We start from the raw sequence: 115,343 nt of genomic DNA, 5'->3' as shown, positions 1-115,343 counted from the left end.
AGTTTTCAAAACCGGCTCTCCGATCGTGATACCGGATATAAGGGACGAGCCGTCATTGTGGAAAGGGATGCGATTCGATGACGATACTATTGCCAGGTTCTCTTTACTGTGCGTTCCGATTAAAGGTCATGAAAACATAACGGGAACACTGAGCGTAATATACAAAAGGGAAAAAGACTCTATATCGATAAACGACGCAATTTCCTTCCTGATAATGGCCGGATCATTAATAGGACAGACCATCGAAATCAGCAATAAAATAACCGAAGAGAAACAAAAGCTGCGCGAAGAAAGGGCGCACCTTCAGCAGGCTCTTACAAGCAAGCACAAGATGTTTAATATCGTGGGTCAGAGCGAGATAATGATCCAGACATACCAAACAATCAAGCGCGTTGCCGCCAGCAGCGCCACGGTGCTCATAAGGGGCGAGAGCGGGACGGGGAAGGAGCTTGTCGCAAAGGCGATTCATTATAACAGCAGCAGATCGAACGGACCTTTTATCATGCTGAACTGCACGGCGATCCCTGAATCGCTTCTGGAATCTGAGCTCTTCGGTCACGTGAAAGGGTCGTTCACCGGTGCGTACGGAGAGAAGAAAGGCAAGTTCGAGCTCGCCCATAGAGGAACCATATTCCTCGACGAGATCGGTGACTTGCCGGTATCCACACAACTTAAGCTTCTGAGGGTGCTGCAGGAAAAGAGCCTGGACAAAGTGGGCGGCTCGAAACCGCTACCCGTCGATGTACGAATAATCACCGCTACGAACCGCGATCTGGAGACGGAGATAAGCAAAGGAAATTTCAGGGAAGATTTATATTACCGGATCAATGTCGTCCCTATAGTCCTCCCTCCGCTTCGTAAGCGAAAAGAAGATATACCGCTCCTGATAGATCATTTTTTACTCAAATACAATAAGGAAAATTCGACGAAGGTTAAATTATCAGAGGGAGTCATGGAATATATTCTTAAGTACGACTGGCCCGGCAATGTCAGAGAGCTCGAGAACTGCGTCGAAAGAATGGTTATCATGAGCGACAACAATCTGGCGACCAGGGACGACCTTCCGTATGAAATAATCAGGGCTTATAAATCTTTAAACAAACCGGCGCCGGCGCACAAAACCCCAAACGAGCCGCCTCCTAAAAATCCCGAGGATAAATCGCTGACTAAAAGTATCGAAGTCATGGAAGTCGAGCAGATACTGAATGCCCTTAAGAAATGCGGCTGGGTAAAATCAAGGGCTGCCAGGCTTATCGGTATAACCACGAGGCAACTGGACTACAGAATCAACAAATACGGTATTTCTGTTGAGAAACCGTGGCAGGATACCTAAGCTACATTTCAGGCAAATTATGAATTCTTACCAAAGAATGCTCCGACTTGTCGGTATCCTCCTCAGATAATACAACCAGGCAATTCGAAAGCGCAAAAGATTTAAGCATGTGAGACCCCTGCCCGCCCGTCGTGCTTACGAATCTTTTCCCGTTCTCCGTTCCGGCATACCCTCTTAAGAAGAACTTCTTTCCGGCCTTTTTGCTGACCGGGTTCAACAAGCGAGCGCTTTCCTCTCCGAGGAATATATCCTTTTTCCCCATCATCGAACGAAGGGCAGGCCTTACGTACTCGTAATAACAAACGAGCGATGATGCAGGATTGCCGGGCAGGCCGAAAATGAGCGTCTCACCCTTTTTACCGAAGAACATCGGCCCGCCCGGCCTTTGAGCTATACCCCAGAATATTCGCCTGACACCGAGCGAAGAGAACACCTCTTTTACATAGTCATAATCCCCTACGGACACGCCGCCGGTTGTAATCAATATATCAGACGATTCGATAGCCGAACTTACGGCGCTTAGAATCCCGGTTTTATTATCCGAAACGGTAACCGCGGATATAATATCGGCAGCGTCCCTAGAAAGAGCCGCCTTCAGCATAGCCGAGTTGGAGTCCCTTATTTTACCCCGCTCCACGTCTTCATCCCGGTGTGCAAGCTCCTCGCCTGTAACAACCAGGGAGACCCGGGGAGGCCCGTATGCTTCTACATATTCGATACCGAGCTCCCTTAAAAAACCGACGACCGCAGGGGATATCAACACCCCGGCCGGGAGAGCGGTTTCTCCTTTCTTTATTTCCTCCCCTTCGAATCTTACGTTCGCGCTTTTCTCTATTTCAGAGCTTATGCTCAAGCGCCCGTCAGTCTCCGCAGCGTCTTCTATCCTCACGACCGAATCGGCCCCTTCGGGAACGGCCGCGCCCGTCATAATCTTCGCCGCCTGCCCGCTCTCGATACGCAGCGCAGCGCGTTCCCCGGCCTTGATTGTGGCAACCACATCCAGTAAGACGGGGACGGTGCCGGAAGCCCCTGCCGTATCGGCGGACCTGAGCGCATATCCGTCCATGGCAGAGTTCGTGAAAAGAGGCAGGTTCACCGGGCTATTTATTTCGCGGCACAGTACAAGCCCCACCGATTCTTCCAATGGAACGGCGACGGAACGAGCCGTGCTCGTTTCCTTCAGTATCAGCTCTACGGCTTCGTCCGTGGATACCAATCTAGCCCCCTGTATCGTTTTGCGGGTGACCGCCGCTTCGGAGTATACGGAAAGAATGGAGGACCCACGGGAAGAGGGCATCCATGGATTCCGCCGCGCCGCGTGAGCTGCCGGGCAGGTTTATTATAATCGTTTCGCCCCTGACTCCGGCTATGCCACGGGACAGCATGGCATAGGGAGTCCTCCTGAATCCGTGGCTTCTTACAGCCTCCGAGATGCCCGGCACTTCCCTTTCGATTATTTCTTTAGTCGCCTCGACGGTAACGTCCCGCGGGCTGAGACCCGTCCCTCCGGTGGTGAGTATCAGGTCGATCGATCCGCTGCCGGCGAGCTCCAAGAGCCTGTTCTTAATAATATCGAGCTCGTCGGGCAGAATTTCATATGTAACGATCTCGACCGGAAGGTTCTTTAGCCTGTCCACAATTATCTTCCCGGACCTGTCTTCCTTTTTACCCGCCGCGACACTGTCGGACAGAACGAGCACGGCGATTCCGAGCGGCTCTTTATAATTCTCCAGAAAGTCGGTCTTCCCTCCCCTCTTTTCGATCAGCTTCACCCCGCTGATTTCGAGCCCCTTGTCGTGCGGCTTCAGCATGTCGTAAATGGTGAGGCAAGCGACCGACACCGCAGTCAACGCTTCCATCTCGACGCCCGTCTTCCACATGGCCTTTACGGACGCCTCTACCACTATCTCGCCTCCCGATATATGAAAATCGACAGTGACCGTGTCTATCGGCAGCGGATGGCAAAGGGGTATAAGCTCCGGGGTCTTCTTCGCGGCCATGATCCCGGCCGTGCGCGCCATTTCGAAGACATTACCCTTGGCGACGGAGCCGGTCTCGACAAGCCGTATGGCTTCTTCCCCGGCCTTTACCGCTCCCCTCGCCCTGGCAATCCTCAGTGTATCTATCTTATCGCTGATGTCTTTCATATATTATGGTTAACAGCTTCTTATTAAACCGAGGTCCTCCGGCGAGTTGTAGTTCTTGAACAAGAAGTCCGGGTCGCCGAAATCCGATATCTCCGTTTCGGAGATTATTCTCACTTCGAGACCGTATTCCGGGGATACCACAATGTGTGGCGCAGCTTTTTCTCCGCTTTCGAACAGCCCGCGCATGACCGGTATCACATTTTTCGAATAAACGGCGACGAGCGGCTCGAGCCTGCCCGCGCGCTCCGGCATTACGATATCGAAGCCTTCCGAGAGCTCGATCATATGGCTCAGCAGATCCCCCGCAAGATGCGGGACATCCACCGGATTTACAACCGCCCTCTCGCAGTTCATTGTAGTAAGGCCGGTGTAGATGCCCATCATCGGACCGAATCCCGGTTTTATATCGGCAACGAGTTTTACGCCTTCCAGTCCGAGCTCCTCGGGGGCGGCAGTTACGACTATTACTTCGTCCGTCACTTTACCCAGGCGGTTTACGGCGATCTCCAGGAAACTTGTCCCGCGAGATTCAAGAAACCTCTTGTCGCGGCCCATTCTGCGGGAATTACCGCCTGCCAGTATAATGCCCGAAATTCGCTCGCTCATAGAAGTGGTATTATACCTCCCATACCGTTTACCCGAATTATCCGTAGAGGCATTACTTGCCGAGATCGAACGCGACCGTAGCCTGGGCATAAAACCAGTCCAGCTGGTCCTGGCCATTGTATACCGCCTCCACGCCTTTGCCCCCGAAGAAATGCGAATAACCGATCTGTAAATCCAGATAATCGAGCGCTTTCAGGGTAAGGGTGACGTCCACTTCCCCGCCCAAAAAGCTCTCGATGTCATTTCCTTCCTGCGGACTTCTGAACTGGTAACCGAACGCCGAATCGTTGAACGGTCCCGAGCCCCCTATCCAGACCTCGTCATCCGAGGCGAGCCAGAACAGGTGTCCGTTCAGCCCGAGATTCACTCTCTTGTGGGGTTTCAGGAGCAACTGAGTGTAGACGTCCACGAGGTTACTGAAGGCATTCGCGTCTACATATCCGTACCATTTGTGATTAGTGGGCACCATATTAAAGAACGTGCCGTAATCAGAGTCGCCGGGATTGCCGTCCCCCGATGCGTAAGCAAGGCCTGCTCTTATCCACGGGCTCCAGGGGGCCGCGGTGAACTGGTACCCGCCCTCGGCAATGAAAGCGAACGCCCTCTGGTCGAGGGCCCCGAAATCACCGAGCTGAAACGCGAACCAGAGCATAGCGTCAAACTCACCCGGGCCGGCGGGGTACGCCCCAGCCATGTTCACGCCCGTGGTACTGATATTGAGGTCTCCGCCGGCCAGATTCCGTGCGGGAGCTCTGTCGTCGAAGTAATAGTAGTTGAATATCTGAAACTGGGTGTTCGGTAAAAGCGCATCTTTTTTCAATGTAAAAGCGCCGCCCAAAACCAGAACGGTATCGAGGTCTTTCCACAAACCGTCGTCGATATCGAAGCCCCCGAAGGTCACGTTGGCTCCCATGAGGTCGAGGTTGAAATTGTTATTCTCGTAGCCCGCGCTCCCCCCGTCGAATCTTCTTCCGATGAGCGTCCAGTCCCAGTTTCCTATGAGTCTTTCGGATAGCCTCTCCTTGATAATCCAGTTTAGTTTTTGGGCGTCTTCGTATAGCACCTGCCCCCCGTCCTTATAGCCGATTCTGCCCCCTTTGAGGAAAAATCCATCGAGATTCTTCAGATGAATATATGCCTCAACGAATTGAAAATTACCCGGGGCCGTCTTTCGGTCGCTCGCATCGTAATAAAGCATTCCCGGACCGAAAGCGGCATTTTCCGGAAGATTGAAAGCTTTAACGCCCTGACCCATTACGTATATGGATAGGTTCTCCCATTCGAAATTCACATACGCCCTGGCCCTTACGAGAAAAAAATCGTAGGTCCTGTCGGTATCGGTTCCCTCGACCTGAAAAGTGTTCCAGAGCTCATTCCTGAGAAGAACATTAACGCCGCCGCTTACATGATTTTCGAGGTTTTCCGAAAAACTTTCACCGTAGCTCGTGTCAACACACGGGGCAGCTACGAGGATTATCAGACAAATTGAGTTTCTAATGTTTCTCAATTTACACCCTCCATCATCCCGGAACGAAATACAATCGAATATCGAAGACTAAGACCCCAGCAGCGCAGTTTTATCGGACTGCGCCTCTTCAAAGGCCTTGGCCTCGAGGGCCTGCACCTCTGGAGAGAATCTTACCAAAAAGGCGAACGAGGAAGCAATAAGAACAAAAATACCGAGATACATCAGGGCTTCCTGTGTGGTAAGGCCTTCGGACCTGAACAGGAATCCCGCGGCAACGGCACCGGCATTACCCCCTGCTCCGACAATGCCCGCCACCGAGCCAAGCGCTTTTTTGTTAATGAAAGGCACTACTCCGAATGTCGCTCCCTCGGCCATCTGGACGAACAGGCTGAATATAACCATGGAAATCACAGCGAGTATCAGCACGGACATTTGCGAGAATACGATTAAAGCGATGCTTTCAAGAAGGAGCACGCACAGCAGGAGCTTGACTCGTCCTGAAAGTCCGTAGCCCTTCGCGAATTTGTCCGAGAATACGCCGCCCAGCGTCCTTGCGAATATATTCATGAGCCCGAAAAGGCTCGCGATAAGACCCGCCGCTCCGAGGCCGAGCTCAAATCTATCGAAAAAATATAATGCGGCTACATTGTTAATAGTAAGCTCCACCCCGAAACAAGCCGCATAAATAACAAATAGTGCCCATACGCGTACGTCTTTGGCGGCGAGGAAAAAAGAACCTTCTTCCTTGTCGGTCACCGGCGGGAGCTCACCCCTTTTTCTTAGCTCGTTGAAATTACCGTCCGGGGCATCCTGGGTCAGATAGTAGTATGCAATTCCGGTTAGAAACAGGATTACGCCGGGGGCTATCATCGCCAGGCGCCAGCCGAGGAGCTGATTGGCGCCCAGCGATATCATGAAGGCGAATATAAGGGGCATTACAATCTGAGTGACGCCCCCTCCGAGGTTTCCCCATCCGGCCGTGGTTGCATTGGCCGTGCCGACAATATTTGGAGCGAACATAATCGACGTATGGTATTGAGTGATGACGAAAGAAGCTCCAATCGTTCCTATGGCGAGTCGGAATAACAGAAAGGTCTCGTAATTCCGGGAGAACCCGATACCCATCACCGGGAATGAACCCAGAATTAAAAGCCATGTATATGTGAGTCTCGGCCCGAATCTGTCACAAAGCCTGCCCACGATTAAACGAAACAATATCGTTATCGCCACCGATGCGATGATTGTATCTCCGATCTGTGTTTTGGTAAGACCGAGATCTTCCCTGACGACCGCCATAAGGGGCGCAATACCGAACCATCCAAAGAAACATAGAAAGAATGCAAACCAGGTCAGATGAAAGGCCCGCATTTGCGGCGTGCTGAAGCTGAATAATTTTATGCGCGTTGCCTGATTTTTAATCTCCACTTGGCTAACCTCCTTGGGATGCATATACGAGTATGGAGTTATATGCGCAAGGGCCGTGCCAAATTAAATAGAGGGAGCCGGCTATTGTAAGCGGCTGATACTATTAGACAATGCAGACAAGCGGAAGGATATCCGGAATACCGCCCGGGAATGCTCTCAAATATGTAACAGTATTTACAAAGTTGTAAGCGTTAATACCCGGTGCTCACCTATTCGGAGACGGTATATCCCTTTCCATTGGGAACCAGCCTGTAGGTTTTAATGCTGAGAGAAGAATCGGTATGACACTTTCCGGTTTTAATATTGAACCTGTTCCCGTGACCCGGACAGATTATATCGTCCCCGAGCAGCGCCCCCGCCGACAAGGGATTACCCTGGTGAGGGCACTGATTGTCTGTGGCATATAGCTCGCCCTTCAGCTTGAAGACGGCTATCTCCTTTCCCTCTATGATTATGGGTTTGCCTGTCCCCTCGACGATTTCGTCTTTGTATATCAAGTCTCCGGCCTTCTTCTCCGCCGTTTCAATGACGGAAGGCTCGGGGTTGTCGGGATAGATCAACTTGTCCAACTGCTTTCTGAATTTATCGAATGCACCAAATTGAACGAGGCTCTCCAGTATATATGTCAGTTCGCCGCAAGGGACGTTTTCCATAATTTTGATGCTGGGCTTGGCCTTGGCTCCGGATTCGCCCCCTATGAATACATCCACTGCATCCACCAGTTCGCCATCCACTTTTATCTTCTTGCCAAGGAGGCCGATCTCGGCTACCGTATGGTTCCCGCAGCCCGACGGGCATCCCGACCAGTTAATACTCTTCGGATGAAAATTGGGCAGCCTCTCTTCGAGCTCCTTTCCAATTTGCAGCGCCCTGTTCTTGGTTTCTATTAACGCCATGTTGCAGTACTCGATCCCGGAACAGCTCGTTATGCCCCGCATTATCGGAGAAGGATACGGGGTTAGCTCCTGCAGCAATTTTTCCGATAGTATTCGGTTCACGTTACGATCCGGCACATTCGGAATGATGACATTCTGTTGAGTGGTCAATCTTATTTCACCGTCACCGTAAATATCGGCGAGGTGGGCCAGCTCGTACATTTGTTCACCCGTCAATCTCCCGACAGGCACTTTCAGGCCGATATAATTGAGCTGTGCGTTGTTCTGCGGGAAAACGCCGATATGGTCGGTATCCATGTTATAACACTTATTCGTACCGGCATTCATGAGCGGCCTGCCCAGGCTCGTTTCCAGGGCTTCCCTGAATTTTTCCATTCCCCATTCTTCGATAAGGAAAAATAATCTCGCTTTGTTTCTCGCGTCTCTCCTTCCGTTGTCGCGATATATTATTACGATTGTTTTACATACCTCGGGGGCCTCTTCAGGCGTTACGAACACATCCAGGGCCTGGGCGGTTTTTAACCCGCCCGATCCATTCTTGCCCCCTATCAGTATATTGAAACCGTATTTGGGCGAGCCGTTTATTATTTTTTCGGCCGGAACGAGCGCGATATCCTGTGTCCCGGTATTTGTACAATTTTCCATGCACGCCGTGATAGTTACATTCATTTTTCTCGGAAGGTTCGTGTACTCCTTGTTGCCGACAAAAAGCTCGTTAAACCGTCTTACGACCGTAGAAGCTTCGAAAAGCTCGGTCCTCGAGATCCCGGACACTGGGCAGCCTACGACATTCCTTATATTGTCCATCCCGGTCTGTAGAGTAAGCAGATCGGCGTTATTGAGAAGCTTCAGGACCTGGGGGATATCGTCCGTCTTTATCCATCTCAGCTGAATTTGCTGCCTGGTCGTGATGTCGGTCGTACCGCGGCCCATATTATTCACGATCCACGATATTGTTTTGAATTGGTCCGAGTTCAGGATACCGTTCGGTATCCTGACCCTTATCATGAAGAATCCCGGGGTGTGCTTTCTGAAGAATACGCCTATCCATTTCAGCCTCTCCAGATCATCCTGTGTGATCGAGTGAAATCCATCCAGGGCAAGTCTTTCAATTTCGGCGCCGATATCGAGACCGTCCTTTTCCTGCTTTATTATCTCGATCTTGTTTAATTTCGTATGTCGTGACATCTTCGATCTCCCCTTCATTATGAGATATTTTTTCTGCAGCTTCCTGACAACACCTGTTCTCCGGGACCCCGTGCCCCGACCGGCGCGCTTCATCCGGCCTTTTAAGGTCACGATCCGGGGAAGGGGCCTCAATCAATTGCCCTTCTTTCCAGCTCTCGGATCCATCTTCAAACCTTTCAAGCTTCCAGATAGGAGCTCTGGATTTAACTTCGTCGATAATGAAATCTATGCCGCTCAGGCCCTCTTTTCTATGACCGGACTCCACGCTGACAAAGAAGGCTGTCTCACCAACCTTCACATCCCCCAGCCTGTGTTTGATAATGACACCGTTCAGTCCGAACCGTTCGACGGCGGATACAACAATCTGATTTATCTCTTTCTCGGCCAGGCTCTCGTACGCGGAATAGTATATTGACGACACTCTTTTTATTCTGACTTCATTATCCGTGCGGGCGATGAACCGGTCGTTTCTCACGACTCCTTTAAACGTAATCACCGATCCCGTGCCGGCAGGCTGCCGCCTCGAAAGGCTTTCGAGGAAAGCGGTGTCGACCGGCTCCCATGTCAGGTAGGAGTAACCGCCACCCGACACGGGAGGCAAAAGAGCGATTTCATCGGACGCGCTTACGGTGTCGTTATCGTCGGCTATATCGTGGTTCCTGACGACCCTGAATTTTTCGTGCCTGAGAGCGGGGTAACGTGAATATATAATGTCCAGCAGACGCGCGACACTGCAGTCTCCATCGTCAATGACGGCGGATATAACTTTATTCTCCGTAATAGAAGCCAGCCTGCCGAATAAGAGGACATTAATTGTCATTTCTTGCTACAAAAACCTCCCGCTGATGTATGGTTCCGAATAATAAATCAACGTGCCGGCCGGAAGCGCATACGCGTATCCGCCTTTAACAGCGCAGATCGATCCGGAGAGTTCGTTCCTGTCGATTCTTATCCCGGACTCAATAGCGGCTCTTGTATAATCGATCATTCCAGTCACAAGTGTTCTCTACCCGCCTATCTGCGACATGGTCCTTTCGGGGCGCAAAAAGCCGGGCCGGTTAATCATGTGCCCCCTTTCCTTCTTCGATACAGCTTCGATAATAAGCTCCATGATTTCGGCGTCCCGAGCCCCTTCCCTCAACGGCTTCATCAGGTCTGTTTCCGTATGCGAGAAGAGGCAGGTCCTCAGCTTTCCGTCGGAAGTGATTCTCACGCGGTTGCAATGCTCGCAGAAAGGCTCCGATACGGAGCTGATAAATCCGATACGCCCGACGCCGTCTTCGAATCTGAAAACATCGGCGGGCCGGGTTTTCCTACCTTCGGAATCGGGTATGAGCCTCATCCCGAATCCGCTCTCGATAGTCCTTCTGATCTCGTCCGACCTGACGACTTTCTGGACATTCCATTTGTCGTCACTGCCTAACGGCATGAACTCTATGAATCGTATGACGAAGTTGTTCTTTCTTCCGAGCTCGGCGAAATCGAGAATTTCATTATCGTTAAAACCCCTTATAAGAACGACGTTGATTTTCACGGGGTTCATGCCGACTTCGACCGCCCTCGCAATGCCCTTCCTGACATCTTCGTAATAGTCCCTCCTGGTCACTGTGCCGAAGCTTCCCGAATACAGCGAGTCCAGGCTGATATTAATCCTTTTTAAGCCGGCACGGTATAAAGCGGCAGCCTGCTCGTTAAGGAAATAACCGTTCGTCGTGAGCGAGATGTCTTCTATTTTTTCAATGTCTCTCAGCATGCCGACCAGGCTGCTTAGCTCCTTTCTGATAAGCGGCTCTCCGCCCGTGAGACGTAGCCCGGTTATTCCCAGCTCCGAGAAAATATTGGTGATCCTGAATATCTCCTCGAAGCTCAGTATATTTTTTTTATCGAGCCACTTCATACCACGGGCGGGCATGCAGTAAACGCATCTGAAATTGCAGCGGTCCGTAACGGATATCCTGAGGTTATCGATAACTCTTCCGAACGAATCTTTAAGCAATTCCGAACCTCCTTACCGGGCCGCCCTGCATTCCGCAAACAGCTCCTTTACCTCTTCGAGACAGGAGCCGCACGTGACCGCTACCTTGAGCCTGTCTTTCAGGGCCTCCACGCTGGATGCGCCGTTTTTCACGGCCTGTTTTATTTCAAATTCCGTGACGGACATGCACGAGCAAACCACTCTGCCGGTCGGGAGCTTTTCCTTGAATTTCCCCGAGAGCAGTGTGTCCCTGTACTTGCTGATATCCGATTTTTCTCTCGCGAGCCTCAGCACTTCCTCGGCCCCCGTCACATCGCCCATGTACAGCCCGCCCGCTATCCTGTTATCCCGTATCACTATTTTTTTATAAACGGCCTGCGATTTATCCAGGTAGCTGATCACGTTGGTCCTTTCGTCGTCGGCGTTGAATTGCCCGAAGGTAACTATATCGAGCCCGAGAAGGGTGAAGCGGTTCGCATCCATCGTCTGGTCGTAGCGCGCGGTAGGATCGCCGCAGAGACACCTCGACAGCACCTCCGACTGAAGATCGAGCAGCTCACTGTCTTCCGCCATGACTCCCTTCACCTCGGCGGCCCTGCCCATCGTATAGACGTCCGGCAGATTGGTCTCCAGATGCTCCCCCGCGCATATGCCCCTGTTTACGAGAAGACCTGTCCTGAGCGCCACATCGAGGTCGGGCCGTGTTACGGATTCGACGAAAACGAGGTCTGCCTCAATCTCTACGCCGTTTGCCGTGACGAGAAATTTATTGTTATCCGACGCTGTTATTTCGCCGATTTCGGCCCCGAGGATGATGTTAATCCCCTTTTTCCTCAGTTTTTTATAAAGGAGCCGGGAACCGAGGTAGTCGACGTATTTATCGAGCAGTATATTCCTCGGGCTTATAAAACTGACCTCTTCCGCGCCGCGCATTTTCAGGAATTCCGCTGTTTCGAGCGAGAAGGGCTTCGTCCCGACTACAACCGCCTTCCCCAGGACATGCTCCCGTGCAATATGCATCTTCGCGTCATTGAAGGAATCGAACACCCTGATACCCATGCATGAAAGACCCTTGATCGAGGGAAGATACGTCTTGTTCCCGGGCGCGAACACGAGCTTGTCGTAATAGAAAAACGAGCCGTCGGCAAGCCGGATTTTTCTGTCTTTTATATCTATATCCACGGGAGACTGTTTGACGCTGCCGTTTGGGGCATTGCCGGACATGCCGAGAATGGTAACGTTCGCATTGGCGTTTAAGCCGGATATCCTGAGCGCGAGCTCGTTCGAGTATGAATCGTCTCCGATAATTACGATGTCGAGCTCGTCGTCGAAAAATTTCTTGCTCACCCTGACTGCGCACGCCTTGAACTCGGGCTGGTGCGACAGACGATCTGTCTCTTCGACCGTCAACAGGTTGGCCCTGCCGCTCTCCCCCATGAGTCTCCCCCAGTGAAAGGGCATGAAAACGCTTCCCCGTTTTATCTTGTCCGTCAGGCTGCATTTCAGCACCGCTTTTCCCCTTCTCGATTCGAGCAGCGTGAGCTCGCCGTCTTTCAGCCCGTACCGCTCCGCATCTGCGGGGTTTATATCCAGAACAGGCTCGGGCTCGCTCATCATGAGGCTCTCCACCTTGCCCGTCTTGGTCATGGTATGCCACTGATCCCTGATCCGCCCCGTAGTTAAAACGAGCGGATATTCGTCGTCCGTCGCCTCTTTCTGGGAGATATATTCCGCAGATATGAACCGCGCTTTCCCTGAATCAGTATGAAATTTTCCTTCCGTATATAATCTCGGCGTACCGGGATGTCCGGCCTCTGGACAGGGCCATTGAAGCGGGCCCTCATTTTTAAGTCTCTCGTAAGTGACGCCCGAGATATCGACATCCCGCCCTTTATTCAGTTTTTTATATTCCTCGAAAATGTCCTCCGCTTTTTCGTAGTCGAAGTACTCCCTGAGCCCGATTTTCCGTGCGAACAGCGTGAAAATCCGCCAGTCCGGGAGGGCCTCCCCAGGCGGCTCAACCGCTTTAGATATATAAGCGATCCTTCTTTCCTGGTTCGTCATCGTCCCTTCTTTCTCACTGAACCCCGCGGCCGGCAGCACGATGTCGGCATATACGGAGGTATCGGTCGGATGAAAAATATCCTGTACGACTACGAGCCCGGCTTTTTTAAGCGCCCTCTCGACCTTCGAGCCGTTGGGAAGCGACACGACGGGATTCGTGCATATTATCCACACGGCCTTGACGACGCCTTTTTCCATTTCATCGTATATATCGACCGCCGTAAGACCCACGGCCGGAGACAGCTCTTCGACTCCCCACACACCTGCGACTTCCCTCCGGTGTTTTTCGTTCGCCACGTACCTGTGGCCCGGAAGTATATTCGCGAGTCCCCCCGTCTCCCTGCCGCCCATGGCATTGGCCTGCCCCGTGAGAGAAAACGGGCCTGCCCCCGGTTTGCCTATATTCCCGGTCATTATGGACAGGTTCAGAAGGGCGTTGTTTTTATCCGTGCCCGAGCTGCTCTGGTTAAGCCCCATCGCCCAGAAGGTCATGGCCGCCCGGGACCTTCCGAATGTAAGCGCGGTTTCGATAATGAGATCGGCCGGTATTCCGCAGATGCCGGATACTTTTTCCGGGGGGTATGACTTAACGCATTCCTTTAGCGCGTCGAATCCTTCGGTGTACGAGTTTATGTATTCATAATCGACCAGGCCATGCTCGATCAGCACATGCGCCATTGAATTCAGAAGGGCCACGTCCGTCCCGGGCTCGAGCGGGATGAAAATATCCGCTATACCGGCCGTCGATGTTTTGCGCGGATCGGCCACTATTATCTTGAGAGCGTCTCCTTTTTTTTCCTTTTCTTCCGCGAGCTGCATGAAAACGACCGGGTGGCAATAAGCCATGTTCGAGCCAATGATGAAAACGCAGTCCGTATGCCGGAGGTCTTCGTAAGAGCACGGCGGCGCGTCGACGCCGAAGGCCCTTCTGTAACCCATGACGGCGGAGGACATGCAAAGCCTGGAATTGGAATCGATATTGTTAACCTTGAGGAAGCCCTTGGAGAGTTTGTTTACGACGTAGTAATCCTCTGTCAGGAGCTGCCCGGATACATAGAACGCAATCGACTCCGGACCGTATTCTTCGAGCAGGGAGTTGAATTTATCCGCTATCGTTCCGAGCGCGTTGTCCCACGTCGTCGATGTGAAGGCGGATTCCTTGGAATCCCTTATGAGCGGATGCCTGACGCGGTCGCGGAGGTGGATCGTATTGTGCAGGTTAAGGCCTTTCGAGCAAAGCTTCCCGCGGTTGGAGGGATGTGAAGGGTCTCCCCTGACTCCCGTCACTCTGCCATTTCCCGTTTGCAGTATGACGCCGCAGCCGACCCCGCAATAGGGACATACAGTTTTGTGCTCACGCAAATTCATTGAGCTCAATTTTGCCGACTCCAAGTGAATATATTGCTAACCGCCGCCGAGCAAGAGGTTCTGCCTCTTTCCGTTGATTACCGCGTTACTCCTCAACAGGTCATAGATGTCCCGGTATTGGGTCGTATCGCCAAGGAATATCGCACCTTCAATCCTGTTTTCTTTCAGCACGATTTTCTTGTAAATGCCGATTGCGGGATCCGAATATATCAGGTCTTCGCAATCATCCCCGCCCGCATGGTTGCCGATGGAAACGAGGTTGATACCCGCAATTTTCAATACGGCGCTGAGAGGCGATTCCTCGAAGGTTCTCAAGCCGCTTCCGACAAGCGAATCCGCGACGACACGGGCCTGTTCGGTCAGGGGCTCGAAAAGTCCGTAAACCATGCCCCTGTGCTCGACGCATTCCCCTATTGCATAAATATCTTCGCGGCTCGTTTCCAGAAAATCGTTCACGACTATGCCTCGCCTGACCATTATCCCGGCATTCCCGGCGAGCTCGGTATTGGGCCTTATCCCCGTGCAAATGAGGAGCATGGCCGCTTCGACCACTTCCCCGGACTGGAGCTTTATCCCCGTAACCGAATCTTCTCCGAGTACCTCCTGAGTGACGGCGTTCATTCTGAATTCGAGGCCCGTCTTTTCCAGCAGCATCTGGAGTATGATCCCGGAATCGTAGTCGAGCTGCTGCTCCATAAGGTGCTCCGTCAGGTGAACGACCGTAACGTCCATCCCGTTGTCTTTAAGGGCCTTTGCCGCCTCCAGCCCGAGGAGGCCCCCTCCTATAACGACCGCGTTTTTCCGGTAACGCGAAATCTCGGACATCGACCAGACATCCTCGATGGTTCTGTATACATAAACCCCCTTTTTATCCACACCTTTTATAGGCGGTATGAAGGGCACGCTTCCCGTAGCCAGCAGGAGCTTGTCGTAGCCGGAGAAATATCCGTTTTCCGTGAAAACCGTTTTCCTTTCGGTGTCGATTCTCGTCACGGGGGATCCCGTAAACAGCCTGATCCGGTTTGTCTCGTACCATGCCCTGTTTTTTGTATTGAGCTGCGAGAAGCTCCTCTTGCCGGAGAGAACTTCGGACAGCATGATTCTGTTATAGCTGTGCGACGGTTCGGCCCCGAATACTACAATTTCATAGCCGTCGTTTTGAATCCGGAGAATCTCCTCGACGGCGGCCTGCCCGGCCATGCCGTTACCCACTACGACGAGTCTGCGAAGCGTTTCTTTCATATTTCACGATCCGCTAAATCCAATCCACCGGAATGCAGGGATGGAAAAAAGTCGCTATGCATAAGAATTTACCGGGCAGCTTTCGATTTCCCGCCCCTCCAATTCTGAATCGAGCTCGATATATATGAGCCCATTACGGACCTCGGTCCGAATCGTACGTGTATAGCCCTCGTCCGGCCCGACGGCCTCCCCGCTCTCAAGGGAAATGTTCCAGTTATGGAGCGGGCAGCTCACGCAGTTTCCGTGCACGATTCCCTGCGACAGCGGACCGCCTTTATGAGGGCATTTATCGATCAGGGCGAATATGGAGCCGTTCGATGTTTTGAAAACCGCAATGTCGTCGCATCTCGTCTTGACTACCCTTGCCCCCAGAAACGGAATGTCATCGACGTGTCCTACCGAAATCCAGTTCTTTCTCATACACCTATCCTATTTTGGCCAAAGCAGAGTATTCGTGAATGTCCACCCCTCCGGATGCTCGCTCGCTCCAGGGGTCTTTCTGTACAAATTGCTGGGAGAATCTGAACTTTCCGGCCAGCCGTTCCCGTTTATCCTTGTCGTTTACGATTTGGTCGGTTATGTGCCGGAGCCCTACCCTTTCGATCCACGGGGCCGTACGTTCGAGATAATGAGCCTCCTCGCGGTAGAGCTGTATGAAAGCCTGGCAGTACTCCTCTACTTCCTCTTTGGTTTCCGCCTTGCAGAGAAAATCACTAGCCCTTACCTTCATGCCCCCGTTGCCTCCGACATAAATCTCCCACCCGGAATCGACGGCCACGATTCCGAAATCCTTGATCGTGGCCTCGGCGCAGTTGCGCGGACATCCTGAAACGGCCATTTTGAATTTATGAGGCATCCAGGAGCCCCAGGTTAGCTTCTCGAGGTCGATCCCCATGGACATCGAGGCCTGTGTTCCGAACCTGCACCACTCCGACCCCACGCAGGTTTTAACGGTTCGAAGCGCCTTGCCGTAGGCGTGCTCCGAAACCATCCCGGCGTCGTTCAAATCTTTCCAGACGGCCGGGAGGTCCTCCTTTTTCACCCCCAGCATGTCTATCCTCTGCCCCCCAGTTATCTTCACCGTCGGGATTTCGAACTTCTCGACCACATCCGCTATAGCCCTTAACTGTTTCGCCGTGGTAAGCCCGCCCCACATTCTCGGCACGACGGAGTATGTGCCGTCCTTCTGGATGTTTGCGTGCACACGTTCATTTATGAAACGGGATTGATTATCGTCGACATATTCGCCCGGAAAAGCGCACAGCAGGTAGAAATTCAGCGCAGGTCTGCATTTGGAGCAGCCGTTCGGCGTTTTCCACTCCAGCTCCTGCATTACCTGGGGGATCACCTTGAGCTCCTTGAGCAGTATCAAATGGCGAACGTCTTCATGGCTATAATCCGTACAGCCGCACATCGGCGTTGACTCCGGGGCCTCGAACGAATCCCCGAGGGTAAGCTTTAAAATCTGCCGAACGAGTCCCGTACAGGAGCCGCAGGACGCGGACGCCTTGGTATAAGAGCGGACGTCGTCCACGGAAGTAAGGCCATTTTTTTTAATGCTGTTAATTATCTCTCCCTTGCAGACGCCGTTACACCCGCAGATCTCCGCGTCTTCGGAAAGTGCGGAAACGGCGGCAAGAGGGTCCGTCGAATCGGCTCCGACTGCGAGCGATTGTCCGAAAATTATATGCTCCCTGATATCGTCTATCCTGTTCCGGTCCTTGATTAACTGAAAGTACCACGGCCCGTCGTCCACGTCCCCGTACAAAACGGCTCCCGCGAGCCTCCCTTCCGATATAACGAGGCGCTTGTACCGGCCCTTTCTCGCGTCTCTGAAAACGAGGTCTTCCACTTCGGGCCCTTCCTCGATGCTGCCCGCGGAAAAGACGTCTACCCCGCTCACCTTGAGCTTGGTGAACGTAACGGAGCCCTTGTATTTATTTTCGCCGCCGCTCATATTCGCGGCGAGCACCCTTCCCATCTCGTAGAGCGGCGAGACGAGGCCATATGTAACACCCCTGTGCTCCGCGCATTCTCCGATAGCGTATATTGACGGGTCCGACGTCTGGAGCATATCGTTGACCTTTATGCCCCTGCCGCATTCGAGCTCCGCCCTCTGCGCAAGCTCGGTATTCGGATAAATACCGACAGCCATAACCACGAGATCGGCTTCTATTTCCGTACCGTCCACCAGCCTGACCGATTCCACGCGCTCACCGCCGAGGATCGATTTGGTGTCGGCCCCCGTATATATCGTCATGCCGCGTTCTTCCAGCTCTGACTTCAGCAGATAACCCGCCGATTCATCCAGCTGACGCTCCATGAGCCAGTCGGCCTTGTGAAGGATCGTGACGTTCATTCCGTTCAGATTCAGTCCGTGAGCGGCCTCGAGCCCCAGGAGCCCTCCGCCGATCACGACGGCATCCCGATACTTTTTCGACGCGGCGAGCATTTGATCGACATCGCCCATATCCCGGAACGTGAGAACCCCGGGCAGATCGTTTCCGGGAAGCGGAAGGAGAATAGGTTTAGAGCCGGTGGCCAGCCAGAGCACGTCGTATCGAAGCTCTCTTCCTTTTTCGCTCACTACGATTTTCTCGGATCGGCGGATGCCTATGATTTTCTCGGAGGTATATAGCGTAACGTTGTTATCTTCGTACCACTTACGGTCGTTTATAATAATATCTTCGAAGCTCTTTTCCCCCGCCAATACGGGGGACAGCATAATCCTGTTGTAATTTACGTGCGGCTCGTCTCCGAAAACCGTTACATCGTATTTATCCGGCACGCGCATCAGGAGCTCTTCGAGAGCCTTCATGCCGGCCATCCCGTTCCCGATTACTATCAAGCTTTCTTTCACTATTGTTAAACCTTTGAAATCCAGAGATCGAGTCTTAGGGTGTATGTTTTGCAATAGCCGTGCCAGTCATGTACGGCATGACCCTCCGAGCCGAAGCATTTTTAAAATGCATATGCAGGGATGCCGGATTCACACGATAAAAGTCCTATGCGGGGGCTGGATGCCCGATAAAAAAACACGGCTGCCTGTATTTTGTTCAGATTATTTTCCAAAGCAGGGCTTTTCTTCCTTAAAACACAAACCCGGGACAATCTGGTAATTCATGGATTAAATAAAAATCGGATTTTTCGATGGACAGCATGGAAGTAGGACTTGGGGAATGCTGTCAATATTGTCAGCATACAAACAATATTGTAGGCAGTTGGACAATGCGAGTTACAATGGATGCCGATTGAAGCAACCTCTCTCCCCATGCAAGCACGAGTAGAGTGGAAAAATGGACGCATTATGGACCCACTCGCTCGCCCGCCCGCGCTTCGCAGCCGGTTTCAAAAACCCCCGCAACCGGCTGTCATTACGGGAAAAAAGTGGGGTGAGTGACGGGATTTGAACCCGCGACCTCTGGGGCCACAACCCAGTGCTCTAACCGGTCTGAGCTACACCCACCACAGATTTAAGAGAACAGAAATAGTACCATATATATAAAAGGAGACAATACTAACCCCACGCCGCCCCGACGTAAAAAAATCTCCCGAGCCCTACCGTGAAAATAAGGCATCCGTAGAGGGCATGCTCGATAGAAACCAGCGCGAGAGAGCGTCTCTTCCTGTAATTGTCGGCGAATATAAATCCGCCGACAAGCGTCATCACTACCGCAATCCAGTTAAGAAAAATTATATGCATATATCCGAACGCGAGGGCCGAGGCGATCAAATACCCCCTGCCCTCGCCGAAAACAGGCGCATACCTTTTATATATAAGTGCCCTGTAGAGAATCTCCTGCGGCCAGACGGAAAGGAGGGGATAAAGCGCCATCACCAGAATCCAGATGCGCGGGTTCTCGCGCGGGAAGGAGAGAAAATCGTCAGGCGCGGTGGTCCATACCAGGATCGTCACCAGGGGGGCTATAACGGCGAACCTCAGGAGTATGCGCTTCATCATTTCCCCGAAAGAAGCCCGGGGCCCTTCGTCCGGGCGGCGCGTCTTTCTGAGGTAGACGTATGCAAGCATGCTCCCGCCCCAGAGAAGCGCGATCATGAGCCAGCGCTCCCTCAGGAAAACTATGAGAGCGGGGACGGCCGTGAAGAGTACGAAGAATTCGGCAAGGAGAAGGGATTTTCCATACGGCCTCAAGCGCCGTCCTCCTGCCAGCCGCCGCCGAGGGCCCTGTAGACCTCCACCAGCGCAGTAAGCTCGCCGAGGTACGCCTCCGCGAGCTCGAGCTGGGCGGAGAAGTAATTCGTTTCGTTGGTGAGGACTTCGAGGTAATCGGTCTCCCCCTTCCCGAACCTGAGCTCTGAAAGACGGGCGGAGTCCCGCGCGGCTTCGACGAGCTTTTCCTGCTCCACGCGAAACTCCCTGTTCTTCCTGTAAGAGACGAGCGCATCTGAGACGTCGCGGAACGCACCCTGTATCGTCCGCTGGTACGTGAGCATCATTTCCTGATACTCGGCCTCCGACAGCCTCACGTTCGAGCTTATCCTCCCGGCCTCGAATATGGGCTGGACGAAAGCAGCGGCAGCGCTCCATATACCGGCCGGGCCCGTGAAGAGGTTCGAAAGCTCGTCGCTCTGGTAGCCTGCGCTGCCGGTGAGGTTTATCTGCGGAAACCAGGCCGCCTTGGCGACGCCTATGTCGGCGTTGGCGGCGGTGAGCTCTTCCTCGGCGCGCCTTATGTCGGGTCTCCTTTCGAGCAGCGCCGACGGAAGACCGGCGGGTATATCGGGCGGACGGGGCTGCTCCGTGAGGGTGAGCCCTCGCGCGATCGGGCCGGGGTTTTGCCCGAGCAGCGTGCTCAGAAAATTCTCCTGCTGCGCTATATCCCTTTCGAGCGCCGGTATCCGGGTCGAGGCTGTATATACGAGCTGCTCCGCCTGCCGGACGTCCAGCAGCGAGCTGAGCCCGCGCTCTTCGCGTATATTCGTCAGGTCGAGCGACTCCTCGCGCGACGCGAGCGTGTTCTTTGAAATCTCGAGCTCGAGGTCGAGCTTCCGGAGCTGAAAGTACGCGGCCGCGACGTTCGCCACGAGCACGGAGACTACCTCCTTCTCGGCCCACTCGCTCGCGAGGAGGCGTGCCCGTGCGGCCTCTGTAGCCCTCCGGTACTGACCCCAGAAGTCGAGCGTCCACTGCCCCGCGAGCCCTATCTGGTAGTCGGTCACCTCGAACGCGGGCGTCGGGCCGAAGCGGGGGCTCCTCTGGTTGGTAATTCCCCCGGTGGCGTTAATCGTCGGGAACTGGTCGGCCTGCGTTACGCCGAGTATAGCCCGCGCCTGGAGCACCCTCGCCGCCGCTATCTGCACATCGTAGTTCTGCTCGATGGCCGTCTCTATAAGCCTCGTGAGCTCAGGGTCCTGAAAAACCTCCCACCACTCCTCGTCGGCGAGCGAGGCGGCGGATTCCTCGGCGGCCGTCTCGCCCCTGTACTCCTCCGGCACGTCCACGGCGGGCCTCTTGTAATCCGGGCCAACCATGCACCCCGTGAGCACGAGCAGAAGCGCGGGGAAAAGAAGGCGAAGAACGCCTTTACGCATATAACTCGGAGATACCGGGTTTATCATGACGCCTCGGCCCCCGGGCGCGTGTGCTGCGAGCGGAAGAACGGAATCCTGTCGAGCACCTTTTCCTGGAAGTCTTCGAGGTAGAGATATATGACAGGAGTTATGTAAAGCGTTATGAACTGCGAGACTATGAGCCCGCCGACTATGACGAGGCCGAGCGGCCGTCGCGACGCCCCGTCGGCACCGTATCCGAGCGCTATCGGCACCGCGCCCATGACCGCCGCCAGCGTGGTCATAAGTATGGGCCTGAAGCGCTCGAGGCTCGCCTGGTGTATGGCTTCGAGGGCCGGGCTCCCGGATTCGACGTGCTGCCGCGCGAAGTCTACAATCATGATGCCGTTCTTCTTCACGATGCCCATCAGCATGAACATGCCCACGAAAGCATAGAGCGACGCCTGCTCGCCGAAGAAAACGAGGGCCAGGAGCCCGCCCACGAGCGCAGTCGGCAGCGTCGAGAGCACGGTTATAGGATGCACGTAGCTCTCGTAGAGTATGGCGAGTATCACGTACATCACGAATACCGCGATGCCCATCAGTATCGTGAGGTCGCGCACCGTCCTTTGAAACGTCTGCGCCTCGCCCTGAAGGCTCGCCCTGATCGACGGCGGCACTATTTCGGCGGCCGCACTGTTTATGAAATTCGTTGCGTCGCCTATGGCCACACCGGGTTTCAAGTTAAAGAAAATGGTCACGCTCGTGAACTGATTAAGATGGTTGACCGACTGAAGCCCCATCGTCTTTTTCCACGTCACGAGCGCCTTCAAAGGCACGAGGTTCGCCCCGTCGTCAGACCTTATATAAAGGAGCGAAAGGTCCTCGGGATTTTCGCGCGTGGTGTCGCTTGTCTCGAGAATCACCTGGTACTGGTCCGTCGGCTTCTTTATAAGATAGAGGTAGTTCTGCGAATAAGCGTTCCGGAGGAGGTTGAGTATGCGCGTTTCCGAAACCCCGTATATCCTCGCCTGCTCGCGCTTGATCTCGATATCGAGGTTGGGAGTGTTGCTGTAATAATCTGACGACACCGTCGAAAAGCCCGGGTACTCCATGAGCTTCGCCATGAACTTCGACGCGACGCCGTAAACCTCGTCCGGATCTACGCCCGAGAGCGAAAACGCGTACTGCCCCTGAGACTGCTCTGTCGCGCCCGTGCTGATTTCGAGAACGGGCAGAGGCTGGAGGAACGCCATGACCCCGGGTATCGTCCCCAGGCTCCCCATCAGCTGGCCGGCCTCCATTTCTATGGGCATCCTTTCGGACCGCGGCTTTAAAAATATGAACATGAGGCCCTGGTTCGCACCTATGAACGACCCGGCGCCGGTCATTGTGAAGTTCATGAGCACGTTGGGGTCGCCATGTATGGCCGCGTCAACACGGTCCTGGATCGCTCTCATCTGCTCGGGCGAGGAGCCTTCCTTCGCGATGAACACGCCCTGCATGACGCTACTGTCCCCGAGGGGCAGGAACGCCTTCGGAACGAGCATGAAGAGCCCTATAGTGCCCGCGAGACAGACGACCCATATGAGGGCCGAAACCCACCTGTGTCGGAGGAACCACATGAGCGACTTTCCGTAGACCCCGAGCACTCTTTTTTCGAGCCCGCCGACGACGCGCTCGGCCCACGTCTGCTTCGAGCCCGGGCCGCGGTCCCTGAGAAGCCGCGCGCACATAAGCGGCGTAAGGGTGAGCGAAACGAGGCCGGAGGCGAGTATCGCGACGACAATGGTGATGGCGAATTCCCTGAATATCCTCCCGACGATACCCGTCATGAAAACGAGCGGGATGAACACCGCGGCGAGGGATATGGTCATGGAAACTATCGTGAAGCTTATCTCCTTCGCGCTTCCGAGCGAGGCCTGGAGCGCGCCCTCCCCGGCTTCCATGCGCCTCACTGTATTTTCGAGGAACACTATCGCGTCGTCCACGAGGAACCCGATCGCGAGTGTAAGCGCCATGAGCGAGAGGTTGTCTATGCTGTAGTCGAGCATGTTCATCACGATAAATGTGAGGAGCAGCGACAGAGGGAGCGCGACCACGGGAATCAGCGTGTCCGTCGCCCTTCCGAGGAAAAGAAATATGACTATCACGACGAGCACGAACGCGATGAAAAGCGTGTGCTGGACTTCCGTTACGGAATCGACGATCGTCTGCGAGCGGTCGTAAATAGGCGTCACCGTAACGGCCGCCGGAAGCTCGGCGTCCACTATCGGCAGCAGCTCCTTTACGCTGTTCGCGACTTCGACGGCGTTAGCACCGGCCTGCCTGAAGACGGCCACGACGACCGTGGACGAAGGGACCGGATGGCCCCTCATCCAGAACCTCATGTCTATGCGCTCGTCCTCCACTGTATCCGTAACCTCGGCCACGTCGTGGAGGTAGACCGGCGCGCCGTTTACGCTTTTGACTATTATGTTCGCATACGACTCAGCAGTATCAAGCTGACCCTGCGGGCGCAGGATCGACGTGCCCGCCGGGCCGTCGAACTGCCCGGCCCCGGTATAGCTCGTCGCGTTCGACACGGCGGCGTAGAGGTCGTCCACGGATATATTTCGCGCCCACATCGCCGAAGGGTCGGCCTTGATGCGCACGGCGGACTTAGTTCCGTAAACGTCAACGCTGCTCACGCCCGGAATCATCGTCAGCCTCTGTCCGACCTGGGTGCTCGCGTAATCGTAGAGCATGCCCGGCGTCAGCGAATCCGTCGTGAGCGCTATGTAGAGTATGGGCTGGTCGTTGGGGTTAGTCTTCACCAGAGTGGGCGGCGACGGGAGGTCAAGCGGGAGATTCCCAGTTGACTGCGATATGGCGGTCTGGACGTCTGTCGCAGCGGCGTCGAGGCTCTTGTCGAGCGAGAACTGGAGAGTGAGACTTGTGAATCCCTGAGTGCTCTTGGACGTCACGAGATCGAGCCCGTCTATCTGCATGAACTGGCGCTCGAGCGGCGTCGCGATGTTGTTCGCCATCGTCTCGGGGCTCGCGCCCGGGTAGCCGACGAAGACGTTAATGACCGGGTAATCGACCGCCGGGAGGTCGTTAACCGGTAGCTGAAAATAGCTCAGGACGCCGAAGAGAATGGCCGAAAGCGTGAGTACCGCCGTCATTACGGGGCGGCGTATAAAGGGCTCTGAGAAATTCACATACCACCCCCGGGCGCCGCGTCCGCCCCGTCTTCCCGTGCGCCTTCATCCACGACCTCGACCTTGGCGTCCGGGGCAACGGCGAGCTGGCCGGTAAGAATGACCCGCTCTCCAGCTTTCACACCTTCTTCCAGGACGACGAGGCCGCCCTGCCTCTGCCCTACCCTCACGGGCCTTAGCTCGGCGGTGGAATCTTCCTTCACCACGTAAACGAAATTCCCCTGCGCCGAATCCTGAACGGCCGCGGACGGCACGAGGACGGCGTTTTCCTTCGTAGCCAGAACGAGCCTTACCTTGATGAACTGCCCGGGCCAGAGCTTGCGGTCGAGATTGGGCACGGTCGCCCTCAGCTTCACTGTGCCGGTAGGATCGCTGACCGCATTGTCCAGGAATGTCAGCTCGCCCTGAAGCGGCGTGTCCGGCTCCTCGGGCACACGGACCTCGACCCTGAGCGTCCCGTCCTGCATATGCTGCCTAACCCTTCCGAGGTCGCTCTCCGTAACTGTGAACTCGGCGTATATGGGATCGAGGCGTTGTATCGTGAGAAGAGTGGTCGTGTTCGCCGTGACGACGTTCCCGATGTCTACGAGCCTGTGCCCCGCACGGCCGTTTATGGGCGAGTCTATCGTCGTATAGTCGTAATCTATTCGCGCGGAATCGAGCTCGGCCTGGCTCTGCTCGACGAGGGCCGCCGCGACGTCCACGGCATTTTTCCTCGTATCGTATTCCTGACGAGCCACAGCCCTCGAATCCGTGAGGTCCTCGACGCGGGCGAACTGGATTTTTGCAAGCTCGAGGTCCGCCCTGGCCTTGGCGAGGTTCGCCTCGGCGAGGTCGAGCGCGGCCTTGTACGGCCTCTGGTCTATCGTGAAAAGAGGGTCGCCCTTTTTGAGCTCGGCCCCGTCCTTGAAATGGATGCCCGTAATCCGTCCGGAGACCTGCGGCTGAATGGAAACCGATTCGAGCGCGACGCACTTTCCGACCTCGTCGAGATACACGGGGACGTCCTGCGATAAAGCCTCGGTTACAGTCACCCTCGCGGGCGGGAACTCCTGCATGCCGCCGCCGTCGCCTCCGCACCCGAGGAAAAAGAGACTAGGGATAAAAATTAGGGGAGCAATCCACGAAATAATTCCATTTCCTGCACCCGGTTTTGAAGATGCAGTGAACCTGTATCCGAATCGGGACGGCATTTTACAACTCATATCGGATTCCTCCAATATAGATTATCTGACCAAATCCCCGAACCAACCCGATTTTCTCAGTGCGGCGCGAAGAGCCCTGCGCCCGGCAATAAGGACTCAATTGCAGACGTGGCAACATAACCGGATAAACGGAATTATCAATAGGCGTGAACGGGAGCATCCGTCCGCAATATGAGATTTGATTCACCGGATTCAAAACCGATGCGGTTTTATTGTAAGCTGCTCTTCTTGACGCCAAGTCCGCTAAGGCCGGCGGCTATATCGCCGGGGCCGGCATCACCGATTATCGCGGCCTCGACCACCAACACGGTCATTACAGCGAGGAGCGTTTTGGCCGACGGCTAAAACCCGGCGACCTCGGGGATAATCTCGCGCCCGATAAGCTCTATCGGCTTTATATCGTGCGTGTCGGGCATGCTGACGATGAAGTGCTGTATACCTTCGTCGGCCAGCTTCCGGCAGAGCGCAATGAATTCGGGAACCGACATCCCGCCCTCCCCCAGCTTTACGACTCCGAGAGCCGTGCGCTCTATCTCTTCGTACGGGCGTCCGGCTTCTTCGCAGTGGCGCTTGAGCACGTCGAGCTTTCTCGTCATATCCTCCCAGCTTATAAACGGCGGGGTGTAGAGGTTGCATGCGTCCGCGTACTTCGCTACGAGCCTGAGCGTCTTTTTCTCCCCGACGCCGCCCACGAGTATCGGAGGGTGAGGCTTCGAGAGCGGAAGCGGATTATTCATCGGCTCGGCGAGGCGGTAATGCTTCCCGGTATAAGGTTTGACCTCGCCAGACCACATAAGCTTCGCGATCCGGAGCGTTTCTTCGAGGCGCTCCATGCGCTCGGTCATATTCGGGAACGGATATCCCAATCCGAGGGACTCGCGCTCGTACCACGCCGCGCCTATGCCGAAATATGCGCGCCCGCCCGACAGCACGTCGAGCGTCGTAACGGTTTTTATCAGGTGCCCCGGGTTCCTGTATATGACGCCTGTGACCATGGAGCCAAGGCGTACGCGCTTTGTGACCGACACAAGATACCCGAGCGTGGTGTAACTTTCGAGCATCGGGTCCTCGGGCGATACACCCAGATCCGGCATATCCATCTGGAAGAGATGGTCCATCGTCCAGAGGCTGGCGAAGCCCGCTTCGTCCGCCGCCCCGGCTATATCCGAAAGCTTCCGGCCGACATTGCCCGGATTTCCCGGCCAGTCGAATTCCACGATCTGGAGCCCTATTTTCATATCCTGATTCCCCTTAAGATGATTTATTCGTGCCTGATAATATTCTAGATGATGATTTGCGGATCGGGATTCGGAATTTTCTGCGAATTACGGTTGTCATGCTACGGCAATTGGAATAGAATTAAGAAAGGGTGGAGTGAAATAAAAAGAGGGTATGCTCCCATTGAGGATAAAAGGCTTTTTCTACTTTCCGCTCGCCGTTTTTTCCCTTCTGCTCTTCTTTTCCGATGGTCTCGTACGGGCTCAAAACACGGACGACGAAATTAAGCTCATCAAGCAGCAGATCGAGGTCTTGAGCAGGCGGCTCGAGGAGCTCGAAGGCAAAAAGGAAAAGCAAAAACCGGCCATCGGGACAACCGAGGCGGGGGCGCGCGATAATGTTACGTTTTACAACACGGCGATTGACAGGAACATGCGGAAGCTGACCCGGCCGGATACGTCCGGGACTATCTTTAACCTGAGCGGTAACGGCACCGTGAGTCTTATGGGAGAGGAAGACCCCAACAGGGTGAACGCTGTTTTAGCGCCGATGGTGAATCACAGAATCACGGACAACCTGCGATTCATCTTCAAGCCCGAGGTGAAGCTCCAGAACGAAGAGGTGGGATTCGGCATCGGGATGGGCGAGCTTGACTTCTTCCTGAACGATTACATAACCCTGAGAGGCGGAAAGATCCAGAACGCCGCCCTCGTTTCACCCGCGACCCTCCCCTCGTGGCTCGGGGACGATCCTATAGCCTATTCACTCGCGAGGCAGGGCGAAAACCTTCCCTCCCAGGACCTTATTTCCGAGCTCAAGAATATGGGAGTGGGAATAAGCGGGGGCATTCCGCTCGGCCTCTTCGACAAGGCAAATCTCAATTACGGCGTCTCGTATATAAACAGCGCCGACGGCAGCGGCACCATGAATTTCAGCTTTTCGATTTCGAGGCCTTAGAACCCGACAGTCAAAATCTTCAAGGAGCATAAATCAACTGTCCTTTTCAGCGTACCGTGTGAAGGGTTCGGGGGCCTTTTCCGCATAATTCCCCCTTCTCCTTCTCGCGAACTCGTATTCGACGCCGCAGGACTCCACCGCCTTTCTCCAGGAGCCGAAATGATAATCGGCCGCAGAGACGAGCGCCGTCATACCGCTCTTTCTTAAAACGGACGGCCTCAAGCTCCCGCCCTCTTCGCTCAGCTTCTTTATTTCCCTCTCTATACTCTGCCTCGTCCACTTCTTGTTGTTCCTCGAGCTCTCGTAATCCACGCCGGAGGCCTCCAGCGCATTCCTCCATGACCCGAAGACCTTGCATGCCCTCAAGTAAAGAGCGGAATGCGCTTTCGCGATATTCGACGGCTTTTCAGCCCCAGGCCTGAATATCTCTTTAATCTCCGTAATAACTCTTTCTGCTCGTCTGGTCATGATAATTATCTGAATTACAATATGTATGCCAAAACATAAGTAATTGCAATTACACAATAATATGACCGGTACCGGGCTAAAGGCGCGTCCTAATATCGTACAGCTGACAATCCCCGGTGCGGCGTTCTGCCGGACCCGCTCACCCGGCCGGAATCCGCTCGCGAGGTCAGCGGTTCCCCGGGAAGCGCGTATCTTCACGCACTCGTCTCCGGAAAGCCTACAAACAGAACGCACTTGCACAAAAAAGACCCTGTAACACCCGAGATTCAAAGACGAAGACTGTTTATTTCGTATCACTAAAGTTAACTCTTTAAGCATCTCCATTTTCATGATATTAATAACAATGACAAGAGTTTAAAAAGTCGTTCCTAGAGAGAGGGTGCATATGAACGGCAGGGTGAGTTTCGTCTGTAGGGGTTTTTTCCGCTCTTTTTTGTTTCGTGCTTTTGCTTTCTCTTTCCTGATAATATCCATCAGCGGCGGGTGCAGTAGCGGTGGCGGCGGGGGCATTCAGCCCACACCTCCCCCTTCCTCCGGTGAGAACAAGCTCAACATAGAGATACTCGACGCCTCCATAGGCGACGATAACCGCGCCGTCGCAACCATAAAGCTAACGGACGAAAACGGAAGCCCCATAACGAGAGACGGCGTATCCATAAGCTTCATAATAGCGAGGATAGTCGAGAGCGGTGAATACATCGACTACATCACCCGCATCCAGGAAGGCGCGGTGCAGGCGTCCTCCGAGAACGGGGGCGATTACGAGCAGCTCGGCCCCGGGCTCTACAGTTACAGGTTCGTAACCGAGCTGCCCGCGGATTACGACAGGAGCCGGACGCATACCGTCGCGCTCTACGCCGAGAAGGTTATAGGCAGCCAGGCTTTCGTTTCCAATGCGACGTTCGACTTCGTTCCGGACGGCGGCACGGTGAGGACGGTAAGGGACATAGCCGCGACGGAGTCCTGTAACTCCTGCCACGACCCGCTAGCGCTTCACGGCGGCGTGAGAAGGGACGTCGGCGTCTGTATCACGTGCCACACGAGCAAGATAATGGACCCCGAAACCGGCGAGATCGTAGACCAGATAGACCCCCAATCCGGAAACAACATCGGCTTTAACATAATGATCCACAAGATTCACATGGGTGAGATGCTTCCGAGCGTCGAAGCCGGGGACCCTTACTATATTGTAGGTTTCAACGACTCCGTTCACGATTACTCGACCGTGGTGTTCCCACAGGACAACAGGAACTGCACGAAGTGTCACGACGAATCGGTCGCCGTACAGGCCAACGACTACAAGCTGAAGCCCACGCGGGCCTCGTGCGGCTCCTGCCACGACGACGTCGATTTCGCCGCGGCGATCAATCACCCGACTGTACAGCTGAACGACAACAACTGCTCGGGGTGCCACATTCCGCAATCGGGAACCGAGTTCGACATTTCGGTCACGGGCTCCCATACCGTTCCCCTCAGAGCGTCGAGCCTCCCCGGGCTTAACTTCGCCCTCCTGGGCGTAAGGAGCGCCGAGACCGGCGATACGAGGGTCGGCCCCGGAGAGCATGCGGTTGTAACCTTCAGCCTTAAGACAAACGCCGGCGAGGTCATAGACATCGGGGAGATGGGCTCCATAGCCCTCGTCATAGCCGGCCCGACCACGGACTACAACATACAGGACTACAGCGGCACGGGCGTAGAGATTCCGGGCCTAAACAACGTCCTCCGCGAGACACCGTCCGACGCCGAGGGGCCGGACGAGAACGGTAACTACACCTACACGTTCGGCGGAATAATACCGCCGAACGCCACCGGGACCTACGCCGTCGGCATCGAGGGCCGTATAAACCGCATGGTAGGCGGAGAGAACCGCATACTGTTCGAGGAAGTGCAGGAGGCAGGAAGGAACCAGGTCTATTACTTCGCCGTCACCGACCCTGTACCCGTTCCGAGGCGGATCGTCGTCGATAACAGCACCGACGACGAGTATTGCAGCGCCTGCCACGGCGTATTCTCGAAGGACTTCAGCGTGCACGGCAACCTCCGTAACGACACCGAGTACTGCGTCCTCTGCCACAATCCGTCGAACGACGACATACTGGTAAGGCCTGTCGAAGAAGGGCAGACGGCAGTCACAGCCTCCATAGATTTCAGGGAAATGATTCACAAGATACACACGGGCGACAATCTCTCCGTCAAGCCCTACATAATCTACGGGCGCGGCGGCAGCGTTCACGACTTCAGCCAGGTTCTGAACCCCGGCAATACGAGCGACTGCGGTGCGTGCCACCTGCCCAACACGAACATACTCGACCCCGGGAACGGCATACTCGGCCCGGGAATACTGGCCACGGTAAACAGGGAATTCACGAAGGTAGACGGCGAGAACGTAGTCCTTGCGACATTATCGACGCAGCCGGTGATTACGGTCTGCACGTCGTGCCACGACGACGTCGGCGTGACGGCCGACGGCGCGGCGCTTACGGGCGAGAATCATCTCGGAGGGCCGCAGCCCGAGACGGCCTGCGTTAACTGCCACGCCGCCGGAGACCCGCTCGGGGCGGCCGAGGTGCACCTGCCTCCCCTCACGCCGGCGAAGCGCATAAACAGGCCTATGCCTGAATAAACGAAAGGATTAAACGTGATATGAAAAAGCTGGTCCTTCCGATTTTACTGCTGCTCCTCGCCTCGTGCGTAAGCGAGGAGGACAAGGGACAGGACTGGGGGAACATATTCGACGGGGTCGAAGGGCTCCAGTTGACGGAGGAAGACCACCCCAACGGCTGGGGAAGGGAGGACTGCTTCGTATGCCACCCTCTCGAAGCGATACACCAGGAGGACCGTTCCGGCCTCGGCGTGCTGCTTCTGGAGGACATTCGTGAATACACGAAGGAAGAAGGGCTTGCGAGCTGTCCCGTATGTCACGGAGATAACGGCGTAACAAAACTCATGGAGTAGCTTTTCAGATGCCGAAAAAGATTTTCTGTGCCGCAGCCATGTTACTGATATCGGCAACGGGGGGAGCTGCGGTCTATGGACAGACGGAGATAATACGCCCCAGAAGCCTCGGCATGTATGGAAACGCCTCGCTCCTCTTCCAGGCCCCCACCCCTTACCGGACCCTCGACGGCGATAAGAGGTACGTTTATCCCTTCTACCAGTACCTCGACCTCAACGCGGCGTACCCCGAGCACAACGTTTACTTCAACACGTTCTTCCGGGGAAGGGAGATTCTGGGCGGCGACGAGGAATCGCTCGACGTCTACAATGCCTTCGTACAGTTTTCGAATATGCCCGGCACGTATGAAGTGAGACTCGGCAGGCAGGCCGTGACCGAGGGGGTCAACTTCGTCCTCATGGACGGCGCCCTCGTGAGGCTCAAGCCCATTCACGGGCTCGAGATAACCGCTTATGGCGGATACCAGGAAAACGACCTTCAGCCCGAGCCCGAAAGGCCCGGGGACAGCTTCGGGCTGTTCGGCGTCAAGCTCAAGACGGACGCCATACTGGGCTCGGTGATAACCGTGGGATACGAGCTTTACGCGCCGGACGATTTTTCGGCGAGGCAGTTCGTAAACGCCTCGTTCAAAAGGGCCGTCCCCTTTACCGACTTCGCCGACGTTTACGCGCTCGCCGAGGTAGACGTGGGCGAAGGGAATCTCGCGCTCCTGACGACAGGCGTAGGCATCGTGGTGCTGAGGTCCCTCTACCTTAATCTCGAATACGACAACTACGAAATGGACAAGGACAGGAACGAGTACAAGCTCGACCCGATATTCGACATATTCTCCGTGGGGAGGCTCCAGCAGGCGAGGGTCGGCCTCACTTTCGTTCCCGCCTCGTACCTCGAAATCAAGGGGAGCTACTCGTATTCACACTACGACCACGCAGAGGACGAGAGCACGAACGGCAACATAGCGAAGCTCGGATTCACCTTCAATTTTTGGAAAGAGATAGGCCTAAGGGCCTTTCAGGGCTTCTACTATATAGATGCGGGCGGGGACACCGACTACGCCGTCGGCCTCAACACCAGCCTGTATCAGGAGGTGATGACAGGATGGGAGATCCAGTTCGCCTTCGCCTACGCCTATTACGACAAGATAACGAACCAGAGCGGAAACGCCTTCAGCTACATACTGGGAAGCGACTACGTGATTCTCAAGGACCTCGTCCTCAGAACGGCGGTCGAATTCAACACGAACCCCGATTTTCACAGGGACATAAGGGTGGACCTCGGACTCAGCTATTACTTTTCGACGAGCATGTGATGGATAGAAGAACGATATTAATCATTACGGCGGCGATATTCGCGCTCATTGGATGCGGGGCGCAGAATAAAAAGGACGATTCCTCCGGCTCCAAATCGCAGGTGCCGATCGGGGTGAGAATGAACTATTCCCACGAGAAGCACGAGAAGGTGATGAAGAAGGAGGGCTTCGACTGCTATCTCTGCCATCCCATGAACGTCGAGTTCAAGGACGAAAAGAGCGCAGAGGAGCTTATAAAGGCGTCGGACAAGGCCTTTTACCCGGGGAAGGAAACGTGCCACTTCTGCCATTTCAACCCGGAGGCAGGGAATATAGCGCCCGGGGAGTGCAGCCTCTGTCACTTCGACATGGCGGCGATAACGCCGAAGAACCACAACTTCAACTGGATGGAGAAGCACGCGATATTCTCCAAGGCCGACCAGGAATCGTGCGAGAACTGTCACTCGCCGAGGTTCTGCGAGGACTGCCACAAGCGGCGCGACCTCCCGACTATGATGGTGCACGACAGGAATTTCAGGCTCATACACGGCATAGAGGCGCGGGCTAATCCGCGCAAGTGCGGGAGCTGTCACGAGGTAACGTTCTGCAGCACGTGCCATACGAAGGGCGGGTATGACTACTAGATATTTACTCATCGCCGTTTTTATAATGGCTCTCGTCCCCACCCTCCTCCTGTCCCAGGAGGAGGAAGAAGAGGAGGAGAACCCCCATACCGCAATGGTGGACGACGATTTCGCGTGCCTCGACTGCCATACGGAGGTCCCCAAGGAAGGCGAGAAGAGCCCGACGTATTTCCTCGTCGACGCCCCTTCGGAGAACTGCCTCGGGTGTCACGACGATTCCACGCATCCCGGCTCGAAGCAGCACGTCGGAAAGGACGTAAAGACCGGGCTTCCGCTGGACGAGGAGAGCAGGATCGCGTGCTTTACGTGCCACGACCCCCACCCTGCCGGCGTCCTTAAGGGCCGCGAGGTCTATAGTGCCGAGCTCGGCGAGAGGAGCGCCGAATTTCTGAGGCTTGTGACGCTGCCCGCCCTCAGGAAAGAGATCGGCGGAGAGATCGAGCTCGACCCCGCGAAGAACGTCTATTTGAGAAAACCGATGAACAAGATTTGCAGCACCTGCCACGAAACCATTAAATTCAGGGAGGTATACACACCATGGTACAGGTATTCAGAAATGTTTACGTACTAGCTTTATTGCTGGTCGTCCCCGGGGCGGCCTTCGCCCAAAGCGTACAGGAAAAGGGAATAGCCGTCTTCGTCGAAAAGCGCTGTTATACGTGCCACACGGTAAAGGCCGAAGCCGCGCAGGTAGACGCCGCAAAGGCCGCGTTCGCCCAGTCGAAGGGCGTCGAGCTCAAGGAGGAAAGCGGCGACAAGGACGCCAAGGGCGGCGACCTCTCCAACGTGGGCGCCGAAGAGGACGCGGCATGGTTCGCCACGTTCCTCAAAGACCCCAAGGGCTATTTCCTCGACACCCCCGAGTGCAAGAAGCTCGCGAAGCAGAAGGACAGGAAGAAATTCAAGGGCACGGACGCCGAGCTCCAGGACCTTACGGCATGGCTCGCCACCCTGAAATACGGCGATATGCAGGAGCCGGGATTCGAGAACTGTCTGAAAGAAGAATAACAAAAGAGGTCTTGAGCACATGAACCCCTTCGAAGAAAGCGTGCAGGCGGCGAGCTCGGGAGGAATCTCTCTCGTCGCCTGGATAGTAATCGGGCTGTCCGTCGTTTGCATCGCCCTCATACTGATCATCATGACGAGGGACCCGAAGAAGGTGTCGGAGCCATCCGGGAAGTGGATGCTTCTCCTCGTCTTCTTCATACTCTCCCCGACCGCGTATCTCCTCAATTTCAGCGTGGCCATAGAGGATTCGAAGACCGTGGACTTCTGTAATTCATGCCACGTCATGCACGGGTACGTGAACGACCTCAGGAACCCCGACAGCGAATACCTTGCATCGGCGCATTATCAGTCCCGCTGGATCGCCGACAACCAGTGCTTCACGTGCCATTCGGACTACGGCCTTTTCGGGAACATGAAGGCGAAGATGACGGGGATACGCCACGTATGGGCTTACTACACGGGGTACGAGACACCGGTCAAGCTCTACACGACGTATAACAACAAGATATGCCTCAGGTGTCACGCTCCAACCCCGGCGTTTCAGGAGGAGGACATGCACATCGAGAACGCCGACGATATAATGTCCAGCAAGATGTCGTGCCTGGGGCTCGACTGCCACGTAAGACCGCATCCCGAGGAGGCATGGAAAGAACAATGAAAAATCCGGACTGGACAAGAAAGCTGGTGCTGATAGCCGGGATACTCAACATCATCGCGCTCCTCACCATCCTGCTGTCTATATTCAGGTTCACCCCCCTCTCGCTCATAATATCGGTATCGGTGGGCGGCGCTCTCATAGGGCTCTCGGTGCTCCTGTATATAGTCGTCGTGGTTACGGATCTTAAGGAGCGAGGAGTGCTTTAGGTCGTCCCGCGCTCATGACGAGGGCAGCGCACGAGACGGCTCCGGTACGATAAAACCCCCTTCCCGCGGAAGAGCGTATACCCGTATACACGGGGCGGGCGGGTTATAAGCGCTTTTCCCGCCGCGGTGGGATATCCCCCGTTACAGAGAAGTTCCCTTCGCACAAGATTAATAAAGCCTTAATAAATAACGTTTAACATACCCGGCGTCAGTTGGACGTCCGGCGAAATAGATGTATTTTGTTTTTAGGAAATCCAAGCCGGGGGTATCTGAAATGAACGTGAGTCCACTTGCAGGAAAGCCCGTCGCGCCTTCGATGCTGGTCGACGTGCCGAGGCTCGTAACCGCCTACTACAGCGAGATCCCGGATTACACTGTTCCCGGGGAGAGGGTCTCTTTCGGCACGTCGGGTCATCGCGGCTCCCCCTTCGACAAGACGTTCAACGAGCATCACATACTATCGGTCGCCCAGGCCGTTTGCCTTTACCGCGCCCGGCAGGGAATAAACGGGCCGCTCTTTTTAGGCATGGACACCCATGCGGTATCGACGCCCGCTTTCGTCAGCGTGCTCGAAGTGCTGGCGGCAAACGGGGCCCAAGTCATGATACCGGAGCGCGACGAATACACGCCGACGCCCGTCATCTCGCATGCCATCCTGGGGTACAACAGGGGGCGTACCGCCGGCCTCGCGGACGGCATAGTTATAACGCCCTCTCACAACCCGCCCGACGACGGGGGCATAAAGTATAACCCGCCGAGCGGCGGCCCGGCCGAGCCGGACGTCACCGGCTGGATCGAATCGAAGGCCAACGAATTCCTTCAGAATAACCTCGAGGGCGTTGAGAGGATTCCCTACGAGAAGGCCCTTCGCGCGGACACGACGCACCGCCACGATTATCTCGATGCCTACGTGAGCGACCTCGGGAACGTGATAGACATGGACGCCATACGCGGCTCGGGGATAAGCCTCGGCGTGGACCCCCTGGGGGGCGCGGGCGTTCATTACTGGCAGCCCATAGCAGAGCGTTACGGACTCAATCTAAAGGTCGTAAACGAAACAGTAGACCCGACGTTTCGGTTCATGACCGTCGACTGGGACAGAAAGATACGAATGGACCCTTCCTCGCCCTACGCGATGCAGAGCCTGATAAGGCTTAAAGACAGCTTCGAGATAGCCTTTGCCTGCGACACGGACCACGACCGTCACGGTATCGTCACGAAGAGCGCCGGCCTACTCCCTCCGAACCATTACCTTTCCGTCATGATCTTCTATCTGTTCCAGCACCGACCGGAATGGGCGAATGGAACGGCCGTAGGAAAGACGGTCGTAAGCAGCAGCATGATAGACCGCGTCACGGCGAAGATAGGACGAAAGCTCTACGAAGTGCCGGTCGGATTCAAATGGTTCGTGGAGGGACTTCTCGACGGCTCGCTCGGATTCGGGGGCGAGGAGAGCGCGGGCGCTTCGTTCCTCCGCAGGGACGGCGCTGTATGGACGACGGACAAGGACGGCATCGTCCCGGCCCTTCTCTCGGCCGAGATAACCGCGCGCATGGGACGAGACCCCGGCGAGATATACCGGGAGCTAACCCGTGATCTTGGCGATCCCGTCTACGACAGGATAGAGGCCCCGGCAACCCCAGAGCAGAAGAAGGCGCTTTCAAGACTCTCCCCTGAGCAGGTAAGATCGACCGAGCTCGCGGGTGAGAAAATAACAGCCGTCCTCACCAAGGCCCCCGGGAACGGAAGCCCAATCGGGGGGCTCAAGATCTCGGCCGAGAGCGGATGGTTCGCGGCGCGCCCGTCGGGGACGGAAAGCATTTACAAGATATACGCCGAAAGTTTTAAGGGAGAGGAGCATCTCCGCCGCATACAGGAAGAAGCGCAGGCGATCGTAGACGGCGTCCTCGGCGCGGCCGGCAAGAATTAACTATCAGGGAAGATAAATCACCCGGACTCTCCGGGAAAAAGTGAAGGAGGAGCCATGAGCGGACAGTCACTTACCGATAACCTGATCAATTCTTTTCTACCCACGGACATCGAGGGATTCGATTTCCTCGCCGAGCTGGCGCTCGATCTCCGGTGGTCGTGGAACCATTCCGCAGACGAGATGTGGATGGAGATCGACTCCGATCTCTGGGAAACCACTCACAACCCCTGGGTTATACTCCAGACCGTTTCACGCAGCAGGATCAAGGAAGTGCTCTCGGACGCGCATTTCCGCGAGCACCTGAGAGAGCTCGTGCAGATAAAGCGCCGGGAGGCGGGGGAGCCCGCGTGGTTTCAGCACGTCCATCCGGAAGCTCCGCTCACCTGCGCCGCCTATTTCAGCATGGAGTTCATGCTGAGCGAGGCCCTTCCCATATATTCGGGCGGTCTCGGTAACGTAGCGGGCGACCAGCTTAAGGCGGCGAACGACCTCGGCGTGCCCGTGGTCGGAGTCGGGCTCCTCTACCAGCAGGGCTATTTCAGGCAGGTAATCGACATGAACGGGGCACAGGAGGCGCTGTTCCCGTACAACGACCCCGGTCAGCTCCCCATAACCCCGCTCCGCGAGGCGAACGGCGAATGGCTCAGGCTCGAAATCCCACTCCCTGGATATTCCGTCTGGGTGCGCGCTTTCCAGGTGCAGGTCGGGAGGGTGAAGCTCTACCTCCTCGACACAAACGACGCCGCCAACTTCCCGGCGCACAGGGGCATAACCAGCGAGCTCTACGGCGGCGGGTCGGAGCTTCGCTTAAAGCAGGAGCTCGTGCTCGCGATAGGGGGCTGGCGCCTCCTCCGCACGCTCGGAATAAAGCCCGAGGTCTGCCACCTTAACGAAGGGCACGCCGCCTTCGCAGTCCTCGAACGGGCGAGATGCTTCGTGGAGGAGACAGGTCTTTCCTTCGAGGCGGCTCTCGCCGTCACCCGGGCCGGGAATCTCTTCACCACGCATACACCTGTGGCCGCCGGGTTCGACCGTTTCGACCCCCATCTTATAGAGCTCTATCTGGGCGACTATGCGAAGAACGAGCTCGGCATATCGCTCCACGATCTTATGGCGTTCGGCAGGCAAAACCCGAACGACTCGTCCGAGCCCTTCAACATGGCGTACCTGGCCATAAGGGGCAGCGGGGCGATAAACGGCGTAAGCCGTCTCCACGGCGTGGTGAGCAGGCGCATTTTCCAGGTGCTTTTCCCGCGCTGGCCCGAGGTGGAGGTACCCGTCGGATATATTACCAACGGCGTCCACATGCCGACGTGGGATTCCCGGGCGGCGGACGAGCTCTGGACGGGGGCCTGCGGAAAGGACAGGTGGGTGAAGACGACGAAGACACTCGAGCACGACATACGGGCGCTCCCGGATGTCAAGCTGTGGGAGCTCCGCACCGCCGCGCGAAAGGAGCTCGTCGAGTACGCGAGGGAACGGCTGGCGCGCCAGCTCGTAGCCTCGGGCATGGCACCCAAGGCCGAGAAGGTAAAGCACATATTCGATCCGGGCGTGCTCACGCTGGGCTTCGCGCGCCGCTTCGCCACGTACAAGCGGCCGAACCTTCTCCTTCACGATCCCGAGCGGCTCATAAGAATCCTTTCGAATCCGCAGCGCCCGGCACAGCTCATCCTTGCGGGGAAGAGTCATCCCGCGGACGAGCCGGGACAGGCGATGATCCAGGAATGGATACATTTCATCCGGCGACCCGAGGTGCGGGACAGCGTGATGTTCCTCGGCGACTACGACATGTTCCTGGCAGAGCGGCTCGTGCAGGGAGTGGACGTATGGATCAACACCCCCAGGCGGCCCTGGGAGGCCAGCGGAACGAGCGGAATGAAGGTTCTGGTAAACGGGGGGCTCAACCTGTCGATACTGGACGGATGGTGGGCCGAGGCGTATTCCCCCGAAGTCGGATGGGCGTTCGGGGACGACAAGGAGCACGGCGACGACCCGGCGTGGGACGCTTCAGACGCAGAGGCCCTTTACGACCTTCTCGAACATGAGGTGATCCCCGAGTTCTACACACGCGACACGAACGACATACCGACCGCGTGGGTAACGCGCATAAGGGAAAGCATGGTCCGGCTGACTCCGCGCTTTTCGGCGGACAGGACGGTCCGCCAGTATACGGAGGAGCATTACCTCCCGGCCGCTGCCGCCTACCGGGAGCGGGCGGCGGGGGGCAGCGCTCCGGGCGTGGAAATAGTAGGCTGGCAGGATGCGCTGAATCAGAAATGGCCGTCGCTCCGGTTCGGGGCGATGAAGATCGAAGAAGACGGCGGCCACCACGTCTTCGAAGTGGAGCTCTTTTTAGACGGGCTCGACCCGGACGCGGTTCAGGCAGAGCTCTACGCCGAGGGCGTCGGCGGAGGGGCTCCCGTGAGGCAGCTTATGACGCGCGTGAAGCACCAGGAATCGGAGGAGGCCTGCGTCTACAGTGCGCGTGTGCCTTCGACGCGTCCGGCTTCGGACTACACACCGCGGCTGATACCGCACCGTCCGGACGTCTCGGTTCCCCTGGAAGCCGCGCAAATCCTGTGGCAGCGGTGACAGCGGACGATAGAGCGAAAGTTGGCAGGGATTCAAAGCGTATAGAAGGGCTCAGGTAATTTTTCTCTGGCAGCCGGGGCAAAAGTAGGAAGAGCGGCCGGCGATCGTTTCCCGTTTTACCTTGCCACTGCACCCGGGGCATTCTTCGCCCTGGCGGCGCGATTTAAGGAGATAGGAGGACGGGTACTTATCGGAGTCGGCGCCGCGCTTTATCGTCGTCCGGAATATGCGCCTCATTTTATCGTAGAGCTTTCGGACGTCGGCTTTGCCGAGAGCGGACGCAGCGCTTTCGGGATGTATGCCCGCCTGGAATAACATTTCGTCTGAATAAATGTTGCCTATGCCGGAAACGAGCTTCTGGTTCATGAGAAGGGCCTTTATCCCGCCCTTCCCTTTTTGCACTATATCCGAGAACTCGCCGAAGCTTATCGAATCGGCGTCGGGACCGAGCTTCTTCCGTTTTATGTAAGCGTCGATGTCTTCGGTGAGGCCTATCCTCCCGAGCTTGCGCAAGCTGGTGTAAGAGAGCTTCTGTCCTCCGTCGAAGAATATATTGACCTGGCCGTGGGCCACTTCCTCGCTGCCGTCTTCAACGAACTTCAAATCGCCCGTCATGCCGAAATGCATGGTAATCCAGAGGTCCTTATCCGTTTTCACAAAGAGGTGCTTGCCGCGGCGGCTCGTCGATTTGAGAGTAGTCCCCTTGAGCCGGCTCCGGAACTTCTGACCGGAGACGGTCAGCATGCGGCGCGACTTCACCTCCACCCTCGCGATCTTTTTGTCGAGCGAAGTCGCGTCCACGTAATTCCTTATCGCTTCCACGTCGGGCAGCTCGGGCATGACTATAATATTACCCCATCGAAGAAGTATTCCTGAAGAGGAGCTCTCGGGATATGCCCGCAAGGATTGGCGCGCCCGGAGGGATTCGAACCCCCGACCTACGGATTAGAAGTCCGTTGCTCTATCCAACTGAGCTACGGGCGCATTGTGTGTATCTACGGTCTGTTACGTGAACGTTATATGTTAAAATTATTTTCCGTTTCAGTGTTTTTCCAGTGAGCGGAGTATTAAATTTACCCTAACGGATACAACCATGCAAAATGCGGATATCGTTATGGATAAACCGGTCGAGATAATCGAGGTTTATTATTCGTCGTTTCACATTAATGGCAAAAAAGCGGCAGGCGGATCGACGGGTCTTTCCCCAATCCGGTGTAGCTCGGTGTCTGAATTATCGAATACAATCCAGTGGAGCCAGCGGGTATTTTTACTTGTTTATTTAACCTGTTTAACACATTGACAATTAAACAGGAAATCGGAATAATGAAAGCATTCGGACATTAAAAAATGATTACCCGGGCTGCCTCACGCGGATATGACGCCGTGTCGAAGAATAGATGGTAAGTTACGATGAAAATTAATCTTAACAGCATTGGAAACCATTTATTCGGTGCGATCTTCAAAGACACAGATAGTAAATTACTAACGCTAATAATTCTTACCGATTTCGCCTTCATATTATTACACTTCGTACATTTCAGATTCGATTTTCTTACCGATACCAAGTGGTCATTATCCGAAGAGAGGGGATATCCGGAAATTTTTCAGTACGTACAACTGGGATGGATCACCATTACACTCTGTTTATATTTTATAAAAACCTCGACGATTATTTATTTCATTTGGTCGCTCTTATTCTTATATCTGCTCCTCGATGATTCTTTACAGATCCATGAGAATGTCGGCTGGTACGTGGCAAACATCTTCGATTTCAAGGATGCTTTCAATTTACGGTCTTACGATTTCGGAGAAATTATTGTTTACATAACGAGCGGCTTATCCTTTCTTTTCGCTATTATTTTTTCTTATCAAAAGAGCGGCCCCAAGGCAAGAGCAATCTCGAACAATATCCTTTTTCTGCTCGTAACGTTCGTGTTTTTTGGATTCGGGATAGATATGCTCGGCAATATAATTTACAAAATATTTAGAATTACCAACGATGCCAGTTTCGCTTCGATTTTCATCGAAATTGTAGAAGACGGCGGAGAAATGCTCGTGATCGGCATCACGACCTGGTACGTGTTGACCATAAACCCCTGTCTGGACCAAAACGATTTCGTCAGCGAGCGGAAGATCGACCGGCACGCCTAGGTTAATAGCCAGCCGTAAAGAATCCCGACAGGCATAAGCGCTTCGACGCTGTTTATGGCCTGACTATCCGGATCGTTCCCGGACAAGAATAGGGCCACAGAGGCACGCCCTGCCCCGAAGAAGGTGGTTGCCATGTATCGCGGACTACGGGCAAGGGCAAAGCGAACTCAATATGACAGCCGAAGTCCGGCTCTCGGGCTTATCCCCGGCGCGGGGAAGCCGACGTACTGCTCGTATCCGGCGTTAAGGAGATTCTCGACGACGAGAAAGACGCGGAGGTTCGGGCTCGGTGTCCACGTCGCCGTGAAGTCGAGGGTCGTATAGGAATCGAGGACGACGTCTCCGGTCGGAATGGACGAATCGTTAACCTTCCCCGTAAACACGGCGTCGAGCACCATGACGAGGCTCCTGTCGGGGCGGAACCCGACCGAAAAGCCGCCGAACCACTTCGGGCGGTTTCTGAGCTCCTCGTCCGTGCCCTGGATGTTACTGTCAGCGTAAGTCACGCTGCCGCTCACCGTGAGCGGGTCCCACGGATTTATGTCGCCTATGATCTCGAACCCCTTCACGGTCACCTTAGACCTGTTGACGAGGATAGGCGGCGGCCCCTCGTCGAAATCGACGAGATTCTTGAAGCGGTTGTAGTAAAGATTCACCTGCGCGCCGGCCTTTCCGCTCCACACGCGCTGCGAGACGCCGACGTCAAGGCTCTCGCTCTTTTCGGGGACGAGGCCCGGGTTCCCGACGATAGGGCTCGACAGCGAGAAGAAGCTCGGGAGCTTGAACCCTTTTCCCCAGTTCGCCCTTAGCGTCGTGTCAGTCGCAGCTATCTTATACGTGAGCCCCGCCCTCGGGCTGAACGCATGATTGAAACCCTCGGGGAAATCTAGCCTCGCGCCTAGTACGGCGTAGAGGTTCTCGACGGCGCTCAACTGGAACTCGGCGTAGGGCGAGAGGATATACCTCGTAAGCGAGAAGTCGGATGGGACCGGCCCATCGAGCATTATTTCGCCGCTGCTCTTCCCGTCTTCTATCTCGGCCTCGAAGCCCGCGGCGAGAACGACGCCCTCACGGATCGTGAACGTGTTAACGAAGTTGGCGTCGTACCTTTTGAAGTCGCTGTCTGAGCTGTTGGGGGGTATGCCGAACGGGTCTCTTACACCGGGAGCGACGCCTGGAGACGAGAACTTCTCCTTGTTGTTATAGTACGCGAGCTCGACCCTGTACTCCCACCAGGGCAGCACCTCGTGCGCAAGATCCACCCCGAGAAGAAGCTGGTCGATATTTCTCCTGTCGACGGAGCGGAGGACGGCGTACTCCGGCCCGCCGCTGTCTTCGGGGAAGCTCGAGCTTTCGACGTGGGAGTATCTGACGGTCGAATTCATCTCGAAATTCCTGCCGTCGAGAACGCCGAGCCTCGCGCTGAACGACGGGCTCTTGAAGCTGCTCCCTTCTACCTGTTCGCCGTCGTCGAGATAAGATCCCGAGAGGGAGTAATTATAAAACTCCCCGGCCCCCGAGACGCCACCCAGAAAGCCGTATTGACCGTATCTCCCGTAAGACCCCTCGGCGAAGGCCGACGGCTTCCCCTCCCCTTTCTTCGTGACGATGTTTATCACGCCGCTGAGAGCATCCGAGCCGTAGAGGGACGACATGGGGTCGCGCACTATCTCTATCCTCTCTATGTTGTCCGAGCTGAGGGTCGAAAAGTCGAACGAGCCCCCGCGGTTGTTAGTGGGGTCGTTCACCTTCACCCCGTCTATAAGAACGAGGGTGAAGTTGGGGTCGCCGCCCCTTATATACACGGACGTCACCCCTCCACGGGACGCCGGCTGGTCGACGTATAAACCCGGCACCTGCTGTAAGAGCTCGGCGACGCTGCTCGCGTTCCGCTCCTCGATCTCCTCACGGGTTATGACAGTAACGCTCGCGGGCGTTTGGGAAACCGAGGCGGGGTTTACCGTTCCCGTGACGACGACCGGTTCGAGCGTGCGGGCAGGTTCGCCGTCAATAGCCCCGTCCTGCGCCAGCGCCAAATAACCGAACAGCGTAAAGGGACAGATGAGCAATAGAGATGTGATAATGCCCCGAACGATATTATTAACCTGGCTCCTCCCTGTCGGATTGAATTCTACCGCCTCCTCTTTAAACCCGAGATGTAGATAGCCGCCAGGATGCCGCATAGAGTAAAACCTATAATGAACGAGCAGGCGATATATCCGAAGCCCGGCTTACTATCCGTCTTTTGTGCGAGCGGCGGCGGGGCGGAGGTTTCAGGCGCGGCCATATTCGCATCGTCCTTGACGAGGTAATCCGCAAGGAGATCGGCCTCGTGATCGCTAAGCCCCAGATTCGGCATCTGCGAGTATGGATTGTCGAATCTGGGCTCGAGGAGGCGAAACTTCACCCACGTCCTGACCTTGTCGATCCCCTGTTTCTGCAAGACTTCCTGCCGGGCGTGCCTGTATGTTTTATACGGCTCGATGTCGAGCTCGTCGAGCTTTTTTACCGTTTCCCTGTATTCCGGCGAATCGAGCCTTTGGAGTATGCCGTCGGGAAGCGAGTCGGTATTAAGCCTCGGCCCGGCCGTCCCCCAGCCGGACTGGTCTATGACGTGACACCCGTAACAGGCGCGCGTATCCAGGAGCCCCTCCGCCGAGACCGCCCTGTCCAATTTATTCGGATACGTATTCGACTCGTCGTACGTGACCTTATATATGGAGCTGAAGCCGCTCGAATCCGGCAGTATAGGAGCGAAGTAGAGTCCGTCCGGCCCTATCCCGACCCCTACCAGTATCTGGTTCCCGTCGCCTGTGTATCTCATGAATAGCTTGGGGACGGTCTGCATTTTATCTTCCTTGAACCCGTAATCGAGCATTGCGATGCTCTTGTCTTCCCTCTGCCCGGGCCCCGGCATCGAGAGATTCCCGCCCATGACCAGATAGAACCTGCCCCTGTATTCCTCGGGGAATATCCCGAGACTCTCGGGGTAGTAATCCATTTGAACCGGACCGACGGAGGGATTGATCACGAAATCCGCGTTGACGCCGATGCTCCAGTTAGAGCCGTCCCAGAGGTAATCCACACCCTTTCTGACTTCGAGGAACCTGTCCGAGCTGAGGCCGTTGTCCGCAACGAAAACCCTGCCGCCTACCACCTCCAGGCTGAACGGGTTCCTGAAGCCGTAGGCCCAGACATAGTTCCGCGGCTTTTTGATGTCGTCGTCAACATAGAACGGGTTCGAGCTTACGGGTTTACCGTCCGAGGTCATGCGTATCACCTTTCCGAGTATCGAATCGACGTCCCTGCTCTTTAAGAAGCTGTGCCCGTCGCCGAGCGTCACGAAGACGGTGTTGTCGTAGACCTGGCAGGGCCCGATCTGATGAGAGGGCGTCGTCGGCACGTCGACGAATATATCGGTGAAGGGAGTGGCCGATTTCGCCTTCAGGGAGAATGTTCCCGGCTCGGATTCGAACCTCACCATGTTATTCCGGAGGATGTTGTTCTCGTCCTGGTATGCGAAGGTAACGAAGACGTAGCCGTTTGCGGGGTCGAGGCATATGCCGGCGAGCCCTGTCTCGCCGCTGAAGGACGGGAGCTCTTCTTCGGGTTTTAGCCTGAAGAAATCCTCGGCGAACGTGTGGACGGTGCGGTCGTTGGTGACGACCTTCACCTTTCCCCTGAGCTCCGTAACGAAATAGAGCGGGTCGCCCGGACCGTCGCCCGGATTCGGGACGAAGGCTATCGCGCTCGGGAACTGAAACCCCTCCGCGTCGACGCCGACCTTGAAGTTATCCCGGACGGCCCAGTCCTTCGCCCACGGTTCCGCATCGTCCGCGTGTATGTCGCAGGGAAAGAATAAAAGCGAAACAAGAACCAAAACAACGCAGATATTTAAATGATATAATTCGTTCATTCCTTTCATATAGAATCCATAGCAGGAATTTGTATAACCGTTTAACGCGAGCCGGTATCATCCTATAGTGCGAATCTCCGAATTCAACCGCCCCTACACGAGTCGCTTATTTCCTTCTAGTATATTTTGTGTATACACCCGCCAGCAACATGGCGGCCGCCCCTCCGAGCACGAAAGAATAAACGAGGTGCCTGTACTTGAGGTCGGGGATAAACCGGCTCATGACGCTGCGGACTTTCATTCCGATTTCGGCAGCCCGATCCTTATCCCGGTTTAATAAATAGTCCGTAATCCGTGCAGCTTCGTTCTCGGTAAGCCCGGTATTCGGCATTTGCGAGAATGGATTGTCGAACCTGGGCTCCAGCAAGTGATACTTTACCCACGTTTTTACCCGTTCATCCCCGTATTTCTGCATCAGCTCCTTTCTCGCCTCCCTGTAGGCAGCGTAAGGCTCGGTATCCAGTGCATCGAGCCCGGCCAGGGATTCCTCGTAATCGGTCGACGCCAGCCTTTCTCCTATCCTTTGCTTCATTACTGTCCCGCCAAGCGCCGGACCCGTATTTCCGAACCCGTAATCGTGGATAATATGGCAGGAATAGCACTGATGAGAATTCAGAAGTGAAATCACATCCCGGCCGTCCGGTGACGACCATCGGCTTACGGCCCCCTCCTTGTAAAGCACCTTGAGAACGGCGCTCCGTCCCGCAGTATCCGGCATGACCGGGACGAAGTAGAGCCCGTCGGGCCCTATTGCAAGGCCCGCTATGACCTGCTTCCCCTTGCCTGTGTATCTGACGAAATACTGCGGGGCGCTCCGCATCCTGCCGGCCTCGGCGTCGTAGTCCAGAATCACGATTCCCCTGTCCTGAGCCATGCCCTTCCTGTAATTGGGATGCCCCGTGCGCGCAAGGAAGAACCTGTCACTGTAGGGACCGGGAAACGGGCCGCCATCCACTGTATTATAATCGAGCTGCGCCACTCCGTCCGAGGGCGTCAGCACCTGTATGGCGTTGGCCCCAATGCTCCATTCGGTTCCGTCCCAGAGGTAATTCTCGCCCCGGCGGATTTCGAGAAATCTGTCCATGGTGCCGGACCCGTTGTCGGCGGCATATATTCGGCCGTCAACGGCTTTAACCCCGAAAGGGTTCCTGAGCCCCGCCGCCCATACGTAGTTCCGGGGCTTTTTGATATCGCCGTCCACGTAATAAGGGTTATCCTTTACGGGCTCGCCGTCAGTTGTCATGCGGATTATCTTTCCCTGTAGCGCGTCGATATTCTGGCTCCCGCTGTATACGTCCCTATGGAGATCGCTCCGTATATGACCGTCGCCGACGCCGACATACAACAGCCCGCTTTCGACCTGGCAACCGCCGATCTGGTGAGAAGGACTGGTGTATTCATCCGCGAATATCCCGGTGAATGCAGTCCTGGAAACGGGTTTGAGGGAGAAAGTGCCGGGCTCGGAATCGAACCTCATTATATTATTCCGGAGAATCCCCTTTTCGTCCTGATAAGTGAATGTCACGAAGACGTAGCCCCTGGAGGGGTCGAGGCATATGCCGGCGAGCCCCATCTCCCCGGATTGCGAGGGGAGCTCTTCACGCGGCTTCAGCTCGAAAAATCCTTCGGCGAAAGTATGGACCGTTCTGTCGTTGGTCACGACCTTTATACTGCCCCTGAGCTCCGTCACGAAATAAAGCGGGTCTTCGGGTCCGCCGCCGGGATCGGGAACGAATGCGATAGCCGAAGGTAAATGGTAGCCCTCGGTATCCTTTTCGATCTCGAAATTGTCCTGGAGAGCCCAGTCGTCTCTCACGTCGTATGGCGCTTCCACTGCATATGCGAGAGTGCTCACGAGTAGAAGAATAAGAAGTAGAGGCTTCATTGTAGTTAAGGGATTTATCATACAATTCTACCTATAGCGCAAGGGAAAATCATCGATGCGGGGAAGAGAAATATTCCATGCTAACCTTAAGGAAGCCTCCGCCCGGTCCCTTGCTTACAGGGTTCGGAGCCGCGCATCGGGAGCGCCGGGGATGCATATGCAACCATGCAATATTCATCAGCTACAGTCAATATCACACCCGCCCGGACAAATGGGTTTATACTTTATGAGCGGTGTAAACATGGGAGAGAAGAGACAGTCGAGGAGGCTTCCCTATCGTAAACGCATCAGGCTCGGGAAGGACGAGCCGAAATATATGGGTTACGCCTCGAACATATCGGAAAGCGGCCTCGAAATAGAATCGCGGAACCTCTATCCCCCCGGCACCAGAATCGTAATCAGCTTTCAGGAGGACCTGGGGACCGAGGACGCCTCCGCTGAAGCGAGGATCGAAGGAATAGTGAAGTGGTCGACCAGAACAATCGGAAGCCAATCCGGCAACATGGGCATAAAAATAGCCCATGATTCCGACCAGGCCATAAAGCGCATTTACACCGAGCGGATTAAAAGACTCACCAAATAAACGCGGCGGCATGCCGGACCGGCCGTCAGTCTCTCGGTGCGTAGGCCATGTTCTGGAGCCAGAAATCTATCACGTACTGTATACGGGGCAGAAGGAGCGGCCTGTACTTGTCGAGGTCGGGAAGATGCACCCACCTGCATTCGATGATTCCCTCGGAATACTGGGGAGAGACGTCCGAATCCGCGCCGCGGTAATGTACGAGATACCAGTTGGTTTTCTTCAGGTATTTTGTCTTGTCGTATCTGGTCGTGTGCCAGGTCGAGACCAGCTTGCCCTTGATCGTGAGCTTGCCCTTGTCGAGCCCGGTCTCTTCGCCGATTTCCCTGAGCGCCGTCTCCACCGGGTCGGCGTCGAGCTCGAACCGGCCCTTCGGGAGGTCCCATTTACCGCGCTTGAATATAAGCAGAATGTGATAATTGTCGTTATAAACGAGGCCGCCGGAGGATTTTATCCGCGGGAGATTAAGGGTCTTGGTCAATGTGTATTCTTCATTCATTAGTCGGGTTCGTTAAAACCTCCTGCGCCTTTAGTTCATGCTCGTCCGCTATTTCCTTCAGAACCGAATACTGGAGCTTGTTGAGGCCGCTGAACGCGACTCCGTTTATCTCGATGCTGTGTGTCTCGGTCACGTCCTCACCCGTCAGCGGAACGAATTTATTGTTCCCGAAAGTTCGTATTACGTAAAGCATGCACGTAAGCCTGGACGTCTTCCGCGAGTTGGCGTCGATGAGTATCCAGGGCGACTTTACCGAGGAGGTGTAATCGAACATCTGCTCCTTGTATTTGGTGAACGTCTCCCATTTTTTCCGTGCGTGGAAGTCGTTTTCCGAAAACTTCCAGAACTTGAGCGGATCGGTGAGCCTCTCCTGAAAGCGGTAGAGCTGATGCTCGGGGTCCACGGAAAGGTAGAATTTAACGAGCAGAAGCCCCTCGTCTATGAGGCTATGTTCCCAGTCGAGCACCTTGTGTATGAAGTATTCGTACTGCTTCTGCGTACAATAGCCCATAGTAGGCTCGATGAGGGCCCTGTTATACCACGAACGGTCGAAAAAGACTATTTGCCCCGGCTCGGGAAGGTGCTGCTCGTAGCGATGAAACCAGTACTTCGACTCCTTCGGGGTCGGTACGCCGAGATCGACGATCCTGTAGTATTTCGGCATCAGGTTCTGTGTGAAGCGAAGAATCGTCGAGCCCTTTCCGGCGGCGTCGCGGCCGTCAAAGCATACGCACACCCTCTGTCCCTTCTCGGCCACGCTCTGCTGCATGGTCAGGAGCTCGAGCTGGAGGCGCCGTTTCTCGACATAATAATCCTTGAGACTTATGCCGTCGTAGGGTGCTTCTATTTTGGTAATCTCTTTACCGTTAATCTTTTTCATGGAGCATCACCTCAGAATTCTTAACGTGAAGCGTCACGCGCGCTCCCCGAATATAGTCATTGGTGCGGCTTATGCGGATAGACCTCGGGGACATATTTTTATCCCGTCAAAGCCCTGTCGAAATGCACGTTATACATTGTTGAGTTTCACTCGGGCAGGCCAAGGTCAATTCGCGATAAGTATATTAAAAGAGGCTGATTTTTTCAATTTGAAAAAGGACGGAATAAAGCCGTTAACGCTGCAAAAATACCTTTATCGCTGTAGCTGCAAGAATCCCCTGGTAACAATTATCCTTTCATATAAGCTGATTATGCGCTATGATTATCTTGGTAGAGGCGCATATTAAGAACGTGTTAAGTCCACAAATTATGAGGAGCTGCATGACCGGAGCATTCAAAAAATCCCTTCTTTACGCAGTACTTACGCTCGGCGTAATCCCCTTCGGCGCAGGTCATTCAAGCGCTTTCTCCGGCGCTGCCGACGATGCGGCCCGCCCGCTGGTTCAGCTCGACCCCGAGACCGAGCAGCTAGATCAGGTCTCCGAGCCCATAGGCGAATTGGCGGAGCCTGTGGAGGGCGTACCGACAGAAGAACTCGACCAGGTCTCGGAAACGGACGACCGGGCCTCGGAAGAGATAGGCGACGATTCCGAAACTGCGGCGGAGGCCTCGGAGATTCTCCCCCCTGCACCCGAGGATGAAGAATACGGCCTCGAGCAAGAAGCCCCCGAAGAGGAAATGCCCCTCGGCGACAGGGAGGCCGAAGGCAAGGGACTCGGATATTAATTGACCCCTGATCTCCGCCCCGGTAAGGAAAAACCGGAATCCCTCGAATCCCTCCGGCAGGGACGCCGCGCCTTTTTATCCCTGGATGACCGACGCCGGGGTATCCAGCGCTCACACCCCTAAAGCCTCGTCAAATGAACTTTAATGATAAGGGTCGGCCGCTATAGGCCTTATATCAAAACTCTGGTATAAATATATCGAGTAATTGATAATGCATATCATTTTCATGATAAGGAGATACCGATGAGGATATTCGACAGATGGAATTCGTCCGGTTTTTACCTCCCCGCAGCCGTAGCCATGATCCTGTTGCTTAATCTGCTTAGCCTTTCCCTCCTGAGCGGATGCGACGACAAGAAAACCAAGAGGGGTGAATCCGAGCCCAATAACAGCTTTGAAACCTGCAATCTCGTAAGCCCCAATATTACCGTCAACGCCGTTGTGGACCCGTCGGGGGACGACGATTACTTCTGTTTCGACGTCGAGGCAGCCGGCACCGTCGTTACGGCGGAGGTCACAGGCACGACGCTCTTAAGCCCGTTCGTAGAGCTTTACGGGCCGGGCCCGGACCACGAGCTCCTGGCAACGGGCACGGACTTTCTCGACGGCACAGTCGAAGCGCCCCTCGGCAGGCACTTCGTAGTGGTGGGCGACACCGGGGGCGACGGGGGACCAGACTACACCTATACCCTGACCATAACATCGACCGGCCCCGCGCCCACTCCAACCCCCGCGCCCACTCCAACCCCCGCGCCGACTACTCCTCCGCCTACAGCGACGCCAACGTCAACGCCGGCGCCGACCGCCGCTCCGACCGCGCCGCCGACTCCGTCGCCGAGCCCTACCCCTTCGCCGACGCCCGCACCCGTGATGCATACCGTCAGCATGGTCGACAACGTATTCATTCCAAAGGAGATCACCATAAAGGTGGGGGATACAATTAAATGGACCAACGACGGCACGCTGGCTCACGACGTCAGGAGCGACGACGGCACGACCTTCAGCTCGGAGTCCGAGTTCCCCGGCCCGACCTACATAAAGCCTGGTGACGAATTCGAATTCACCTTTACCGCGGAAGGCGTCATTCCTTATTACTGCATCCTTCACGCGATACCCGGGGGTACGACGGGAATGGTCGGAACGGTAACGGTGGTGCCTTAAAGAGACCCACCCTCGACCGAAGGCATATCGCAAAATCCCCCTGCCCCGGCGTTAACCGCGCAGAGGCAGGGGGAGCGTATTTGAAACCGGCCATGAACACGGCATTTTGCGAAGTTGAATTTCGACAACCGAGGCCGGTTTTCCCCCTCCCTTAACCGGCGCACGGCATAAATAACTCCCGGGTTTCAACGCTTCTTTCAGGCCCGGGGAAACGAAACGAAACGATACATACCCGGACCCGCGCCCCCGTCTTCCTTTCGTCGGCAGTTTTTCAATACGGCTCCGGATACTCTGTAGTGATTACACCGATATCGATTCAGCACTTTTAACTACATAATATTCATACCTAAAACTATATGAATGAAAAACCTCATTATTTATAATGGTTCATACCGTGAAAAAGGGGAATTCCAGTTCACGAGAAAAAGGAGGTTTGTAAAGTAATGAGCTTAATAAAAAGAGTAAATTCATCCAGGTTTTATCTGCCGGCGGTAGTAGCGCTGATAGTGCTTTTTAACTTCGTCAGCATGTCGATGCTGAGCGGCTGCGACGATAACAACAACAAGAAAAGGGGAGAGTCAGAACCGAACAACAGTTTTGAAACCTGTAACCTTTTGAGTTCGAATATTTCGATTAACGCGGTCATAGACCCGTCCGGCGACGACGACTACTTCTGTTTCGACGTCGATGCCGAGGGCACGGTAATAACGGCCGAGATCAGCAACGAAACCCTGCTGACCCCGTTCCTCGAGTTTTACGGCCCCGGGCCGGACCACGAGCTTCTGGCGACGGGATCGAATTTTCTCGAGGGTACCGTAACCCCGCCGCTCGGGAGGCATTTCATAGTAGTGGGAGATGCAAACGGCGACGGAGGACCGGACTACACCTACACCCTCAGGATAACCTCGACTGGCCCGACGCCTCCTCCGACGACCACGCCGACGAACCCACCGACGACGCCTCCAACCACACCTCCTACCACTCCGCCGACAACGCCTCCGACCACCCCGCCGACAACCTCGCCGACACCGACCCCGCAGATACACGAGGTCAGCATGATCGACAACGAATTCGTTCCTAAAGATATAACGATCAAAGCAGGTGACACTGTGAAGTGGATAAATAACGGCGTGCTCGACCATGATGCAACGAGCGACGACGGCGTAACTTTCACTTCCGAGGCCGAGTTCCCGAGCCCGAATTTCATGGCTCCGGGGGACGAGTTCGAGTTCACGTTCACTTCGGAAGGCGTTTTCCCCTACCACTGTATTCTTCATGGAGCAGCCGGCGGGGTCCTGATGTCCGGAACGATAACGGTCGAACCCTAACGGTTGTAATTCAATCAAAAACCATCCCCCTCTCCGTAAAGCACGGAGAGGGGGATAATCCTTATAAAAGCGCCGACTTCCCGAATCAGTTTTATCTTACTCCTCCTTCGAATACCGAAAGCTGAATGCAGAGAATGCTATGAATAAAAAACTTCTCGGAATCCTCTTTGTAACCGTATTGGCGGCAGCCGGATTAGCGTTTTTCGTAAAACCCGGCGACAGCAAAGACGCCGACCCCTATTACGGCATATACTACGGCAAGGAAGCCCCGGACTTCACGCTTTCGGATACGGAAGGCAATCCCGTAAGCATCAGCGATTTCGAAGGAGAGGAAGTTCTTCTTACATTCGGATATACAAACTGTCCGGATATATGCCCCACAACCCTTTCGCAATTAAATGAAGTAACCCGGAAGCTGGGGCCGGAGGGGAGAAAGGATCTCGAGGTTCTCTTCGTAACCATCGACCCTGAGCGCGACACCGGGAAGCGCCTTGGGGAATATGTCCCCTACTTCAACGAATCGTTCATCGGGCTTACGGGAAGCCCGGATGATATTAAAAAGGCCGCCGACGCATACTCCGTATTTTATGAAAGGGAAAAGCGCGGAGATTCGGAAGTCGCCTATTTCATGAATCATACGCAAACCCTTTTTCTTATCGACCGGGGCGGGAAGCTCCTCCTTCTATATCCCTTCGAAAACTTCGACGCCGACAAAATCGCTGCCGACATTAGACTCGCCAGGCAGACGAGCGAGACGCCGAAATAATCATTATTTTTCATTTAAGGCAGCATACCGGACGGCGGAGCGCATCGAGCAATCCCGCATACCTAAATGGAGACAGACGGGGAATCCGTATTCATGTATCGGGTGGATTGAGCTGTTCGTGATCAGTTTAAAACGGGGGGGCGCAGAGCTCGGTAGCGAGCGTTGCGTCGGTGGGATTCCAGATATAATTTCCCTTTCTATCTATATAGCCCATCTTGTGTTTTTCGTAGATTCTGGCGTATCCGTTCTCGAAATTAGACGCGCCTTCATACCGGGGCTTTATTACGAGCTTTCCTTTCTCGTCTATGTAGCCGACCTTTCCGTTGAGCGAGACGAAGGCCAGCCCTTCTGAAAATATTGAAGCTCCGTCGTACTGGGGCTTAATGACGACATTGCCTTTCGTATCGACGTACCCTACCTTGTTCCCCACGGCCACGCGTGCGCGGCCGTTCGAGAAGCTCCACGCCTTATCGTATTCGGGCTCGATGACGAAATCCCCTTTTTTGTCGATGTAACCGAACTTTCCGCCCAGCCTGACGAGCGCCAGCCCCTCTGAAAAGCTCTGCGCCTGCTCGAAGAGCGGCTCGATGACCACGTCGCCCTTCTTATTTATATAGCCGTGTTTTCTATCTATCAGAACCCGCGCCAGCCCTTCCGAAAAATCGGAGGCGCCGTCGAATTCGGGCTCTATAACCATATTACCGTTCTTGTCTATGAATCCCCTCTTGCCGCCGGTCACTACGAGGGCGAGGCCCTCGGAGAAATTGGAGGCGATCTCGTACACGGGCTCGATAACCATATCGCCTTTCTTATTTATAAAACCGTACCGTCCGCCTATGCTGACTACGGCGTACCCTTCCGAAAATCCCCAGGTGTTATCGAATTCGATGGTCGTAAACATGTTGCCTGTCTTATCGATATAGCCCCTCTTGCCGTTAAACACCACCAGAGCGACCCCTTCGGAGAAGTCCGAAGCGCCGTCGAATTTGGGTTCTATAACCATATCGCCGTGCTCGTCTATATAGCCGTATTTTGTCCCTATGAGTATGCGCGCGAGTCCCTCGGAAAAGGACGTCGCGATATCATACTTGGGCAGTATTTCCATCTCGCCCGACGGCTTTATATAGCCGACCTTGCCGTTGAGGACTACGGGAAGGAGCTCACCCTGACCGCCTGCAACCTCCACGCGGCTTTCGTTTTCACCGCAGGATACGGCGGCCAGCAAAAAGAGGCATGCCGCTATGAGCGAATTCGTTTTCATCTTCGTTCCTGCCGTATTACAGTACATGCGCCCGGCAGCATATAAATAATACCTGCTGTCCGGGCGCTTCGTATTACCGGGTCGCTGCTACGAGACAGAATAATTGATCATCATGCCCTGGTCCTCGTGTTCGAGGTTATGGCAGTGGAAGAGATATAGCTGCTCGCCCTCGAACGGTATCGAGAATTTCACGGCATATCTCACCGTCTCGCCAGGCCATACGAGCACGACGTCCTTCCAGCCCATGTCCGTAGCCATCCTGCCCGCGCCGTCTATGGCCAGGTCCTTTACCTGCTGGGGGCTGTTCGTCCTTTCGAGTATCTGGAACTGCACGGCGTGTATGTGGATCGGATGCGGCATTGCGGCAGGCCCGTTAAAGATGCTCCAGACTTCCGTCGCATCCCTGCTTACCGTGAGCGGCACCTCGTCGGGATTGAACCTGAAGTTATTGATAAACCAGACGCCTTCTATGGGGTTCGGAAGAGTAATCAGTCTTTCTTCGGCGTCCGTCGTATTTATCGGCTCAATGGTCGAAAGGGTGGACGGAATCTGCCTGTCGTAGCTCGTCGAGGCGGCGACGTTGAATTTCATGATATAAAACTCTTCGCCGTTCATGAGCGTCGAGGGCTGGTTGAAATCCATGTCCACCGTAAGCGGGTCCATGGGATCGAAGGCCATGCTCTTGAGGAAAACCTCGTCCCCGACCTGTGAGCCCCGGAAGTCTATGAGTATGTCAACCCTTTCGGCGATGCCGATGAACACCTCGGTCGCGGGATACGGCACATCGAGAAGGCCGCCGTCGTTGCCTATGATGTTGAACGTCAGCTTTTCCGAGCCCTTGAGGAAGGCGAGCTTATAGGTCCGGGAATTGGAGCCGTTTAAGAATCTGAGCCTGTATATCCTGGTTTCGACATCGAGAAACGGTTTTATCGTCTGGTTAACGAGGATCCGGTCCCCGAGAACGCCTATCGTCTGTATCATCGGGTTCATCTCGAATATAAGCTGGCCGGCTTCGTCTATATTCCTGTCCTGAATCACGAGCGGCAGCTCAGTCGTACCCAGCGAAAGGTCGAGCGCGCTCCTGAGCGCCGTATCGTTCTCGTCCTCTACTATAAAGAAGCTCGCGAGCCCGTTATAGGACTGCTCTCCCACTAGCTTGTCGGGATGAGGGTGATACCAGTACGTGGCGCCCCTGTTTATCACTTCGAAGTTGTAGTTATAAGACGCTCCGCCCGGAACGGCGTTGTTCGGATGCCCGTCGTTCGCGGAATCGACTTCGAGGCCGTGCCAGTGGATGATGGTCTCTTCGTCGAGCTCGTTCATCATCGTGGCTTCCACCCGTTGCCCCTTTGTCAGCCTGAATATAGGGTTGTAATACGTGCGGTCGCCCGCTATCGTTTCATACTGTAAACCTGTCGCCGGCTTTCCGGGCAGGAATTCCGTCTCGACGTTCCTGGGCGATATCAGGAACGGCGCATCCGGATTGAATATCCCCATGAGGCCGTCGTCGCCCGGCACGTGCAGCGGCTGAACGAACCCTTCGGCGGATCTGGGGTCGAAAGAGGAGCCGCCTCCTCCGCCGCCACCGCCCCCGGAGCTATCACACGAATTGAGGATGAGCCCGCCCCCGCCGGCGCCCAGCACGACCCCTCCCATTCCCATGATTCTTAGAAAATCCCTTCTGTTTAACCTGCTTGTCATTCTCGCCCCTCCTTATATTTATTTTATGTCCTGCCTGCTGTCGGTTCACCGGCACACAGGAAAATCCAGATTAAAATGCTCCGTTTGAACAGCGCCGCATACAGAAACCGTGTAATGCGCCCGAAACGGTTAGGGACCTACCCGCCCTTCTTTGCCTCGGCCTACCCGCCCTTGCCCCCGGTCGTTCCGGTGTCTTTCGAAGGCGCCTCCAGGTCTTCCGGAGAAATACCGTGTTTCGGCGGAGCCGCCTTAATACGGAGCGGCTCATCGAGCCCGGTCTTATAGAGCTGAAACTGGTTCAGGATATTCGCCCTGGCAACGCCAGATTCATATTCGTTGTAAATAACGCTTACCCCTTCGGGCACTTCAAAAGCGGTTTCAGGGATGGCGGTATCCTCTTTTATCTCCACCGCCTTAAACTCCATACGGGTGTCCCCGGTTTCGACGAGCATCTTGAGAGGAAGCGAGTTCTCTCTCCATATCCAGGTCTTTCTGAGCTCCGGCAGAGGCTTTCTATCTTTAACTGCCTGCTCTATATTCTCTTCGGTAGGATTTTCTCCCGTCTCGTAGACGTCGCACTCATAACCCAGAATCTTTTCCGTACCGACTTTTTTCCCCAGAGGGGGGAGATCGAGAGTGACGACCCCCTTTTCTTTCAGGTGCTCCCTAAAGGCCAATTTGTCCTCCACGGACAGTTTTTCGTATTCCTCTTTGCCGTATTTGCTTGCGTTATCGACCTTTACGCCTTGCTTATCGACCATATCGATTACGTAGGCGAATTCGGTATCCACGATCTGTAAATTATTCACTTCCTTGCCCGGGGTTACTCCTTTTGTCTCCCTGGCCATATTGCCGCCTTTTATGTACAGCGTTTCCGTCCATTCGTAGGTCGCTTTATTTTCCCCGGATTTATAATCATGCTCCGCCTTCCCCACGTATTTTACGAATACGCTGTCAAAGGAATAGGAATTGACGTAGGGGTTGGAAGTGTCCGCGCCGGCTTCGCCATTCCCGGCAAAAGAAGCATTTACCGATATAACCATCAAGATTGCTGTAAAAACAGCCAAACTTAGATTCTTCATAGGTTCACCCCTATTACCACCATTACTTTATCTACATCTACTTTATCTACATCTTCCGTGCCGCCGGCCGCCAAACGGGGTAGCGATACGGACCCGTAAATTCATTTCCGCTCCTGATCGAATCTGCAAGATCGGCCCGAATATAATGCGACAAGGCGGCACACTTCGTGCTTGCCGTCTTCGTCCGCGAAGTAGACATCAGGCCGGGACTTATCGCAGGACTGAGCCGAATCACGAAAACTCTCCCGTCCTCAATTCGTTGTTTCGGGTGCAGGAGTGGCCCCTATCTTGGCTTTCCTTTTGGCTTCGGCCTCTTCGAGAATCTTTTTGCCTTCCGGCGAATCCGCAGGCACCCAGTTCCCCTCGGAGTCGAGCACTTCCTTGGGACCGGCTTTGAATCTCAGATCCTGGCGGACCCCGTACTTGTAAAGCTCGAACCTCGAAAGTGTTTCATTCTTTGCGGATTCCGAGGCTTTTTCATCGAAAAAGACTTCGGTCCCTTCGGGCAATTCGAACTTGCTGTCTGGAATATCGACATTTTCTTCAATCCCGGTCGCCACGGTTTCCGAATAAGACCCGATATCTTCCGCTATCATCTTGAGCGGTATACCGGCATCTCTCCATATCCATATCTTGGAATAACCAGGCGGCGCCGCGCCTTCGATTAACTTATTCATGTAATCTTCATCGCTTGGCTTCTGGCCGCTTTCGTATACGTCGCACGTTTTTCCGAGGACGGTTTCGGTTCCGACCTTACGCCCGACGCCGAGAAGGTCCATGGATACGACCTTTCTTTTTTCCATTCTCTCATAAAACTCTATCTTCTCTTTTTCAGTCAATTCTTCATACTTCGCCTTACCGTATTTTTTGGGATTCTCGATCTCGATAGCTTCTTTTTCGTCGATGTCTATGACAAATTCCTTCTCCGGGGTAACGAGCTTCATGCCTTTTATCGTCTCTTTCTCACCGTCTTCATCGGGCCTTTCTTTTGTCGTAATCCTCAGGCTCTTGTCCCCCTTTATGAACAGCTCCTCGGACCCGGAATAAGTCTTGGCGTCTTCGTCTCCCTTATGTCCGAATCTGGCTTCGTTTTTGTATTGTATTATTACACTTTTGAATGGGTAGTTATTGACGTAGGGATTGTTGAGTTCAGTATCAGCCTTCGAATCCTGCAAAACCAAAAAAGATAACGAAAAACCCAAAACTAAAAGAAATAAACGCATTTGCCCTCCCTGATCGTATCTGTATTACTGATACCCTTTTTTATACAACTTCAAGCCATGCCTTTTTTAAAAAGAAGTCAGGGACCCATGTAATATGAGTCCCTGACCTTATTATCAGAGCCTAATCCTTGTCATGTCATTAATGAGCAAGGGGATCCGGACGGTACTGAGCGTGGAATATGAATCCTTTCTCAATTTCCGTGTGAAGCATAGGGTCGCTGCCGTAGTCAACCCACCAGCCTCTTCCTTTCCACCCCGCGTTCGGGTCGTCGATCCTGCCGTCCTGTCCCCTGTGGTAGAAACCCATCGGGTAAGGAACGTAGGTTCTGACGAACTCTTCCGTGTCCGGAAGGAACGCTATAGCGGAGTCGGAACCCGTGCCCGTGCAGACAACCGTGTTCGGCCCGAGTCCGCCGGTGTCATACCAGTCGACCCAGGTGTAGTAGTGGTTGTCGGATTTGAGGTTCGTCCCTTCGAATACAGGGCCCGGTATGTCCCAGAGAGTCCAGCCTTCCGGACACTGATCACCGGTGCCCCAGGTCTGCGCGCACTTGTCGCGCTCGAACTTGGCAACGTGAGAGCTTCCGGACAGACATATCCAGACGTCTCCGTTCGTATCGACGTCAAGTCCCCTGCCACCGTTTCCGGGAGCGGGCGGAGTATACGTCTCGAACTTCTCCGTGGCCGGATCGAACCTTACTATACGGCCCGGAAAGCCCGGCTGAGCCGTCCATATGGTGCCGTCGAAGATGTTCGGGATGATGCCGTAGTTGAACCCTATGATCGGCGTATCGGCTTCCCCGTCGCCGTCGGAGTCGACAACAACCTCATACCACTTCTGCGAAGGCCCGAGCGTGCTCGGATCGTCGGGATCGAACGTGCTCGGATCGAACACTCCGAAAACATAGCTGTCTCCGCTCGTCCATACCTTGCCGTCGGCATCGAAGTGAAGGTGGTGCGTACCGTAGCAGGTGTCTATGAGAACCGTCTCTTCGGTGACCGTATCGAAATATCCGAGCTGACGATGGTGCGACCTCGGGGATTCCGCGGTGCCCATGATAGCCGGGTCGTCGAGACAGAAGTCAGGGTAGTCTTCCTGCCACTCTCTTCTTACCTGCGTAGTCAGCCAAACCTTGCCCGTATCGTCGAGCATCGGGTTGTGCGGGTTCGCAGGGTTCGGATAGGCGCCCTCGTGCGCAGATGTTCCGTCGGGAGCCGGGCATCCGAGCGTGCCGAAACCGGACGGTCTCGGCTCTTCGTCGAAAAGGCCCTTGAACGTCTGGTTACACCACGGCGTATCGAAGCCTCCGAGTGTCGGCGTATTATATCTCGTAGAGAAGTGATTGATCGGGTCGACCATGAGCGTGTAGTCCTGTCCTATGTCGACGCCGTATACGGGGCCGTATGGATAAAGGGTGGGATTACGCTTGTCCGTAGAGGTCTCGTCGTGAGCGTAGGTGTAGAAATCGCCCCATTCCCACATCGTGAGAACCATGTTTCTTTCTTTTCCGGACGGCCTCGGGGGAATCTGGCTCGGATATTCTCCGGCGGATATCCTGGCGCCCCAGTCGCCGAACGTCCTTACCATACCGTCTCGTCCAAGTCCGTTCGCGGTATTGTTCATCTGGTTCGCTTTTTTCCAGCCGAAGTCGTAAGCCTCGGGACCGCTGAGCCTCGTGTCGGCTATACCGAGCTGGTGACAGAGCTGGCATCCGAGCTTCGACGAGTTGACGAACTGTGCCGAGCTCTGGAGGCTTGGCGCCCATCCGTTGCCGTCGGGCCCTGTGCCGGGAAGCTCGTCGTCGTCCGGGATGTCGAGCATCGCAAACCAGTAGTTCGCAGGATATACGAGGGCGGCTTCTCTCGCGTCCGCAGCGGAGACAGCCTCGAGGTCCACCAGATTACCGGGGGTAACCTGGATCGCATCCGAATCCCTCAACCCGTAACCCCTTACCCAGACGTCGTAAGTAGCGTCGGGAAGGTCAGGAACCACGAATCTCCCCTGATCGTCGGTAACCACGACTTTCTGATAAATACCCGGCGTGCTGACGCCCTCATGAATCTTCTCATGAACCTGAAGCGTCTCGGCGATGACCCATACACCGGCTTCGGGAACCCCGTTGTTCAGAACGTGGCCGCCGATGTCGTTCTCATCGATCACTATGCCACCCGGATCGGGGGTCGGGGTAGGCTCGGGGCCAGGACCCCCTCCGTTACCACCGCCGCCGCAGCCGCCGTAGGTTAACGGAAGTGTTAAAGCTAATACCATAACTAAGAGTAAACTCTTAACCCAGTTACGCATATTCTCGTTACCTCCTCCTTTTGGTTATATAGATTTTCTCCGTTCGGGTCATTTTCCGGTTTCTCAAAGTGTCTTTTTGCCGAACTTTTCCCGAATCGTCGATAGATTTTGCTGTAACGTAAGTCGATTCTAAAATATCCGGTAATCCATTTCTATCGACATAACAATGATATTCACGTAATAACAATTGCCATCGCCGCGTAATCCGCCGCATTACACCCTTGTAGCGCCACAAGTGGTCAGGCGGGTGGAATAAAGCGCCCGGGCAGTCGCCGAGACAAACTATATGCATATACATCAAACTGACGGCGTGTAAATAAGGTGGTTTTGTATGGCATAGTGAATGAGCTCGGCATCGGTCTTCATATTCATCTTCTCCAGAATCCTTGTCCTGTAGGTTCTTATGGTCTGTACGCTGAGGTAGAGCTCCTCGGCTATCTGCTTGACGGATTTACCCGACGCTATGAGGCAGATCACCTGATACTCGCGGTTGGAAAGCTTGTGGTGGACCGGCTTTTCGTCGCCCGTGTATATGTTAAAGACGAGCTTTTCGGCAAGGTGCGGGCTTACGTACCTCCCCCCGGTATGTATCTTCCTCACCGCCGTCACAAGCTCGTCCGGGAGCGACCCCTTGGATATGAACCCGGACGCCCCCGCCTTGAGCACCCTTACCGCTATCTGGTCTTCGTCTATTATCGTAAAGACGAGCACGGGGAGCTCGGGCTGGACCTTCTTTATCTGCCTCAGTATCTCGAGCCCGTTGACGTCGGGGAGATTCACGTCCAGAATCAGTATGTCCCATCTTTTTCTGGATATGTTCTCGAACACCTCTTTGGCGTTTTCCGCCTCTCCGAACTGGTGGAGCCTGAACCCGTCGGAAAGTATTTGTTTTACACCCTGCCTCACGACAGGGTGGTCGTCGGCAATAAGGACTTTCAGCATTGTGTTTTGACCTCGCAAGGTATTTGGACTCTTATACTCGTCCCTATCCCGGGCACACCTTTTATCCTAAGGTCGCCGTTAAGCTCATGCACCCTTTCCCTCATTCCCAAAAGCCCCATCGCTTCCACGCCGAACATCGAGCTTTCCGCTATTCCCTTGCCGTCGTCTTCGACTCCGAGTACGATGAACTCCCCGTTCTTTTCGAGCATAACGACGACGTTCCTGGCTTCAGCGTGGCGCAGGATGTTGGTGAGCGCCTCCTGAAATATGCGGAATATAGCGGTGGATATTTTCGGATCGGGCATGAAGTCGTCTATAAACGATTTGAATTCGAAATTTATGTCGGTCTGCGCCCGCACGGCGTCTATTTGCCACCTTATCGCGGCTTCTATACCGAGGTCGTCGAGTATCTTCGGCCTTAGCTTGGCGCATATCTTCTTGACCGACTCGAAGGCGTTGTCCACGAGAACGGAAAGCTTCTCGATTTTATCGAGCACGGCCCCCGCCCCCTCCCGATCAGCGATGCCGGGTATTCTCCTCTTCAGCCACGAGATATCTATGGCTATGCCGGTGAGAAGCTGGGCGAATTCGTCGTGTATCTCCCTCGCGATGACCGCCCTTTCCTCTTCCCTGTACTGCTGGAGGTGCGCTGTCAGCCGCCGAAGGTGCTCGCGTGATTCTTCGAGCTTCATTTCGGCCTTCTTTCTCTCGGTGATATCCGTAACAGTCCCTTCGTAATAAAGGAAATTGCCGTTCTTGTCGGATATCGCCCTCACGCTTTCTATGACGTTTATGATCGAGCCGTCCTTTTTATACCACGACGACTCCAATTCCCTCGGCTGGGAGCCCTTTTGCAGAAGACCCTGTGTGCCGTTTTCGCGTCCCATCACGAACTCGCTGCGTTTGAGGTTCTTCGAGGCAAGCTCGTCGAACGAATCGTAGCCCAGCATCTGGAGGAGGGTGGGGTTGGCCATTAGTATCCTTCCGTCCTCGGACTTCCTGTATATGCCGGCCGGCACGTTCTCGTAGAGCTCCCTGTATTTCTTTTCGCTCTCTCTCAGGGCTTCCGCCATACCGGCGTTATCTATGGCGGATTCGATTTGTTTCACGACGACATTGAAGAATCCGAGCTCCCTGCCGTCGAATATGTTTTTCTCGATCGATATGATGTTTATCGAGCCGATTATGCGTTTCTTGTACCGGACCGGGAGGCCGAGATAGGATCCCACGTACGCCCCGGGCTCGAGAAAATCGATCCTCTCGACGCTGTCGGGGGTGATGTCGTTGTAGATTACGGGCTTCCCCTCGTTGAGAATCTTCCACGTCGCCCCGTTCATCTCGGGGACGAAAACGTCGTAGAACTTCGCGTACATGTCGTTATTTCCGGCGTATGCGCTAAGCGCGGCTTCTATGCCGTGGGCCATGTAGATGGCGACGTTGTTGGCGTTATCTATGCTGTGCATTATCGATTCGGAGGCATTCTGAAGGACGTGCTTTAAGTCTATCGACTGGTGAACGCTACGGGTTATGGAGCTCAGTATCTTCTCGCGCTTGTTTTTCTTTCGAAGCTCCTCGTAGAGCTTGGCCTTCGATATGGCAAGGGATATATGATCCGATATCGACGAAAAGAGGCTGACCTCGCTGTCGTCGAACCTCCTGTTCTTGTAGCTCGCGAAATATATGACGCCTATTACGGTTCTCCCGGCCGTAAGGGGAATACCGAGAATCCCGTGGTGTCCGAGCTTCTTCCCTCCGGGGCCGACGTCTTTATTCATCTGGATGTCTTCTACGTTAAGGGGCTTTCCGCTATCTATTATCTTCCACGTTATTCCGATTCCCTTCGGTATCCGGGAGACGTTCGTGGTGTAGCTATCGGGGACGTTCCTGTGTATTTCGAGAATCGCCTCGGTCCGGCTCTCGTTCACCAGATAAGCGAACACCATATCCACGTTATCGAGTGAAATAATGGTATCGAGTGCAATCCTGTAGACTTCCTTCAGGTCGAGAGACTGATGCACGGCCTTAGTGACCGTGTAGAGGATGTTGAGGTCGGTATTCCGACGGTCGAGGTCCCGGGCAAGGGCCGTAATTCTCTTTTCGTTCTCGATTTTTTTACCGTGTGATATCTTCTCAGCCGCCTTTGCCATTTTACGCTGCATCCCTCGGTTCGTTGCTCACAGAGTTACCAGGTCCCGCACTAACAAACGAACAAACGGCTTCGGACATAAAGACGAGCGCCGCAGATGAACAGCCGCGTCCGATTAAAACCCGTGGCCGAACTCGGCCACGCTCTCCACCGGTCATCGGAACACAAATATCAATAATGATTTTTAGTGGTTAAGTCGATTGTAGAATAAGGGATGAGGAATTTCTATCCTCGGAACGATGATATTGTTGTAGTGATATGGCTCCGTGCATGTAATCGCATTTTAATGGCTCTTGTAATTATTTACACTAGATTCGGGTGGTCAGAACGGCGGCTGTCTTGTGCCGCGCACGCTTAAGTGGTTCAAATCATTGTCCGGATATTTACGGTTGTCGCCATCAGGGGGAAAACCGCAGACCGTAATTCGACGCTTTTAGATATTGGGCGGGTGTATGAGGCCGTGCTGAATGGCGTAATGAATGAGCTCGGCGTCCGTATTCATCTCCATCTTTTCGAGAATACGGGTCCTGTACGTTCTGATGGTCTGGATGCTGAGGTAGAGCTCTTCGGCTATCTGCTTTACGGATTTCCCGGCCGCTATGAGGCAGATCACCTGGTATTCCCTGTTCGAGAGCTTGTGGTGAACGGGTTTTTCATCCTCTGCGTATATATTGAAGACGAGTTTTTCGGCGAGGGACGGGCTCACGTACTTGCCGCCGGAATGTATCTTTTTCACCGCAGCGATAAGCTCGTCCGGCATGGTCTCCTTCGTCACGGAGCCCGCCGCACCGGCCTTGAGAACCCTTATGGCGATCTGGTCTTCGTCGAAAACCGTAAGTACCAGGACCGGAAGATCCGGATGCACCTTTTTGAGCTGGCGGAGTATTTCGAGCCCGTTCATGTCGGGGAGATTGATGTCGAGGATCAGGATATCCCATTTTTTTTTGGAAATGTTATCCAGAACTTCCCTGGCGTTCCTGGCTTCACCGAACTGCTTGAGCTGAAGCTCTTCGGTGAGAATCTGTTTCACCCCCTGCCTTACGACAGGATGGTCGTCGGCAATAAGAACCCTCAGCATGTCACTCTTTGCCTGGCAGGTATCCTGACGCGTATGCTCGTTCCCCTGCCGGCGACTCCTTTAATCCTTACTTCGCCCCCGAGCTCGTGCGCGCGCTCCCTTATCCCCAGAAGCCCCATCGAGCCGGGCCTGAGCTTCGAGCTCTCCGGTATGCCTTTTCCGTTGTCCCTGATGCACAATATTATGGCGTCGTCCTTTTTCCTCATCGTAATCGACACCCTTGTAGCGCCCGAGTGCCGTATGATGTTCGTGAGCGATTCCTGGAATATACGGAAAAGCGCCGTCGTTACTTTCGGGTCCGTCGCGGAGAACCCCTCGGAGTATTTGAAATCGAAATCGATGTTCGTATGCGCTTTGACGGCGTCTATCTGCCACTTTATCGCGGCTACTATGCCGAGCTCGTCGAGCACCCTGGGGCGGAGCTGTGCACATATCTTTTTAACCGCATCGAAAGCGCTGCCCAGAAGGGTCGAGAAATTATCGAGCTTCTCGAAAACGGCTGCGTCGGTGCTGTGCTCGAGGTACCTGGGCAGACGCTGCTTCAGCCACGAAAGATCTATGGCCATGCCCGTAAGGAGCTGTGCGAATTCGTCGTGAATCTCCCTTGCGATAAGGGTGCGCTCCTCCTCGCGGAATTGCTGGAGGTATGACGTCAGCTTCCTCAGCCTGGCGCGGGAGCTCTTGAGCTTTCTTTCGAACATTTTCCTTTCGGTTATGTCGGTGACCGTTCCCTCGTAATAAAGCACCCGTCCGCTTGCGTTCGTGATGGACCTTACGCTCTCGATCACTTCGATGACGGACCCGTCTTTTTTAATCCACGAGGATTCGAATTCGGTTATCATGGACTGCTTTTTAGATACTCTCGCGGACATTTCCGCACGGCTTTTTTCCCTGACGAATGCGCTTCGCTTGCGGTTGAGCACCGCCATTTCTTCGAAGTTCCCGTATCCAAGCATCTGGATCAATGTAGGATTAGCCATGATTATCCTGCCGTCGTAGGATTTACAATAGATCCCGGCGGGAACGTTTTCGTAAAGGTCCCTGTACTTCTTTTCGCTCGTCTTGAGCGCCTCCGCCATCCACGCGTTGTCTATGGCGGATTCGATTTGCTTGGTGACTATCCTTAAAAACCCGAGCTCCCTGATGTCGAATGTGTTTTCTTCCGCCGAGGTTATGTGTATAGAGCCTATGATGCGTTTTTTATACCTGAGAGGTATGCCGACGAACGACTTTACCGCCGAGCCGGGCTCGATGAAATCGATCTTGCTCTCCTCGCCGATATTATTGTTCACCATGGGTTTTCCGGTATTGAAGAGCCTCCATGTCGCGCTCTCGACCGCAGGGACGAACACTTCGTAGAACTTGATCTGTGAATTACCGCAGCTGAGGGCCGTGAGCGCGGCTTCGCTGCCGTTGATCGTGTAAACCGCGACGCAGTCGGCCCCTTCGATGTTTCTTTTGATGGAATCCGCCGCGTTCTGTACGACGTTTTTAAGGTCTATGGACCTGTGGACGCTCCTCGTGACGGCGCTTATAATTCTTTCGCGCTTGTTTTTTTTCCGGAGCTCTTCATAGAGCTTGGCTTTGGCGATAGCAACCGATATGTGTTCGGATATCGAACGGAAGAGGCTGACTTCGCTGTCGTTAAATTTATAATTCCTGTAGGTCGTAAAATATAAAGCGCCGATGACCCTGCCGCCTATCGTAAGCGGGACGCCAAGTATACCGTGATGCCCCAGCTCTTTACCCGCAGGCCCTATATGTTCGTCCGTCTGGGCGTCTTCGGCATTATAGAGCTCGCCGCTCTCCAGTATCTTCCAGGTAATGCCTTTACCCTTGGGGATCCTGGCTACCTTGCGGACATAACTTTCCGGAACGTTCCTGTAATCCTCGAGCACGGCCTCGTTTTTCGCGTCGTCGATGAGATATATGAACGCCATATCGACGTTATCGAGCTCTATGATCATGTCGAGCGCGATCTTGTACAGGTCCTTGAGATCGAGCGATTTGTGCACGGCCTTTGTAATTTTATAAATTATGTTGAGGTCCGTGATCCTTCTGTCGAGGTCCGTCGCCAGATCGTTGAGCCCGGGCTCGCTGCCGGCGGCATTCGTTACAGGAACGGCCTTACCTTTCGGGCCCTTCAAAAGAAGCATCAAATGGGGATCGCCCGAGGAATTCCTGAATGGTTTTATAACGCATTCGACAGGTCTCCAGCCACTCTCACCAGCCTTGAATCTGAAAGTGCAGATTTCCTTCGAGAATGTTTTGAGTGAGCAGGATAACTTCGACTTCGTACGTGCCGCGTCGCCGGAATGAACGAAAGAAAGGAACTCCCTGCCCTTGAGATCCGAAGGGATATAGGGAACGAGCTTTCCCAGGTCGGGGCTCACGTATACGAATCTTCCACCCGCCCCTATCTCGCAAACGATGTCTTCCGTCATGTCGAGCAGGGCGTTGAGCTTATTTTCACTTTCTATGAGGCCGTCTTTATAGAAGTTTCGCTTGCTGATTTCCAGCATGGTGGCTGCGAGGGCGTAAGGCTTTCCATCAGCGTCTCTCAGGCATATGCTTTTGATTATGACGGGAGTTATCTTTCCGTCCTTGCATATGAACTCCTTTTCGTAGCTGATGGGATTCTCGGTCGCCAGAAGCTCTTTGACTATATCGGTTTCGAGATCGAAATACTCTTGGGGAGTAATGTCCCTGAACGTTTTTTCGTGGACTATCTCTTCCCTGGAGTATTTCGTTATTTTTAAAAACGCTTCATTGACGTCAATGAATACTCCGTTCAGATCGACTGAGCCCATCGCGATCTCGGAAGTGCTGAAGAGCTTGTTAAATACGGCTCGTGTAAACTCACCCATGATTGACAGACAGGGGACCCCTCCCTGTCTACTCCCTATGAATATCAATTAGCACATGTAACTACACAAATCAAGATATAATTACCACAGAAGGCTGCCCGGATGCGTTACGCAAACGTAATATCGAATCGGATAGTGGTTTTTTCCAGGTACATGCGAAAGACGCACGCCTACATCTTATCGCAACCCCGCCTGGCTATAGAAATCGCTGCAATCGAGACAGGCACCTTGCTTTAATGGTCGGGGTGAGAGGGCTCGAACCTCCGACTTCGGCGTCCCAAGCGCCGCGCGCTACCAGACTGCGCTACACCCCGACCGGGAACGAGAAGTATACCTATGAGAAGAAAAACAACAAGGTCGGGAGCCGGTTCCGGCGGCGTTCTATTTTCCCGATTCGGGAAACGCCTAAAGGCAAAAACCTTCCCCCTCGGGAAAAGCGAAGATTACTTCATTCCTTTCATGTGCTGTATGTATCCTTCCCTACCGGAGCCTGCTTTGTAGGTAGAATATCCTATCGGGTTCTTCTCGTAATATTTCTGATGATAATCCTCGGCGGGATAGAATTCCATCGCAGGCCGTACGGTCGTAACTACAGGGGCCTTGTACCTCCCCGACTCTTCGAGCTTTCTTTTCGACTCTTCGGCGGTCTTCTTCTGCTCCTCGTCGTGGTAAAAGATAGCCGTTTTATAGTGCCGGCCCCTGTCCACGAACTGCCCGCCGTCGTCCGTCGGGTCTATATTAAGCCAGAATACGTCGAGAAGCTCCTCGTACGAGACCTTGTCCGGGTCGTATACGACTTCTATGGATTCGAGGTGATTCGTTCTGCCGTAACAGACGTCGTGGTAGCTCGGGTTTTTCTCCGTCCCGCCCGTGTAGCCGACCGTGGTCGAGACGACGCCCGGAAGGTTGTCGAACGGGGGCTGCATACACCAGAAACAGCCGCCCGAAAAAGTCGCCTTTTTGTATTTTCCGCCATTTTCTTCCATTCTCGCCCCCGTGTAAATGATATATCTAAAGTATATTGGCCGCGGCAAAAGAGACAACTCGCCCCTGAATCTATATATAGATTTACAAGAGAAAAGGATTCAGGGAATAAGCGTTTACGGGTTAAAGACCCGGCGCCGTACGGGGTTTTCCCGAGCCTGCCCTGTCTTCGTAGACGGGACGCCTGGGCTTCTTCGGGGGATTGTTTTCAAGAAGCTCGAGGGCGACGCCTATGGCCTTTTCGAGCTGCGGGTCGGGGGAGTCCTTTATGTTCTCGGGCAGGTCCTCGACGGGGTAGTCGGGCTCGACGCCGTAGCCTTCGATCTCCCATTTTCCGTCCGAGTTCCAGAACGCGTAGCTCGGGGCCGTGACGAACCCGCCGTCTATTAGCCCCGGGTTCCCGCCTATTCCTATGAGGCCGCCGAGAGTGCGGGTCCCTACGAGCGGGCCGAGCCCGGTCTTCCTGAAGTAGTAGGGGAACGCGTCGCCTCCCGACCCGGCCCAGCCGTTTATTATCATCACCTTAGGCCCCGCATTGGAAAGGCCTGGGGTCTTCCAGTCCTTAAAATCCCTCGTCGCCCAGTAGTTCAGCACAGGCCTGTTAAGGAGCTCGATGAAGCGGTCGGGGACCTGCCCGCCGCCGTTGAACCTTTCGTCGATTATCAGGGCTTCCTTTCCGGCCTGGGGCACGAACTGCCTTACGAGCTCGTTCTGTCCCTGCCATCCCGTGTCCGGAACGTATACATAACCCACCCTTCCGTTCGTCTCCCCGTCGACCTTGTCGAGATTCGATTCGATCCATTCGAGATACCGGAGCCTCCTGTCGTCGGCTGTCGAGATGAGCTTTATATTCACGTCGCGCGCGTCCTTGCCGTTCGGGTTCTTTGCGACTGTCAGCGTTACGATGTCGCCCGTGGGCGTGGCGAACGCCTCCCATGGATCTTTCGTTACGTCTGGCCTGCGTCCGTTTACGGCGATGAGGTAATCCCCCTCCTCGACGCCGAGACCCGGCTGGCCCAGGGGAGAATACGCATCCGGATTCAGCTTGCCGCCCGTGTATATCTTTTTAATCCTGTACGCCTTGGCGCCGGAATCGAGCTCGAACTCCGCGCCCGGAAGACCGAAGGGCAGCACCTCGGCCTCGTCCATATCGCCGCCGCCGACGTAGGTATGCGAAGAATTGAGCTCGCCCACCATCTCACCGATGACGTAATTGAGATCGTTCCTGTCCGTGACGAAAGGAAGTAGCTTTTCGTATCTTTGCCTGACGGCGTCCCAATCGACCCCGTGCATGCCCGGGTCGTAGAAGAAGTCCCTCTGTATCCGCCACGCGTCGGTGAATATCTGTTTCCACTCCTCCCTCGGGTCTATATTAGCCTTAAGCCCCGAGAGGCCGAGCTGCCCGTCCCCCGGCTTGCTCCCTTCCGAGAGATTCACGATCCCGTACGTGTCGCCCGACCGGTAAATGATCTTCGACCCGTCTGCCGAGAGGTCGTAGTCGGAGACGTTCTGCATGACGGTCTTTTCCTTCCTGTCCCCGAGGTCGAAGTACTGTAGCGCGCCGCCGGGGTTGTCAAACCCCGCACTGCCTGCCGCGGGGAAACGCAGGTAGACGATTTTTCCGCCGGCCGCCGTAACGCGTCCGAAATTCCCGGCGGAGACCGGGATCTTCACCGCGCGCGACTGTATGCCGCCGAAATCTATCTCGCCCTTTTCAGGGGCCTTTTTCTCTTTTCCCGGCGGGACGTATTCCTCGTCGTTTACCGGGGCGAGCGGCGACTGAGCGCCGCCGGCCAGCGTGATCGCGTAGAGCTGTGTAGAGTTCGGGTAAACCCACGTGTCGTCCATGTCGCCGTAGACAGGGGTGAAGGACGTGTCGGAGAAATAATAGAGGTACTTCCCCTCGGGATCGAAAAGGGGCGAATTGTCGTTATAAAATCCGTTCGTCACCTTATGCCGCCTTCCCGCCGCGAGATCGTAAACGTATATCGACTTGATATCGCTCGATTCGCTCTTGACATATGCGATGTGCTTCGTGTCGGGCGACCACGAATAAGTGCTTATATTGCCGAACTTGTCCCTGTCTATCTCTTTTGGCTTTCCGTCGTCTATATCGACCACGAACAGCCGACCGGTCTTGTCGCTGAAGGCGATTTTTTTACTGTCGGGAGACCAGACCGGCTTGTAGCGGAAGACGGAGCCGTCCCCGGTGACCCTCGTCTCGCCGCCGTCCCCGTTACTGAGCCTGTAGTAAAGCTCGTACTCGCCGGATTTGTCCGAGAAGTAGGCTATGTACTTGCCGTCAGGGGACCAAACGGGGAACCGCTCCGCAATCCCCGAAGTGTTCGTGAGATTCTTTATCCTGCCCTGCCCCGCGGGGACGGTCAGGACCTCGCCCCTCGCCCCGAAGAGCGCCCGCTTTCCGGTGGGGGAGATCGAGAAGTCGCTTATGTTCCGCGAAAGGTCTTTCAGGCGCGGGCGTAGCTCGGGCAGGTCGTTCGGCACCTGCACGGCTATCTCGCTTATGCTTTCGTCGGGCAGGCTCAGGAGATAGAGCCTGCCGCCGTTCTCGAAGACGATGTCGTCCGGGCCGGGGCTCGGCCATTTCACGTCGAAGTCTTTAAAGTCCGTGACCCGGCGCGTTTCGTGCGTTTCGGTATCGAAAGCCCATATATTGATCCGCTTCTCGCCGCCCCTGTCCGAAACGAAGTAGATGTCTTTCCCGTGCCACATCGGCACCGAATCGGTGCCCGGATAGTCGGTGATCTTTTCTATGGAGCCCGACTCGAAATCGTAGATCCAGATGTCGTTCGCCATACCGCCCCTGTATCCTCTCCACGCGCCGCGCATGGGGGCCATGTATTCGAAGGCCATTCTTTTACCGTCGGGGCTAAGGCTGCCGAGCTCGCCGTAGGGAAGAGGGAGCGCCCGGGGGAGCCCGCCCTTCGCCGAAAGCTTAAAGAGCCTGTCGTAGCGCTGGCTCGCGCTCAGCATGTTCGAGCGGAAGAGGATGTTACCGCCGTCCGGATACCAGTCGACGACTATGTCGTCGTCGGGGTGGTGGGTGAGCCTTTCGGGTATCCCGCCCGTGCGGGGGATCGTGTATATGTCCACGTTGCCGTCGTAATTCCCGCTGAAGGCTATCGTCCCGCCGTCCGGGGAGAACTTCGGCAGTATCTCGTTCCCCCTTGCGGACGTAAGCCGCGACGCGAGCCCCCCGGACTTGGGAACCGCCCATATATCCCCGGCGTAGACGAACGCTATCGAATCCCCGCTTACGTCCGGATAGCGGAGCATGAGCGCGTCGGGGGTTTCTTCCGCCAGCTTTGTTTCGGGCGGCTTTGCTTCGGGGTTCGAAAACGCGGAGCCGAGCAACAACGCAGCCAGAACTACAAAAATAGAGATATTCGGTAGACGGGGCTTCATTCTGTCAGGGGGCTGTTCCTTATATTATTGCGCCATATTATTGCGCCCGAGTGTCGGCGCGTACGATATAAACTATACCTCCATACGCGCCGGGTGTCCCCGGATTTTGCGGCGTGATATGCAAACGGCTCAAATCTCGTCCCTGAAATCGGTCTTGAACGCCTTCTGTGAGGCCGCGCGTTCGAGGGCGAGCTCTATAAGCCTACTTACGAGGTCTTCGAAGCCGAGCCCGCTTTCCTCCCAGAGCCGGGGGTACATGCTGATCTGCGTAAACCCGGGGATCGTGTTTATCTCGCTTACGTAAATGGCCCCGGTCCCTTCCTCTATGAGGAAATCGACCCTCCCGAGGCCGCAGCAGTCGAGGGCCTTGAATGTCCGTACGGCGTAATCCTGGAGGAGCGCCGTGAGCTCGTCGCCGAGCCTGGCCGGGGCGACGAGGCCCGTCCCCTCTTCGAGGTACTTCGCCTTGTAGTCGTAAAATTCCCTGTGGGGAATGACCTCGCCCGCGCACGAAGCGACGGGCTCTTCGTTCCCGAGGACGCTTATCTCTATCTCGCGCGGATTCGTGACCGCCCTTTCGACGATGATGCGGCTTGAGAACTTGCAGGCGTAGTCTATGGCCTTTTCGAGCTCGTCCCCGTTTTTCGCCTTGGTCACGCCCACGGAAGAGCCCAGGTTGGCAGCCTTGACGAAGCACGGCATGCCGAGGATATTCATCGTCAGTATGGCGACGCCGTTCCTGTCGGCCTCCCACTCGTGCTTGTAGAATCCGACGAACTCCGGCACGGGGAGGCCGGAATCCTTGAGCACGGCCTTCATCATTACCTTGTCCATTCCGACGGACGACCCGAGGACGCCCGCGCCGACGAAAGGAACGCTCATAAGCTCGAAGAGCCCCTGTACCGTGCCGTCCTCGCCGAATGTGCCGTGAAGCACGGGGAAAATGACGTCTATACCGTGCTCCGCGGCGAGCTTCCCGTCCGCGATCTCGTACAGTAACGGCTCGCCCGAGCCGAGGGAAGGCGTAAGGAAGGAGCCGGTTTCGACCTTAAGCTCACCGCCGCCCAGCCAGGCGTCTATGGACGCCCTCCTCCATATCCCCTCTTTATCTATAAATATGGGAAATACTTCGTATTTATCTTTATCGGCATGTGATATCACGGATTTCGCGGAGACGAGCGAGACCTCGTGCTCTACGGACCTGCCTCCGAAAACGACTCCGACTGTTAATTTCGCCAAGATGCCCCCTTTTTTTCATTTGCGGCAAGTTGAATCACACCGCGCCGCGGCGGCATCTAACGGGTTACCCAAACCGCTAACCCTTGTCAAGGCAGAGAGGGCTCCGTTTACTTGCAAATGGAAAGTCTTAATGTAAAATCCACTCAGCGGATTGGCAGTCAACCTAAACAAGGAGGCGATTCATATGCAGAAAGTTGTTCTGAGCGAACCGTTAAGGACTGCAATAGGGTCATTCGGCGGAACGTTGAAAGATACGAACCCGGCCAAGCTGGGTGCAACAGTCGTAAAGGAGATACTGGACAGGACCGGAGTGGACCCGAAGGTCGTCGACGATTGCATTATGGGCAACATCCTCAGCGCAGGACAGGGGATGAACATATCGAGACAGGTCGCGATCGAAGCCGGGCTCCCCGTAGAGACTCCGGCCGTGACGATCAACAGGGTCTGCGGCTCCGGTGTTCAGTCCGTCGTGCTCGCCGCGCAGGCGATAAAGGCGGGGGATGCGGAAGCCATAATCGCGGGCGGTACCGAAAACATGAACCTCGCCCCCTTTTACCTCCCCAAGGCGCGTTACGGGTACAGGATGGGAATGCCCAAGGAAGAGATAGTCGACGGCATGGTGTACGACGGCCTCTGGGACATATTCAACGATTATCACATGGGAGTCACCGCGGAGAATCTCGCGGAATCCTACAATATTTCGAAAGACGAGCAGGACGAATTCGCTTACAAGAGCCAGCAGAAATGTAAGGCCGCCCAGGACGAGGGCAGATTCAAGGACGAGATAGTGCCCGTGCTCATCCCGCAGAGGAGGGGCGACCCCCTGGCTTTCGACAGGGACGAGCACCCGAAGGGCGATACGACCCTCGAAGTTTTGAAGGGCCTCCGCCCTGTGTTCAAGGTAGGCGGGACGGTGACGGCCGGGAACGCCTCGGGCATTAACGACGGCGCTGCCGGTATTTTCGTCTCGTCCGAAAAGAAGGCGAAGGAGCTCGGCCTTAAGCCCGTAGCCTCGATAGTGGCCTATGCCGTCGGCGGCGTGGATCCTTCCATCATGGGCATCGGGCCTGTGCCGGCGATACAGAAGGCGCTCGACAAGGCGAAGCTCTCGCTCGACGACATCGACCTCTTCGAGCTGAACGAGGCCTTCGCCGCTCAGTCGCTCGCGGTGCTGAGAGACCTCCCGATACCCGAAGAGAAGGTCAACGTGAACGGCGGAGCGATAGCCCTCGGACATCCGATAGGAGCTTCCGGAACGAGGATTCTCGTTACGCTCCTCCACGAAATGGGCAAGCGGAAGAAGGCCAAGCGCGGCCTCGCGGCCCTTTGCATCGGCGGCGGAATGGGCATCGCGATTATCGTCGAGAAAGAAAAGAATTAAAGACTCAATATAGAAACTTCCGGGGAGGGCTTTTTAGCCCTCCCCCTTTTTTATTCCCTTTTGAATTTACTCCGGACAAACAATCATCTTAAAATCGAGGGTCACTTACCGCCGGACGTCGTGCCCGACTGAATCTCGAAAAAGTATTCGTTCGTCTCGAAGAGGCTTTTGAATTTCTCCGGTACGGGCGCGACCGCCCTTTCGGCGTAGCTCATGAACACGATGCCGGTCTTCACCGTGGCGACCTCCTTACCCGTCTCTTTGTTGCCTACCCTGTAGACGAGGTCGCACCCGTACTTGGTGAAGTCGCACACTGCTATGTCTATCACCATGACGTCGCCGTAAAATCCCTCTGACTTATACACTATGGCGACGTCAGAGAGTATTATGCCCGGGCCGTCCACGTCGAGCTCCGTGAAGCCGAGGCTCCTGAAGAACCTGACGCGCGCCTCGTGCGTGAGCGACAGTATGGAATCGTGCCCGAGGTGTCCCCCGTAATTGATGTCGCTTATGCGGAGCGGTATCTCGGTCGAAAAAACGTGCTTCTCCGGGAACTCCATTTTTATTCTGGCCATTCTTTATCCTTTTAAGTCGAATTATCACCGGCGTACCCGTCCCAGGCCGGAAGATATTTCGGCGGCGCATACGGAAAACCGAGTTGACACACCGCCGGGTCGTTTGCTAAAGTTTGTATTATACTTTGTTAGAATATTTCGTGCGAATTCGCCATGACCCGAGATAAGATAGACACCGTATCCATAAGGTCATATTTCAGCAATCTCGTAAACATGAGCTTCTTTGACCTCGGAAAAGAAAAGGACAGGGAAGCGGCCGAATACCTCACCGAAATGCTGACGGAGTTCGCCCGCTCCGAAAGCCTCTACAAGCTCACCGACGCCGACGGGAAGAAGATGAGCACGATAGTAGACATGCTTATAGAGAGCCGGAAGGTCCCGCCGGAGAACAGCGGCTACCAGAGAGAGGTAAGGAAATACATGGGCGACTTCTCGCTCTTCATGAGCGGCATTTTCCGTGACTACGTCAACCGGGGATCGTATCTTTCGTATTACATGAGCGAGGGGATGAAGTCGTATTCGGTGGTTTCCATCCTCGACCTCGAAAGAGGCGAAGGAAACCCGATAATGTTCAGCAGGCTCGCGAGGGAGTTCGAGTTTTATTCCGGCGCGCTCGACTACATGAGAAAGGTCTACTTCGGCCCCGAGATGTCGGCCGATCCGTTCTCCAATTTCGCGCTCCAGATTTCGCGCATGGAGCACTGAGCCGAGGCCGGCGCCCGCCTAACCCCTGAAATATCCCGCTATATCCTTCGAAAGGACCGTGAACGATTTTTCCCTGTCGGGGCTGAAGTCCCTGAAGATGAAGTGCTCGACGCCCGCATCGACGTACTCTTCGAGCCTCCTTCTGACGTCGGCCTTCGAGCCCGCGGCTACGAAGTCGAGCACAATGTCGCGCGAATAATACTTCTCGCCCATCTCCCTGAACTTCCTCAGCATGTCCTGGTCGCCCGGCATTATCTTCGTGTATTCGAGTCCCCGGTATTCCTCGTCGATCCGGATGTCGTACCCCGCCTGCGACAGGAGCTCGGGCCATATGAGGGCGTGCTTCACGGGCTCGAGCGACTTGTAGGCCTCATCGACGTTCTCCGCTATGGACGTGAACATGTAGATCGTCTTCTCGATGTCGCCGAGGCACGCGTCACGCTCCGCCGCGCCTTCGAGAACCGTTTCCAGCTTTCGGGCGAAAAGGGACGGCGGCATGGCGTTCGTAACCCAGCCGTCGCCGTACTCGCCGGCTACCCTTAGCGCGCGCGGGCCGGTCGCAGCGACGTATATCGGGATGCGGTCGGCGCGGACGGGCTGTATGCGGAGCTCGGCCTGGCTCATGCCGTAAATCTCTCCATCGAAATCCACCGGCTCGCCCTTCCAGAGAGCGCGCATGATCCTGATCGATTCCACGACCCTGGTCAGCGGCTTGTTCCACTCGATGCCGTAGGGGTCGAGATTCATCTTCTCGCCGTAGCCGACGCAGACGAAAATCCTGCCGTTCGAAACGTGGTCCACCGTTGCGAGACGGTGCGCGAACACCGCTGGATGCATGCGGTGGGAATCGCCGACAGTGCCCATGATTACGCTGTCAGTTTTCATCGAAGCGGCCGTGATCACCGACCACACTTCGGGTGTGAGCCGCTTCGCCATGAAGACTACGTGGTCCGGAAACCATACCGTGTCGAAACCGGCGTCCTCGGCGTCGGCTGCGAATTTTATAAGCCCCTCGACCGACTCTCCGGGGACCGGCGCAGTGATGCCGAACCTGATTTTCTTTCCCATCTCTTTACCTCCGCAAGCGTTAATCGGATTCACTGAATTATACACAATCCATTTTGATGAATTTCTTGATTTTTAGAAATCAAAGGGTTATTATTTCGTACCCAACACGATCCAAAATACAATTCAACCATACAAGTTGAAAGAGGCGGAGGTATTCAGGAAATGGAGAGACTTGAAAGACTTGATAAACTCGAGAAAGAGCATACCAGCAAACACGTAGACATCGAATCGAAGAGATTTTTCTTCGACGTGAAAGAAAATCACAAGGGTAAGTATCTCAGGATCACGGAGCTCAGCGGCGGCAGATCCTGCATAGTTATTCCTCTCGGCGGAATCAGTCTTTTCAAGGAAAGGCTCGGGGAAGTGATAGAAGAAGCCGAGAAGCTGATCGAATCGCCCGGAACCGTTTCCTGAGCACACGCGGATTGTAAGCAAATCGCCGGCCCGCCCGCAGTGGGCGCAACACCGTAAATCAGAAGCGAAGCATATCGAGCGCCCGTTTGTAAACGGGCGTTCCCGGAACCCTGCAGGCGAGCGTTAAAGCCCGTTCAGGCAGGTCATATACTCATTCCACATAAGGAAGACGAAATGCGGTTTAGACGGCGCGTCAGGCGGTTTCCGCCTTGAGCAGGTCGTCGTACGTTTCGCGTTTTCTGACCACGGTGAACGAGCCGCCGTTTACCAGCACCTCGGCCGCGCGCGGGCGCGTGTTGTAGTTGGAAGACATCACGAACCCGTATGCGCCTGCGCTCATGACGGCGAGGAGGTCCCCCATTCCGACGGCGGGAAAGGGCCTGTCCTTCGCGAGAAAGTCTCCCGACTCGCATATCGGCCCGACAACGTCTACCGGCCCCTCGGGTTCGCCGGATTCCTTTACGGTCAGGATCTCGTGATACGAATCGTAGAACGCGGGGCGTATAAGGTCGTTCATCGCGGCGTCCACTATGACGAACTTCTTGGCAGTCCCTTCCTTGAGGTATATCACCCTCGTCATGAGAAGGCCCGAGTTACCCATGAGTGACCTGCCCGGCTCGAGGACGAGCTTGTACGGTTTTCCCGCAAGGACGGATTTGATGACGGCGGCGTATTCGGCGGGCTTCGGAGGGGTCTCGCCCTTCTCGTAGCTGATGCCGAGCCCCCCGCCGATGTCGATGTATTCGATTTTGATCCCCGAGGCCGAGAGGTCGTCTGCAAGGGCGACGAGCTTCTTAAGTGAATCGGTAAACGGGGAGAGATCGAAAATCTGGGAGCCTATGTGCGCGTCGATCGCGACGACGTCGATGCCTTTCATGGCGCTGGCTTCTCTGTAGACTTCGGTGGCCTTTCCTATCTCGATCCCGAACTTGCTCTTCTTAAAGCCCGTCGAGATGTAGGGATGGGTCCTGGGGTCGATATCCGGGTTCACGCGAAGGGCGACCGGGGCCTTTTTCCCGAGCCCCGAGGCGACTTCGTTAAGAAGACCAAGCTCCTCGACGGACTCGACGTTGAAGAAGAGTATCCCCGCTTCGAGCGCGGCCTTCATCTCCTCGGCCGTTTTTCCGACGCCGGAGAAGACGACCTTCGACGTGTCTCCCCCCGCCCTCTTCACGCGTATAAGCTCTCCGAGCGATACGATGTCGAATCCCGAGCCGAGGCCGGCGAAAGACTTAAGTATGGCGAGGTTGGAGTTGGCCTTTACCGAGTAGCATATAAGCGTGGCGACGTCCGAGAAAGCGTTCCTGTAGCCCGTAAACGCGTTCTTGAGGGCCGCGTAGCTGTAGACGTAGCACGGGGTGCCGACGGAATCCGCGATCTTCGATAGTGGTACTTCCTCGGCGTAAAATTCGCCGTCCCTATAATGGAATGCCTCGCTCATAAAAAGGATTCTCCCGAAATTTTACTGGAAACAATTTACACGAAATAACCTAAATGAAAACAGAAACGGCCCATACGGACGCCGCTGTCCGAAGTGGCCCCGGACGGGGTTTAAAGCTGCCCTTTAAGGTATTTGTCGAGATAATCGAGCCTGTCGTTTCCCCAGAACATCTTGTCGTCGACGAACACCGTAGGCGCCCCGAAGGCCCCGCGCGCAGCCGCCCGCGACGTTTCGTCCTTGAGCCTGTCTTTTATCTCCTGCTCGACGATCCTGGCCATGAACCAGTCGGGGTCGATCCCGGCTTCCTCCACCGCCGCCCTCAGTATATCGTCCCGGCTGAGGTCCTTTCCCTCGGTCCAGTAGAGCCTGAAGAGGTGGTGGTTATACGGGACGAGGAGTCCTTTCTCGGAGGCGGCGAATGCCCCGCGCATCGGCTTTACGCTTATGAGCGGAAAGTGCTCCGGGAATGTGAATTCGACTCCGTAATAGCGAGCAGTGTCGTCGAGGTCCTTCTTGAGGTAAGCGATCTTGTTTTCGATCTGGAGCGCGGGCTTGACGCCCGTCTCGTTGAAAACACCGCCGAGAAGAAACGGCTTCCATTCGAGCTCGGCCCCGTTGTCCTCGCATACCTTCTCGATCCTGGCCGAGGCGATGTATGTATAGGGGCTGCTGAAATCGTAATAGAACTCGACCTTCTTCGGCATTTGCGCTCTCCCTGAAGATGTTTCTCAGGTGGATTATAAGAAATGCCGCGTTCGATATCAAGCTCGCGGCCCGTGAGGCGCATTCCCGGCGCTCTCCCCGATTGACCCGTCACACCCTTGTGATAAACTCACGTATATAATTATAACCGGCTAAAATGACCAGCAATTTTACATTCAACGGCCTCCGGGTCACCGCATTCGAAAGCAGGCGCGCGAAGGAAATAGAGAAGCTCATTCTCTATCACGGCGGCGTCCCCCGCATAGCGCCGTCGATGCGCGAAGTCCCTCTCGCAAAATCCGCCGAGGCGCTCAGGTTCGCGAAGAGTCTCATCGACGGGAAGTTCGACATCGTGATATTCATGACCGGGGTCGGGGCGAGGGCCCTCACGGAAGCCGTGACGACGAAATACCCCCGGGACGAATTCATCGATGCGCTCAGGAAGACGACCGTCGTCGCGCGCGGGCCGAAGCCCGTTGCGGCGCTCCGCGAGATGGAGATATCCCCCGACATAACCGTCCCCGAGCCCAACACGTGGCGGGACGTTCTCGGCACGCTCGACGGCGAGATCGAGCTCAAGGGGAAGAGGGTGGCTGTTCAGGAGTACGGCATATCGAACGACGACTTTCTCGAAGCGCTAAGGAACCGTGGGGCTAAAGTGACCCCGGTGCCGGTTTACAGGTGGGACCTACCCGAGGATACCGCGCCCCTTCGCGAGGCGATAAAGGCCATAACCGAAAAGAAGGAAGACATATCGCTCTTCACGAGCTCGCAGCAGATTTATAACCTCTTCAAGGTAGCCGACGACGAAGGGCTGACGGAGCGCCTTAAGGAAGGCTTCAGGAACGTCGCCATAGGCTCCATAGGGCCGACGACGACCGAGGCGCTCACGAGGTTCGGCCTTTCGCCGGATTACGAGCCCGACAGCCCGAAGATGGGGAACCTCATTCGCGAGATGGCGAGGACGGGCGGCGAGCTCCTAAGGAAAAAAAGGATCGCGCACGAGAACGGCATCGATACGAGTAACTGGCATCGCGTCGAGATGGTATGGGAAAAGGATTTCGACAAGCTGCGTAAAGAGGCCTCCCGGAATTCCGTATTCATGAAGGCATGCAGAAGGGAAAAGACGGATTACACCCCCGTCTGGCTGATGCGCCAGGCAGGGAGATTCATGAGGGAGTACAGGGAGCTCCGCTCGAGGGTGTCGTTCCTAGAGCTGTGCAAAACCCCCGAGCTCGCGGCAGAGGTGACGCTGAGCGCCGTCGACCGTCTCGGGGTGGACGCGGCGATAATATTCTCGGACATATTGGTAATACTGGAGCCGCTCGGCGTGGGGCTCGAATTCTCGAAGGGCGACGGGCCGAAGATACTGAAGCCCGTACGCTCCGGAAAGGCCGTAGACGGGCTTTCGGACTTCGACGCCGAGAGCCTCGAATTCGTATACGAGGCCGTGTCGATTACGCGCCGCGCGCTCGACCCCGAAAAGGCGCTCATAGGATTCGCGGGGGCCCCCTTCACCATCGCGTCCTACGCTATCGAGGGCGGCGGGTCGCGGAATTACGAGAACACGAAGGGACTCATGTATAAGGACCCGGGCGCGTGGCATACGCTCATGGAGAAGCTTACGGCGGCGACCGCCGCGCACCTGAACGCCCAGATAAAGGCGGGCGCCGACGCCGTTCAGCTCTTCGACAGCTGGGTCGGATGCCTGTCAAAGGACGACTATAAAGACTTCGTCCTCCCCCACATGAAGAAGCTCATTCGCTCCATAACGAAAAACGTGCCCGTCATACACTTCGGCACGGGAACGGGAGCGCTTCTCGAATTGATGAAGGAATCGGGAAGCCGGGTGATCGGCTTTGACTGGAGGGTGGACCTGGGCGAGGCCTGGAAGAGGGTCGGATACGACGTGGCGGTGCAGGGGAATCTCGACCCCGTCGTCCTGTTCGCCCCGCAGGCGGAAATACGAAAGAGGGCCAAGGTCATTCTCGACAAGGCCGGGGGCAGGCCCGGCCACTTATTCAATCTCGGGCACGGCATATTGCCGCGTACGCCCGTCGACAACGTGCTCGCGCTGGTAGACGCCGTGCACGAATTTTCGTCCGGGAAATAACCTTTCAGGCCCTGTGCGACTCGAGGGAGAAATTTATGAATCACGATTTTGACGCTGTGCTTCTCATAGGATACGGCGGCCCCGAGGCCCCGGAAGAGATAAGGCCGTTTCTCAGGCGGGTAGCCAAGGGGAGGCCGATACCCGAAGAGCGCCTCGAAGAGGTAGCCCACCATTACGAGCTCATAGGCGGGAGATCGCCGCTTAACGAATACACGTATAAACAGGCCCGGGCGCTCGAAGCCGCGCTCGCCGGAAACGGCAGCGCCCTCCCGGTATACGTCGGGATGAGGAACTGGAATCCGTTTATCGTCGATACGATAAAGGAGATGTCGGAGAAGGGCGTCAGGAAGGCAGTCGGTATGATAATGGCCGCCCATCAATGCGACGCGAGCTGGGAGAGATATCAGAAGGACGTCGAGGAAGCGCTCGCGGCGGCCGGGGCGAACATGGAATTCGTTTACGCCCCTCCCCTTTTCGACCATCCGCTTTTCATCGAAGACTCCGCCGACAGGGCCGCCGAATGCCTCGCCGCAATACCCGAAGCCGAAAGGGACGAGACGATGATTCTCTATTCGGCGCACAGCATACCGGCCCCGATGGCCGAGAGCTCGCCCTACGTCGAGCAGCTCACCGAGACCGCCAGGCTCGTATCGGAGAGGCTCGGGCACGGCAAATGGAGGCTCGTCTATCAGAGCCGGAGCGGCCGACCGCAGGACCCGTGGCTGGAGCCCGACGTTTGCGACGTTATTCGCGAGCTCGCGAAGGAAGGGGTGAAGAACGTAATCGTCCAGCCGATAGGATTCCTCTGCGATCACGTAGAAGTCCTCTTCGACATAGGCGTCGAGGCGAAAGAGGCGGCGGACGAGGCCGGGATAAATCTCTTACGCGCGAAGACCGTCAACGACGATCCGAAATTCATAAGCGCCTTGACCGAAGCCGTGGAGGGCGTTTTAAACGGCCGCGCCTGAGTGGGGCAGGACGCCCCGATCGGCGGAGAAAAAACACTCACAACCCCTCGGCGTGTAGCGGTCGCCTTAGAGACAAACATTAAATTACCGGGGGCATTCCGATGAACTGTATACAGAAGGAATTTACGCTCCAGCCGAAGGGCCGGGGGTTTCATCTGGTGACGAGGGAGATCGCGGTGCATATTCCGGAGCTTGCGGAGTTCGCGGTCGGCGTCGCGCACGTATTCATATGCCACACGTCCGCTTCGCTGACGATCAACGAGAATGCCTCGCCCGACGTAAGGGTGGATTTCGAATCGCACTTCAACAAATACGTCCCCGAGAACGCGCCGTATTACAGGCACACGCTGGAAGGGCCGGACGACATGCCGGCTCACATAAAGGCGTCGCTGCTGGGAAGCTCGGTTTCGGTCCCGGTAAGGGACGGAAGGTTCAACATGGGCACGTGGCAGGGGATATATCTCTGCGAGCACAGGGACCACGGCGGCCCGCGGAAGATCATAGTAACCATTTTCGGGGAGAGGAAGGGTAAGTAACAGCCGCTTACCTCCTCCCGATCAGATACCCCGCTATAAACCCGAGCGCCAGAATCCCGGCCAGCTTTTTCCCGCTGTGTATGGGAATGTAGCGAGTCCCCTCTTCGCTTACCTCTATAACGCCAACGGGCCTTGCTGCGGCTCCGCCTCCCGCGCCGCCCTCGTCCTTATCGTGTTCCCCGTCGCCGCCGTCCTTCTTCCCGAATCCGCCGCCGAATCCGTAGGCTACCTTCGCTACCGGGATAATCGTCTTCCCGTGCGCCTCGACGGGGTCGCCGTAAACGGCCCTGACGTTCGCGCCCGATTGAAGCTTCTCCGCGATCGGCACCAGGATTTCTTTAAGTCCCATGATTATCTACCTCCCGTCAGACTCTATTATTATTAAGGATACTGGATATTCCGGTCGGTTGGCCTCGGAATCACCGAAGAGACGCTCGATATCGGCGCTTTGTTGCCGCGCCTCCCGGCAGTATATTATTCCCCGACACTAAAATTACAGAATGGAGGAAGACACATGGCGGAACTGAGTCGCGGCAAAACGGAAGTCAAAGGGTTTGCGAGTAAGGAGATGGATTTTCAGCTCATGCGCCAGCTCGGCTCGACGTATTACGGCGGGGCCTCGGCTGGCGAAAGCCTTTCCACGGCGGCGCGCATTGCGGACGGCGACCCGGCGAGCTGGGCGGCCGAATTCTCGAGCCTCGGCGAATGGCAGCAGAAAGACGCCCACAAGCGCGCAACCAGGGGGCACACGATAAGCGCGCGCGATCAGTTCCTCAAGGCCTGTAACTCCTTCAGGGCCGCCGAGTATTACACGCCCCCTCTCGACCCCGTTCACAAGGAGCTCGGGCTGAAATCGCGCTACTGCTTCGGGCAGGCGATGAATCACGCGTGGCATACGTTTGAAGAGGCGATGGTGACGTATAAAAACGTCGAGCTCCCGGTCTACATTATGTCCCCCGGCCCCGAGCCGATAAAGAGAAAGACCCTTCTCATAGTGAGCGGATTCGACGGCACCCTCGAAGAGGAGTACATAATGCACGGCTACCCGGCGCTCGAGCGCGGATACAACGTGGTACACTTCACCGGCCCGGGCCAGATGGACATGTACCGGTTTTTCTCGAATACCCACTTCGAGCCCGACTTCGAGAACGTAACCGGGACCGTCATCGATTACATAAAGGACAGGCCCGAAATAGATATGGACAGGCTGGCGCTCATGGGCATCAGCTTCGGCGGATATTTCGCCACGCGCTCGGCGGCCCACGAGCCGAGGATAAAGGCGCTCATAGCCAACTCGCCGATCATCGACCTCCACGCCTATCTCGTAGGGTTTACAGGGTTTGACCCTGCCGGGCTGCCGGACGATCAGAATTTTACCGTGGCCGACATACCAAATATCCCGGATGAAGTATTCCCGAGAGAAAAGAAGGTCAGCGCAGAAAGCCTCATTATAAGATACGGCCAGCCGTCGTTCAGGGACGCCTTTATTTATATCAAGGAATTTAAGGTCGGCGAGGCGATTAAGAATATAAAGTGCCCTTCGCTGGCCCTTGTAGGATCCGGAGAGGGCGGAGAGCCCGCGGCGCAATTCAAGACGTTCGTCGAGAACGTATCCGGACCGGTTTCCGAATACGAGTTCACGGAGTTCGAAGGAGCGGACACGCACTGCCAGGTAGGGAACCCGTCCTTTGCCGCAGCCGTAGCCTACGACTGGCTGGACGAGGCTTTCGGATAAAATTTGTCTTCGTACTATTCTGTACGAGGAGGAACGTAAAATGATCATCGACCATATAGGCATACGCGTTTCGGACTACGAGGCTTCGAAAGAGTTTTACCTGAAAGCTCTCGCGCCGCTCGGCTACGGAATTGTTATGGAGTTCGAAGGGGTCGCCGGTTTCGGAATTCACGGCAAGCCTGAATTCTGGATCGGGCGCGGAGACGGGACCGTACGTCCGGCACACGTAGCGTTCAAAGCCGGGAACAGGGAGCAGGTAAGGAAATTCTACGATGCGGCAATATCGGCCGGAGGCAAGGACAACGGGCCTCCCGGCATAAGGGAGATGTATCATCCGACGTATTACGGCGCCTTCGTCTTCGATCCCGACGGTTATAATATAGAAGCTGTCTGCCACGACCCCGAATAAAAGTGCGGATACTTTAAACGAAACGCGGAACTGAAATGAGAAAAACCATGTGTAGCCAAATCAAGGATATCTGTTTATTAACGTTTCTCCTGGCCCTGCCCTTCTTTCATGTTTCGAGCGCAGCGGGGAGCGAAGACGAGATAATAAAGCTCGGGAAATGGACGGAGCCCGGCCTGGAGACACTGATGACGGAATCCGCCTCGGCGGGCGGCATCGGGGAGCGGATCGGGTTCATATCGGCGGAATTCCTGGGCACGCCTTACGTCGCGGACACACTCACGGGCAGTGTGAATACGCCCGAGGTTTTCACGATAGACCTCGAAGGTATGGACTGCTTCACGTACGTCGATTACGTCGAGGCACTGAGCCTTTCAGACTCGTTTCCGGATTTCGAGGAGAACCTGAGGAAGATCCGCTACAAGGACGGAGTCGTGGCGTTTCGGAACAGGAACCATTTTTTCTCGGACTGGCCGATAAACAATTCGGGTAAGGTGAAGGACATGACTCGCGAAATCGGCGGCGGCAAAACCCGATCGGCTTCGAAATCCCTTAACCTTAAAAAAGACGGCACTGTTTACCTGCCCGGCATACCGGTGAAAAACCGTACTATCTACTATATTCCGTCTTCCGAAATAGACGGCGAAGTGACTTCGAGCCTCCGGACGGGCGACTACGCAGGCATCTTCACGGAGATAGACGGCCTCGACGTCTCGCACACGGGCATAATCGTCAAGAAGGGGAATACGGCATACCTGAGACATGCATCGTCGAGAAAAAGCAACATGAAAGTCGTAGACGAGAACCTCACCGAATACATGCAAAACAAACCGGGACTGGTCGTTTACAGGCCGGTCAGGCAAGGCGCGAATTGACGACCCCGGAAGAATACGTACTCGAGGCCGTAGACCACTACTATAACGGCGAATTCGAGCAGGCGATCGCGGTCCTGGGAAAGGCCATCGAGCTCAGGCCGGATTTCGCCGAGGCGTGGTACAACAAGGGGATCACGTACTCCGTCATGGAACGGCCCGACGAAGAGCTGGACGCCTACGAAAAGGCGCTCGGGATAAACCCGGAATACGCAGAGGCGTGGAACAACAAGGCCTCCGCCCTCGGGAAGCTGGGCAGGCTCGAAGAATCGCTGGCGGCGGCCGAGAAGGCTGTCGCGCTCAAGCCCGATTTCGCCGTCGCGTGGTGCAATAAGGGCGCGGCGCTCAGCGGGCTCGACAGGGACCTCGAAGCGGTCGCCGCGTACGACAGGGCCATCGCGATCCAGGGAAATTACGTGGAGGCATGGTACAACAAGGCCGTCTCGCTACATAACCTCGCAAAACCGAACGGCGCGCTTAAGGCGTATAACAAAACGCTGGAGCTCAAGCCCGATTATGCCGAAGCCCTCTACAACAGGGCCGGACTATACGCCGGGTCGGGAGAAACCGCCAAAGCCGCCGAGGACCTCGCACGCGCCGTCGAGCTCGACCCCGCGCTCATGGACAAGGCCCTGTCGGACCCCGATCTCGGCCCGCTCGTCCGCTGACCGGGTGAAAAATTTTCGAATAAATGCTACTCTTATAGCTGCCCGTTAGTTTTCACAAAGGAGGCTGCAATGACCGACAAGGTAAAAGAGTTAACGGACCTTTCCAAAGAGAGCATGAAGGCAAGAGCAAACCTCGACAGGATTCTCGATTTCGTAGACCTCATAAACAAGAGGGCCGAGGAAATCGAAGGCGACGTCGTCACCCCCGGCGACGGCATAAAGGAGCTCTCGGACAAGATGGGGGAGTACATCGACCAGATTAAATCCAGCGTGGATGGAGAGCTCGATAAAATCCCCGTCGACCCCGAAGAGACCAAAGAGGCCGCCGAGAAGCTGCTCCTGTTTCACGGCAGCCTGCCCCAGGTTATAGCGTGGGCGGACACTCAAAAGAGCGGGCACAAACAGAACTCTTACTGGTGGAGATACTGGGTGAGCGTGCTTGAGAACGCCTTGCAGCTCGAAATCGCGAAGGGCTCGCCGGATATAAAACCCGTATAAAAGGACCGCCGTCAGCCTGTCCTGAAATCGGGGATTATCTCTTCCGCCGCTGTTTCCATAATACGGTGGTATTCGTCTAGATTGCCCGCGTCGGGATCGAATAACATGTGCGAAACACCGTCCCCCATATATTCCGCGACGTAATCGCGGATGCGCGAAACCGTGCCTGAAAGCGTAAACATGGAGCGCGCCGTTCCAGGCCCTGGAGCTTCCGCGCCGTCCCTGAACCCGAGCCTGTTCCTTAAAGAGAAAACGAAGCCGTCGAGACCGCGCCCCGCATCAGCCGCGATTCTAAATATCTCGTCCATCCCCGCGCGCACGTCCCCGGGGCTCACCGCCGTCGGCTGCCAGCCGTCGCCCAGAAGGGCCGCCCTCCCGAGCGCGCGCCGGCTCGACCCGGCGATCCATATCGGAGGGCCGGACGCCCGGACCGGCTTGGGGTAGAATCCGACGCCGGAGAATTCCACGAACTCGCCGTGGAACTCGGGGCGCTCCGATTGCCAGAGCTCCTCTATGGCCGCTATATACTCATCCGTCATCCTGCCGCGTGATTCGAACGGCACGCCGAGGGCTTCGAATTCCTCCCTCATCCATCCGGGCCCTACCCCGAATACGAGCCTCCCCCGGGACAGGACGTCGAGCGTCGCCGCCATCTTGGCCGTCACGAGAGGATTCCTGTAGGGAAGTATCACGACGCTCGTGCCGACTATAATCCGCGATGTTTCGGCGGCGATGGAAGAGAGGAGAATGAACGGATCGTGGAACCGGTCGCTGAATATCCCGGCGCGCTTCTCGGGTATGACGACGTGGTCGCTCGCCCACACCGAGTCGAACCCGAGCTCCTCGGCCCTTTTGGCGATGCGGACGTTTGCCCCGGCGTCGGCGTCGAGACGTATGGGAAGACAGATACCGAATTTCAAATCGTGTTCCGTGCTTAAGTAGTGGCCGGGCCTCAGAAGCCCCGCGCAATTTCGACCACCTCTTCGGCGCACCCCCAAGAAAGCGTAAAGCCGCCTCCGCCGTGGCCGTAGTTGTGTATCACGGGCCGCCCGCCGGGGGTGACGCCTTTTTCGAGACAGACCTCAGTCCTCCCCGGCCTGAGCCCGACGCCGTGACCGAGCACCTCGGCGTCTTTTATACGCGGCTCGAGTATCGCGCATTTCCTTAGAATCCCGGCCGCAGTTTCAGGGTTGACGTCGAGGCTCCAGTTATTTTCCTCCGCCGTGCCGCCGAGTATGCAGTCGCCGTAGCGCGGCACAATGTAAGACAGCGCGAGCGGGCCGGACTCGTCGCTGAGACACTTTTTCAGGCCCGGGTTCGAAGTCCTGACGAGCTGCCCCCTTATCGGGTAGACATTTTCGTCGCCGCAGAGCTTCCGCGAGCCGAGCCCGGTGCAGTTGACGAGAATCTCGCCATCCGCCGCGAGCCCGTCGAGCGAGTCGAGCTCTGTTTCGAGCTTTTCCATACGGCCCCCCGATCTTTTAAACCTCTCGACGAGATAGCTCATGTACACGGGCGTCTCTATGCGCGGGACCTCGACGACAAACCCATCGATGTATCCGGGGGGCAGCTCGTCGGGACGTGCGTGCCTGTACGACTTTACGGCGGGCTTCCAGAAGGGCTCTTCGGCCGGCCTGTCGAATAGCTTAAGTAGCTCGAACGCGTCGATGCCGGTCCCGGGAACGCTCCTCAGCGCGGTATACGTTTTGTAGGAAACCGTTGCCCACGCGAGGACCCTGCCCTCCGGGAAAACCCTGTAGGGATACCAGTACGCGGGCGCGACGTTGGACGTCGTCTCCGGGGGGAGCGAGGCCGCGATTATCCTCACCTGGAATCCTTCTTCGAGGAGCCTGATACCGGACGTAAGCCCTATGACCCCGGCCCCGACGACGAGAGCCTTATTCATGAGCTCCTCCTTCGTGACCGCGGGCCGACTTCACCATCTCGACCAGAACCTTCCTCGCATCTTCGGGGCTCCGGGCCTCTCTCGAAAACCCGATACGCCTGCTCATGACATCCTCGCCGGATTTGATCCGGACCTGAAACCCGAGCCTGTCGACGGACGTCATGAGGGCCTCGTCCGCCTCGACGCCCGTATACTCCGACGCGAGCAATACGAGCGCGGCGGCGTGGTCTTCGTTCATGTGTTTTATGATGCCACGGGCCGAATCCGAAAGCGGATCGGCCTCGGCGGAGTAATAGTCGTCTACAGTCACCCAGCCCATGGCCCCGAATCCGCCGACGAAATATACGTCGTCGATTTCGAGCCTGTAAAACGAGAAGTCGTCGAAATCGACCCAGTAGGATGCGTTCCTGTACCGGGCAAGGTAGCGCTCCCTTACGCCTTCGAGCTCGGCGTCGGGGACCTTGCCCGCGCTCCCCATGAGTGTCACGCGGGACGCGTTAAGCGGCTCGCCGCCGGCGTCGGCCCGGGACACGAAGAGGCTCGCCCTCGGGTCGTTCGAGATATTGTGAGTGTGGACGGCCATCGTGCTTATGAGAAACGTCGGCCTCCCCTTTTCGTCGAGCCCGTAAGGCATGAGTGAGCCGAACGGCACGCCCGGATGCTTCTTCGAAACGGTGGATAGAGTGCCGGTGAGGTTCCTGTAGACGAGGGTCCTCACGCGCTCGGCGAAGGAAGGCTCCGGGACGGGCGGCCTTCCGCCTGACGGCGCCCCGTCGCCGTGCTGTCTCGAGGCTTTAGTCATGCCGGCACCGTCCAGACTCCATTATTCGAATTCGATCCTATGAGCACTTTCAATCTCCTTGAAAAGGTGAGGTGAAGACAGTATTAACAGTCCCAACCTGATTAAATGTACACATTCCCATGAAATACTCTAACCGAACCTCAGGTTCCTTGGTATTGCCCCCCGCCGGTGTAATATTATCCCCATGGTCAAATTCATAGACGAGGCAAAGATTTACGTGAGGTCCGGTGCGGGCGGCAACGGGTGCGTGAGCTTCAGGAGGGAGAAGTACGTCCCGCGCGGCGGGCCGAACGGCGGCGACGGCGGCGACGGCGGCGACGTCTATGTAATCGCGAACGAGAACATGGCCTCTCTCCTCGACCACCGCTACAGGCAGCATTACAGGGCAAAGCGCGGCGAGCACGGCAAGGGCAAGGACATGCACGGGAAGAACGGCGAGGACCTATACGTCCCCGTGCCGCCGGGAACTATTATCAGGGATTTCGAGACGGGCGAGATAATCGGCGACCTCACGAAAAACGGCGAGACGCTCCTCGTCGCAAACGGCGGGCGCGGCGGTAAGGGCAACGCACGGTTCGCCACCTCGACCAACCAGGCCCCGAGGAACGCCGAGCCCGGCGGCGAGCCGGAGGAAAGGACGCTCCTCCTGGAGCTGAAGCTCCTGGCGGACGTGGGCATAATCGGGTTCCCGAACGCCGGGAAATCGACGCTCATTTCGAGAATATCGGCGGCGCGCCCGAAGGTCGCGGACTACCCGTTCACGACGCTCGTGCCCAACCTGGGGGTCGTAAGCTACGTAGACGGGAAGACGTTCGTCGTAGCCGACATTCCGGGAATAATCGAGGGCGCGCACGAGGGCGCGGGCCTCGGGCTGCAGTTCCTCCGGCACGTCGAGAGAACGAAGCTCCTCGTACACGTCCTCGACCTCTCCCCCATGACCGGAAGGGACCCTGTAGACGACTTCGAGACGCTAAACCACGAGCTGAAATCCTACAGCCCGGAGCTATACGAAAAGCCCCAGATCGTCGCGCCGAACAAGATAGACATAACGGAGTCGAGGGAAAAGCTCGAAGAGATAAGGGGATACTTCGAAAAGAGGAACATACCTATATTCCCGATATCCGGAGCGACGGGCGAAGGCCTTAAGGAGCTCGTCCGCGAGACCGGGAAGAGGCTCGAAGAGATCAAGCTCGAAGAAGCGCCCGAGATCGAAACCGAAGAATGGCCGGAGATCGAATGACCACCCCGCCGCCGGCTCCTATTCCGCTTCGGGCGGGCACGTCCCCGGCAGGCAGGCCTGGAAAACGGCCATCATGCCGTTGTCCTCGTGCTCGCCTATGTGGCAGTGGTAGACCGCCTTGCCCTCGATTACCGGATTCCTGAAATCAATCACGATAACCGCTTCACCGGGCCCTTCGAAATCGGGGTCCTGCCCCTCGTAGGGGATGTTAATCGTATCCTGGCTGCCGACGAACGGCTGAGGGACGCCGTTTATCTCGCATACCTGGAAGTCGGTCAGGTGAATGTGGAAAACGTGGAGCTCGCCGGAGGTGTTCTGAACCCTCCACCTTTCGAGGCCCCCGATCTCGACGACCGTATCGACGCGGCTCGGATCGAATTCCTTACCGTTAATAAAGAACGTATCGCCGTCGGCCGTTTCGGAGAATACGATGTCACGCTCCCTTTGAACGGGCATCTCGCAGAGGTCTTCCACGACGGGGAATTCCGCTTCGGGAATCGGGAGCTCGACCGGGTCCAGCACGGGATCGCCCTCGACGATCATCGTCAATAGCGTGGCGCCGCCGTAATGGTCGCCCTGCGGGCCGGTGTTGAACTTCCTGGCGCGAAGCCTGTATACTCCCGGCTCGCCCCCCTGCACAAGAACGCCGGCGCGGGAGCTGGTCGGGAGGAGCAAGTCTTCGTACTCGACAGTCCGGTTCCGCCTGTTGCCGTCCCTCTCGATCTCGTAGAACCTGTGCCCCTCGAGCTCGAGGTCGTAATAAAGATCGGCCCCGATGTTCATGAGCGTCCAGAACTGCGTCTCGCCGGGCCGTATCCTGAGGACGGGGTTGGTCTGCCCGTTAACCGTGAAGTTCGTCGGCGCGCTCGGGTCTATGCCGCCGGGGGGAGGGAACTCGCCGTTCTTTATCTGGACGTCCTTCAGATACATGATCTGCTGCTTTATGCCGTCGAGCTGGGGGAACGGATCGAGCATGCCGTTTACGAGAAGGCCGCCCGACATTCCGCCCATGATCTGCTCTTCCGTAAGGCCGTAAAGATGCGGATGATAATAGAACATGCCCTCGGGATGATCTTCAGGGATGTCAACGGTGTAATCGAAGCTGCTCGAAGGCGTTATCATGATGAATATATCGTCCGAGGGACTGAGCGGGCTTACGTTCATCCCGTGATAGTGCATGTTCGTCATCTGGTCTATGGAGTTGTTCACGCGGAGGTGTATGGTGTCGCCCCTGTTCACGCTGAGAACCGGGGGAACGTATGTGCCGTTATAAGTGGCGCTGACGAAGCTCTTGCCGTTTACCTCGTTTTCGGAGAAGATGACGTCGAACACTTCGTCGATGACGCCGTCACGGCTGTGAATGATCACGGGATTGACGAACTCTTCCCTGTCGGGCTTCTTCTTGTTATCGCCACACCCGCCCGTCGACAGAACCGAGACCAGAACCAAAAGCGAAACCCCGGCAATAATTCGAGATAGTCCCTTCATGAATCCTCCCTGGAAGCCGCGCGCGATAATCTGCATTGTAGATTCTTTTTCATGCTACTGCAATAGTTTTTTTATGTCGGATGTAATACCCCCGGCGTCGAGTTTGTAGTGCGGATATGTCAGGCGGAGATTGCCGTCCCTGTCCACCAGATAGACGGTATTCGTATGGGTCATGAGGTAGCGGTCCCAGGTGTCGTGCTCCCCCCTCCCGTAGACCGCCTCGTGCTTCACGATGGTGACGCCGTAGTCCGAAGCGATCTTGTCTATATCGGCCCTCGTCCCGGTGACGCCGATAAATTTCTCGTTGAAAAAGGGGACGTAAGACTTGAGCCTTTCGGGGGTGTCCCTTTCCGGATCGACCGTCACGAAGAGCACCTGGACGCCGTCCGCATCTTCGCCGAGGCCATCCAGCACCCCGGACAGCATGGCGAGGGTAGTGGGACAGACGTCGGGGCAGTTGGTATACCCCCACGCAATGAGGACGATCTTGTCCCTGAACCTGTCGAGGCTGATGTTATCGCCGTTGTGATCGACGAGCGAAAAGTCGGGCGCCGGGCGGTGGTAAACCTTGCCGAAATACTGTCCGCCGCCGGGCTTCGTGTAGTAGTATGCGAAGAGCCCCCATCCCGAGGCGGCGGCAAGAAGCAGTGTCGTTATCAAGAGGTTTTTCTTCATCGAATGCGCGGCGTCGCGAGATAATTATAACAGCGAATGCGGCCCCGTATGGAGTGCGATTTAACAGTAGTACCGGGAGAGCTTTTATATTAAACTTATCTCCATGAAGCGTTTAAGCGCCGGAGTCTTTACGGCCCTGTTACTTCTAGTGGCGTTTAGTTACATGGGGCGGGATGCCCACGCCCAGGACGCCTTCGAATACAACAGCAATCAGGTGCTCCACCCCGAGTGGTTCATCAAGGTTACGGACTGGTCTTTCTATACGGCCGCGCGCGTGGCGATACTGAGCTCGGTGACCATAGAGAACAACTCGGACGTCACGTACAGGGACGTGCGGGTAAAGCTCCTTTACACGTCCTATCCCGCCCCGGTAGCGGGGATAATCGCGACCAGCACGACGACGCTGCCCGTAACCCTTCCGCCGAAGAGCAAGGCGACGTACCTTAAGGGCGGTATGACGGTCGGCGCCGGGGAGCAAAGCTATAAACTGAGCGACGTAGTGGTCATATCGGCGACTGCCGTAAAGGATTGATACCGGGGGGCAGAACCCCTTCCCGGCGGAGAAAAAATATGAAACCGACAATAATATTCACCGCATTACTTATCCTCGTGGCCCTCGGGCTGACAGTCCCGCCCGGTATGGCTGAAGAGGGCCGGCAGGCTTCGGAATACTACGAGACGGCGCAGTACGACCCGGAGGACATAGCCCCGCCGCCCGCGCCCGATACGCCAGAGGCGCCGGGCCCCGGGGACATACAGGACGACGCCCTTTCGCCCGACAGCGTTATCGACGATCCCGATCCCCCGATAGATGAAACGGAGCCCTACACCATGGACCCGTACGAAGAAGGCGAGGACGAAGGCCAATACTATCCGGACGCGGGATGGGACGAATACGACGAGGAGAGTTATTACACCGACGACTCCGCTTTTCTCGTAGAGCAGGAAGACCCGCTCGTAGAAAGCCCTGAATATCCGCTACGGCGCCCCTACCCTCTGGTAACGCAGGAGCGTCCGCTGGTCGATATGCCGGACCCCCTGGTCGCGCAGGAAGATCCCCTCGTGAGGCGGCCGGCTCCGCTGGTAGGGAGGCCGAACCCGCTCGTTAACAAACCCTACCCTCTCGTACAGAGGCCCGCGCCCGTCGTTCCGCAGCAGAACCCCGTCGTCAGGATGCCGAGCCCCGTCGTGAAGATGCCGGAGCCGCTGGCCAGATAGTGGGCGCATCAAGAGCCGGACAGATTTTCATACCGCAAAATACAAGGGAGCCGAAATGCATAAGGAACGAATAATAAAATCCGTTTTCCACGCCCTTCTTCTGCTGCTCTTCGCCGGCGCGGCGGCGGTTATACCCGCCCGGCCTTCCCCCGCTGGAGAAAAGCCGCTCGTCCAGTACGACGATACGGACATAGCTCCCCCCATGCCGGACGCCGGCAACCCGGACCCTCTCTTCGAAGATCCCGACCCGGGGGCGGAGATCACGGACCCGTTCGAGGACGGCCTCGGCCCCGACGATTCGGAGCCGGGTATCGCACCGCCGGAAGACGTCACCGACGATTATCCGGCCGCCGAATGACGCACCCGCCCGGAATTAGAATGTTTCTTTAAAACGTGTTAAATTCTCACTACACGACAAACCGCACAAGGAGGCATGGGTTCATGCTATTCGACAGAAAGATCGACTTCTCGGACGATAAAAAGCAGGAATGGGAGCTTCTCAGGTCCAAGGTAGGCTCCGGCATGGAGCTTCCTCTCCCGGATTCCGAGCGCTGGTTCCTGACCACGATAGACGGAGACGAGCTCGTGATTGAAAGCGCGAGGGCCAACGTCCGCCCCATAATGATTTACGATCCGATCAAGGTAACCTTCGAGGAATTCCACATCGTCGCCACGCACTACAACAGCTTTTTGGAGCTACAGGTGCGCACCATGAGCGACACGCACGAAGTCAGGGACAAGGTCAAGAACCTGAAGTATATCTTCATGCTTATATATCATCTGCTGTAAACTACGATAACCGGGATAACCGGCCCTTTCATTACGGGCCGGGGATTTCGTTACGGATTTCAAAGGAGGCGCCGTTGTTTCCCCGAAATTACTACGAGCTTATGGCCGAATACAATAAATGGATGGACGGCAAGATATACGAAAAGTGCGCCGCCATCCCGGACGCCGACAGGAAAAAGGACATGGGGGCTTTCTTCAAATCGATTCACGGCACCCTTAACCACATTTACTATGGCGACATCTCATGGATCGAAAGGCTAAGAGACGACACATACACTCCCCGGCAAATAGGCGTCGATTTCTTCGACGATTTCGGCGAGCTGAGAGCGGCGCAGGAGAAGCTGGACGACGAAATACTCGACTGGGCCCGCGCGCTGACGCCCGAATACCTAAGCGCTGAATACTCGTACGTCAGTAACGTCGACAAAAAGGAAAGAAAGCTCCCGAGATGGACGCTCGTGGTGAACCTCTTCAACCACCAGACGCACCACAGGGGGCAGATAACGACGCTCATGAAGCAGCTAGGCGTCGATCCGGGAACGACGGACGTCCCGTGGCTCCCCTGCCTTCAGGCTAAGTGACGGACGCAAATCGCTTTTTAACACCCGCTTAACGGGCTCTTAATTTTTTTCAAATAAGTTAACGGGTCATAAAAGATGTCAGGAGAGCGTGCACATGAAACGTCCGCTGAACGTTATTATCCCCGCAGTGCTCATAATCTTCACCGCGGCGCTGCCGTCGGGCGCCCAGACAGAAGGGTTTAACGTAAAGACCACCGTTCAGAAAATATCCGGCGACGCGTCCGCCTTCTTAAACGGCATAATAGCCGACGCCGAAACAGATCCCGCAAAATCCATTCCGAAAGAGCTCGTTTGCAAGTCGAGCTGTTTTATAGTCATCCCGTCGATCGCGCCTGTCGCCGGGAGGGACGATTTCGCGGGGACCGGTCTTCTAACTTGCCGCATCCAGGGAACACGCAAACCGGGGCCGCCGCTTTTCTACCAAATAACCAACGTCGAATCTTTCAGCGAAAGCGAGGGCGGCGTGCTCATATTCGTTACGGGCAAAGCAGGCGTAAAATCGGTTCTCGGAGACCAGCTCCAGCTGAGCGCCGCCGACTCGGGCGCGGGTGAAGTGGGCGAAAAAAGTGCGGAGAATGACAAATCCTTCGTCGCATACGTGAGGCCCTCGAACAGGCCCATACAGGGATTCGATCCCTCGGGGAGCACGCTCGTATACGCGAGCGGGGATACGTTCAACGCCTACCAGCAGGACCTGGACCCCGTAGACGTAATGCTGTTCGGGATAGACGTCCCCCCTGCATTGAGGGGATTCGCCGCCGAGGTGGACGAGCTCTCAAAAGGATGCAAACAGCCGTAGGGGCCGGCATTTAAACCCCGGCGTCGGCGAGCTGCCTCGGAGCCCCCCGTTCATTCGAAATAGCACGTCCCCATGCCATCCTCTTCCTCGTATGTAGGCTGGCAGTAGCAGACGCCTATCTCGCCGCAGTCGTAGGACGTGTTACACTTCTTTCCCTGGTTACAGTCGTCGCACACGACGGGTTTGGTCCCGAGGTAAAACCCCACGGAACCAAGCGCCGCGGCGATTACGAGCGCAAACAATACTTTCTTCATCTGAAGCCTCCCGTATTAACGCCGGCTTGCCTTAACCCGAAACCTCCTGAGAAGGATGCCCGCCATTACGAGCCCCGTGACCAGGAGATAGAGCGAGAAGTCGGCCTTTCCGCCCGGGCCGGCAACGGCGCATCCCGCGCCGCCCCCGGTCCCCCTGCTCTCCCCGCAGAGCGTCCCGTTCACGTCGCACTGAGGCGTGATGCCGAGGTCTCTCTGACGCTGGTTAAGGGCGAACACCACGTGCTCGGTTTCGGTATTGGCTTCGCAGCCGCATATCTGGCTCGCGCAGCAGCTGCAGCCGACCTCCGTTTCGAGCTTTGCTATTTCCGATATTTCGCATCCGCTTAGCCCCGAGCACGCTTCACCTACGAGCTCCCCGTCGTTACACCGAGAGGTGCAGAGCGTCGCGTCGCACGCATACCCGACCTCGACGCCGTTCGCCCCCCGGCAGCTTTGGTACTCGCTGCAAACCTCGGAGCAGTCTACGTCCGGCGGCGGCTGCGGTACGTCGGGCGTAATCAGCGGGCACCCGCCGAGAGACTCGGGGGCGTCCGGGATGCAGCCCCCGGGCGGGGGGACCGGGGTAGTCCCCGTAACGTTCGGATTATACGCCGCCGACCACACGAGATCGTCGCCCAGCGTGCAGGCCTGGTTATTGAGACCTACCTGGAACGGGCCGTCGTACGTCGGGCACAGGCAGTTGACTACCCCATCCTCACTCGTTCTCGTACAGGGCGCGGTCATGCACCCGGCATACGGCGACTGCGCGCAGTTCGTCTGACCTATGCCCTCTTCAGGCACGCAAGCGAAGCTGAACGTCGAAATCATGTCGGTATTCGGCAGGAATGTTCCCGTGTTGATGTAACCGCAAACAGGCGCCGAGTTAGTCGCCTGGCAGCCGCTCCCGTCGGCGCCGCAGACGTCGACGGTTTCGAGGTAGACATCGACATTCTGGATCGCGTTAATATCGACGAAATATTTTCCGTAAGGAAGCTCGAAGCACTCGCAGTTAGCGAATTTCCCGTCCTCGGTCGTCTCGCACGTGAACGGCTCGGGGCCGGAGTAGTAACAGAGCGCGTACGGGCCGCCCTCGCAGGGAAGAAAGTTTGCCGGACTAAGAATAATGTCGGCGTACGCCGGCCCGAACGGCGTCGTCATCATATCGTTCGGCACAAAAGCGAATCCGCCGTAAGACGGCCCGGCGAATCCGGCCAGGGAGAATAAAACCGTCGCGAGAGATAGAGCATAACGTTTCATGATAATGCCTCCTCGTTTGCCTTCAGTGAAAGTCGTGTCCGATTTTCTACTACAGAACCGTGTGGATATCCCCAAGTATCTGACTCTTTTACCGTTCAGTCAATATATTAATTGGCCGGAATCATTGTCTATTCCATAAAGTACTGAAAATAGGGGAGATCGGGCTGTCAGCGGAAAATCAAGTTTTAACCCTGGGGTTCCTATACGCCGGTCTTTTTCTTTTTCCCGAGAGCGGCGATTATCTCTTTCAGTGTACCGTCCCTTACGATTTGAACGACGGCCGGCAGGATCGAAACGATTATAATCGCGGCTATTATAGGCAGGAGATACTTGTCTATATTCGGAACGGCCGAGCCCAGATAGTAGCCGAGAGCGGTAAGTCCTATCGCCCACAGAACAGCGCCGATGATGTTATATACGAAAAAGGTCCTGTAGTGCATCCTGCCCACGCCTGCCAGTATGGGGGCGAACGTGCGGACGACGGGAATGAAGCGGGCCAGTATGATGGTTTTGCCGCCGTACCTCGCGTAATATTCCTGTGCACGGACGAGATGCTTCTTGTGAAAGAAGAGCGAGTCCTCTTTTTTGAATATCGCGGGACCTACTTTCTTCCCGAACGCGTAGCCGAAGTTGTCCCCGAGCACGGCCGCCGCGAAGCATAAGACTATCAAAACGGTTATGTCGAAGTATCCCTGCGACGCCAGGAACCCGGCCGTGAAAAGGAGCGAATCGCCCGGCAGGAAGAATCCCACGAAAAGCCCGGACTCGGCGAATATTATCACGAAGAGACCGAGGTAGCCGGCGGTCTGTATCAGCGTAACGAGACTTATATCGAAAAATGGCATATGCCTGCTATCAATTTATAACAGATTTATCCGAATAGTACATCATATTTATATGGAGAGGCAATAACGGGTCCGGCGCGCGGAAACGCCGCGAGAAAAGCCCGCCGATCGGGCCGGCCGAATACGCCGCCGGGAACCGTCCGGAAAGACTCGTGCCGTTTTCCCGGGAATATGCTATATTCCAGAATCAAGGGGGGTTGTACTAACGTCGTTACCGACCGGCCCGTACATCAAAAGGAGGGAAATCCATGAGTACACAATTTGACCCGGCGCTTTTCCGGCTCTACACCCGGGGCGGGAGAGTATTCTTCAACATAGTCGTTCTCGCTGTCGTTCTCGTTTCCGGCTTCGGCATACGGACAGCCTCGGCCCAGTACGAGGCCAGCGCCAACCTGGACTCCGAAGCCGCCGCGGTTCTGCAGTCGATGAGCAACTATCTCGGCAGCCGCTCGGATTACTCGTTTAAGGCCGACATCATGTACAACGAGGTGCTCGGCTCGGGACAGAAGGTACAGTACGGCGCCGAAGCGGTGGCGTACCTTACGAAGCCGAACAAATTCGCCATAAGCTACATCACGGAAAGGGGCGGCTATAAACTCTGGTATACCGCCGGGCAGGCGACGATACTGGAAATCCCCGAGAACGACTACGCCACGGCCACACTGCCCGGGACCGTGGACCAGGCCCTTAACAAGCTGTCCGACGAATACGCCTTCGACCCCGTGCTGAGCGAGCTCCTGTTCATAAATACGTTCAAGACGCTGACGAAGAACGTGACCAGCGGGAGGAGCCTCGGGCCCAGCCGCGTGTCGGGCGCAATGTGCCGCCATCTTATATTCCGGGGGAACGACATAGACTGGCAGATCTGGATCGAGGACGGAAATCGCCCCGTTCCGCGAAAGCTCGTTATAACTTACAAGAACCGCCCGGAATCGCCGCAGTTCATAGCCCTCATAAAGGACTGGGTGGCCGATAAAACAATCCGCGACGCGGCGTACAAGCCCGACATTCCCAAAATGAGCAGCCCGGGCGAGTTTTTGCAAATAACCGGGAGACCCGAATTTGCGGGAATAAGCATAAGGGCCTTTCAGTAGAATTCTTGATTGAAAGCCGGGAATAAGAAGGAAGGAATCTAAAGGCAAAAAAAAGCGGCGCACCGGAGTTCCGGCGCGCCGCAATTGTTTTCGTTGTCGTTAGGCTAGTACTACGTCCTGAGCCTGCGGGCCTTTCTGCCCGTTCACGACCGTGAACTCTACGCGCTGGCCTTCTTCGAGTGAACGAAAGCCGGTCGCCTTGATTTCGCTGTAGTGAACGAAAACGTCTTTTTCGTTTTCAAGCTCAATAAAGCCGAAACCTTTAGTAGAATTGAACCACTTTACAGTGCCAATTTTACGTTCTGACATGTCTGGCTACCTCCTGTTTTAAATTGGGTTGTGCTAGTGGTTCAAAATCACTTTCAGGTAAAGATTAAAGATCCTAGAATAGACAAGAACTGCACTACTGCAACCTTACCAATAGTTTAGCGCGTTTCAAGAGCGGCGTCAACCTGCATTAATAAATTACAAAACCGGATAAATGCCCTGTATAGACGGGCCTTTATACAGGCGCATGCACATGCACATGCCGCCGCCGTGGATGGTTTCGCACCTATGCCGCAAAAATGCATCGGTCCCGGTGGTTAATCCAAGAGGCTTGCAAGCGCCCGGCCCCTTCCCCCTTTCGGGCAAGGGAATTCACGGTCAGGAAAAGGCGCACCGTTACGCCCGATAAGCGCGGGAATCCGCCTCACTCGCAATTCGACAGGAATTCCTCTATGCCCTTTTCCACCCCGGGAAGGTTCGCCCAGCATTCCTCGTCCGGCGTGCATTCGAGCATGTAGGCCCAATGCGTTATCTGCGCCGAAGAGCTCCCCGACGCCATCTGCATGAGGAAGGTCCACTCGCCGTCCTTAAACGCCATCTTGCCCGTGCCTGTGGTGAGCGTTACAGTGTCTTCGGACGAAGCCTGTAGCGGGTTAAAAGAAATAAAGACATTGCCGTCAGGTGTGACCGATCCTATCAGATACTGACATGCCGGGGGAGTTATGCCGAACTGCGCCACGACGGTGCCGAAGAAATAGCCGTCGGCGTAGCTCTCTATATGCCATACAGTTTGGTCGCTCACAGGGGAATAATTGGCCGGGTCCGACGTGTTCCACATTACGGCGGGCAGGTTCACCGGAGGGACGTACCAGTACGTGCCCCCGTCTTCTCCGAGCCAGCTCCATCTCGCCGGGGTAAGGCCGGGGAACTGCTCGATGTCGCCGAGATCAACCTCGTTCTCGTTCCTCATACATTTGTCGGGCCTTAGCTTCAGGTCGCCCGTTCTCTTGTTGGCGCAGATCACCTCTGCCCGAGAGTAATCCGCATCGAACACTGTTACAGCCGTTAATAAAACGATTAAAGCAAATACGAATCTTCCAGCTCTCACGTCTAATTTCCTCCTGATTTTATGCTGACCGGAACATCCCCCGCACCTCAAATTATAGTGCATTTAATTATTTAGTGTTATCGCACGCCGGTTCCGTTTGTCTCCCGTCCGTAACCTCGGGGATCAATCTGGAAGCATGGCTGCACGAAATTTCTTTCCGGGGGCTTACGCCCTCCCTTCACAGATAGAAGCAAAGCGAGATTATCCGTAAAATTAGCCCTGGCGTATAAACACTGTATGGATGCGGCTCACATCATCCGGGCGTTATCTTCTTCAAGGGTAATTGCATATACATGCAATGAGCGCGCAGGTACATGATACCGTTCGTAACTATCTACAATAATTTCGATACATTAGAAGATATAAAGTACCTTTGCCAAGAGGGGGAACGATAATAGCCCACCCCCCAGGTTAGAGTGGCTATACACATAAAGACGGGATTTTGCCCGGCAGTTCAAACATGGAAATACATGATATAGATTATCAGTCTCATTATCAATAATCCCTGGCCTTTTATAAACAATTAGGTAGGATTTCCCGGGAAAAGAGATAAGAATCGGGCAAATATCACACATACGGAACCCGGTCAAATCCATTATAATCTAGTAAGAGAGGTATACTCATGACACAGCTCAGGAACCGTTTCAGGACCTTTTTAGGCCTGGCCGCTATTCTCGTTCTCGGGGGATGCGCGGCAACCAAAACCACGACATCTTCTCCCGAGTCCGTTCAGGCGCCGGCCGTCTCTTCGCCGGCCCCTCACCGGTACACGTTCGGCTGGTCTTTTGCCGACGAAGAATCCACGAAGCCGAGGGGCGGCATAACGACAGGCGCCCCCGTGACGCTCCGGACGTCGCCGGGCCCGGGATGGCTCGCGATCCGGGAGCCGGGAATCGATAAGCTCGAAAAGGACAGAAGGGCGATACTCGCCATGCAGGGAATCTACAGGGTGACATTCGATTTTGTAGAGACCGTGCCTCTCAGGGCGGGATACACACCCGCGAGACCATATCAATCCTGGGCGACGGAGTTCGTCGAAGTGATCGAGGACAGCGGCGATTTTATCAGCCTCCAGCACGTGCTCGTCATGTACGTCGTGGACGAGAACGGTAACGTTCAGGGCCCCATGGTTTCCAAACACTGGCGGCAGGACTGGAAGTACGAAGACACCGAGCTTCTCGAATACCAGGGCAACAACACATGGAAGACCGTGACCGTCCCGGCCTCCGAAGCGAAGGGCAAGTGGTCCCAGGCCGTATACCAGGTGGACGACATGCCGAGGTACGAAGGAATCGGGGAGTGGACCTACGACGGGAACTACTACGAGTGGACGAGCAACCCCACGTGGAGGCCGCTCCCGAGAAGGGAATTTACGGCGAGAGACGACTACAACGTCCTCTCCGGAGTCAACCGCGTCACGATAAACCCCGGAGGATGGGTGCACGAGCAGGATAATATCAAGGTGGTAGTCGATGCATCGGGGAAGTCGCTGGCCAGGGACCCTTATGTAGCGAAAGAGACCGGCCTTAACCGCTACGAGCTGATAGAGGGGTTCGACTACCAGGCGGGCCTGGATTACTGGAAGCGCACCGCGCCGTTCTGGGCCGACGTGAGGGAGGTGTGGGCCGAAGAGATCGCCGAAAATCAGCCCCTCAGGCTCAGGAACAAATACGAAGATAAGAAGGTATACGAGTACCTGTTCGAGTACGCGGACAACATAACCTCGGAAACGGCCTACAACAGCGCCGAGGGCAAGAAGTACGCAAAATCCGTCATAGAGAATTTCGTGATTTCCACCGGCCGGCCGGCGGAAACAAGCGTTTATTAACGAGTCCCCGGGTGCGGGCTTCGGCCAGCGCCCGGGAGATGTCTCCATTGACACGGGCCGCCTCTACTGGGCACTATATCTAAGAGGTCGATTGGAGAAATTGTTCGAAGGCATCGGTGGTCTCTTTAACAAAACCAAGAAAACAAATCCGAAGTTCGAGGACGCGGTCTTTATAGAAGGGCCGCATTCACGGCTTAGCGAGCTCTTTTTCCTGCTCAGGGTTATGCGGGAGTTCATTCGGGGATTCAGGATCCTTCATTTCGCCGGCCCCGCGGTGACGGTATTCGGCTCCGCGAGGACGAAGGAAGGGCACCCCGCCTACGAGGTTGCACGCGAGATCGGCGGCGAGCTCGCCGGGATGGGATTCTCCGTCATGACGGGCGGAGGGGGAGGCATAATGGAGGCCGCCAACAGGGGCGCCAAGGAAGCCGGCGGCACCTCTATTGGATGCAACATCCTCCTTCCAATGGAGCAGCACCCGAATCCCTACCTCGACATAATGATAAATTTCAAATACTTCTTCGTGAGAAAGCTCATGCTCCTTAAATATTCCTACGCCTTCGTAGTCCTGCCGGGTGGCGCGGGCACGATGGACGAGCTCTTCGAGACGCTTACCCTCATACAGACGAAGAAGATATACAACTTCCCCATAATCCTCCTCGGGAAGGATTACTTCAAGCCTCTCATGGATTTTCTCGACCTCATGATCATAGAAAGAACCATCGACGAGGACGACCTGGGGTACCTCATAGTTACGGATTCAGTGGACGAAGCGATCGGTTACATACGTACGCATATAGTCGACAAGTACGGAATCAAGCTGAAGAAGGTTCCCAAGCCCTCGAAGATACTCCTCGAAAAAAAGGTCTGAGGGCACTCGTCCGAGAGCCGCCCTGCCCTTTGCGACCGCCGCCTCCCCTAATTTGCAGTTACAACTCCCGGAATCATTCGGCATACTATTATGTTGTGAGTACCAAAGCCGCCGGCCTGTAATTGAGGGCGAGGGATTGGAGAAACGAAAATGCAAAAGAATTCCTATATCGGATTATTCCTCTTGGCCATACTTCTCGCGGTCGGAATTTCCGTGCCGTCTTATTCCGCTCCGGACGGAAGCGGGCAGCCCAAGGCGGCTGATACCAACGCCGGAGAGGTTAGCGTGAAGAATCCAGCCACAGGCGAATACCAAAAGCCCTCGGACGAAGAGCTGAAGAAAACACTGACCCCTCTACAATATAAAGTGACCCAGAAGGAAGGGACCGAAAGGCCGTTTTCGAACGAGTACTGGGACAACAAGAAGGAAGGCATATACGTCGATATAGTGTCCGGCGAGCCGCTCTTCAGCTCGCGCGAAAAGTTCGATTCCGGGACAGGCTGGCCGAGCTTCTGGAAGCCCCTCGAAGGGGCGAATGTGGTGGAGGTCGAGGACGACAGCCTCTTCATGACGCGGACGGAGGTCAGGAGCAGGAACGGGGACTCACACCTCGGCCACGTCTTTAACGACGGCCCCGACCCGACGGGGCTAAGGTACTGCATAAACTCGGCGTCGCTCAGGTTCATTCCAAAAGAAGACCTGGAGAAGGAAGGCTACGGGCAGTATAAGGTTCTCTTCGAAGGGGAGACGTACTCCAACGCCGGCGGCCATCCTTAACCCGGCCCTATTATCTCCACCCCGATTTTAAGGTAAAGTGTGATATCGAACGTGCGCCTGACGGTTAAGCCCGGCGTGCGCACCGCGATCGGAAACCCGGAGAGCCCACTTGCCGTTTAGATTCGGAAGAGGAATATGCTGCGTTGAGGAATCGGCCGAAGCGCTCGAATGGCTCGTCACCAACGGCAGTGGCGGATACGCTTCGGGGACGGTCGCCGGCATTCTGACGAGAAGATACCACGGACTTCTTGTCGCCGCACTCGATCCTCCCGTCGGGAGGTACCTCCTCGTCGCCAAGCTCGACGAGATAGCCGAATACGGAGGCGCGTCCGTCGCGCTCTCTTCCAACAGGTGGGCGGACGGCGCGGTGGACCCCAGGGGCTACATCCACATAGAAAGCTTTTATCTCGACGGCGGAATCCCCGTATGGAACTACGCTATCGCCGACGCCATACTCGAAAAGCGCGTCTGGATGGAGCAGGGAGCGGACACGACTTACATACGATATAAGCTCCTCCGGGCATCTAAGCCTCTCGTCCTCGGCATTAAGGTATTCGTCAATTACAGGGACTACCACGGCTCGACGAGCGCCGGTGGCTGGAAGATGGACGTCGGCCCCGTCGAGGGCGGAATATCCGTCAAGGCGTACGAGGGGGCGGCCCCCTATTACGTCCTCGCCGACAAAGCCGACGTCGAAATATATAACCAGTGGTACTATGGATTCGGTCTTTCTCTGGAAAAGTACAGGGGGCTCGGCTCGTCGGAAGACCACCTCCTCGCCGCGGAGATGAGCCGCACACTGACAGAGGGCGAATCACTCACGGTCGTCGCCTCGACCGCCGCCCCGGAGGAAATCGACGGGGCCGGGAGCCTGGCCGGACGAAAGGCGTACGAGGAAACCATACTTCAAAAATTCAGGCGGAAGGCGTCTATCGGCCCCGGCGCGGACTCCGCTCTAGTAGAGCGCCTGGCGCTTTCGGCGGACCAGTTCATAGTGGCGAGGCCCGGCCGGGCAGAAAAACCCGGGAGCACGGTCATAGCCGGGTACCACTGGTTCGGCGACTGGGGAAGGGACACGATGGTTAGCCTGCCGGGCCTCACGCTCACGACCGGCCGGCCCGAGGTAGCGAGGGACATCCTCGAGACGTTCGCCGGCTTCATAAGCGAGGGCATGCTCCCCAACCGCTTCCCCGACGCCGGACAGGCGCCGGAATACAACACCGTGGACGCGGCGCTGTGGTACTTCGAGGCGGTGCGCGCCTACTTCGGCGACACCCGCGACGAGGAATTCATCACCGCGATATTCCCCGCCCTCGAAGGGATAATCGACTCCTATACCAGGGGCACTCGTTACGGCATAAAGGCCGACCCGAACGACGGCCTCCTTTACGCGGGGGAGGAGGGCGTACAGCTCACGTGGATGGACGCCAGGGTCGGCGGCAGGGTCATAACACCCCGCATGGGAAAGCCGGTGGAGGTAAACGCCCTCTGGTACAGCGCGCTTCGCTCGATGTCGGAATTCGCCCATATTATCGGGAAGCCGACCGCGAAGTTCGACTCGGCCGCGGACCTCGCCCTCACGGGCTTCGAGCGTTTCTGGAACGAAGACAGGGGCTACTGCTTCGACGTCGTGGACGGCCCGCAGGGGAACGACCCGGCGCTCAGGCCCAACCAGATATTTGCGGTATCTCTTTCGGCAAGCCCGCTCGACGCCGAACGGCGGAAGAAAGTCGTCGATGCGTGCGCGGAGAAGCTCCTCACGTCCCACGGCCTCCGGAGCCTTTCACCCGAAAGCCCCGGCTACAAGGGCGTTTACGGCGGCGACCAGTCGAGCCGTGACGGAGCGTATCACCAGGGCACCGTATGGGGCTGGCTCATAGGCCCGTTTGCGCTCGCGCATATGAAGGTGTACGGGGACGCCGGTAAAGCGAAAGGGTTTCTCCGGCCGATGCTCGATCATATGAGGGCCGCGGGCGTCGGGACAATGAGCGAGATATTCGACGGCGACCCACCGATGAAGCCGAGGGGCTGCATAGCACAGGCCTGGACCGTCGGAGAGATATTGAGAGCCCTGGCCGAAATAGATAAATCGTCGCGCGGCAAAAACAGATAAAACCTTCGCCTCCCGGAAAAGCTCATCGCAACCCCCGCCTCGTTTTTGTTTCGCAAACGCCTTGAAATCCGTATATGCGCGTATACAATTCCCCGGTGACTTACCGATGCCGCGGCCAAAGCGCGCAGGGCAGTTGCCATAAGCGCCCGGATGGCCCCACACCCTCCCCGGAGCCCGACGCCCGGTCACGACGATTTATTTCCCTGAAGTCCGGATCGATCCAGAGGTAAGCGTATGGGAAATCTTTCAGCCGACAATATCACAGCCATGTTCCTGGCGCTCGGAATATTGCTCGGCACTGCGCGCCTATTGGGCGAGCTCGCACAAAGGCTCCACCAGCCGTCCGTACTCGGCGAGCTCCTGGCCGGCGTCCTTCTCGGCCCCACGGTGCTCGGAACCCTTGCCCCCGACCTCTTCGCATACATCTTTCCGCCGGCCGGGCCGAACGCGATAGCCCTCGGCGCTATTACACTCCTCTCAGTGGTTCTCTTCCTCCTCGTTGCCGGTCTCGAGGTCGATCTCTCGATCATCGGCAGGCAGGGAAGGATCGCCCCATGGGTCAGCGTATCGGGAATCGTGCTCCCGTTTATAATAGGCTTTATCGCGGCCTGGATCGCGCCGGAGATGCTCGGCCGCCACGAAGGCGCCAGTCCGCTCATTTTCGCGCTCTTCCTCGCGACGGCGCTCGCCATCTCGGCGCTTCCGGTGATAGCGAAGACGCTCATGGACCTCGATCTTTACCGGACCGACTTCGGGATGATAATCGTAAGCGCGGCTGTTTTCGACGACCTCACGGGGTGGATCATATTCGCCATAATCCTTGGACTCATGGGCACGTCGGCAGGCCACTCGAACCATATACTCACGACGATACTCCTGACGCTCGCTTTCGCGGGATTCATGCTGACCGCCGGCAGATGGCTGATACACAGGTCCCTCCCGTTCCTCCAGGCCTACAGCAAAAGGCCCGGAGGGGTCCTCGGCTTCGCCCTGACGCTCGCCCTTCTGGGGGCCGCCTTTACCGAATGGATAGGGATTCACGCGATCTTCGGCGCGTTCCTCGTCGGCGTCGCCGTCGGTGCATCGCCACACTTAAGAGAGCATACGAGGTCGGTGCTGGACAAGTTCGTATCGTCCATTTTCGCGCCGCTCTTCTTCGGAAGCATAGGCCTCAGGGTTAATTTCATAGAGCATTTCGATCTGCCCCTCGTCGTGACTATCATACTCATAGCCTGTCTCTGCAAGCTTGTCGGCGGGACGCTCGGGGCCCGGCTCGGCGGTCTGCCGGGAAGGGACTCTCTGGCCGTGGGATTCGCAATGAACGCCAGGGGAGCCATGGAAATAGTGCTCGGTATTCTCGCGCTTCAGGCGGGGATCATAAACGACAGGCTCTTCGTCGCGCTCATTATAATGGCCATAGTAACGTCCATGATAAGCGGGCCGATGATACGAGTCCTGCTGCAGCTCGGGAAGAAGAAAAGGCTCATCGACGCCTTGTCCTCGAAGACGTTCGTAAGGGATCTCAAGTCCTTTTCACGGGAGGGCGCTATAACGGAGCTTTCGGAGGCCGCCGCCGACGCGGCCGGCCTCGACCGGAATACGGCATGCAGGGCCGTGTGGGAAAGGGAGTCCGCCCTTCCGACCGGTATAGGCAAGGGCGTCGCCCTCCCCCACGCACGCCTCGCCGGAATAACGAAGCCGGTGGTCGCGATAGGCATATCCGAGGGAGGCGTGGATTTCGACGCCCCGGACGGCGAGCCGTCGCACGTCATATTCCTCATACTCACGAGCGAGGACGATCCGGGCACACAGCTCAAGCTTTCCTCGGAGATTGCGCACCTCTTCAGGGAGCACGACCTCACAGCCCCCATACTGAGGACCAGAACATTCACGGAGTTCCTGGCGCTACTTAAAAACACTCTCTCGGAGAGTGGGGCCGTCCCCTGAAACAGGGGCGGCGCACCGGCGTTCGGCAAGGCCGCTCCCATTGACATTATCTCCAAATTGTATTTTGATTTAACCGAGCTTCCCAAATCGCCTATGGAGCCCCTATGAAAAAAGCCCTGATAACCGGCATTACGGGACAGGACGGTTCGTACCTGACCGAGTTCCTGCTGTCGAAAGGCTATGAGGTCCACGGACTCATCAGAAGATCGAGCAGCTTCAATACCGGGCGAATCGACCACATCTACATCGACCCCCACGAGGAGAATGCGAAGCTCTACCTTCACTACGCCGACCTCGGCGATTCGAGCCGCCTGACGAGCCTCGTCTACGACATAAAGCCCGACGAGATATACAACCTCGCGGCGCAGAGCCACGTAAAGGTGAGCTTCGACATGCCCGAATACAGTACGAACGTAACGGGACTCGGCAACGTCAGGCTCCTCGAATCCATACGCGGCAGCGGCATCGAGTGCCGCTTCTACCAGGCGTCGAGCAGCGAAATGTTCGGCTCCTCTCCGCCGCCCCAGAACGAAGACACGGCATTCATCCCGAGGAGCCCCTACGCTGCCGCCAAGCTCATGGCTCATTTTACGACGGTGAATTACAGGGACGGTTACGGCATCTTCGCCGTAGCCGGAATACTCTTTAACCACGAGTCCCCGAGACGAGGCGAGACGTTCGTCACGAGGAAAATAACCAAGGCTGTATCGAGCATACTCTCCGGCAGGCAGGACTACCTTTACCTCGGCAGCCTCGATCCCGAGAGGGACTGGGGATACACCCCGGAGTACGTGGAAATGATGTGGCTCATGCTGCAGCACGAGGAGCCGCTCGACCTCGTGATCGGCACCGGCGAGGCGCATTCCGTAAAAGAGTTCGTCCGGGAAGCCTTTTCCTACGCCGGGCTCGACTGGAAGGAATACGTCAGGATCGACCCGGGCTACTACAGGCCGACGGAGGCGGATAATCTAAGGGCCGACCCCCGGAGGGCCGAGGACGCATTCGGATGGAGACCGCGCGTCAGGTTCGGCGAGCTCGTGAGGATAATGGTGGACGCCGACTTGCGGGCTTCGGGACTCACGCCCATAGGCGAGGGGGACGATATCCTGAAAGAAAAATTTCCTGAAAGATGGTGGAAAAGAGATTAACCTCTTGGAGAGAGGGTTTGAAATGGCTTCCACGCGGAAGGCACGGACATGGCCATAGACCTGAGTCAAAAACGCATACTGCTTACCGGCGGGAGCGGGTTTCTGGGCACGTACGTCCTCGAAGAGCTCCTGTCGAGGGGCGTTCCCGACGGGAGCATCTTCACCCCCGGGAGGAGGGAGCTCGACCTCAGGAAGTGGGAGAGCTGCGTAAAGGCAGTGAGGCACGCCGACATCGTGATTCACCTCGCAGCAAAGGTGGGCGGAATAGGTTTTAATTTAAAGTACCCGGGGGAGCTTTTTTACGACAACGCCGTAATGGGCATACAGCTCATGGAAGCGGCGAGGCAGGCGGGAGCCGAAAAATTCGTCTGCGTCGGGACTGTATGCTCCTACCCGCGCGAGACGCCGGTGCCCTTCGGGGAAGACGACCTCTGGAACGGATACCCCGAGGAGACGAACGCCCCTTACGGAATAGCGAAGAAGGCCCTCCTCGTCCAGGCTCAGTCTTACAGGAAGCAGTACGGCTTTAACGCCGTATACCTCATGCCCGTAAACCTCTACGGCCCCGGCGATCATTTCAGCGCCGAAGACGCCCACGTGATTCCGGCCCTCATTCTCAAGTTCTTCGACGCAAAGTTAAAAGGACTACCCGAGGTGACGGCGTGGGGAACGGGAAGCGCATCGAGGGAATTTCTTTTCGTGAGGGACGCGGCGCGGGGGATTGTAGACGCCGCCGAGAGATACGACAAGGGCGAGCCTGTAAACCTCGGCTCGGGGAACGAGATAGGAATCAGGGAGCTCGCCGGCATGATAAAGGAGATGACAGGGTACGAAGGCAGGATCGTCTGGGACACGTCGCGCCCCGACGGGCAGCCGGAAAGAAGGCTCGACGTTTCGAGGGCCAAAACCGAATTCGGCTTTAAGGCCACGACGACCTTCGAAGAGGGCCTGGCCGCCACGGTAACGTGGTACAGGGAGACAATGCTCGGATGACGCCCCGGCCCGTGACGGACGCGGCCGGATCGGTACAGTGCACGGCTCGCCGCCACGACGGCATGTGATGAAATACAAAATTATCATACTTTTCTATAACTCCATGTGGGGTCAGCCGCTCGAATACCCCGGGCGGGACATTCCCGAGCCGTTTATCCTCACGGACGACCGGAGCCTCTACGACAAGGCATCCGCGGTCGTATTCCACGTCCCTTCGCTCGGGCTCGACTTCGTCGTCGGGAGGGGCCCTATCAAAAGAGAGGGACAGGTATGGATCGCCTGGTCGATGGAATCCGCCGCCCACCATCCCATTTTGTCGAGCGAGCTCGTCATGCGCCGCTTCGACCTCATGATGACCTACAGCCGGGAATCGGACATCTGGTGCCCGTATATCCTCCGCTCGCATAGAGAAGAGCTGCGAAACGAGCCTCTCCAGAAAACGGACGACCGCCTCGTGAACGCGTTCATATCCAGCGGATACGACACCAACGGGCGGACGGAATATCTCGGGGAAATGATGAAGCACATCGAGGTGCATTCGTATGGAAAGCTTTTCAGGAACGCTCCGCAGCCGGGCGGCGCGGGACGGCGTTTCAAGCTCGACACGATGGCGCGGTACAAATTCACCGTCGCTTTCGAAAACACCTCCGAGGCGGATTACGTAACGGAAAAATTCTACGACCCTCTCATCGCGGGCTCCGTGCCGGTTTATCTCGGCGCTCCCAACATCGAGGAATTTTCCCCGGGAGAAAAATGTTTTATAAATGTCCGGGACTTCGAGGGACCGGAATCGCTGTCACGTTTTCTACTCGATCTATCGGGCGACCCCGTGCGCTATTCGGAATACTTCGAATGGAAGAAGAAACCGTTTTGTTCCGGATTCGAAAGGCTGCTTCAGGCTCAAAACGAGCACCAGTTCGTCAGGCTGTGCAGGAAAGTCGGCGATATACTGAAGGCGCGCGCCGGGAGCGCGGCTTACGCGCCCGTCATCGAGTCATAAACCGCGGACTCACTCGTCCGGCCCGGAATCCCGGCCCCCGGGGGCGGCCGCATCGATCCGCATAAGGACCTTATCTATCCTCCGCCCGTCCATGTCGATGACCTCGAAATGCACGTTCTCGTAATCGAAGCCCTCCCCCGCCTGCGGTATGCGCCCGAGGTTCTGAAGGACGAATCCCGCCACCGTATTGACCTCTTCCTCGGGTTCGATGCCCGTCATCCTCTCGATTATATCCATCGGGAGCATGCCGTCCACGAGCCACGAGCCATCTTCCCTCTGAACTATTCCCGGCTCGAAATCCTCGCCGAGCTCGGGGAAGTCGCCGGCGATCGACTCGAGGACGTCCGTGATTGTCACGAGACCCTCCGTCGCCCCGTATTCGTTGACGACGACGGCCATGTGGACCTTCTCCTTCTTGAACATGTTGAGCAGCCTGAGGACGGGCGTGCTCTCGGGAACGAAGAGCACGGGAGTCATCAAGTCGGCGAGATTCTTCGCGCTCCCCCGGAGCGCCTCGGGAAGAAGGTCCTTCGTGTGGACTGTGCCGACCGGATGATCGACGCTCCCGTCGCATACGAGGAGGCGCGAAAAATGGTTCGATTCGATGATTTCGAGCATAGTGTCCCTGTCCGCCCTGCTGTCTATCCATACGATGAGGGAGCGCGGCGTCATGATAACCCTTACGGGCCTGTCGGCGAGCCTGAGAACGCCCTCGATCATTTCCTGCACCTGCGGGACGAAGACGCCCGCCTGCGTCCCCTCGGCTATGAGAGATTTCACCTCGTCTTCGGTGACTGTCGATTCGCGGCGACCCGATAATCCGAACATCCTCAGGACGCTCTCGGTCGAAACGTGAAGGAGCCATACGGCCGGCGCGGCGATAACGGAGAGCCACTTCATCGGCCCGGCGACGAGAGACGCGATACGCTCGGGCCGGGAGAGAGCGATGCGCTTCGGAACGAGCTCGCCCAGAATCAGCGAGAGATAGGTGATCGCCACTACGGTGACACTGATACCTATGGCGTAGCCGTGGGGGGAAAACACGCGGAACGTGTCGAGCCACGAGCCCAGCCTCTGCCCGAGCGTCGCGCCGCTGAATGCGCCGGCGATTATGCCGACGAGCGTGATGCCTATCTGTACCGTTGACAGAAAGCGGCTCGGGTCTTCGGCCAGGCGCACCGCCGCGGCCGCACCCCTGCTGCCGTCGCTCGCCATCTGTTTCAGGAGGCTCTTCCGCGACGAGACTATGGCGAGCTCGGACATCGCGAGGAGACCGTTCACGAGCGTAAGCAGAACGACGGCCAGTATTTCTACATAGACCATGGCCTATCCTTCCGGCGACAATACAATGATATTACGGGAGAAGCAGGAAGCGCGCTTCCATGCGGATTAAAGACAGGCGACCACGCACACCATCGATTGTCGCCCTGGTCGTCCTCGTTTGTCTTTTCGGTCATCGTTTTAGAAGCGGGAGAAGTCAGGTCAGCCGACACATCCCGACACTTTACAGAGATTGCTCGTTTACGGCTATTATCGTTTTCCCGTCATCCCCGGATTCGAAGTAAGAAACCCCGCTAATGAATTTTCAAAACTTCTTCGCGGCGCCGGATGACTTCGGTGCCACATCATAGAGCAAGCCCGGTCGCTACATTGCACCGGCCGGCCCAGAGGCCTCGCATATCCCTGATTACGGCAGAGAATAAATATACATTACAGATGTTTACAACAAATATATAATACCACACGGGAGCCCGGGCAGGCAATCATTTTCCCAATAACCGCACGCTGCCTGATAGAACTCCGTTTCCGGGGCAGTGCTCAAATACATTCGAGCTCGAAATGTATGCAAAGTTATGAGGAGCAGGCTGCAAATATGGCGGGAGTTGGCTCCCCGTTTGCAACCCTCTTCATAACCGTTCTCTTTCTCCCGCAGTTAACCAAAAACCTTCAATATCAACGGGTTATCAAAAATCAGGCGGTTCCCGGCGGACCGGAAGCGTCGTCAAACTCAATTTCCCTTACACCTATTCTTCCAAGATACGTTTCCGAGCAATCTGTTCGATCTTGGCAGCATCAATACCTCCATCAGGCGCATCCTGAGATGTAATCAATCGATCCGAAAAACCGTTTTCCTTATACCAAGTCTGTTTTCGTTCCCACGCCTCGCGATAGCTGGGAACGTTTAGCATACCAAGATGTTCCCAATAAAAAACATCCCCTTCAAAGCTGACCGTGAAGTCAGGAAGGCGAAAGTCCTTCGGATCAGTCCGCGAATAGAGCGGCTGCTCGTAGTCGTAGCTGATCCCAAGCGCATCCAACACATCTGCCACGACAACCTCGCTCTTGGAGCGGACAGCAATGCCCTTCCGCGTACGATGGATGAGTGCCTCCAGGTGAGGTCGCTTCACATCATCCGGTCGAAGGGCTATCGTGAACATATGAGTATTCCGCAACCGGGTGTCTGAGCAGTCCGGACTGCGTAAACGTCGGAGGGGCTCGA

At 55.9% G+C, this 115,343-nt stretch carries 97 protein-coding genes, 3 tRNA genes and 1 pseudogene (2 of these 101 cut by a window edge); 44 read left to right on the top strand and 57 right to left on the bottom strand.

Features of this window, described 5'->3' with window-relative positions; genetic code table 11:
- Nucleotides 1-1,333, top strand: the 3' portion of a protein-coding gene (nifA, locus tag PKC29_01010) for a nif-specific transcriptional activator NifA (protein ID HML93990.1). Its footprint begins 251 nt before the window's first position; only the last 1,333 of its 1,584 coding nucleotides appear in the window; its start codon lies off the left edge, out of view; the stop codon is at nt 1,331-1,333.
- 1 nt (nt 1,334) lies between these two features.
- Here nifA and PKC29_01005 read toward each other — a convergent pair whose 3' ends face one another.
- The 18 genes from PKC29_01005 to PKC29_00920 all read right to left on the bottom strand — a co-directional run bounded on the left by PKC29_01005 (nt 1,335) and on the right by PKC29_00920 (nt 26,869).
- Nucleotides 1,335-2,549: a molybdopterin molybdotransferase MoeA gene (locus PKC29_01005; GenBank protein ID HML93989.1), complete on the bottom strand. Its 1,215-nt coding sequence runs from the start codon at nt 2,547-2,549 to the stop codon at nt 1,335-1,337.
- A gap of 1 nt (nt 2,550) precedes the next feature.
- Nucleotides 2,551-3,480 (bottom strand): bifunctional molybdenum cofactor biosynthesis protein MoaC/MoaB, encoded by a 930-nt coding sequence (moaCB, locus tag PKC29_01000; protein HML93988.1) that lies wholly within the window; start codon nt 3,478-3,480, stop codon nt 2,551-2,553.
- 9 nt (nt 3,481-3,489) lie between these two features.
- On the bottom strand, nt 3,490-4,086 hold the full coding sequence (locus PKC29_00995; protein HML93987.1) for a molybdenum cofactor guanylyltransferase: 597 nt from the start codon (nt 4,084-4,086) through the stop codon (nt 3,490-3,492).
- 52 nt (nt 4,087-4,138) lie between these two features.
- Entirely contained in the window at nt 4,139-5,593 is a 1,455-nt protein-coding gene (locus PKC29_00990; protein ID HML93986.1) for an alginate export family protein, read from the bottom strand.
- A gap of 48 nt (nt 5,594-5,641) precedes the next feature.
- Complete coding sequence (locus tag PKC29_00985) at nt 5,642-6,979, bottom strand: MFS transporter (protein HML93985.1); 1,338 nt, start codon at nt 6,977-6,979, stop codon at nt 5,642-5,644.
- 209 nt (nt 6,980-7,188) lie between these two features.
- A complete protein-coding gene (locus PKC29_00980) occupies nt 7,189-9,081 on the bottom strand; it encodes a nitrite reductase (NAD(P)H) small subunit (GenBank protein HML93984.1) in 1,893 nt (630 codons plus the stop codon).
- The gene (locus PKC29_00975; protein ID HML93983.1) at nt 8,984-9,883 is read right to left on the bottom strand and encodes a molybdenum cofactor biosynthesis protein MoaE; all 900 of its coding nucleotides are present in this window, start codon (nt 9,881-9,883) and stop codon (nt 8,984-8,986) included. Before PKC29_00975 ends, PKC29_00980 begins: the two co-directional genes overlap by 98 nt.
- 186 nt (nt 9,884-10,069) lie before the next feature.
- On the bottom strand, nt 10,070-11,059 hold the full coding sequence (moaA, locus tag PKC29_00970) for a GTP 3',8-cyclase MoaA (protein HML93982.1): 990 nt from the start codon (nt 11,057-11,059) through the stop codon (nt 10,070-10,072).
- Between the two features lie 12 nt (nt 11,060-11,071).
- Entirely contained in the window at nt 11,072-14,470 is a 3,399-nt protein-coding gene (gene fdhF, locus PKC29_00965; protein HML93981.1) for a formate dehydrogenase subunit alpha, read from the bottom strand.
- A gap of 36 nt (nt 14,471-14,506) precedes the next feature.
- Entirely contained in the window at nt 14,507-15,712 is a 1,206-nt protein-coding gene (locus PKC29_00960) for an FAD-dependent oxidoreductase (protein HML93980.1), read from the bottom strand.
- A gap of 54 nt (nt 15,713-15,766) precedes the next feature.
- Entirely contained in the window at nt 15,767-16,132 is a 366-nt protein-coding gene (nirD, locus tag PKC29_00955) for a nitrite reductase small subunit NirD (GenBank protein HML93979.1), read from the bottom strand.
- A gap of 4 nt (nt 16,133-16,136) precedes the next feature.
- Entirely contained in the window at nt 16,137-18,572 is a 2,436-nt protein-coding gene (gene nirB, locus PKC29_00950; protein HML93978.1) for a nitrite reductase large subunit NirB, read from the bottom strand.
- A gap of 528 nt (nt 18,573-19,100) precedes the next feature.
- Nucleotides 19,101-19,178, bottom strand: a tRNA-His gene (locus PKC29_00945).
- Nucleotides 19,179-19,229: 51 nt separating this feature from the next.
- On the bottom strand, nt 19,230-19,865 hold the full coding sequence (locus PKC29_00940; protein HML93977.1) for a CPBP family intramembrane metalloprotease: 636 nt from the start codon (nt 19,863-19,865) through the stop codon (nt 19,230-19,232).
- Entirely contained in the window at nt 19,862-21,265 is a 1,404-nt protein-coding gene (locus PKC29_00935; protein HML93976.1) for an efflux transporter outer membrane subunit, read from the bottom strand. The genes PKC29_00940 and PKC29_00935 overlap by 4 nt, the downstream gene beginning before the upstream one ends.
- 23 nt (nt 21,266-21,288) lie before the next feature.
- Nucleotides 21,289-24,426 (bottom strand): efflux RND transporter permease subunit, encoded by a 3,138-nt coding sequence (locus PKC29_00930; protein HML93975.1) that lies wholly within the window; start codon nt 24,424-24,426, stop codon nt 21,289-21,291.
- The gene (locus PKC29_00925; GenBank protein HML93974.1) at nt 24,423-25,484 is read right to left on the bottom strand and encodes an efflux RND transporter periplasmic adaptor subunit; all 1,062 of its coding nucleotides are present in this window, start codon (nt 25,482-25,484) and stop codon (nt 24,423-24,425) included. Before PKC29_00925 ends, PKC29_00930 begins: the two co-directional genes overlap by 4 nt.
- Nucleotides 25,485-25,972: 488 nt before the next feature.
- Complete coding sequence (locus PKC29_00920; GenBank protein ID HML93973.1) at nt 25,973-26,869, bottom strand: LLM class F420-dependent oxidoreductase; 897 nt, start codon at nt 26,867-26,869, stop codon at nt 25,973-25,975.
- Nucleotides 26,870-27,032: 163 nt separating this feature from the next.
- Between PKC29_00920 and PKC29_00915 the strand changes: the two genes are divergently transcribed.
- A complete protein-coding gene (locus PKC29_00915) occupies nt 27,033-27,806 on the top strand; it encodes a hypothetical protein (protein ID HML93972.1) in 774 nt (257 codons plus the stop codon).
- Between the two features lie 33 nt (nt 27,807-27,839).
- Here PKC29_00915 and PKC29_00910 read toward each other — a convergent pair whose 3' ends face one another.
- The gene (locus PKC29_00910; protein HML93971.1) at nt 27,840-28,274 is read right to left on the bottom strand and encodes a hypothetical protein; all 435 of its coding nucleotides are present in this window, start codon (nt 28,272-28,274) and stop codon (nt 27,840-27,842) included.
- Between the two features lie 433 nt (nt 28,275-28,707).
- Between PKC29_00910 and PKC29_00905 the strand changes: the two genes are divergently transcribed.
- From PKC29_00905 to glgP, 10 genes are all read left to right on the top strand, one after another.
- Nucleotides 28,708-30,897 (top strand): OmcA/MtrC family decaheme c-type cytochrome, encoded by a 2,190-nt coding sequence (locus PKC29_00905; GenBank protein HML93970.1) that lies wholly within the window; start codon nt 28,708-28,710, stop codon nt 30,895-30,897.
- A gap of 20 nt (nt 30,898-30,917) precedes the next feature.
- Nucleotides 30,918-31,229, top strand: a complete 312-nt coding sequence (locus PKC29_00900; protein ID HML93969.1) for a hypothetical protein — start codon at nt 30,918-30,920, stop codon at nt 31,227-31,229.
- An 8-nt stretch (nt 31,230-31,237) separates the two neighbouring features.
- A complete protein-coding gene (locus tag PKC29_00895; GenBank protein HML93968.1) occupies nt 31,238-32,539 on the top strand; it encodes an autotransporter outer membrane beta-barrel domain-containing protein in 1,302 nt (433 codons plus the stop codon).
- Nucleotides 32,539-33,162, top strand: coding sequence for a hypothetical protein (locus tag PKC29_00890; GenBank protein ID HML93967.1), 624 nt, complete (start codon nt 32,539-32,541; stop codon nt 33,160-33,162). The genes PKC29_00895 and PKC29_00890 overlap by 1 nt, the downstream gene beginning before the upstream one ends.
- Nucleotides 33,152-33,733: a hypothetical protein gene (locus PKC29_00885; GenBank protein HML93966.1), complete on the top strand. Its 582-nt coding sequence runs from the start codon at nt 33,152-33,154 to the stop codon at nt 33,731-33,733. Before PKC29_00890 ends, PKC29_00885 begins: the two co-directional genes overlap by 11 nt.
- Nucleotides 33,700-34,170, top strand: a complete 471-nt coding sequence (locus tag PKC29_00880) for a c-type cytochrome (GenBank protein ID HML93965.1) — start codon at nt 33,700-33,702, stop codon at nt 34,168-34,170. The genes PKC29_00885 and PKC29_00880 overlap by 34 nt, the downstream gene beginning before the upstream one ends.
- A 19-nt stretch (nt 34,171-34,189) precedes the next feature.
- Nucleotides 34,190-34,828, top strand: a complete 639-nt coding sequence (locus tag PKC29_00875; GenBank protein ID HML93964.1) for a NapC/NirT family cytochrome c — start codon at nt 34,190-34,192, stop codon at nt 34,826-34,828.
- A complete protein-coding gene (locus tag PKC29_00870) occupies nt 34,825-35,034 on the top strand; it encodes a hypothetical protein (GenBank protein ID HML93963.1) in 210 nt (69 codons plus the stop codon). The genes PKC29_00875 and PKC29_00870 overlap by 4 nt, the downstream gene beginning before the upstream one ends.
- 274 nt (nt 35,035-35,308) lie before the next feature.
- Nucleotides 35,309-36,964 (top strand): phosphoglucomutase (alpha-D-glucose-1,6-bisphosphate-dependent), encoded by a 1,656-nt coding sequence (gene pgm, locus PKC29_00865; protein ID HML93962.1) that lies wholly within the window; start codon nt 35,309-35,311, stop codon nt 36,962-36,964.
- A gap of 54 nt (nt 36,965-37,018) precedes the next feature.
- Nucleotides 37,019-39,559, top strand: coding sequence for an alpha-glucan family phosphorylase (glgP, locus tag PKC29_00860; protein HML93961.1), 2,541 nt, complete (start codon nt 37,019-37,021; stop codon nt 39,557-39,559).
- A 51-nt stretch (nt 39,560-39,610) separates the two neighbouring features.
- Here the strand turns inward: glgP and PKC29_00855 are convergent, their stop codons facing one another.
- The 6 genes from PKC29_00855 to PKC29_00830 all read right to left on the bottom strand — a co-directional run bounded on the left by PKC29_00855 (nt 39,611) and on the right by PKC29_00830 (nt 47,532).
- Nucleotides 39,611-40,399 carry a DNA-formamidopyrimidine glycosylase family protein gene (locus PKC29_00855; GenBank protein HML93960.1) on the bottom strand — a complete coding sequence of 263 codons (789 nt, stop codon included), beginning with the start codon at nt 40,397-40,399 and terminating at the stop codon, nt 39,611-39,613.
- Between the two features lie 67 nt (nt 40,400-40,466).
- Nucleotides 40,467-40,543: transfer RNA gene (locus PKC29_00850), tRNA-Arg, on the bottom strand.
- Between the two features lie 852 nt (nt 40,544-41,395).
- Nucleotides 41,396-41,704 carry a hypothetical protein gene (locus PKC29_00845; GenBank protein ID HML93959.1) on the bottom strand — a complete coding sequence of 103 codons (309 nt, stop codon included), beginning with the start codon at nt 41,702-41,704 and terminating at the stop codon, nt 41,396-41,398.
- Nucleotides 41,705-41,877: 173 nt separating this feature from the next.
- The gene (locus tag PKC29_00840; GenBank protein ID HML93958.1) at nt 41,878-43,746 is read right to left on the bottom strand and encodes a TonB-dependent receptor; all 1,869 of its coding nucleotides are present in this window, start codon (nt 43,744-43,746) and stop codon (nt 41,878-41,880) included.
- 95 nt (nt 43,747-43,841) lie between these two features.
- Nucleotides 43,842-45,590 carry a PQQ-dependent sugar dehydrogenase gene (locus PKC29_00835; GenBank protein HML93957.1) on the bottom strand — a complete coding sequence of 583 codons (1,749 nt, stop codon included), beginning with the start codon at nt 45,588-45,590 and terminating at the stop codon, nt 43,842-43,844.
- A gap of 142 nt (nt 45,591-45,732) precedes the next feature.
- Nucleotides 45,733-47,532, bottom strand: coding sequence for a PQQ-dependent sugar dehydrogenase (locus tag PKC29_00830; protein ID HML93956.1), 1,800 nt, complete (start codon nt 47,530-47,532; stop codon nt 45,733-45,735).
- Nucleotides 47,533-47,752: 220 nt separating this feature from the next.
- Between PKC29_00830 and PKC29_00825 the strand changes: the two genes are divergently transcribed.
- Nucleotides 47,753-48,094 (top strand): PilZ domain-containing protein, encoded by a 342-nt coding sequence (locus PKC29_00825; GenBank protein HML93955.1) that lies wholly within the window; start codon nt 47,753-47,755, stop codon nt 48,092-48,094.
- A gap of 25 nt (nt 48,095-48,119) precedes the next feature.
- On the opposite strand, the gene PKC29_00820 is transcribed toward PKC29_00825, so the two are convergent.
- The gene (locus tag PKC29_00820) at nt 48,120-48,590 is read right to left on the bottom strand and encodes an NUDIX domain-containing protein (GenBank protein ID HML93954.1); all 471 of its coding nucleotides are present in this window, start codon (nt 48,588-48,590) and stop codon (nt 48,120-48,122) included.
- Nucleotides 48,583-49,470: a polyphosphate kinase gene (locus tag PKC29_00815; protein HML93953.1), complete on the bottom strand. Its 888-nt coding sequence runs from the start codon at nt 49,468-49,470 to the stop codon at nt 48,583-48,585. Before PKC29_00815 ends, PKC29_00820 begins: the two co-directional genes overlap by 8 nt.
- Before the next feature lie 380 nt (nt 49,471-49,850).
- Between PKC29_00815 and PKC29_00810 the strand changes: the two genes are divergently transcribed.
- From PKC29_00810 to PKC29_00795, 4 genes are all read left to right on the top strand, one after another.
- Nucleotides 49,851-50,255 carry a hypothetical protein gene (locus tag PKC29_00810; protein HML93952.1) on the top strand — a complete coding sequence of 135 codons (405 nt, stop codon included), beginning with the start codon at nt 49,851-49,853 and terminating at the stop codon, nt 50,253-50,255.
- A 243-nt stretch (nt 50,256-50,498) separates the two neighbouring features.
- Nucleotides 50,499-51,416, top strand: coding sequence for a plastocyanin/azurin family copper-binding protein (locus PKC29_00805; protein HML93951.1), 918 nt, complete (start codon nt 50,499-50,501; stop codon nt 51,414-51,416).
- Between the two features lie 443 nt (nt 51,417-51,859).
- Nucleotides 51,860-52,744 (top strand): plastocyanin/azurin family copper-binding protein, encoded by an 885-nt coding sequence (locus PKC29_00800; protein ID HML93950.1) that lies wholly within the window; start codon nt 51,860-51,862, stop codon nt 52,742-52,744.
- 139 nt (nt 52,745-52,883) lie between these two features.
- Entirely contained in the window at nt 52,884-53,510 is a 627-nt protein-coding gene (locus tag PKC29_00795; protein ID HML93949.1) for an SCO family protein, read from the top strand.
- A 127-nt stretch (nt 53,511-53,637) separates the two neighbouring features.
- On the opposite strand, the gene PKC29_00790 is transcribed toward PKC29_00795, so the two are convergent.
- From PKC29_00790 to PKC29_00730, 13 genes are all read right to left on the bottom strand, one after another.
- The gene (locus tag PKC29_00790; protein HML93948.1) at nt 53,638-54,771 is read right to left on the bottom strand and encodes a WG repeat-containing protein; all 1,134 of its coding nucleotides are present in this window, start codon (nt 54,769-54,771) and stop codon (nt 53,638-53,640) included.
- A gap of 87 nt (nt 54,772-54,858) precedes the next feature.
- Entirely contained in the window at nt 54,859-56,472 is a 1,614-nt protein-coding gene (locus PKC29_00785) for a multicopper oxidase family protein (GenBank protein HML93947.1), read from the bottom strand.
- 161 nt (nt 56,473-56,633) lie between these two features.
- Nucleotides 56,634-57,554, bottom strand: a complete 921-nt coding sequence (locus tag PKC29_00780; protein HML93946.1) for a hypothetical protein — start codon at nt 57,552-57,554, stop codon at nt 56,634-56,636.
- A 251-nt stretch (nt 57,555-57,805) separates the two neighbouring features.
- A complete protein-coding gene (locus PKC29_00775; GenBank protein HML93945.1) occupies nt 57,806-58,777 on the bottom strand; it encodes a hypothetical protein in 972 nt (323 codons plus the stop codon).
- A 139-nt stretch (nt 58,778-58,916) separates the two neighbouring features.
- A complete protein-coding gene (locus tag PKC29_00770) occupies nt 58,917-60,938 on the bottom strand; it encodes a hypothetical protein (GenBank protein ID HML93944.1) in 2,022 nt (673 codons plus the stop codon).
- A 438-nt stretch (nt 60,939-61,376) separates the two neighbouring features.
- Nucleotides 61,377-62,021 (bottom strand): response regulator transcription factor, encoded by a 645-nt coding sequence (locus PKC29_00765; GenBank protein HML93943.1) that lies wholly within the window; start codon nt 62,019-62,021, stop codon nt 61,377-61,379.
- Nucleotides 62,015-64,168, bottom strand: coding sequence for a GAF domain-containing protein (locus PKC29_00760; GenBank protein ID HML93942.1), 2,154 nt, complete (start codon nt 64,166-64,168; stop codon nt 62,015-62,017). The genes PKC29_00765 and PKC29_00760 overlap by 7 nt, the downstream gene beginning before the upstream one ends.
- Before the next feature lie 432 nt (nt 64,169-64,600).
- The gene (locus PKC29_00755; protein ID HML93941.1) at nt 64,601-65,245 is read right to left on the bottom strand and encodes a response regulator transcription factor; all 645 of its coding nucleotides are present in this window, start codon (nt 65,243-65,245) and stop codon (nt 64,601-64,603) included.
- Nucleotides 65,239-68,112, bottom strand: a complete 2,874-nt coding sequence (locus PKC29_00750; GenBank protein HML93940.1) for a PAS domain S-box protein — start codon at nt 68,110-68,112, stop codon at nt 65,239-65,241. The genes PKC29_00755 and PKC29_00750 overlap by 7 nt, the downstream gene beginning before the upstream one ends.
- 237 nt (nt 68,113-68,349) lie before the next feature.
- Nucleotides 68,350-68,426 (bottom strand) — tRNA-Pro (locus PKC29_00745).
- Nucleotides 68,427-68,555: 129 nt separating this feature from the next.
- A complete protein-coding gene (gene msrA / locus PKC29_00740) occupies nt 68,556-69,098 on the bottom strand; it encodes a peptide-methionine (S)-S-oxide reductase MsrA (protein ID HML93939.1) in 543 nt (180 codons plus the stop codon).
- Nucleotides 69,099-69,219: 121 nt separating this feature from the next.
- Nucleotides 69,220-72,522: a PDZ domain-containing protein gene (locus tag PKC29_00735; protein ID HML93938.1), complete on the bottom strand. Its 3,303-nt coding sequence runs from the start codon at nt 72,520-72,522 to the stop codon at nt 69,220-69,222.
- A gap of 129 nt (nt 72,523-72,651) precedes the next feature.
- Nucleotides 72,652-73,761 carry a D-alanine--D-alanine ligase family protein gene (locus PKC29_00730; GenBank protein ID HML93937.1) on the bottom strand — a complete coding sequence of 370 codons (1,110 nt, stop codon included), beginning with the start codon at nt 73,759-73,761 and terminating at the stop codon, nt 72,652-72,654.
- A gap of 184 nt (nt 73,762-73,945) precedes the next feature.
- Between PKC29_00730 and PKC29_00725 the strand changes: the two genes are divergently transcribed.
- Nucleotides 73,946-75,142 (top strand): acetyl-CoA C-acetyltransferase, encoded by a 1,197-nt coding sequence (locus PKC29_00725; GenBank protein ID HML93936.1) that lies wholly within the window; start codon nt 73,946-73,948, stop codon nt 75,140-75,142.
- Nucleotides 75,143-75,243: 101 nt separating this feature from the next.
- Here the strand turns inward: PKC29_00725 and PKC29_00720 are convergent, their stop codons facing one another.
- Nucleotides 75,244-75,717 (bottom strand): thioesterase family protein, encoded by a 474-nt coding sequence (locus PKC29_00720; GenBank protein ID HML93935.1) that lies wholly within the window; start codon nt 75,715-75,717, stop codon nt 75,244-75,246.
- 153 nt (nt 75,718-75,870) lie between these two features.
- On the opposite strand from PKC29_00720, the gene PKC29_00715 reads away from it, so the two are divergent.
- Complete coding sequence (locus PKC29_00715) at nt 75,871-76,422, top strand: hypothetical protein (protein HML93934.1); 552 nt, start codon at nt 75,871-75,873, stop codon at nt 76,420-76,422.
- A gap of 18 nt (nt 76,423-76,440) precedes the next feature.
- On the opposite strand, the gene PKC29_00710 is transcribed toward PKC29_00715, so the two are convergent.
- Entirely contained in the window at nt 76,441-77,490 is a 1,050-nt protein-coding gene (locus PKC29_00710) for an LLM class flavin-dependent oxidoreductase (GenBank protein ID HML93933.1), read from the bottom strand.
- 162 nt (nt 77,491-77,652) lie between these two features.
- Here PKC29_00710 and PKC29_00705 point away from each other — a divergent pair, with 162 nt between their 5' ends.
- Entirely contained in the window at nt 77,653-77,904 is a 252-nt protein-coding gene (locus PKC29_00705) for a DNA-binding protein (protein ID HML93932.1), read from the top strand.
- Between the two features lie 193 nt (nt 77,905-78,097).
- Here the strand turns inward: PKC29_00705 and lysA are convergent, their stop codons facing one another.
- Both lysA and PKC29_00695 read right to left on the bottom strand, forming a co-directional pair.
- The gene (lysA, locus tag PKC29_00700; protein HML93931.1) at nt 78,098-79,345 is read right to left on the bottom strand and encodes a diaminopimelate decarboxylase; all 1,248 of its coding nucleotides are present in this window, start codon (nt 79,343-79,345) and stop codon (nt 78,098-78,100) included.
- Between the two features lie 110 nt (nt 79,346-79,455).
- The gene (locus PKC29_00695) at nt 79,456-80,049 is read right to left on the bottom strand and encodes a 2-hydroxychromene-2-carboxylate isomerase (GenBank protein HML93930.1); all 594 of its coding nucleotides are present in this window, start codon (nt 80,047-80,049) and stop codon (nt 79,456-79,458) included.
- A 155-nt stretch (nt 80,050-80,204) separates the two neighbouring features.
- Here PKC29_00695 and hemE point away from each other — a divergent pair, with 155 nt between their 5' ends.
- The 3 genes from hemE (at nt 80,205) to PKC29_00680 (ending at nt 83,664) form a co-directional block, all read left to right on the top strand.
- Nucleotides 80,205-82,160: a uroporphyrinogen decarboxylase gene (hemE, locus tag PKC29_00690; protein ID HML93929.1), complete on the top strand. Its 1,956-nt coding sequence runs from the start codon at nt 80,205-80,207 to the stop codon at nt 82,158-82,160.
- Nucleotides 82,161-82,195: 35 nt separating this feature from the next.
- Nucleotides 82,196-83,128 carry a ferrochelatase gene (gene hemH, locus PKC29_00685; protein ID HML93928.1) on the top strand — a complete coding sequence of 311 codons (933 nt, stop codon included), beginning with the start codon at nt 82,196-82,198 and terminating at the stop codon, nt 83,126-83,128.
- 101 nt (nt 83,129-83,229) lie between these two features.
- Nucleotides 83,230-83,664, top strand: a complete 435-nt coding sequence (locus PKC29_00680; protein ID HML93927.1) for a secondary thiamine-phosphate synthase enzyme YjbQ — start codon at nt 83,230-83,232, stop codon at nt 83,662-83,664.
- 7 nt (nt 83,665-83,671) lie between these two features.
- Here the strand turns inward: PKC29_00680 and PKC29_00675 are convergent, their stop codons facing one another.
- Nucleotides 83,672-84,013 (bottom strand): spore germination protein GerW family protein, encoded by a 342-nt coding sequence (locus PKC29_00675; GenBank protein ID HML93926.1) that lies wholly within the window; start codon nt 84,011-84,013, stop codon nt 83,672-83,674.
- A 165-nt stretch (nt 84,014-84,178) separates the two neighbouring features.
- On the opposite strand from PKC29_00675, the gene PKC29_00670 reads away from it, so the two are divergent.
- The 5 genes from PKC29_00670 to PKC29_00650 all read left to right on the top strand — a co-directional run bounded on the left by PKC29_00670 (nt 84,179) and on the right by PKC29_00650 (nt 87,843).
- Complete coding sequence (locus tag PKC29_00670) at nt 84,179-85,399, top strand: prolyl oligopeptidase family serine peptidase (protein ID HML93925.1); 1,221 nt, start codon at nt 84,179-84,181, stop codon at nt 85,397-85,399.
- A gap of 40 nt (nt 85,400-85,439) precedes the next feature.
- Nucleotides 85,440-85,808: a VOC family protein gene (locus PKC29_00665; protein HML93924.1), complete on the top strand. Its 369-nt coding sequence runs from the start codon at nt 85,440-85,442 to the stop codon at nt 85,806-85,808.
- 47 nt (nt 85,809-85,855) lie between these two features.
- A complete protein-coding gene (locus PKC29_00660; protein HML93923.1) occupies nt 85,856-86,680 on the top strand; it encodes a DUF1460 domain-containing protein in 825 nt (274 codons plus the stop codon).
- Entirely contained in the window at nt 86,677-87,345 is a 669-nt protein-coding gene (locus PKC29_00655; GenBank protein ID HML93922.1) for a tetratricopeptide repeat protein, read from the top strand. Before PKC29_00660 ends, PKC29_00655 begins: the two co-directional genes overlap by 4 nt.
- 69 nt (nt 87,346-87,414) lie before the next feature.
- Nucleotides 87,415-87,843 carry a hypothetical protein gene (locus PKC29_00650; protein ID HML93921.1) on the top strand — a complete coding sequence of 143 codons (429 nt, stop codon included), beginning with the start codon at nt 87,415-87,417 and terminating at the stop codon, nt 87,841-87,843.
- A gap of 11 nt (nt 87,844-87,854) precedes the next feature.
- Here PKC29_00650 and PKC29_00645 read toward each other — a convergent pair whose 3' ends face one another.
- Genes PKC29_00645 through PKC29_00635 form a run of 3 tightly spaced genes read right to left on the bottom strand, consistent with a single transcriptional unit; the run spans nt 87,855 to nt 90,551 of the window.
- On the bottom strand, nt 87,855-88,763 hold the full coding sequence (locus tag PKC29_00645) for an LLM class F420-dependent oxidoreductase (protein ID HML93920.1): 909 nt from the start codon (nt 88,761-88,763) through the stop codon (nt 87,855-87,857).
- A 32-nt stretch (nt 88,764-88,795) separates the two neighbouring features.
- Nucleotides 88,796-89,749 (bottom strand): FAD-dependent oxidoreductase, encoded by a 954-nt coding sequence (locus PKC29_00640; protein HML93919.1) that lies wholly within the window; start codon nt 89,747-89,749, stop codon nt 88,796-88,798.
- Nucleotides 89,742-90,551: a DUF2470 domain-containing protein gene (locus PKC29_00635; protein HML93918.1), complete on the bottom strand. Its 810-nt coding sequence runs from the start codon at nt 90,549-90,551 to the stop codon at nt 89,742-89,744. The genes PKC29_00640 and PKC29_00635 overlap by 8 nt, the downstream gene beginning before the upstream one ends.
- 184 nt (nt 90,552-90,735) lie before the next feature.
- Between PKC29_00635 and obgE the strand changes: the two genes are divergently transcribed.
- Nucleotides 90,736-91,791 carry a GTPase ObgE gene (obgE, locus tag PKC29_00630; protein ID HML93917.1) on the top strand — a complete coding sequence of 352 codons (1,056 nt, stop codon included), beginning with the start codon at nt 90,736-90,738 and terminating at the stop codon, nt 91,789-91,791.
- A gap of 18 nt (nt 91,792-91,809) precedes the next feature.
- On the opposite strand, the gene PKC29_00625 is transcribed toward obgE, so the two are convergent.
- Together PKC29_00625 and PKC29_00620 are read right to left on the bottom strand one after the other, a co-directional pair.
- Nucleotides 91,810-93,279 carry a multicopper oxidase family protein gene (locus tag PKC29_00625; GenBank protein HML93916.1) on the bottom strand — a complete coding sequence of 490 codons (1,470 nt, stop codon included), beginning with the start codon at nt 93,277-93,279 and terminating at the stop codon, nt 91,810-91,812.
- A 54-nt stretch (nt 93,280-93,333) separates the two neighbouring features.
- Nucleotides 93,334-93,954, bottom strand: a complete 621-nt coding sequence (locus PKC29_00620) for an SCO family protein (protein HML93915.1) — start codon at nt 93,952-93,954, stop codon at nt 93,334-93,336.
- 103 nt (nt 93,955-94,057) lie between these two features.
- Between PKC29_00620 and PKC29_00615 the strand changes: the two genes are divergently transcribed.
- From PKC29_00615 to PKC29_00590, 6 genes are all read left to right on the top strand, one after another.
- Nucleotides 94,058-94,486, top strand: coding sequence for a hypothetical protein (locus tag PKC29_00615; protein ID HML93914.1), 429 nt, complete (start codon nt 94,058-94,060; stop codon nt 94,484-94,486).
- Nucleotides 94,487-94,524: 38 nt separating this feature from the next.
- The gene (locus PKC29_00610) at nt 94,525-95,172 is read left to right on the top strand and encodes a hypothetical protein (GenBank protein HML93913.1); all 648 of its coding nucleotides are present in this window, start codon (nt 94,525-94,527) and stop codon (nt 95,170-95,172) included.
- A 55-nt stretch (nt 95,173-95,227) separates the two neighbouring features.
- Entirely contained in the window at nt 95,228-95,530 is a 303-nt protein-coding gene (locus PKC29_00605; protein ID HML93912.1) for a hypothetical protein, read from the top strand.
- Between the two features lie 83 nt (nt 95,531-95,613).
- Nucleotides 95,614-95,961, top strand: a complete 348-nt coding sequence (locus tag PKC29_00600) for a hypothetical protein (protein ID HML93911.1) — start codon at nt 95,614-95,616, stop codon at nt 95,959-95,961.
- Between the two features lie 74 nt (nt 95,962-96,035).
- Nucleotides 96,036-96,542 carry a DinB family protein gene (locus tag PKC29_00595; protein HML93910.1) on the top strand — a complete coding sequence of 169 codons (507 nt, stop codon included), beginning with the start codon at nt 96,036-96,038 and terminating at the stop codon, nt 96,540-96,542.
- 94 nt (nt 96,543-96,636) lie between these two features.
- A complete protein-coding gene (locus PKC29_00590; protein ID HML93909.1) occupies nt 96,637-97,341 on the top strand; it encodes a hypothetical protein in 705 nt (234 codons plus the stop codon).
- 50 nt (nt 97,342-97,391) lie between these two features.
- Here the strand turns inward: PKC29_00590 and PKC29_00585 are convergent, their stop codons facing one another.
- The 3 genes from PKC29_00585 to PKC29_00575 form a co-directional block, all read right to left on the bottom strand.
- Nucleotides 97,392-97,595 carry a hypothetical protein gene (locus tag PKC29_00585; GenBank protein HML93908.1) on the bottom strand — a complete coding sequence of 68 codons (204 nt, stop codon included), beginning with the start codon at nt 97,593-97,595 and terminating at the stop codon, nt 97,392-97,394.
- Nucleotides 97,596-97,610: 15 nt separating this feature from the next.
- A complete protein-coding gene (locus tag PKC29_00580; protein HML93907.1) occupies nt 97,611-98,852 on the bottom strand; it encodes a hypothetical protein in 1,242 nt (413 codons plus the stop codon).
- A 200-nt stretch (nt 98,853-99,052) separates the two neighbouring features.
- On the bottom strand, nt 99,053-99,697 hold the full coding sequence (locus PKC29_00575; protein ID HML93906.1) for a VTT domain-containing protein: 645 nt from the start codon (nt 99,695-99,697) through the stop codon (nt 99,053-99,055).
- Between the two features lie 248 nt (nt 99,698-99,945).
- Here PKC29_00575 and PKC29_00570 point away from each other — a divergent pair, with 248 nt between their 5' ends.
- Nucleotides 99,946-100,791, top strand: a complete 846-nt coding sequence (locus PKC29_00570; GenBank protein ID HML93905.1) for a DUF2092 domain-containing protein — start codon at nt 99,946-99,948, stop codon at nt 100,789-100,791.
- 99 nt (nt 100,792-100,890) lie between these two features.
- On the opposite strand, the gene PKC29_00565 is transcribed toward PKC29_00570, so the two are convergent.
- Together PKC29_00565 and PKC29_00560 are read right to left on the bottom strand one after the other, a co-directional pair.
- A complete protein-coding gene (locus tag PKC29_00565) occupies nt 100,891-101,100 on the bottom strand; it encodes a cold-shock protein (GenBank protein HML93904.1) in 210 nt (69 codons plus the stop codon).
- 382 nt (nt 101,101-101,482) lie between these two features.
- Nucleotides 101,483-102,166, bottom strand: coding sequence for a hypothetical protein (locus PKC29_00560; protein ID HML93903.1), 684 nt, complete (start codon nt 102,164-102,166; stop codon nt 101,483-101,485).
- Between the two features lie 622 nt (nt 102,167-102,788).
- Here PKC29_00560 and PKC29_00555 point away from each other — a divergent pair.
- The 8 genes and pseudogenes from PKC29_00555 to PKC29_00520 all read left to right on the top strand — a co-directional run bounded on the left by PKC29_00555 (nt 102,789) and on the right by PKC29_00520 (nt 112,843).
- On the top strand, nt 102,789-103,994 hold the full coding sequence (locus PKC29_00555; protein HML93902.1) for a hypothetical protein: 1,206 nt from the start codon (nt 102,789-102,791) through the stop codon (nt 103,992-103,994).
- Between the two features lie 91 nt (nt 103,995-104,085).
- Complete coding sequence (locus PKC29_00550) at nt 104,086-104,865, top strand: TIGR00730 family Rossman fold protein (protein HML93901.1); 780 nt, start codon at nt 104,086-104,088, stop codon at nt 104,863-104,865.
- Between the two features lie 306 nt (nt 104,866-105,171).
- Nucleotides 105,172-105,642: pseudogene (gene msrB / locus PKC29_00545) on the top strand (peptide-methionine (R)-S-oxide reductase MsrB).
- Between the two features lie 109 nt (nt 105,643-105,751).
- The gene (locus tag PKC29_00540; protein HML93900.1) at nt 105,752-107,755 is read left to right on the top strand and encodes an amylo-alpha-1,6-glucosidase; all 2,004 of its coding nucleotides are present in this window, start codon (nt 105,752-105,754) and stop codon (nt 107,753-107,755) included.
- A gap of 234 nt (nt 107,756-107,989) precedes the next feature.
- Nucleotides 107,990-109,702: a cation:proton antiporter gene (locus PKC29_00535; protein ID HML93899.1), complete on the top strand. Its 1,713-nt coding sequence runs from the start codon at nt 107,990-107,992 to the stop codon at nt 109,700-109,702.
- A 104-nt stretch (nt 109,703-109,806) separates the two neighbouring features.
- Nucleotides 109,807-110,850 (top strand): GDP-mannose 4,6-dehydratase, encoded by a 1,044-nt coding sequence (gene gmd / locus PKC29_00530; protein HML93898.1) that lies wholly within the window; start codon nt 109,807-109,809, stop codon nt 110,848-110,850.
- A gap of 48 nt (nt 110,851-110,898) precedes the next feature.
- Nucleotides 110,899-111,843 carry a GDP-L-fucose synthase gene (locus tag PKC29_00525; protein ID HML93897.1) on the top strand — a complete coding sequence of 315 codons (945 nt, stop codon included), beginning with the start codon at nt 110,899-110,901 and terminating at the stop codon, nt 111,841-111,843.
- Between the two features lie 67 nt (nt 111,844-111,910).
- A complete protein-coding gene (locus PKC29_00520) occupies nt 111,911-112,843 on the top strand; it encodes a glycosyltransferase family 10 (protein HML93896.1) in 933 nt (310 codons plus the stop codon).
- A 9-nt stretch (nt 112,844-112,852) separates the two neighbouring features.
- Here PKC29_00520 and PKC29_00515 read toward each other — a convergent pair whose 3' ends face one another.
- The gene (locus PKC29_00515; GenBank protein HML93895.1) at nt 112,853-114,166 is read right to left on the bottom strand and encodes a hemolysin family protein; all 1,314 of its coding nucleotides are present in this window, start codon (nt 114,164-114,166) and stop codon (nt 112,853-112,855) included.
- A 701-nt stretch (nt 114,167-114,867) separates the two neighbouring features.
- Nucleotides 114,868-115,343: the end of an AAA family ATPase gene (locus PKC29_00510; GenBank protein ID HML93894.1), read on the bottom strand. 2,749 nt of this gene lie beyond the right edge of the window; the window shows 476 of its 3,225 coding nt (coding positions 2,750-3,225); the start codon falls outside the window, past its right edge; the stop codon is at nt 114,868-114,870.

The organism is Thermodesulfobacteriota bacterium, from assembly GCA_035325995.1.
GTDB lineage: Bacteria > Desulfobacterota_D > UBA1144 > Nemesobacterales > UBA2774 > JADLGH01.
The sequence above is the reverse complement of the archived record's forward strand: the minus strand, read 5'-3'. Positions and strand labels throughout refer to the sequence as shown.

Excerpts from the sequence above, each read along its gene's own strand:
- moaCB (HML93988.1), bottom strand. The coding sequence starts at position 3,480 with ATGAAAGACATCAGCGATAAGATAGATACACTGAGGATTGCCAGGGCG.
- PKC29_00995 (HML93987.1), bottom strand. The coding sequence starts at position 4,086 with ATGAGCGAGCGAATTTCGGGCATTATACTGGCAGGCGGTAATTCCCGC.
- PKC29_00980 (HML93984.1), bottom strand. The coding sequence starts at position 9,081 with ATGAAGGGGAGATCGAAGATGTCACGACATACGAAATTAAACAAGATC.
- PKC29_00975 (HML93983.1), bottom strand. The coding sequence starts at position 9,883 with ATGACAATTAATGTCCTCTTATTCGGCAGGCTGGCTTCTATTACGGAG.
- fdhF (HML93981.1), bottom strand. The coding sequence starts at position 14,470 with ATGAATTTGCGTGAGCACAAAACTGTATGTCCCTATTGCGGGGTCGGC.
- PKC29_00960 (HML93980.1), bottom strand. The coding sequence starts at position 15,712 with ATGAAAGAAACGCTTCGCAGACTCGTCGTAGTGGGTAACGGCATGGCC.
- nirD (HML93979.1), bottom strand. The coding sequence starts at position 16,132 with ATGAGAAAGAACTGGATTTCGGTAGGACACGTCGATGACATTCCGTTT.
- PKC29_00935 (HML93976.1), bottom strand. The coding sequence starts at position 21,265 with ATGCGTAAAGGCGTTCTTCGCCTTCTTTTCCCCGCGCTTCTGCTCGTG.
- PKC29_00925 (HML93974.1), bottom strand. The coding sequence starts at position 25,484 with ATGCAGGAGTTCCCGCCCGCGAGGGTGACTGTAACCGAGGCTTTATCG.
- PKC29_00920 (HML93973.1), bottom strand. The coding sequence starts at position 26,869 with ATGAAAATAGGGCTCCAGATCGTGGAATTCGACTGGCCGGGAAATCCG.
- PKC29_00910 (HML93971.1), bottom strand. The coding sequence starts at position 28,274 with ATGACCAGACGAGCAGAAAGAGTTATTACGGAGATTAAAGAGATATTC.
- PKC29_00900 (HML93969.1), top strand. The coding sequence starts at position 30,918 with ATGAAAAAGCTGGTCCTTCCGATTTTACTGCTGCTCCTCGCCTCGTGC.
- PKC29_00895 (HML93968.1), top strand. The coding sequence starts at position 31,238 with ATGCCGAAAAAGATTTTCTGTGCCGCAGCCATGTTACTGATATCGGCA.
- PKC29_00890 (HML93967.1), top strand. The coding sequence starts at position 32,539 with ATGGATAGAAGAACGATATTAATCATTACGGCGGCGATATTCGCGCTC.
- PKC29_00885 (HML93966.1), top strand. The coding sequence starts at position 33,152 with ATGACTACTAGATATTTACTCATCGCCGTTTTTATAATGGCTCTCGTC.
- PKC29_00880 (HML93965.1), top strand. The coding sequence starts at position 33,700 with ATGGTACAGGTATTCAGAAATGTTTACGTACTAGCTTTATTGCTGGTC.
- PKC29_00875 (HML93964.1), top strand. The coding sequence starts at position 34,190 with ATGAACCCCTTCGAAGAAAGCGTGCAGGCGGCGAGCTCGGGAGGAATC.
- PKC29_00870 (HML93963.1), top strand. The coding sequence starts at position 34,825 with ATGAAAAATCCGGACTGGACAAGAAAGCTGGTGCTGATAGCCGGGATA.
- pgm (HML93962.1), top strand. The coding sequence starts at position 35,309 with ATGAACGTGAGTCCACTTGCAGGAAAGCCCGTCGCGCCTTCGATGCTG.
- glgP (HML93961.1), top strand. The coding sequence starts at position 37,019 with ATGAGCGGACAGTCACTTACCGATAACCTGATCAATTCTTTTCTACCC.
- PKC29_00855 (HML93960.1), bottom strand. The coding sequence starts at position 40,399 with ATGCCCGAGCTGCCCGACGTGGAAGCGATAAGGAATTACGTGGACGCG.
- PKC29_00830 (HML93956.1), bottom strand. The coding sequence starts at position 47,532 with ATGATAAATCCCTTAACTACAATGAAGCCTCTACTTCTTATTCTTCTA.
- PKC29_00825 (HML93955.1), top strand. The coding sequence starts at position 47,753 with ATGGGAGAGAAGAGACAGTCGAGGAGGCTTCCCTATCGTAAACGCATC.
- PKC29_00820 (HML93954.1), bottom strand. The coding sequence starts at position 48,590 with ATGAATGAAGAATACACATTGACCAAGACCCTTAATCTCCCGCGGATA.
- PKC29_00815 (HML93953.1), bottom strand. The coding sequence starts at position 49,470 with ATGAAAAAGATTAACGGTAAAGAGATTACCAAAATAGAAGCACCCTAC.
- PKC29_00810 (HML93952.1), top strand. The coding sequence starts at position 49,851 with ATGACCGGAGCATTCAAAAAATCCCTTCTTTACGCAGTACTTACGCTC.
- PKC29_00805 (HML93951.1), top strand. The coding sequence starts at position 50,499 with ATGAGGATATTCGACAGATGGAATTCGTCCGGTTTTTACCTCCCCGCA.
- PKC29_00800 (HML93950.1), top strand. The coding sequence starts at position 51,860 with ATGAGCTTAATAAAAAGAGTAAATTCATCCAGGTTTTATCTGCCGGCG.
- PKC29_00795 (HML93949.1), top strand. The coding sequence starts at position 52,884 with ATGAATAAAAAACTTCTCGGAATCCTCTTTGTAACCGTATTGGCGGCA.
- PKC29_00790 (HML93948.1), bottom strand. The coding sequence starts at position 54,771 with ATGAAAACGAATTCGCTCATAGCGGCATGCCTCTTTTTGCTGGCCGCC.
- PKC29_00785 (HML93947.1), bottom strand. The coding sequence starts at position 56,472 with ATGACAAGCAGGTTAAACAGAAGGGATTTTCTAAGAATCATGGGAATG.
- PKC29_00780 (HML93946.1), bottom strand. The coding sequence starts at position 57,554 with ATGAAGAATCTAAGTTTGGCTGTTTTTACAGCAATCTTGATGGTTATA.
- PKC29_00775 (HML93945.1), bottom strand. The coding sequence starts at position 58,777 with ATGCGTTTATTTCTTTTAGTTTTGGGTTTTTCGTTATCTTTTTTGGTT.
- PKC29_00765 (HML93943.1), bottom strand. The coding sequence starts at position 62,021 with ATGCTGAAAGTCCTTATTGCCGACGACCACCCTGTCGTGAGGCAGGGT.
- PKC29_00760 (HML93942.1), bottom strand. The coding sequence starts at position 64,168 with ATGGCAAAGGCGGCTGAGAAGATATCACACGGTAAAAAAATCGAGAAC.
- PKC29_00755 (HML93941.1), bottom strand. The coding sequence starts at position 65,245 with ATGCTGAGGGTTCTTATTGCCGACGACCATCCTGTCGTAAGGCAGGGG.
- PKC29_00750 (HML93940.1), bottom strand. The coding sequence starts at position 68,112 with ATGGGTGAGTTTACACGAGCCGTATTTAACAAGCTCTTCAGCACTTCC.
- msrA (HML93939.1), bottom strand. The coding sequence starts at position 69,098 with ATGGAAGAAAATGGCGGAAAATACAAAAAGGCGACTTTTTCGGGCGGC.
- PKC29_00735 (HML93938.1), bottom strand. The coding sequence starts at position 72,522 with ATGAAGCCCCGTCTACCGAATATCTCTATTTTTGTAGTTCTGGCTGCG.
- PKC29_00725 (HML93936.1), top strand. The coding sequence starts at position 73,946 with ATGCAGAAAGTTGTTCTGAGCGAACCGTTAAGGACTGCAATAGGGTCA.
- PKC29_00720 (HML93935.1), bottom strand. The coding sequence starts at position 75,717 with ATGGCCAGAATAAAAATGGAGTTCCCGGAGAAGCACGTTTTTTCGACC.
- PKC29_00715 (HML93934.1), top strand. The coding sequence starts at position 75,871 with ATGACCCGAGATAAGATAGACACCGTATCCATAAGGTCATATTTCAGC.
- PKC29_00710 (HML93933.1), bottom strand. The coding sequence starts at position 77,490 with ATGGGAAAGAAAATCAGGTTCGGCATCACTGCGCCGGTCCCCGGAGAG.
- PKC29_00705 (HML93932.1), top strand. The coding sequence starts at position 77,653 with ATGGAGAGACTTGAAAGACTTGATAAACTCGAGAAAGAGCATACCAGC.
- lysA (HML93931.1), bottom strand. The coding sequence starts at position 79,345 with ATGAGCGAGGCATTCCATTATAGGGACGGCGAATTTTACGCCGAGGAA.
- PKC29_00695 (HML93930.1), bottom strand. The coding sequence starts at position 80,049 with ATGCCGAAGAAGGTCGAGTTCTATTACGATTTCAGCAGCCCCTATACA.
- hemE (HML93929.1), top strand. The coding sequence starts at position 80,205 with ATGACCAGCAATTTTACATTCAACGGCCTCCGGGTCACCGCATTCGAA.
- hemH (HML93928.1), top strand. The coding sequence starts at position 82,196 with ATGAATCACGATTTTGACGCTGTGCTTCTCATAGGATACGGCGGCCCC.
- PKC29_00680 (HML93927.1), top strand. The coding sequence starts at position 83,230 with ATGAACTGTATACAGAAGGAATTTACGCTCCAGCCGAAGGGCCGGGGG.
- PKC29_00675 (HML93926.1), bottom strand. The coding sequence starts at position 84,013 with ATGGGACTTAAAGAAATCCTGGTGCCGATCGCGGAGAAGCTTCAATCG.
- PKC29_00670 (HML93925.1), top strand. The coding sequence starts at position 84,179 with ATGGCGGAACTGAGTCGCGGCAAAACGGAAGTCAAAGGGTTTGCGAGT.
- PKC29_00665 (HML93924.1), top strand. The coding sequence starts at position 85,440 with ATGATCATCGACCATATAGGCATACGCGTTTCGGACTACGAGGCTTCG.
- PKC29_00660 (HML93923.1), top strand. The coding sequence starts at position 85,856 with ATGTGTAGCCAAATCAAGGATATCTGTTTATTAACGTTTCTCCTGGCC.
- PKC29_00650 (HML93921.1), top strand. The coding sequence starts at position 87,415 with ATGACCGACAAGGTAAAAGAGTTAACGGACCTTTCCAAAGAGAGCATG.
- PKC29_00640 (HML93919.1), bottom strand. The coding sequence starts at position 89,749 with ATGAATAAGGCTCTCGTCGTCGGGGCCGGGGTCATAGGGCTTACGTCC.
- PKC29_00635 (HML93918.1), bottom strand. The coding sequence starts at position 90,551 with ATGACTAAAGCCTCGAGACAGCACGGCGACGGGGCGCCGTCAGGCGGA.
- obgE (HML93917.1), top strand. The coding sequence starts at position 90,736 with ATGGTCAAATTCATAGACGAGGCAAAGATTTACGTGAGGTCCGGTGCG.
- PKC29_00625 (HML93916.1), bottom strand. The coding sequence starts at position 93,279 with ATGAAGGGACTATCTCGAATTATTGCCGGGGTTTCGCTTTTGGTTCTG.
- PKC29_00620 (HML93915.1), bottom strand. The coding sequence starts at position 93,954 with ATGAAGAAAAACCTCTTGATAACGACACTGCTTCTTGCCGCCGCCTCG.
- PKC29_00615 (HML93914.1), top strand. The coding sequence starts at position 94,058 with ATGAAGCGTTTAAGCGCCGGAGTCTTTACGGCCCTGTTACTTCTAGTG.
- PKC29_00610 (HML93913.1), top strand. The coding sequence starts at position 94,525 with ATGAAACCGACAATAATATTCACCGCATTACTTATCCTCGTGGCCCTC.
- PKC29_00605 (HML93912.1), top strand. The coding sequence starts at position 95,228 with ATGCATAAGGAACGAATAATAAAATCCGTTTTCCACGCCCTTCTTCTG.
- PKC29_00600 (HML93911.1), top strand. The coding sequence starts at position 95,614 with ATGCTATTCGACAGAAAGATCGACTTCTCGGACGATAAAAAGCAGGAA.
- PKC29_00590 (HML93909.1), top strand. The coding sequence starts at position 96,637 with ATGAAACGTCCGCTGAACGTTATTATCCCCGCAGTGCTCATAATCTTC.
- PKC29_00585 (HML93908.1), bottom strand. The coding sequence starts at position 97,595 with ATGAAGAAAGTATTGTTTGCGCTCGTAATCGCCGCGGCGCTTGGTTCC.
- PKC29_00580 (HML93907.1), bottom strand. The coding sequence starts at position 98,852 with ATGAAACGTTATGCTCTATCTCTCGCGACGGTTTTATTCTCCCTGGCC.
- PKC29_00575 (HML93906.1), bottom strand. The coding sequence starts at position 99,697 with ATGCCATTTTTCGATATAAGTCTCGTTACGCTGATACAGACCGCCGGC.
- PKC29_00570 (HML93905.1), top strand. The coding sequence starts at position 99,946 with ATGAGTACACAATTTGACCCGGCGCTTTTCCGGCTCTACACCCGGGGC.
- PKC29_00565 (HML93904.1), bottom strand. The coding sequence starts at position 101,100 with ATGTCAGAACGTAAAATTGGCACTGTAAAGTGGTTCAATTCTACTAAA.
- PKC29_00555 (HML93902.1), top strand. The coding sequence starts at position 102,789 with ATGACACAGCTCAGGAACCGTTTCAGGACCTTTTTAGGCCTGGCCGCT.
- PKC29_00535 (HML93899.1), top strand. The coding sequence starts at position 107,990 with ATGGGAAATCTTTCAGCCGACAATATCACAGCCATGTTCCTGGCGCTC.
- gmd (HML93898.1), top strand. The coding sequence starts at position 109,807 with ATGAAAAAAGCCCTGATAACCGGCATTACGGGACAGGACGGTTCGTAC.
- PKC29_00525 (HML93897.1), top strand. The coding sequence starts at position 110,899 with ATGGCCATAGACCTGAGTCAAAAACGCATACTGCTTACCGGCGGGAGC.
- PKC29_00520 (HML93896.1), top strand. The coding sequence starts at position 111,911 with ATGAAATACAAAATTATCATACTTTTCTATAACTCCATGTGGGGTCAG.
- PKC29_00515 (HML93895.1), bottom strand. The coding sequence starts at position 114,166 with ATGGTCTATGTAGAAATACTGGCCGTCGTTCTGCTTACGCTCGTGAAC.